Below are 112,109 nucleotides of genomic sequence, written 5' to 3'. Positions count from 1 at the left end.
GATGCAGATGCTTGCCGAAGCCGATGCCCGGATCGGCGACGATTTTCGACTTCGGAATCCCGGCCGCGATGCACGCCTGCACGCGGCTCTCCAGATAATCAAACACGTCGAGCACGACGTCGTCATACTGCGGATCGTCGTTCATCGTTTTCGGATCGCCCTGCGCGTGCATGATAATGACCGGCAGCCCCGTCTCGGCAGCAACCTCCAGCGCGTCCGGTTCGTGCGTGAAGGCCGAAACGTCATTCAGAATATCAGCTCCCGCCGCCGCCGCGCGCTTCATGACTTCAGACTTGCGCGTATCGACCGAAATGACGGCATCCGTCTTTGCTCGCAGCCCTTCGATCACGGGAATGACGCGTCGTAGCTCTTCTTCGACAGCGACATAGTCAGCCTGCGGTCGCGTGCTCTCGCCGCCAATATCGAGAATGTCGGCACCCTGTTCGATCAAACGCAGACCGTGTTCGACCGCATCGCGCGTCGAAGCAAACTCGCCGCCATCGGAAAAGCTATCGGGCGTAACATTGATGATGCCCATGATGCGCGGCCGGTCGAGTGACATACCGGCAAGCCGCGCCCGCGGTTCCGAAAGCTCCTGCAGAATATCGGCAGCAGCCAGCGCTTCCCGCCCCCAATCGCCGCTGAAGGCATCGCCGAGCACGACCGTCCGCCGCTTGGTGCTTGACGAGCCACGCGTCAGCACGTCGAGCGCGGCGAACGACAGCCGACCGCCAGCCAGCGGCAAGCCCTTCCACTCAGGCACATCCGCTTCGTCAACGGCGCGCCGCTCGCTCCGGTCCCAGAAGATGGCGGTGGGTTGCAGATAGATTGAGCGTTTCATTCCGGTGTGTGCCTGCCCGTGCGCGCATAACTCATGAAAAAGCGGCCGCGAAACAATCGCGGCCGCTTGGAAATTATTGGCCGACCATCGACCTCGCCACTTACTGCGGCTGAGGCTCAGGTCCGATGTCGATGCCGCCCTGCGGTTCTCCGCGCGGACGCGGCGGCTGACGACCGGCCGAGGGAACAGCCGAACCGGCGGGCCCCTTCGTACCGTCATCATCCGTCGGACGAGAGATCTTCTCGCCGCGCATGATCGTCTGGCACTCATCGCCCGAGATCGTCTCGTATTCCATCAGCGCCTGCGCCATCAGCTCCAGTTCGCCCTTGTGCTTCGTCAGCACTTCCCAAGCCGTGGTCTGGCCGGTGGTCACGATGCGGCGAACTTCTTCGTCGATGAGCTTGGCGGTCTCATCGCTCATGTTCTTCTGCTGCGTGATCGAATGGCCGAGGAACACTTCCTGCTGGTTCTCGGAATAGAGCAGCGGACCGAGCTTCTCGCTCATGCCCCACTCAGTCACCATCTTCTTGGCGATGTTCGTCGCCTGGCTGATGTCGCTCGATGCGCCGGTATTCAAGTGCTCACGGCCATAAATCAGCTGCTCCGCGACACGACCGCCGAACGCCATCGCGATCTTGCCCTCGCACCACTGCTTCGAATAGCTGAGGCGATCACGCTCCGGCAAACTCATCGTCACGCCCAGCGCCCGGCCGCGCGGAATGATCGTTACTTTGTGCAGCGGATCGTTGCCCGGCACGACAAGATTGACGATCGCATGGCCTGCTTCGTGGTAAGCGGTCGCGAGCTTCTCTTCCTCGGTCATGGCCATGGTCTTGCGCTCGGCGCCCATCATGACCTTGTCTTTGGAATCTTCGAATTCGGCCTGCGTTACGAGCCGTTTGTTACGGCGCGCAGCAAGCAAGGCCGCTTCGTTGACGAGGTTCGCGAGATCGGCGCCAGAGAAGCCGGGCGTACCGCGCGCGATCACCTTCGGATCGACGTCCGGCGCGAGCGGAACTTTCTTCATATGGACGCGCAGGATCTTCTCGCGTCCCATGACGTCCGGGTTCGGAACGACGATCTGGCGGTCGAAACGGCCCGGACGCAGCAAAGCGGGATCGAGCACGTCGGGACGGTTCGTCGCCGCGATGATGATGATGCCTTCGTTAGCCTCGAAGCCGTCCATCTCGACCAGCAACTGGTTGAGCGTCTGCTCGCGCTCGTCGTTGCCGCCGCCAAGACCGGCGCCACGATGGCGGCCGACAGCGTCGATTTCGTCGATGAAAATGATGCATGGCGCATTCTTCTTCGCCTGCTCGAACATATCGCGGACGCGGCTCGCGCCGACGCCGACGAACATCTCGACGAAGTCGGAACCGGAGATTGTGAAGAACGGCACGTTGGCTTCACCGGCCACGGCGCGCGCAATTAGCGTCTTACCGGTGCCGGGAGGACCGACGAGCAGACAGCCGCGCGGAATGCGTCCGCCGAGGCGCTGGAACTTCTGCGGGTCGCGCAGAAACTCGACGATTTCCTCAAGATCGGCCTTCGCCTCATCGACGCCGGCCACGTCTTCGAACGTGACGCGCCCGTGGCGCTCCGTCAAAAGCTTGGCGCGTGACTTACCGAAGCCCATGGCTCGACCGGAGCCGGACTGCATTTGACGCATGAAAAAGATCCACACGCCGATGAGCAACAGCATCGGGAACCAGCTCAGAAGAATGCTCGTAATCGATTGCACTTCATCCTCGGCGGGTCGCGCTTTGAATTTTACACCCTTCTCGCGCAAAAGCTTTACGAGGTTGGGGTCTTCCGGGGCGTAAGTCGAGAACGAAACGTCTCCGCTGCTCGCATCGCGCTTCGTACCCGTGATCCGATTACCTGCAATCACGGCCTCGGTTACGTTACCCTTATCGACGGCATCAAGAAATTCCGAATATTGAATTTCGTTGGTCCGGCGCGTCGTGCTCGGATTGCTGACGAGATTGTAGAGGGCAAGCAACAGGACGAACAGTGCCGCCCAAATCGCAAGTTTCTGATAATTCGGGTTCATATTTTTCCTTGATGGTGCCACCGGCACCAAATCGGCGCGTGCTCGGCGGCACTGCTGCCCCCAAAGTTAGACCCTAACATAGGTGCCAGCGTAACGCCGCACAAGTTCGGCCATTTACCAACCTTTGGCCTCCGACCGTACGGTCAATTCCTTAAGATCTGGCAGCGGCAGCCAGGGGCTGATCTCGTATGCCTTTGGATCGAGCGGCGCTGCATCGAATAACGCGAATGGGGCAAGAGAAGGGGCCGCAAGGAACCTGTCCCCGATCCAAAATGACGGCAGCGCCTGTGCCGCACGGGTCGGCGGCCGACGGGTCGGCGCAAGGCGCGGCACGATGGCCGCATAGCCCTTTTCGCCCAAAGGCTTAACCGTGACGGCATCGGTCATATCGGCCTGATCCGGCGCAAACCGCACGACGAAACGCTGATCCCAGACGGTCGACTCACCGACGGACAGCATGATCTCGGCTTGTCCGAGCCGCCCCACCTCACGCCAGACGCGCACGAAGCGCGAGCCGCTCGATACTACCACTCCACCCAGTGTTGCCGCTGAGGCAGCATCGCGTTGCATACGCGCCACCAAGTCCTCAACCTCGAAAAGTTGCGGTGACGGACTTGCGCCGCCGTATCGCGCGATAAGCCGCGCGAGAACTTTCTGTCGCAGGAATGCCGGGCCAGCCTCGAATGCCCGGCGATCGAGCTTCGCGAAAACGTCGTTGCCGTATGACAGATCAAGCGATGCCACGAAGTGCGCTTCGGCGTAGGCCAAGGCCTCGCGAGCTTCGCCTAGGCGCCGGGCGGACGTTGCAATGGCCTCGGACGACAGACCGGCCTCTTCCATCTGCTCCAGCGCCGAGCGAACGCGCGCCCGCTCATAGCGCCGGTCGCGGTTCGTCGGATCTTCGGCATAGCTGATGCCGCGCTGAGCGACCGTCGCCAACAGCCGCGCTTTCGGAAAAGCCAACAGCGGCCGCATCAGTACGATCGGCGCGCCATCGCGCAGCGGCCGTTCACTACGCATGCTGGCAAGACCATCCAGTCCCGCCCCGCGCGCAAGCCGCATCGCAAACGTCTCGGCCTGATCGTCACGATGATGCGCCGTGACGATTGCGATGTTGGCCGCAACAATCGTTTTCGCGTGCGTTTCGAGCAGACGATAGCGCGCCTCCCGTGCGGCGGCCGACAGACCCGAGGTCGGCTTTTCTCCGTCCCAACTCAGAATAGCGTGCGGCAAACCGTGGCGCCGCGCTTCGGCGCCGACCATCTCGGCTTCACGACGCGACTCGGTGCGTAGACCATGATCGACGGTGGCGACGGAGACGTTTGGCTTTAGCTCTTCGAAACGGGCACGCCATTCAGCTGCGAGCGCCATCAACGCCATGCTGTCCGGACCGCCGGATACCGCAAGCACGACATGATCGAAACGCGCGAGCACCGCCAGCGCGGCATCCGCTTCCACATTGCTGATCGGCGATTGCAAATCTCTACGCACGGGCAAACTCTCAGCCGGCAAACGCCCTAAAGGCCGGCGAACACAGATTTATTGGCAGCCGATCCGCTGACGCTCGCTCTGCGCCCGGCCTTTGACGCTCTGCGGGGCGGTCGGAAATTTCGCGGCGAGCTCCGAGAACGATGAGCAGGCTGCCTCTTTCTGACCCAGCCTGTCCAGCGACATCGCGAGCTTCAACAGACTGTCGGGCGCCTTACCGCTCTGCCCATAAGTCTGATACCCCTTGAGAAACGCGCCCGCCGCCGCCTTGTATTGACCGCGCACAAAATACGTCTCGCCGAGCCAGTATTGGGCGTTCCCCGCGAGCGAGTCGTTGGGATACTTCTTCAGGAAATCATTGAAGGACGCTTCCGCCGAACCATAATCGCGCTGCAGCAGATAGCCATACGCCGTCTCGTAGGCTTGCTTGGGATCGCCCGGCGCTTCGCTTGTGGGCGGCAGAGCCGCCGTCGAAACGCCCGCGCCGGGTGGAGACGACCAGCCGTTGGCCTGCCCTTGCTGATCCTGCTTGTTCAGAAGCCCGCCGATGGCATCGTTGCCGCCATTCCCCGGCGAAACTGTCGTCGAGCCGAAACCTGGAATAGCCGCGGGCTCGGCTTGCGGCGTTCCGTTGCCACTCCCGAGCGAAGCCGTGTCAGGTCCGCCCGGAAGGTCGGTTCGATGTTGCACGCCGCCCTGCGCTTGGATCTGTTCCGTGAGCTGCTGAACCTGTGCCGTCAACGCCCGGACCTGCGTTTCGAGGCTTTCGATCCGCGCGGTATCAGCACCGCTTCCGGCCGATGGGAAAGGTTGCGATACAGCTCCGCCGCCACCGCCGCCGTTCTTGGCAAGTGTCTCCAAAGTCCCGACGACGACCTGCATGTCGACAAGCTGCTCTTCCAGGGCATCAACGCGCGCTTTGAGAGCCGCGTCAGGAGAAGCATTCGCCACCGCGCCGCCCTTCGTCCCGCGCGCATCGTTCGCCTGCGCCATGGCTGGGCGAGACAAAAGCGGACCGGACGAGAGAGCCAGAACCGCAATCAAGGCGACGGCCTGAAAGGCGCCCATGCCAGCGTTCACGCCAGTGCTGTAGATTTGCGCAAGCTTGGCCATCCCCGGCTGTGCCCCTCGGATCAGTTGATGCGACACGTGCCGGAACAGGATTCTCCCGCCAGCCGGCTGCGGGAGCTTACCCCAGGTGTTCCCGCGTCTCCACCTACGCCGGGTCGCACTCCGCCATCAACCACCTTTCCCAACAACCTATTGAGAAATCTGATCGCCCGAATCGCGCAATTGCCGGCTTGCCGTTCCGGACGTGGAATTTGCCAAACCGGAACGCCGCGCACCGGCTTGCCAGCCGGAATAGACGTGCCAGTAGTTGATCAGGACCTCGGCATTGCGATTCTGCGCCCGGCAAAGGGCGTTGTCGCAGATCGCAACCTGGTCCAGATCTCCGGCGGCTTTGATCTCGATGCGATTCAGCGGCAGACCAGCCACCACGAGACGATCGCGAACCGCCTGGGCACGTTGCAGCGAGAGATCGCGAGCCGCCTTGCTGTCGCCTTCACCATCGGCCCGGCCGATGACCATGATAGACAGATCCGGCCGCACACTCAGCCAGCGCGCCTGCTGCTCGATAAGGCTGCGCGCCCGACCGCCAAGCGCGGCGCTGTTCTCAGCAAAAAAGACGCGATCGCCAACATCCAGCAGGAAAGCATGCCGATATTCCGACGTCCGTTCGGCCTCATCGGCTTTCAGCCGTTGGCGCGCTTCCGGATCGAGTTCGCCACGCTCGAGCGAGGCGAGCGCTCGCTTGGCGCGCGACGCGGCAGCCGTGCCGGGATATTCGTCGATAACGCGATTAAGGAGCCGGCGGCCCGAATCTTCTGCGCGGTCGGACAAGGCATCCAGACCGTCTTCGAGAAGTTCGGCTGCCCGAATGCCATCGGGATCGCTGTCTTGCGCACCGACATGCGATGCCAAGGCGCCCATCAGGCCCAGGACGCAACAAATCACGCCAGCCGCAACAATTGAAGTCCGCGAAATCCGCATTGAATAAGGGCGCCGCAACTAAAAATAACGTGGCGTCCTTATGCGAGGCCAATTGGGCCAAACTTTGCTGATAGCAAATGACGTTAAAGGTTTATTAACGTGTTGCCGAATTGAGCCACCCGGCAACTGCTATCAAACGAGACCGCTCAGGCATCGACTCGACGGGACCGAGCACGTGGCGGCGGGCGAAACGACGCCCAACCGATCCCCCGCGGTTGATGCCCAGCGCTAACGCTGGCTGACGACGCCGCCGCTGTTGAGCACGGTCTGCGCGCGCCGGTTCTGCGACCAGCAGGAAATATCGTTGCAAACCGCAACCGGACGCTCCTTGCCGTACGAGATCGTACGGATGCGAGCGCCGTTGATACCATGCTGCGAAAGGAAGTTGCGCACGGCCGTCGCGCGGCGCGCACCGAGCGCGATGTTGTATTCGCGCGTACCGCGTTCGTCGGCGTGACCTTCGATGGTGATCGTGTACTGCGGGTACTGCTGCAGCCATTGGGATTGCTTCACGAGCGTTTGCTGCGCTTCCGGCGTCAGATCCACCGAGTCGGTCGAGAAGTAGACGATGTCCCCGACATTCTGGGTGAAGTCGCGCTGCGAACCGGGTGTTGCATTGCCATACTTGCTGGCGAGCGAGTCGGGCTGCATGTCTTTGTTGGCACATGCGCCGAGCGTCGCGGCAAGAATCGAAACGGCGGCAAGGCGCAGGCCCAAGCTCCGCGCAAACGTGGCCATCATTCCGCTAATCCCCTTCGTATCGATCTCGTCCCTTGCGCGAGTCGCACCGCGTACCGTCCGCCAAGAGATAGTGTTTGTCCCTTATGCCGATAGCGGAGCGTTCAGCCGAAAATATGGCCGATTCCGCAGCGGTAGCTCCCCGATCCGTCGTATTTCGAACTGGCAATCTGGGCTTTCCGCAGCAGCCTCTCACCGGATCTATTACCATCGGGTTTAGAGGTGTGTGTGCGACTAATTTGAATTACGACCACTTTTCTTTGTGTTTTCCCGGAATTATTGCGCGAGAGCACCAAAGAACTTGAGACTCACTTGTTCTGATCTTTTGTCAGCACAGTGACGACGCCTTGAACGACAGGCCTAAAAAACTCAAGACCGAGTTGTTGACGGAAACCCGCCCACAACTCGGTCTTGAAGATCAATAATGAAAAACGCAGTACTAAGAAGTCAGGGTGCGCTTAGTGCGCAACCTGCTCCGAAGCGACGGGCCCGCCAAGTTTCAGCGGCGTCGTTTCTGCTTCACGGCGGCAAGCACCGAGAGCAACAGCAACCAAAACTGTAGCGAGAACGATTGCGCTCTTCATTGTAGTCTCCTTAAAGTTCCTGATTACGCGCTAAATTAGCGAGCAACCGAGTCGCTGGCGACCGGGCCGCCAAGCTTCAGAGGAACATGCTCAGCTTCGCGACGGCAAGCGCCGAGAGCGATAGCCGCAACAACTGCTGACAAAAGGATCAGCCCCTTCACACCCTGCATGGTCATATCTCCTGATACGATTCCGGCAAAAGCCGTACTCTGGGGTACCGGGAGGGCGGTCTTGGATCAAGAACGGAGGCGGCAAATCCCAAGTTTTCCAACCCCATAGATGCGAAAATGCAACGGGGCTTAGTGGGCAAAATTCAACACTTTTGCCAGCCGCGTTAAGATACGCAACCCGTTGGCATCGCGTATCTTTTCGAGGCCATTTGCCATCGCCGTTAATATTTGTGACGACGCATTCGTAAACGCGATCTTAATTCAGCAGCGGCGACCACGCAGGGTCGGATGCAAACGACGGCGTCTTCACTTCGCGCTCGTTGTAACCGGTGATGTCGACCGAATAGATTCGAGGTCCACCCGACTCGCCGTTGCTGACGTCACGGAAGAACATCAACACCCGGCCGTTGGGCGCCCACGTCGGCCCCTCGTTGTGGAAGCCCGACGTCAATTGCCGCTCGCCCGAGCCGTCCGGCTTCATCACGCCGATGATGAACTGGCCGCCCGCCTGCTTGGTGAAGGCGATGTAGTCGCCACGCGGCGACCAGACAGGCGTCGAATAGGTGCCATCGCCCCCAGAGATCGGATGCTGGTTGGAGCCATCCGAATTCATGACCCATAGCTGCTGCCGGCCGCCGCGATCGCTTTCGAACACGATCTGACTGCCGTCGGGCGAGTAGCTGGGGCTGGTGTCGATGCCGTTCGACTGCGTGAGTCGCCGCGGCTGCCGCGACCTCAGATCCATCTCGTAGATGTCGGAGCCGCCGTCCGGTCTGCCGAGACTCATGATCACGCGCTGGCCGTCGGGCGAGAATCGCGGCGCGAACGTCATGTTCGGAAAATCGCCGACCAGTTCCCGCTGTCCCGTCTCAAGGTTCATGATGAAAACCTTGGGCTGGCCATCGGCCATGTAGGCCATGTAGGTGATTTCCTGGTTCGTCGGCGAGAACCGCGGCGTCAGCACGAGTTCGTTGCCTTGCGTCAGCAAGCGAACATTGGCGCCGTCCTGATCCATGATCGCGAGCCGCTTGATGCGACGTTCCTTCGGTCCCGTCTCGTCAACGAAGACGATTCGCGTATCGAAGTAGCCTTTTTCGCCCGTCAGGCGCTCGTAGATGCTGTCGGCGATCATATGACCGATGCGGCGCCAGTTTCGGGACGCCGTTGAGAATCGCTGCCCGGTGAGCTGCTTTCCGCCTGCCACGTCCCAGACCCGGAATTCGGCGCCGACTCGCCCGTCGCCGCTATTGACGACGCGCCCCACGACTAGGGCGTCGGCCTGGATCGACCTCCAGTCGTTGAACCGCGGCAGCGCGTTGACGTCGCGCACCTGCTCCAGAAAAGACCCGTGATCGAGCGGCCGGAACAAACCCGAATTCCCGAGATCTGCTTCGACCACGCCGGAGATTTGCTGCGCGAGTTGCTGATCGTCGCCAAGGAATGTCGGGATTGCGATCGGGATCGGCGCAATCGTGCCTTCCGTCTGCGTACCTTTGAGCTGCGCCATGGCGGGCGTCGTCGCCAACCCTGGAGCGAGCCCTATGGCGGCAGCGACGAACGTAGCGACAGAAAACAGCCGTTTCAGGCGGACTTTCAGAATCATTCAGGCTCTCTCATGCGTCACTGCCGGCAAACCGGGAGTTCAAAGATTGTCTCGCTTCGCGGTCGATTGAAGCAACTTTTAGGCGTTTACAACATTTGTCGCGGATCGAAAGTCCAGTCGATGATCTTCCAGCCCCCTTCGTACTTGTCCGGCGGCAGATGGAAAGGCGCACAGGTCCGAACGGCCCGAAGCGCCGCCTCGGCATAAACCTGCCCCGCCGTCGTGTTCGGTGCTGACGTCACTTGCGGCTCGCCTGCGAGTGTGCCGTCGGGATTGAGTTCCCAATGCAGCGCGACGACCGGCACTTCCTCGCCGCCGCCCGTTCCCGGCGGCCGCCAGCAGCCGTTGAGCTGTTGTTTCAGCATGCCCTTGAGCAGATCCTGCTCGCGGGCCGAAAGCACCGTATCGGTGCCCGTCGCCGTACCGGCTTCCTTGCCCGTGTCGAACGCGTCGTTCTTTGAGCCAGATGCCTGCTGACCCTTCTTCCGCTTGTCCTTGTCGAGCAACGCTTTCGGCGTCGCGTCGTCCGGCGACTTGTCAAGTAACGCGGCAATCTTGCTCGGATCGAACTGCTTCTTGGCAGCCTCGGCCTTCTTGCGCGCCTCTTCTTGCCGCTTCTTCTTCAGTGCAGCGAGCTTCTTTTTCTTTGCCTCTTCCGCAGCCTTCTTCTTGGCTTCGGCGAGCGCTTTTTTCTTCGCTTCCTCCGCTGCTTTCTTCTTGGCTTCCTCTTCGGCCTTTTTCTTTGCCTCTTCTTCGGCTTTCCTTTTAGCTTCTTCCTCGACCTTCTTTTTTGCTGCTTCTGCGGCCTGTTTTTCTTCTTCGGCCTTCTTTTCTTCAGGCGTCGGACCAGGCTCGGGCGGCGGAGGCGGCGCGTTCGCAGCCGGAGGCGGCGGCGTCTCCTGCAGCTTCTTCGCGATCGGATCGGGCTCGGACTTCGAGGCCTCGGGCGGAGGTGGAGGCGGCGGAGGCTCTGCGGCGTCCGGCGGTTCGGGCTCCGGCGGCGGCTCCGTTTTCGCGACCTGCTCCTCGGCCGGGGGCGGCGGAGGCGGCGGCGCATTGGCGGGCTTTTGCGTATCGTTCTTGCTGTCGTCCGGCGTCGGCTTGTCGTTCGCCTTGGTTTCGAGATGCTTGGCGTCTTCGCTGCCCTGCTTCAGGCGCAGGAACTCCGACGGCGTGATGAGTTCAGCCGAAATCGCGGGTGTATCCGGGGTCAGCGGCGGCGAGGAATGCAAGCCGTAAAGCGCCCACCCGAGAAGGGCGGCATGAAAAAGAAGGGACAGAACAAGTCCGAAGGGCACGGTTCAGCACCCACAATCAACATAAGGCGGCGCGTCCGGCCGCCGATACTCACCAAACTGCGGCCCAAGAAGCGGTCCGAACTGCGACGGGAACCGGCCGCAGACCGAAGCCTTCGCTGCCGACAGGCCTCGCGACGAACCGGTCTTGAGAGGGCGCTGACGCGCATCCATGTTCGTCATACGTATCGTCCTTTAGCGATTACGGGCGCTAAGTGCCTCCCTTCTCCCCGTTGAGAACGAACGACAACTTCTTGAAGCCGCCCTGATTGATGCGGCTCATGACTTCCATCACCGTACCGTAGTTCACACCCTTGTCGCCGCGCACGAAGATCGTCTCGTCGTAGCCGTTCTGCGCGATGGCCTTGAGCTTCGTCGCCAGATCATCGAGCGGAACCTGCGAATCGCCGATGTAAACATCGCCGTTAGCCTTCACCGTGACCGCCAGCGGATCTTTCTTCGGCGTCGGAATTTGCTGCCCCTTGGCTTCCGGCAGATTGACGTCGATGCCGGTCTGCAGCAGCGGCGCGGCGACCATGAAAATGATGAGCAGCACGAGCATCACGTCGACCATTGGCGTGACGTTGATCTCGCTCATCGGCATATGCTTGCCGCGACGCCGACCGCGTCCACCGCCTCCGCCCGCCTTGACGCTCATTCCCATCGGCTAAGCCCTCACGTCGATCTGCCGCGAGACGATCGCTGCAAATTCATCCGAAAATGCATAGAGACGCTGCGAGATCGCAGCCGAATCCGCCGAGAACTTGTTGTAGAAAATAACGGCAGGAATAGCGGCCATCAGGCCGAGGGCGGTTGCAAAAAGCGCTTCCGCGATACCCGGCGCCACAACCGACAGCGACGTATTCTTGGAAACCGCGATCGACTGGAAGCTCGTCATGATGCCCCAGACCGTGCCGAACAGACCCACGAACGGCGCCGTCGAGCCGACCGTTGCGAGGAAAAGCAGGCGTCGATCGAGCCGTTCCATCTCACGGCTGATCGTAACGTCCATCACCTTCTCGACGCGAAGCTGAATGCCGCCGAGGGCGCGAATGTTGCCTTCGACAGAGCGCTTCCACTCCCGCATGGCCGCCACGAACAGAGCCGCCATCGTGATCGTCCGCCCACGCGACAGATTGGTGTAGAGCTCGTCGAGCGACTGGCCGGACCAGAAAAGCTGCTCGAAACGATCGCTTTCGACGCGTGCTTTGCGGAACGCCAGAAGCTTTTCGAAAATGATCGCCCAAGACCAGATCGAGGCGAGCCCCAACCCGCCCATGATGAGCTGCACCACGATGCTTGCGTGCAGAAAAAGTTCGAGAAAGGAAAAACCACCCGCTGAGACCGGTGCAACGGCGCTTTGGGCGACATCCGCGGGATTCATTTCACCATCCATGTCGTAGAACTGCGATACCCGTGCGCAATCGCACGAGCCTTGGAATTTCGGTAGCACCGGGAAACGCTCAAGGCGAACCCAATGATATGAGACGCGCCGAGCATCGGCCCGTTGAAGAAAGTGTATGACGGCCTAATGACGTCCACCCCGGCAGCAAGCGCCCCCGCCCCATGCGCATATGGAGCGGAGAGCTTTTGCCGCCCAATATGACCAAACGAGGGCTTACTACAGCCCATGACATCGCCGCATCCGCCCGTTTATCCACGAAAATTGCGGCCGTTGGCCTCAGGCGGAGCCAAGATAAGCCACTGAAGGTGCTCAATCCGTGTCTGACCGCAATCGGCCGACGTCTGCCTATCCCTGATGCAGGCCCCTAGGATGCCGAGCTTTTCGCGCCTTCCGCGTAGGCGGCAAAAGCTTCCCGCACAGCTCCGCTGAGACGCAGCGGTTTCCCCGAAATCGCAACGAGCACCACGATGACGTCCGCGGACACGAGACGCACACCGTCGCGGCTGATCGTCTGCTCAAGCGTGACGCTTGCCCCACCGAGCTCTTTCACACGGGTCTCGACCTCCAGAAGATCGTCCATCCGTCCGGGGCGCGCGTAGTCAAACGTCATCCGTCTCACGACGAACGCCGCTGGCTCGCCACTGTCGGAGCCGTCGATTAAGCGGCGCGCGTCGGTGCCGAGCAACCGCAGAAAATCCGTGCGTCCACGTTCGGCATAGCGCACGAACGATGCGTGATAGACAACGCCGCCTGCGTCAGTGTCCTCGAAATAAACCCGGACCGGTAGAATATGCCGCTGGCCGTTCGCATCATTGACGATGCGGCCCGCGATATCCGGCCATTGCTCGACGCTCAAACTTCGCCTCCGTTTGCCCCGCCGAGGTCAGCGACCACGATTTCCGGCGGAGATCCGATCCGGATCGGCAGCGACGAGCAACCAAGGCCGCCCGAAACGATGAGATGCCGCCCATCCTCAACGATATGCCCGTAGACATAGCGCGACCCATAGATCGACGGAACGACCGGCGCATATCCTAAAATGCGCACCTGACCGCCATGCGTGTGGCCAGCAAATGTCAGCGACACGCGCTTTGAAACGCTCGGAAAGATATCGGGTTCATGCACCATGAGAATGACCGGCGCATCATCCTCGATCGCGCGCATGGTCGCCGGAAGATCATCGACGCCCGCATAGCTCAATCCGCTATCCCGGCTCGGCACCACCTCGTCGCTTTCAACTTTGGGCGGTTTGAAAGCCCACTGATCGCCGAGCCCCGCAATCCAGAACGGATGCCCGTCTTTCTCCAGCCGAATGGCAACGTTTTCATAAACCGGAATACCGACGGCTTTCAGCGCCAGTCCCGCCGGCGTCGGACCTGCGCGGCGTTTTTGAACCTCTGCCGACTGCCACCAGTCGTGATTGCCGAGAATCGCATGCACGCCATAGGGCGCTTTCAACTTCGCCAGCTCAGCAGCCCACGCCTCGTTGCTGACCGCGCCGGAATAGCTGCCAAGTTGCAAGCCGACGACAAAATCGCCGAGCATCAGGATGGCGTCCGGATTGAGCGCATTTGTCTGCGCCACGATGCGTTCGAGCCGTTCGGTCGACATCCACGGATCGCAAACATGCAGATCGGCCAGAATCGCCAGACGCAATGTCAGTCCCGGCGTCCAGTTCGGCGGCGTAAATGCGTAGGTCGTGACATGCTCGCGGAAGGCTTCGGCGACGGCATAGCCACTGAGCGCCGTCGAGCCGACGCCTGCCACGCCCGTCATCTTCAGCAGATCGCGGCGGCTAATCACTGCAAATCCCTCATAAATCTTCAGATTTGAAAGCCGAACCCCGACATTCGACAGCAAATGCTGTTCAAACCATGAACTTTTTTAAGTTTTGGTTGAGGAGCGGCGTTACGCCTCGCCTTCGCCATCCTCGAAAATCGGAAGCTCCGGCGAAGCCCCTTTTGCCGGGCTATTTACGCCCAGATGCCTGTAGCTTTTGAGCGTCAGAACTCGTCCGCGCGGCGTGCGCCCGATGAAGCCCTGCTGTAAAAGATACGGCTCGACGATCTCTTCGAGCGCGTCACGGGGTTCCGACAGCGCCGCCGCCAGCGTCTCGATGCCGACTGGGCCACCTTCATAATGTTTGAGGATGCAGCCCAGATAGCGATGATCGAGCGCATCGAGACCCTCGCCATCGACTTCCAACATCGTCAACGCCCGGTCGGCAACCTCGGCATTGATGACGACGGCACCCTCGACCGCCGCAAAATCCCGGACGCGGCGAAGCAGCCGCCCTGCGATGCGCGGCGTCCCGCGTGAGCGTTTTGCGATCTCGCGTGCACCGTCCGGCGACATCGCGGCCCCGAGCACGCGTGCCCCGCGCCCCACCACCTGCTCAAGCTCGGCAACCGTATAGAAATTGAGCCGCACCGGAATGCCAAACCGGTCGCGCAGCGGATTGGTCAGCAGCCCCGCCCGCGTCGTTGCGCCGACCAGCGTGAATTTCGGCAGATCGATGCGGACCGACCGCGCCGCGGGCCCCTCGCCGATCATCAGATCGAGTTGGAAATCCTCCATCGCCGGATAGAGAATTTCTTCGACCGCCGGATTGAGCCGATGGATTTCGTCTATAAAGAGTACATCGCGCTCTTCGAGGTTCGTCAGCAGCGCCGCGAGATCGCCGGCCTTCGAAATCACCGGCCCTGAGGTCGCCCGAAACCCGACGCCGAGTTCCTTCGACAGGATCTGCGCCAGCGTCGTCTTGCCGAGCCCAGGAGGCCCGGCGAACAGCACATGGTCGAGCGCATCCCCGCGCCCGCGCGCCGCTGAGATGAAAACCCTCAAATTTGCGCGCGCCTGCTCCTGCCCGACAAAATCGTCGAGCGACTGCGGGCGGATCGTCGCCTCGAAGGCATCCGCGTCCTTACGTGCGCTGCTGACAAGCCTGTCGGTCATGGTTTGTTCGTGAGGCTATTCGCCAGCGCCGTCAAGTCGGCGCGCCAGGGACCGTTGGAAACGCGGTGCAAAGCCTGACTTCACGCCTCTTCGCGCAGAATCCCACCTGCGATCAGCAGCGCACGCATACCGATGGCCAGCAACCCCGCCAGAAACGCCAGGAACGGCATCGCCGGTCCGGCGTGAAACGGAAAAATGATCACGCCCGCCATGAACCCCAGCACACCGGCCACGGCCGCATGCAGCCACGGGTACGTGCCGTTTTGCAGGACGAACGGCGTCAATCCCAGCGCTGCGACCGTCGCCGGCAATGCGCTCCAGACGAACGCATCCACCGCGACTTCGCCGATAGCTTCTCCACCGTGAGGCGGCAGGAAAAAATTCGTCGCCGGAGCGAGAAATTGCAGTCCGACAAAGATCAATCCGGCAAAGAATGGCGCCGCCAGCGACGTAATCAGAACCATCCAGAGCGTGCGCATGGTGTTGCTGATCTTGTTCTTTTCCATGCGCGAGACTGCTTTCCGGTTGCGGCGAAAATTACGACGGACGGCCTAGCGCGCCAACTCTTTGAGGCTGCGCTTGATGAGGGCGGCAGTATCGGCAGCATCTCCCAATTCCTGCGACGCGACCGCGACGGCGGCGTTGGCCTGCGCCGGGTTGTAGCCGAGATTCGTTAGCGCCGAGAGCGCTTCGGCAAATGCCAGACTCGATGGCGGCATGCTGGGCCCAGGCGCAGCCGTACCCGCACCACCCGCCGGAATGCTATGCCCGCCGAGCGAGAGCGCGGGCGCCTTGTCCTTCAATTCCAGAACGATGCGTTGCGCGAGTTTCTTGCCGACGCCCGGCGCTTCTTCCACCGCTGCCCAGTTGCCGAACGCCACGGCATTGGCAAGATCCTGCGGCGCCATCACGCCAAGCACGCTCAAGGCAACCTTGGCGCCGACGCCTTGGATCGTCTGCAGGGTACGAAACCAGCTCCGCTCGAACTCGCTCTGAAATCCGAACAGCCGGATCGCATCCTCGCGCACGTGCGTATCGATCGTCAGCGCCACGTCGTCGCCGACCTTCAGATTGCGCAGCGTCTTCGTCGAGGCCTGCACCTCATAGCCGACGCCGTTGACGTCGATCACGAGGTGGCTTTCGCCGATCGCATCGACCTTGCCCTTGAGCTTCCCGATCATATGAACTTGCCGATCATGTTCCCGCGACCTTGGCCGCAAACGCCGCCGCCCGCTGGCGACTGACGCGATGATGCGCATGCGTGATAGCGATCGCCAATGCGTCCGCCTCATCCGCACATCCGAACGTCGCCTTCGGCAGCAGGAACGAGATCATCGCCTGGATCTGATGCTTTTCTGCGTGACCCGCACCGGTCACCGATTTCTTGATGAGGTTCGGCGTGTATTCCGCGACTCGCAGCCCCAGGCGTGCGGGCGCCAGCAGCACCGCGCCGCGCGCCTGGCCGAGCTTCAGCGTCGAGCGCGGGTTCTCGTTGACGAACGTCTCTTCGACGGCGGCCTCAGACGGACTGAAGCTCTGGATCACGCTCGTAACCTCGTCGAACAGCGCCGAAAGCCGATAGGCAAGATCGTCATCCTTGGGCGGCGTAATCACGCCGGACGCCACATAAACGAGCCGGACGCCATCGCTTTCGATGACCCCCCACCCGGTCCGGCGCAACCCCGGATCGAAGCCGATAATGCGAATCGTTCGTTCCCTCATGCTCTTCGCATAGCACGAACCGCATAGGGCGCCGAAGGCGTCATCGGCGGTGGCGGCAGCGGCGGCGGCTTGGTGGCGTCCGCAACCTTGCCCGTCAGGATCGCATCAAGCGCTTCCGCCACGTCGGGCTCGGTCCAGTAGCCGGTATGGCCGCCTAGGCCCATGACATGATTATCGACGCGCAGTCCCGGCGGCGGCTGGATGCGACCGCCGATGTAATCGTCCACCCGGAAGAGATTGATCCAGCACTTGAGCTTCGACGCGATGCCGATCGGCACCTGCTTCGCAGCCGCGTATTCGTGGAAATATTTCTGATAGATGCTGCCGAGCGGCGATCCGAACGTCAGCAGCGCCGGGGCGGCATCACCGAGGCGCGTATAGTTCGGCCCATTATCGCGCAGATAATCGTAGACGATCACTGACCCTTGGCTGTGCGCCAGAAAGATCACGCCGTCATAGCCCTGGTTCTGCACGAAGTGTTCGAGCACCAGGTTGAGGCGCGACTGTATCCGCTCGCGCCGGAGCCGGCGGTTGCGAATGCGAAACACCGACGGGATGAAGTACGCGGCCGTCTCCTGCCTCGGCTGATAGTGATGATCGATCAGATCGCGCGCGAAGTTTGCAACGTTGGCGACGCGCCGTCCGAAGAAGAACGGCAGCACCAAAGCGACCACCGCCGCCACCGGCAGGATATAGCCCCTCAGCGTCACGAACATCTGGTTCTTGTCGAGATAAGGTTGCACGAAGACCAGCGCGAAGACGACGAGGAACGCGAAAATCAAAAGCCCGACCAGCGCTGGATTGAACAGCAGCCGCGGCATGTTCCGTGCCGTCTGTTCGAGATCGGAACGCCCGCGCCGCGCCTTGAATTGCCGGATTTCGATCAGCACGATCGAGGCTAATATCATCAGCAGCACGGTGACGGCGGTCGCCGCATAAATGAACTTGAAGCGACCGATCCAGTCGAGCTCGATGTTCGGCACCTGCACAAGCTTTGCAAGCGGACTGTCGGGTTGAATCTCGTGCGCGGCGATGGCCTTCTGGACAATGGGCCGCGCTTCCCGCAGCGTCGTGATCGTCTCGGCCCGGTTGAGCACCGGATAGATCACGCTGACGACCACTGTCGTCCACAGCATGAACTGCATGATGAGGATGGCGATGCTCGTCGACAGCGTCCCGAGCCGCGAACGGTCGCGCGTGATCCGGGCGCGGACCCAGGCGAACCCGAGCAGCACCGCCGCGAAGACCATCATCCCGCCCCAGAACCTCCAGCCCCAGATGATGATCTTGTAAAGACCGTCGATGTAGCAGGCCGCGTTCGTCGGTCCGCCGACGCAGTCAGCAACACCGCGGGCCAACATCCGCTGCGGACCGATCTCGAGTTCGGGAATGTACTGTAGAAGCACGAGCAGCGCGTTGTAGTACGTCAGCGCGAATACCGCGAGCGACGTCACCACCAGCCAGAACACGGTATCGTACCAGGAGTAATCCTGCTGCCGGCTGATCCGGTAGAAAACATAAAGCGACGTAATAAAAATTGCGCCCGTCATGACGAGCACCTGCGAGCGGACGTCCATCATTTCGGTCGTCACCGACACGGGCTCGAACAGGAACAGCGCGCAGATCGCTGATGTCACGATCGTGAGTGCCGCGCTCGGACCTCGGATCAGCCAGCCCGCGATCCAAAGCAGCTTGCGCAGGATCCACGAGGTCACATCCCGCGTCCGGTCGAGCATGGCATCGACAAGGTGATGGGATTCGAAGATGACGCGAAAGAGTTGCAGCAGCGTATTCACGCGCCCGGGCTGGCCTTCGGTCAGGTCCGCCCAGTGCAGTTCTACGGCTTCGATCTCGATGCCGCTGTTATGCGCGGCGCCACGGCGGATCACCGGAAACACGGGCGGTGGATTGCCGACCTCGGGCTCGGTCATGCGATTATATTCGTTGGCAGGCGAAACGCTGTATCCAGGCCGCGTCGTGGCCAGGGTATCGAGAACGGCATTGACGCAATAGCCGGGCTCAGTCTCGCCCACACCGTGGACAACGACCAGTCCGACACGAACCCGGCTTCCGCCCCCCGATGGTCCGCCCGCCGCCATGCCTACTCCCGTACACCGTGCACGCCCTAATCATAGTGCGTTTTGACAGCAAAGCACGCTTCCCCGGCTTTGCCGCCGCACCAAACTCGTAAGAACGCAAGATTTCGACTTTAGTGTTGCGGAATGAATAAATAACTTGGCGGTCCGCCGCCACCATTGAGGTTCAGGACGTAATGAACGCCACCTTCGCTCATCCGCTCTGGATTGTGGCAGGTCTGTTGCTGATCCTTGGCGGATTCCGGCTATTTCGCTGGGCCAAACGGAATGATACGCGCGCCGCCATCGCCGCCGCCACGACCGAAGCCGCAATTAACAAACTTCGCAAAAAGCCGGGTGCTGCCGCTCCAGGCCAGAGGAAAGCCTCGGCCGGAGGTAGTGCCCGTACCCGCTTCCGCAACTCGATGGCTCAGTTTTTCGGGATCGTCGGCATCCTGATGGTCATCGCCGGGCTGGTCGCGATGACGTTTGGTGTGTTCTATACCGCCGGATAGCTCTCAGCTCTCCAAGAGCCTCGGCCAAAGCGCTCCGGCCTATAGCCTCAGGCGGCCGTCAGCTTCTTCAACACTTCGTCGGAGATTTCGAAGTTGGCGTAGACGTTCTGTACGTCGTCGTCGTCTTCGAGCGCGCCAAGCATCTTCATGATTGTCTGCGCATTGTCTTCATCGACCGAAGTGGACAGGTTCGGCTTCCAGACGGCTTTGACGCTCTGAGCTTCGCCGAGCTTTTTCTCAAGCTCGCCTGCGACCGTCCCGAGGGATTCGAATGCCGTCGTGATCAGATGGCCGTTCTCGTCCGACTGCACGTCGTCGGCGCCCGCCTCGATCGCAGCTTCCAGCACGGCATCCGCAGATCCAGCACCCGGCTTGTAGGTGATCTCGCCGATATGATTGAACATATGGCTGACCGCACCCGTCGCGCCGAGATTGCCGTTGTATTTCGTGAACACGCTGCGGACGACGCCGCCCGTGCGATTGCGGTTGTCGGTCAAGGCTTCGACGATCACCGCCACGCCGCCCGGCGCGTAACCTTCATAGCGAACCGCTTCGTAGTTCGCGAGGTCGCCGCCTGCCGCCTTCTTGATGGCGCGCTCGATGTTGTCTTTCGGCATGTTTTCGGCGCGCGCTTCCTGGATCGCCAGCCGCAGCCTGGGGTTCATGTCCGGATCGGGTGTGCCCGACTTCGCGGCCACCGTGATCTCGCGCGCGAGCTTCGCGAAGAGCTTCGAACGCATCGCGTCCTGCTTGCCCTTGCGGTGCATGATGTTCTTGAATTGCGAATGGCCGGCCATGCTCGTGCTCGTTGCGTTTTTGGGATTGTGCTGAAGCCCCGTCTTTTGCGCAACGGCCGCGCGCGGGTCAAGGGCAGCCCTTCAAAGCCTCGTTCAGGCGACCGTCTCCCTCCAGAAAGCAGGCGTTGACGGCTCGAGATGCGGACCAAGCCGCAGCGGGGCGGCATGAATGGCCAAGCCAGTGGTGTCGTCCGTATCGACCGCGAACCCTGAAATCGACCCCGGCCCGACGGCCGGCTCGTAACGACCCCGCGGGATCCGCGTGAGAAAGCGATTGATCGGCTCCTCGGGATCCATGCCGAGCACTGAGTTGTAGTCGCCACACATTCCCGCATCTGAAAGATACGCCGTTCCGCTCGGCAGAATGCGGCCGTCGGCGGTGGGCGTATGAGTATGTGTTCCGACCACGAGACTGACGCGCCCATCGAGGAAATAGCCCATCGCCTGTTTCTCGCTCGTCGCCTCGGCGTGAAAGTCGATGATAACGGCGTCGGCTTCGCGCTTTAGTGCACAAGCCGCCAATTCATTATCGACGGCGCGAAAGGGGCAGTCGTTTTCAGGCATGAACACGCGACCCATCGCATTGACGACGAGCACATCTGCGCCCGCCTTTGACTGCAGCAGAGTGGCGCCCCTTCCCGGCGTACCTTTGGGATAGTTGAGTGGCCGGATCAGCCGGTCATGTCGCTCGATGAAGACGAGCGTATCTTTCTGATCGAACGCATGGTTGCCGAGCGTCACACAATCGGCGCCGGCGTCGATCAGATCGTTGAAAATCGCTTCCGTAATACCGAAGCCGCCCGCCGAATTCTCGCCGTTGATGACGACGAAATCCAGGCCGAACCGCCGGATGAGCCCGGGTAATGCATCGCATACGACCGTGCGGCCCGCACGGCCCACGATATCTCCAAGAAACAGAAGACGCATGAAATGGTCCGACCAGAATTTATTGGCATTTTTGGGGACCCGAAGGCGTCAGGACCCAGTCGAGTTTTTCGTCATAGCTTTCGGCAGGCACCGCGTCGACCTTTTGTTCGTCGTAGGCGATCCCGACGGCGATGATCGGCTTTATTTTTCGCAAGTGGTTGAGCGTACGGTCGTAAAAACCACCACCATAACCCAGGCGATACCCTCGCGCATCGAACGCCAGCAGCGGCACCAGCACGACGTCCGGATCGACCTCCGGCTTGTCGTCGGTCGGCTCGGCGATCCCCCAGGCTGCAGGGGCCATCACGTCTCCGGGCGACCACAACCGCATAACAAGTGGCTTGCCCCGCCCCTGCATCACCGGCAGCGCCAGCTTGCAGCCTTCGGCCTGTAGCCACGTCATCAGCGGCGCCGGGTTGATTTCATCGCGGATTGCCGCGAACCCCGACACCGTCGCCTCGGGCTTTATGCCAAGGAAATCCAGACCTTGGGCGGCAACCAGCCGACTCGCCTCCGGCCCATGGCGCTCGAAGGCTTCCTTGCGACGCAGAAGCGCTTCGGCGCGCAGCTCTTTCTTTGCGTCCGCCATCATTTCGCTGTCTAACGCAAGTTGGTCCTGAAAGAAATAATGCCGCGAAGGCCGTTGAGACGATGATCCCGCGTGGTCCCTACGAGCGTAGGTGGGCACCATGTGTCCGGAGCCACGGCTCCGGTCAGGGACAGCGCCCGTGCGGATCTTATAGGCCCCCGGGTCATATTGTCCCTGACGAGCCCCGCAGCATCTGCTGATGTATGTGAACGGCTAAGAAAAATCCAGTGGTTGCTTCGGCATATGCACGAGCCCGATGGGCTTTCGCCGCCTTAGCCCTTGGCGCGCCGCTTCTCGGGCTCGGCGTCTTCGTCCGCCTCAAGGCTGCGGATCGCGGCCGAGCGCAGGTCTGCTGAGCTGCCCCCGAGCAGATCGTCGACATCGGCCCGAGTATCGAACAGCTCGTCCGTAATCATCAGCGCCGCCATGAGGATCAGACGCTCGTCGCCGACCGCACCATGCTCACGGACCAGTTCGTCCAGTTTTGAGTTGAAGTACGAGACGATGTCCCTCAGGCGCCGCTCGTCGTGTTCCTCGCAGTGGAACCGATAGGTGCGTTGATTGAAGGTGAACGGGACTTCGGCCATCCTGCCCGGCAACGCAGCCGGTCTCCCCCTTGAACGACGCTCACGATGACTCGCTTTCGCGCAGACTATGAAGCGAATCGAGAACCCAATCAATGCGATTGAGGGCGTCGGCGGTCCGCTGCTCAAGCTCCGCGATCCGCTGCTGGGCGGTCGCCAGCTCGGCTCGCAGGCGCGCATTCTCGGACCGCAAATTGAGGTCACCCGACGGCTTGCGGGCAGACTTCAGGTCTTCCGCGCGCTTGATCTTAACGGTGTTGCGTTCAGTCATGGCCTCTCATCGCCCTCGCGGGCGACACGATTGACGCATCGATCACCTTAGCTTGGGCGTTAGGTTACGTGGCTAAGGTAAATGTCGTCAATAAACGAGACCGTGTTTGCCCCCTTATGACTGAAAAGAATCCTAGGAGCGTAACCCAAAGCACCGGGGTTGCCTGATTGACAGGCGGCCACCAAGTGACGTTAAAGACCCGCAAAACCTTGAGACTGATCGCGACGAGCCCGCAATTCGTCCGTATCCGTCACAATTTCTCACACCCGGAGGATCTCCAAGAATGGCTGTGAAGGTCGCGATCAACGGTTTCGGCCGCATTGGTCGCAACGTGCTGCGCGCAATCATCGAGAGCGGTCGGACGGACATTGAAGTCGTCGCCATCAACGATCTCGGCCCTGTCGAAACCAACGCCCATCTGCTGCGCTATGACAGCGTGCATGGCCGCTTCCCCAAGGAAGTGAAGGTCGATGGCGATACGATCGACGCCGGTACCGGTCCGATCAAGGTGACGGCCATCAAGAACCCCGCCGAGTTGCCGCATAAGGCTATGGGCGTCGATGTCGCGCTCGAATGCACCGGCATCTTCACCTCGAAGGACAAGGCCAAGGCGCATCTCGAAGCCGGCGCCAAGCGCGTGCTCGTCTCGGCCCCGGCCGATAACGCCGATCTGACGGTCGTCTACGGCGTCAATGACGACAAGCTCACAAAGGAGCACGTCGTCGTCTCGAACGCCTCGTGCACCACCAACTGCCTCGCGCCGGTCGTCCATGTCCTCAACAACGCAGTCGGCATCGCGCATGGCTTCATGACGACGATCCACTCTTACACGGGCGACCAGCCGACGCTCGACACCCTGCACAAGGATCTCTACCGCGCCCGCGCTGCGGCGCTGAACATCATCCCGACCACGACCGGCGCCGCCAAGGCCGTCGGCCTCGTGATCCCGGAACTCGCCGGCAAGCTCGACGGCGCGTCGATGCGCGTGCCGACGCCCAACGTCTCGCTGATCGACTTCAAGTTTGTCGCCAAGCGGAACACGACGGCAGAAGAAGTGAACAACGCCATCGTTGAAGCCACAAAATCGAACCGCCTCGGTGGCATTCTGACGGTGACGAAGGACAAGCTCGTATCGATGGACCTGAACCACGATCCATCGTCCTCGACCGTCGCGCTCGATCAAACCAAGGTGATTGACGGCAACTTCGTTCGCGTCGTTTCCTGGTATGACAACGAATGGGGCTTCTCGAACCGCATGGCCGATACCGCAGTCGCAATGGCCAAGCTGATTTGAACGGGATTTTAGAGCGGGCGCCAGTGAACGGCGCCCGTTATTGTGCGTTTCACTCTTTAAACGGCCTACGGAGGCAAGTATGAGCGAAAAACTTGAAGACATCGCCCGCGCTCTCGTTGCGCCCGGCAAAGGCATTCTGGCCGCTGACGAAAGCACGAGCACGATCAAGAAACGGTTCGACTCGATCAAGCTGACATCGACCGAAGACAGCCGCCGCGACTACCGCGAGATGCTGTTCCGCGCCACCGAAGGCATGAAGAATTACGTCTCCGGCGTCATTCTTTACGATGAGACCATCCGTCAGAAGGCCAAGGACGGTACGCCGCTCGTCGACATCATGAAGGCCGCAGGCTCGCTTCCCGGCATCAAAGTCGACATGGGTGCAAAACCGCTCGCAGGTCCGACGTCGAAGGTCGAAACCATCACCGAAGGCCTCGACGGCCTGCGCGAACGCTTCGCCGAATATTACAAACTGGGCGCCCGGTTTGCGAAGTGGCGCGCGGTCATCACAATTGCCGACGGCATGCCGACCTGGAACTGCATCAAGGCAAATTCGCACGCGCTGGCCCGCTACGCGGCCCTTGCCCTGGAAGCCAACATCGTGCCGATCGTCGAACCCGAAGTCCTGATGGACGGCGAGCATTCCGGCCACGACATCGATGAATGCTATCGCGTGACAGAGTGGACGCTGCGCACCGTGTTCCGCGAACTCTATGATGCCCGCGTCAATCTCGAAGGCATCGTGCTCAAGCCGAACATGATCATTTCCGGCCAGAAGTGCTCAAAGCAGGCGAGCGCCGCCGAAGTTGCCGAAAAGACGGTCAAGTGTCTGAAGGCGACGGTTCCCGCCGCTGTCCCTGGCATTGCCTTCCTCTCGGGCGGTCAGTCGGACGAAGCCGCAACCGAGCACCTCTCGCTGATGAACGCGTCCGGTCCGCTGCCCTGGCCGCTGACCTTCTCTTATGGCCGCGCATTGCAGGCCGCTGCGATCCAGGCCTGGGGCGGCAAGCCCGAGAACGTCGCCGCCGGCCAGCGCGCCTTCACGCACCGCGCCAAGATGAACAGCCTGGCTGCTCTGGGCAAATGGGACCAGAAGCTCGAAAAAGCGGCCTGATAAAAGCCGGATCAAAATCCCAGGCACGGCCTGAAGCAAAAGGGCGGATCTTTCGATCCGCCCTTTTTGATGTCTATACCGGCTGCGCTCAGTTCAGGAAGATATTGGAAAGCGCGTCCTGGATGGGATTGGTGTTTTTCTTTGCGCTCCGACGCGTCGGTCGAGGATCGTCAGGCGGATCGAACGCGCTGGCGCCCGGCTCCGAAGCTTCTGTCGGATCGATCGCTTCCTGCGCAATGAAGCGGACGGGCCGGCCCCGGATTGCAGACATCACCCGGCTGTCGATGCCGTAGACGTCGGGGAAGTTTTCCATCTGACCATCGTCACCCACACGAGCGGTGAAATAGACGAGGTAAACGGGCACCTCTTTCGACAGTGTGATGCTGGCGCCGCTATTCCAAAGCTCTCCGACCTTCTCAGGCGAATAACCTTTGTCTTCGCCCAGAATGACCTCCGCAGTTTTGCGAGGATCCTGGACACGCATGCAGCCGTGGCTCAACGCCCGGGCATTCGCGCTGAAGAGGCTCTTCTCCGGCGTGTCGTGCATGTAGACGTCATGCTTGTTCGGGAAACGGAACTTCACCATGCCGAGCGGATTGTCCGGTCCCGGCGGCTGGATGAAGCTGTATTGCCGAACGTCCGCCGTTTTCCAATTCACCGAATTGGGATCGACCCTCTGGCCATTGTAATAGACCTGCAGCTTGTAGGCTTCGATCACATCCGCGCCGCTGTAACCACCGCCGCCACCGAACAACTGATCGAAGAATCCGAAGCCCGAATTGCCGGACGCCTGCCGGAGTCGCGGCATAAGCTCCTTGGCTTTGATGCCGTCCGGCATACCCCAGCTCGGGCGGAAGATCACATACTGCATTTTAGAAGACAGCAGCGGCGTCGGCCACGACGGCTGGCCGACAACGATCCTCTGCTTCAGCTCGATGCGATCGTCTTTCCAGATCTCGCTGGTAAACTCGGGAATGTTGTTCATGACATAGAACTTCCCGAGATTGGCCGGCAGCCACCGCCAACGCTCCATGTTGACGAGGATGCGATCGACGTTCTCCGACGGGCTGGCGCGACGCTTGGGCTGCCCCTCGCTGTTGAGCGCGGTGCGCACGCGATTGGTCACGACGCCATTGGCCTTGAGACCGTTCGCCCGCTGGAAGGCGCGAACCGCATCGGCAAGCTGATCGTCGTAAACGCGATCATTTGAAGGATTGTCGGCAGGAACTTTCAAGCGCTGCCGCAGCAGCGAAACCTGATCGTCCTTGACGCCGCGCTTCAGCGTTTTGCCCTTCGTCGGCAGTTTAACGAGTAGCGCCGTGTCGGCAGGTTCATCCGCGACATCCGTCGCCCCGCCACGCGCCTTCAACAGCGCTTGCCGGAGACGTTCGAAACCGATGTGCTTCGGATTGAGGCCACGCAGATAAGCGCCGGGATCGGACGCACTCGCCAGCTCTCGCATGACGGCCTTCGGCTCTTTGACCGGCGGCTTCATATCGAGAATGTTGCTGAGCGACACCGGATCGAGACGGCCGCCGCGCGCATACCGCGCATATTTCAGCGCCGAAAGCGTCAACTGAGCCTCCGCTGCTCCTTCCGAAGCGGACCCACTCCCGAGTGCCGGAATAGCGAAGGCCGATGAATCGAGACCCCAATCATCAGCGCCTTTCAACGTCGAGATGATCTCCTTCGCTTTGCGCGTGAACTCACCGCCATGAACCCACAGCGGCTCGGTATGGGAACCATAGTAATCGCGCGCGGCGGTCACATCATCATTGGCGCTGTTGCTGGCGAACGATTTATCCGAAAGCTTCCCGCGTGCCGCGAGAACGACCGGATTGACCGGCGGCGGCGCTGGCGGCGTGGCAACGGGCGTCGTCTCGATGGGCTTGGGCTGCTGCGCCGTATCGCTCGCGGGAGAAGCCGCAGGAGGTGTCGCGGTAGCAGCGTCTGGCTTGCTGTCGGTTGATGGCGCGGGCGTTGCAGCCGGCGTGTCGGCTGCAGGTTTATCCGCGGCAGGCTTGTCGTCCGCCGATGGCGTTACGATGGCCGTATCCGTCGTCGCAGGGGCCGGCGCGGCGTCGGGTTTGACATCGGCCGGTTTTGCATCAGCCGGCTTGGCATCGCCTGTCGCGGGCGCCGGTTGCGACTGAGGCGTCTCACCGGCCGCCGGAGTCACAGTCGCCGTTACCGACGGGTCGGCATCATGTACGCTGCTCTTCGGTGAAACCGCAGGCTCGGCCGGAAGATTGCTCTTGGGCGGGTCAGCCGATTTCGGAATGGCAGCCGTTGTCGTCGGCGCCGCCGGCGTTACAGCCGGAGCATCCGGTGACGAAGTCGGTTTCGGCGGAAAATACGTCGTCGTGCCGCTTGATGAATCCTGCGAGGTCGTCTCTGCCGCCATGACTGGCGCACATCCGATCCAGCAAACCCCCAATAAACTGACGCCGACTAGGCGAAGCGTGACTTGTTTGATCATTCCCCGTTTGGCTCCGATGGGCGAGAGACGCAGCATGCCGATCTTGCCGACACTACGTGAGCCCTCAAGTTGGCGGAAAAACGCCTAAACTCAGAGATGGGTGACCATGACCCGTTCCCGTAGACTGGTAAACTGCGTTAAGGCGGTAATCCGGCGAAAAAACCGCGCTGTGGCCCTTAAAACTCGATTCGTCTTGAGTATAGCCCTGTTTGCTGCAACCCAGTGGACGAAACCCGGTCAATCGACGGCCTTCTTGTTTCCGCCGCATTCCGCACGGAATTGAACGTTCAAAAACTGGAGTCTTTGGCGCGTGTCTACCCCAGCCAGCCTTTATCTGGATTTTCAGATCGACGACACGCCCGCCGCACAGGCAAAAAGCGTGCTTTCGGCAGCGATCGAGGCCGCGCCCGTCGCAAGCGTGCTGCTGCGTCCCGGCCAAGGCGCGAAAATCGATTCCGAAACAGTGCGGCCGCTGATCGCCTTAGCGCAGGCACAAGGCATCGCCGTGCTCATCGCGTCGGAGACCGGCGAGACCAATATGCTCGGCGCCGATGGCATTCATCTGATCTGGTCACAGGATATCATCCGTTCATTCAAAACTGCGCGCCAGTCCGCCTCTGATGCCATCGTCGGCGCCGATGCCGGACGGAGCCGCCACGACGCGATGGAACTTGGCGAAAGCGGCGCCGATTACGTCGCCTTCGGCATCCCCCCTCATGTCGAAGACCGGGAAAAGGCAGCGCAACGCCAACGCGATCTCATCGTCTGGTGGAGTGAGCTATTCGAAGTCCCCTGCGTTGCCTTCGATGTTCCCGATAGCATTGCCGCGCATGCATTGGCTGTCGTGGGTGCCGACTTCGTGTCTGTCAGCGTGACAAGCAGCGACACGGCAAAAGACGCAGCCGACCGCGTTCGCGCGTTTTCAGAAGCCTTACGAATCCCTGAGACTGCGACATGAGATTATTCCGGTCTGGATCGTTCGTCGGAACAGCACTGTGTTGGGCACTCGCTCTCAGCGCCGCTCCCGCAGCGGCCGAAAGCAGCTCGTGGTTTTCGCGCGACGAGACGGTTGTTCCCAAGCTCACCCCGACGCCCAAGAAGTCGGAAGCCGAGCCGCCCTCCACGTCCGGACCGGCGAGCATGAAAACGCGCATTCCCTCGCTGGTTCCCCCGACCGGCGATGATGCCGCCTACACAGCCTTCGACCAAGGCCAGTACCTAACGGCGCTGAAGCTCGCGCAGGAAGCCGCCGCCAAGGGCGAACCGCAAGCCAATACTCTCATCGGCCGCATCTACCAGGATGGCCTCGGCGTCGAAAAAGACCAGCGCAAAGCCAACGAATACTTCAAGCGGGCGTCCGACATGGGCGACATCCAGGGCACCTTCGCGCTCGGGATGGCCTACGCTCAAGGCAAAGGCGTCAAGAAAGACTACACACAGGCTGGCGAGCTGTTCGAGAAAGCGGCCCTCTCCGGCAACGCGGACGCAAACTACAATCTCGGCCTGCTGTTCCTCAACGGCACGGGCAAGCCGCTAAACCCAATCCGCGCCTACCAGCACATTCGCTACGCCGCCGAAAAAGGCGTTCCACAGGCCGAATACGACCTCGCCGAGCTTTATCAGACGGGCACCGGCGTCGATGCCAATGCACTGGAAGCGGCACGCTGGCTCTCCCGCGCCTCCGAGCAAGGCCTCGCAGTCGCGCAATACGACTATGCCGTGCGTCTCCTCCAGGGTTTCGGCCTCACGAAGGACGAGGTGAAGATCCCTGCTCTGCTCAAGGCAGCGTCGGAAAAGGGCATCGCCGGCGCGCAGAACCGACTGGCCTACGTTTACCTTGATGGCATCAAGGTGAAGAAAGACCCGATCGAAGCCGCGAAATGGCGCCTGATCGCGCAAAAAAACGGCTTCGTCGACAAGGAATTCGACGCCATTCTGGCGAAAATGTCGAAGGCCGATCGCCTCAAAGCAGCGGTCGAGGCTTCCGCCTGGATGGACCGTATCGCGGTCGATCCGGAAATGTCGGCAGTGCCTTAAGGCTTTGCGCCGCCTTGCCATGACTATGAAGAGCCGGTAGAGCGCGCGTCTTCGAAGTTTTTCTCGCGCCGATTCCGGATCTCACGACATGAGCAACGTATCACCGACCCTGAACGTCATGATTTCCGCGGCGCGCAAAGCCGGACGCAGCCTCGTTCGCGACTTCGGCGAGGTCGAACACCTGCAGGTCTCGATCAAAGGCCCTGCCAATTTCGTCTCCGCCGCCGACCACAAAGCCGAAGACATCATCTTTAAGGAGCTGTCGAAGGCCCGCGTCGGCTACGGCTTCCTGATGGAAGAGCGCGGCGAGATCATCGGCGCCGACAAGACCCACCGCTGGATCGTCGATCCGCTCGACGGCACCACCAATTTCCTGCATTCGAACCCGATGTTCGCCGTTTCCATCGGCCTTGAACGCGAAGGCCAGCTTGTCGCGGGCGTCATTTACAATCCAGCGAGCGACGAGCTTTTCACCGCTGAAAAGGGCAAAGGCGCCTATCTGAATGACCGCCGCCTCCGCGTCGCCGCCCGCAAATCGCCCGCGGATGCGCTTGTAACGACCGGCATTCCCCACCGTGGCCGCACCGGGCACCCGCGTTTCCTCAAAGAGATGGAAATGCTGATGGGCGAAGTCGCAGGCATCCGCCGCACCGGCTCCGCCGCCCTCGATCTCGCCTTCGTTGCCGCCGGCCGCTTCGACGCCTACTGGGAGCACAATCTGCAACCGTGGGATGTCGCGGCCGGTATCGTCATCGTCCGCGAGGCCGGTGGCTTCGTCAGCGACCTGAAGGGCGGCGACAAGATGCTGGACTCGGGCGACGTCCTGGCTGCCAACCTCCACCTTCACAAAGCTTTCGGCTCTGTGCTGTTTACAAAGGGCTGACACACGCCGAACGCCCTGGGCTAGCCGGGACTCCGGCATGATGTTGCCGGTTTTCGATGACACAGCGTTGCGCTAAGGTCTCGCAATAGGGGACAGCGGGGACGTTCCGGAGACGACGAATGGCCAAGATCCGCCCGGGCGATGCCTCGGCACTCGCACCGGTATCGCGGCGTTTGACACCGCCCGGTGTCTTTCTGCTGCGCATGACTATTTTCCTGACTTTGGTCGGCTTTCTTGCCGCCATTCTCTTCGATCAGTTGCAGCATTCGTTTTTGAACAACCCAGGCCTGAATGGGCTGATCCTCGGTACGCTCTTTCTCGGCATTATCTACGCCTATCGCCAAGTCTTCCGGCTCTATCCGGAAATCCGCTGGGTGAACGCCTTCCGTATTTCCGATCCAGGCCTGTCGATCAGCGCCCGCCCCGTGCTGCTCGCCCCAATGGCGACGATGCTGCGCGATCGCACCGGCACCATCTCGCTATCAACGGCCGCAATGCGCTCGTTCATGGATTCGATCGGCTCGCGCCTCGATGAAGCCCGCGACACCGGCCGCTACCTCGTCGGGTTACTCGTGTTCCTCGGCCTGCTCGGCACCTTCTGGGGTCTGCTCGAAACCATTCAGTCGGTTGGCCACGCCATCGACACCCTCGACAGCAAGGCGACCGACAACGTTCAGCTCTTCAGCGACTTGAAAGCAAGCCTCGCCGCGCCGCTGAGGGGCATGGGAACGGCCTTCTCGTCATCGCTTCTGGGCCTGTCCGGTTCGCTCATTCTCGGCTTTCTCGAATTGCAGGCAAACCACGCGCACAATCGCTTCTATAACGAGCTGGAAGAATGGCTCTCGGGCATTACTGAGCTGACGCCTGCCGGCGGCGTGTCGTCGAGCGACTACGTCAACCGCCAGCTTCTGTCCGCCGTCGTCGACATGCAGCGTTCGCTCGAAGACTTCACCAATCGTTTGACCGACCAGCCCGCGCCAACGACAGCAAAGGCCGCCGGTCAAGCTCAAGAGGACGTTCGTGACCTCGCGCGCGGCGTCAACCAGCTCGTGACGCAGATGCGCACCGAACAAAAGGTCGTCCGCGAATGGGTCGATGAGCAAGCTCAGCAGCAGCAAGAGGTCGCCAGCATGCTGCGCAGCCTCGCCGATGCGATGAAGCGCGGGGGCTAACCAATGGCGCGCGGACGCTCCCGCCGCGGTGGCGAATACGGCGAGTTCTGGCCCGCCTACGTCGACGTGCTCTCGACGCTGCTCCTCGTCGTGACGCTGCTGATGTCGATCTTCATGATCGCGCAGTATTTCTCCGCCCAGGAAGTCACCGGCAAAGATTCCGCCCTTCAGCGCCTCACTGCCCAGATCAGTGAATTGACGTCGATGCTGTCGCTGGAAAAAGGCAAATCGCAATCGGCGCAGGATGAACTCGCGGCTCTGCAAGCCACGCTCTCCACACTCAAAGCCGAGAACGAAAAACTGACGGGCGCAGGCCTTGGCGCCGACGAGCGCGCCAAATCGGCCGAAGGTCAGATTGCCGGATTAACGGCGGCGCTGGACAAGCAGAAGAACCTTTCGAACGAAGCGTTGTCGAAAGTCGATCTTTTGAACCAGCAGCTCGTTGCGCTTCGCCGCCAGATCGCAGCTTTGAATGACGCACTCGAAGCCTCGGAGAAAAAAGGCGCCGAAAGCGACAAGACCATCAAAGATCTCGGCGCCCGTCTGAACACGGCCCTTGCCCAGCAGGTGCAGGAGTTGAAGCGCTATCGCTCCGACTTTTTCGGCCGCTTACGCACGCTGCTGAAAGATCGCAAAGACATCCGCGTTGTCGGCGACCGTTTCGTCTTCGAATCTGAAGTGCTGTTCCCATCGGGCTCCGCAACGCTGACGCCCGAAGGCATGGCGGCGATGGACCAGATCGCCGAAGCCATCGTCGAATTGCAGAAAGAAATTCCGCCCGACATTGATTGGGCTCTTCAAATCAACGGCCACACCGACGCGCGCCCGATTTCAAATTCGCAATTCGCTTCGAACTGGGAACTCTCGACGGCCCGCGCCGCATCGGTGGTGAAATATCTCGTCTCGCGCGGCGTCCCCGCCGACCGCCTCGTCGCAGCAGGCTATGCCGAATTCCAGCCGGTCGATCCCGGCCACACGGAAGAAGCCTACCAGAAGAACCGTCGCATCGAGCTGAAGCTGACGAACAGATAAAAGCCTGGCGGCCGGCGCGCGAAACGCGTGCGTCGCTGAACTCAATCAAAAAGCGGCAGCCACTACGTCCGTGCGTAGCCGCATGCGTCAGAGCAGTTTGGCTGTTTTCACTCAGGCAAGTCCGAGAAACGACCCGACCCAATGCACGATCTCGCCGTTGTTGAACGCGATGTCGTACGCAAAAACTCCGAACCCGATAACGATGACCGTGAGCGTCTTCATGATACTAATTATCAGCAGGCGGACAGATCGTTGATAATCAGTTCACAGACATTAACGGCCGGTTAACTCGCAGATCCGCCGTTCGGCCTACTCCGCCGCCTCGCGTCCGAACTGAAGTTCGGCGAGATGCGCATAGATTCCGCCGCGCCGTACCAGCTCGCTATGCGTACCGGCTTCGGCGATACGGCCGTTTTCCATGACGAGAATCCGGTCCGCCTTTTGCACTGTCGCCAGGCGATGCGCGATGACGATCGTCGTCCGGTCCTTCATCAGGTCTTCAAGCGCTCGCTGCACAGCGCCTTCGCTTTCCGCATCGAGCGCGCTCGTCGCCTCGTCGAGCAGCAGGATCGGCGCATCTTTCAGAATAGCGCGTGCAATGGCGATGCGTTGACGCTGACCGCCCGAAAGCGATGTGCCGCGTTCGCCGAGACGGGTGTTGTATCCATCCGGAAGACGGCGAATGAATTCGTCGGCCTGAGCCGCGGCCGCCGCGCGCCGCACTTCCGACAGCGTCGCGCCGGGCGTGCCATAGCGAATGTTTTCGGCAACCGTATCGGCGAACAGCGCAACGTCCTGCGGTACGAGCGCCATGCGATTGCGCAGCGCCGAGAGGTCGGCATCCTTGACGTTGACGCCATCAACGCGAACGATGCCCGTATCGGGATCATAGAAGCGCAGAAGCAGATTGAAGATCGTGGTCTTGCCCGCCCCCGAGGCGCCGACGAGCGCCAGCGTCTCGCCCGGTTCGGCGCGGAATGAAACACCATCGAGCGCTTTATCGCCCTTGCGCGCCGCATACGCGAACGATACGTTTTCGAACGCAACGCTGCCGATTGCGGGCTCCGGCAGCGGCGTCGGCTTCTCCGGCGAACGGATTTCCGGCACCGTCGCCATCATCTCAGAGAGGCGCTCCGCAGCGCCGGCTGCTTGGCTGATCTCACCCCAGACTTCCGAGACTTCTGCGAGAGATGCCGCAGCAAACAGCGCGTAAAGCACAAACTGCCCAAGCCGGCCGCCGGTCATGTCACCGGCAATCACCGCCGATGCGCCGTACCAGAGCACGGCCGTGATGCTTGCTACCGTCAGGAAGATGGCGATGCCCGTCAGCGCCGCACGAGCCCGCATCCGCCGACGTGCCGCAGCGAACGTCCGCTCCACCGAACGGTCGTACCGATCCGTCACGGCCTTCTCGTTGACGTAGGCCTGCATCGTCCGGTAGGCGGCAAGGTTCTCGGCCGCGTAGGCCGATGAATCGCCGAGCGTATCCTGCGCCTCGCGTGACAGGCGGCGCACAAGCCGCCCGAAGCCGACGAGCGGCAGAACGATGACCGGGATCGCCAAAAACACCAGCAGCGAAAGCTTGGTGCTGGTGATGAACATCATGATCAGCGCGCCGACCAGCATGATCGAGTTGCGCGCCGCTTGGCTCAGCGACGAGCCGGCAACGGCTTTGATCTGCGTGGTGTCCGCCGTCAGGCGGCTCATGATCTCGCCGGAATGATTGACATCGAAATAGGCCGGTCCGAGCTTCGCGAGTTGCGCGAAAACCTTCGAGCGCAAATCGGCAACCACCCGCTCGCCGATCCAGTTGACGAAATAATAGCGTGCCGGGCTCGCGATCGCGATGATGAGGCCGATGCCGATGAGCGTCAGGAAGTAGCTGTTAATGAGCGCGGAATCGTTGCCGGCAAAACCCTTGTCGATCATACGCCTGACGGCGAGCGGAACCGACAGCATGGCAAGCGCCGAAACGACCAGGGCGATAATGGCGCCCCAGAGCGCACCCTTATGCGCGGTGATCAAGGGCATCAGTGTCTTCAAAGGCTTAAGCGACATGCGCCGGCGTTCCCGGGAAGGTTCATCCGTAGGTTGAGCCCGCTCAGGGCTCTGGTCTGCAACGTCGCTGCTCATGGGGTTCTGGTCCAAGTCGTGGGGAAACAAGATGTTTCGACCCTCAAGCCGCGGGGACCATGCCCCACCGCAGCCACGGGCTCAAGTGGCAATGGGACGCTGTTTGGCCTTAAGAAAATTACGATTTGCTTAGGTTTGCGACGCACTGCGGCTTGTGCGGGATAGCTATCTCGGCTAAACAACGCGGCAATTCAGTCCCCTCTTTGTCAAGACCGGGGCCGGAGCTCTTCAGGGCTTCGCCGTGATAAACGTATTACCAGACGGACCAAAGGCTATGAAGAAAGACGCCGATCTCCACCCCGACTACCACCAGATCAAGGTGGTCATGACGGATGGCACTCAGTTCATGACGTACTCGACGTACGGCAAGGAGGGCGACACGCTCACCCTCGACATCGACCCGAACACGCACCCGGCTTGGACTGGCGGCGATGCGAAGTTGATGGACCGTGGCGGCCGCCTGTCGCGCTTCAAGAAGAAGTTCGAAGGCATGTTCTGATCGCTTTTCGCGATCGAACGTATCGTCAGAAATCAAAAGGCCCGCTCTCATCGAGCGGGCCTTTTTGATTTTCGAACTGTCGTCGCGCTCAGCTGACTTTTGCAGCGAACGCCCGCTCCAGCAAACCGACCTGATGCGCAACCGGATTAACCGCTGCTTCCGGCGCGTCTGCTGCCGACGGCGTCGTCAGAATGCGATCGAGCTGTGAGATGCGATCGTGCAGAGCGAAGCTTTCCTCGATCAGGCTCTGCAGGCCCATCGGGAGCTCCGAATAGCCCTTGACGTGCGCCGGGCGGCCGAAGGCCTGCAACTTCACGCGACGCCGCTTCTTGCGCGCTTCGTCCTCGGTAATCTCACCTTCTCGAAGCGCACGGCGAATGAGAAGCCACGAAGCCAGATCCAGCAGCCGCGTCGTCAGGCGCATGCTTTCGGTTGCATAAAGGACGCCGACCCCGCCAGCGAGCGCCTTTGCTTCCTTGCGGCCCGGACCGTCAAGATAACTGGCTGTGCGCTCTACGAGCGCCATGCCTTCTTTGAAGATGTGGTCGAACTGTTCGGAGGACTGAAACCGCTCTCCGAACGAGACCGTTGTGGCGCCGCCAGACGGCGCGCCATCCACGCGATATACGTTACTCATGACCCTCAACGATACAAACGCTTACCCGTGTGCAACTGCTACCACGAACCGACACTAGAGCACCATAGTTAACAACCTCGCCCAAAACGGGGCGTTTCCAATCATGTTGTGGACAGTGCAAAAAAAGAGCCGCTCCGTTAGGGCGGCTCGAAAGTCAACAGGGAGGCGTCAAATGAGGCGGCAGAGGGGCCGCCACGATCCAGATGGCCTGGATTAACACCGAAAGTGCAGCAATATGCTTAAGGTTCAGTTAAGTGGAAACGTGAGCGGAGTGATGCGCTGTTAGGATTCGAAACAGCAGCGCCAAATTCATCGAATCCCAAAATTGGACAGTATGCAGCGTAATTCAAATTGATCGTTAGAGCGCACTTTACGATTTAAAAAGCGCGCGCGCCGCCTCTTCGTGACGCTTCTTGCGATCGACTTCCGCACGCACCCGAACGATCTCCGCTTCAAGATCTGCGATCCGTTTTTCGAGCTCTGCGACCGACAGCGTTTCGAGGCTTTCACCGATTGCTGTATCCTTTGGTTTTTTCGGCGGCAACAGATCGTCGAGGTCCATGACGCGTCCTCCGGCTCTTATGCGCCCACTCTATTGAAGATGCCGCCGCGGGTCGAGATCGGATGCAGCAGAGAGGGCGCGTCTCCATCCCGCCTTGCCCCGGCGGCGCTTGCGGTGCATTCCTCTCGCCAGCCAAAATACCAAGAGAGCAAACGTGATGAGCCTTCCCACTACGATGAAAGCCGTAGCGATCAACGGAGCCGGCGGCCCCGAAGTCCTGACGATGACGGAACTGCCGCTACCCAAGGTGAAGGCAGGCGAAGTGTTGATCAAGGTTGCAGCAGCAGGCATCAATCGGCCGGATGTAATGCAGCGGCAGGGAAATTATCCCCCGCCGAAAGGCCATTCCGAACTCCCCGGCCTCGAAGTCTCCGGCACCATCGCCGCATTGGGCGAAGGCGCGAAACGCTTCGCCGTCGGCGACGCCGTACTGGCCCTCGTGCCCGGCGGCGGCTACGCCGAATATGCAGCGGTATCGGAACTCGCCTGCATCCCTAAGCCGGATGCTATTTCTTTCGTTGAAGCGGCTGCCATCCCTGAGACCTTCTTCACTGTCTGGCACAACGTCTTTCAGCGCGGACAATTGAAGGCCGGCGAGAAATTTCTCGTTCATGGCGGCAGCGGCGGCATCGGCGTAACTGCCATTCAGCTTGCCAAAGCATTCGGCGCCACGGTTTTCACGACCGTTGGCTCCGACGAGAAATGCGAAGAAGTCCGCAAGCTCGGCGCCGACATCGCGATCAACTATCGCACTCAGGATTTCGCTCAAGTCATCAAGACCGAGACGGCAGGCAAAGGCGTCAATGTCATCCTCGATATGGTTGGCGGCGATTACATCGAGAAAAACATTCGCTCGCTCGCCGACGATGGCCGTCTCGTCAACATCGCGTTCCAGAAAGGCTCTACCGCAACAGTCGACTTCATGCGCGTAATGCTGAAGCGCCTTACGCTGACGGGCTCGACGCTGCGCATTCGTTCGAACGAAGTGAAAGGCGAGATTGCGAACGCGATCGCCGAAAACGTCGTGCCCTTGATCGTTGCCGGCAAGATCAAAATCCCGCTCGACAGCACGTACCCGCTGGCCGACGCCGCTGAAGCCCACAAACGCATCGACAGCGGCGCCCACATCGGCAAAATCGTTTTGACGATTTTGTGAGACTTAATTTTACCAGTGGATCCGGGCCTAAGCCTCATCCAGAAGCTCGGTCCCATAGGAGTTGTCGATGACGCAAAGCCACTTACCGCCAGCGTTCTTGCGGAAGACATAAGTCGATCGTCTGACCAGCGTTGTCTCTGTGCCATCGGCGCCCGACGTCGTCAAAATCGCCTCCGCGATGACAAGGGCCGCATCGCCGGCCTCGATAATCTTCATCTTGTCTTGAGTAATTTTAAGCGAATGGTTGAAGTGATCGGCAATCGCGACAAACGCCTTGCGGATGTCTGCTTTGCCCGAGACATTCAATCCTGGCCTGACGACAAGCGTTGCGTGATCGTGGTAGAAGTCCTTCACCGCGTCGAAATCTTCCGCCATGATTGCCTCATCGGCGGCCTCGATAACGCGCTTCAATTCGTGATCCGACATTTCCGTCCCGTTCGGTATTGCTGAGCCGTAGCTACCAAACAAAATCTTTCATCACCGCAACCGGCTTCGCGGCGCCGTCGTTTGCGAACAGGCGCCGCGCCGCATGGTCCATCGTTTCGTCAGCCCGCACGGAAATTCCGCTCGCGATAAACACGGAACGGATACCGAATGCAGCCGCTCCCGCAATGTCGGTCGCCACGCCGTCCCCAATCGCCAACACCCGATCCTTACCGACCGCTCCGCCGCGCTTCTCTGCGCCGATCTTGAGCGCGAGGTCATAGATCGGCTGGTATGGCTTCCCAGCGTAGCTCACTGTACCGCCCAGCGCCGTATAAGCCGCCGCAATCGCACCGGCGCAATAGATGATGCGGCCACCACGTTCGACCTTCAAATCCGGATTGGCGCAGATCATCGGCACATCGCGCGCACGAAGCTTCTCCAAAATCGCGGCGTAACTATCCGGCGTTTCCGTCTCGTCGTCGTAAAGACCGGTGCAGACCGAAACTTCGGCATCCTCGATGGTCGCGCCGGGCTGAGCCTTCAACCCCGCGAAGATCGGCAGATCGCGCGACGGCCCGATGTGCAAAATAGGCCGCCCCGCCCACGCGTCGATGAGACTGCGCGACACGTCTCCCGAACTGACAATGCCGTCATAAGCATCGCGCGATACGCCGATGCTATCGAGCTGCTTGCCCACGCTCTCCCGCGGCCGCGGCGAGTTCGTCACCAACAGTGCTGTTCCACCCCGCTTGCGAAAAACCTCGCACGCCGCCACCGACGACGCGAACGGCCGCACGCCGTTGTGCATCACGCCCCAGATATCGACGAACCAGAGCTCGGATGTTTCCGCGAACGGCGCAATGGACGAGAGAACGGGAATGTCGGTCATCGGCAGGCCTTTACATGGAGCGCGCGCTCTGCGGCCCCGATAAACGGCCCTATAAACGACGCGGCGCCGGACTGTCATCCGGCGCCGTCGTCACAGTCATTAACTTCGCTACGCTATCTCAAGCCGCCGCCGATTGATCGGACGGCCCCGCGCCGCCGTCGACGTTGACCTGTCGCGGCGCTCCAAACAACGGCCCTTGACCTAACAGCACACCGGCGTCGAGCAGCCGCTTTTGCGTTGTTGCGTCCTGAATGCCCGCCGCAATGATCGAAAGCCCTGCCAGCGTCGCCCGCTGCAGAATTTCCTCGGCCGGCACAAGCCGCTCTGGTGTGGCCAGCCCATTGAGCAGCGTCTGAGCGTCAATGCAAACGAAGCGGAAGCCCGATCTCTGCAGCGCCGCGAAATCCGTCCCCACGTGACGAACCTTGTCGAGCGCAAAGCGGAACCCGAACGCGTGCATATCGCGCACGGCCTGCCAAGCCGCCGGTGAGAACGCGTCGACCGCACGCTGCGTAAACGTCAGTACGAGCTGTGCCGAAATTCGCTGCCGCGTTTCGTAGGCGTTCGCGAAGGTTTCAAGAAAAGCCCTGCTCGTCATCGAGGAGCCAAAAAATTCCGCGAGCAGCGAACCTTCTCGATCACGCGCATCCATCCGCGCCGCCAGCGCAGCGGCCCGATTGAGACGCGCAATATCAAATTTCGCATCGCGTTCACCATCGATCAGCGCAAAATCCTCCTCGCTGAAGGTGAGTGTCTCGCCCGTCGGCGAAACGAGGTTCGCCGTCATTTCGTAGTGGCTGACTGAATGCTCCGACAGCGTCACGATCGGCCCAAGCAAGACGTCGATGGTTCCATCGTCAACAGCACTGCTGATCGCAGCCGCACGCGGCGGGAGGGTCGGCCCCAACGGCAGCGAGAAATCGGGAAGCGGCAGCTCAAGGTTGGGAGGTGCCACATCGCGCTCAGCAGCATTTGATAGTTGAGCAGCAGAGGCAGACGCATCGGCATCCGAACCCGCGATTCTTTCTGCCGTCGCCGGAATGACGAGCTCGCCGAAACCCGTTGCGGGGTTCGCCGGAGCAGCAGCTGGCTGCGCAGGCATCGACTGTGGTCGGGAATCGGGCTTCGGCTCGGCAGCCTGCGTTTCGAACTTCGGAATGAAATCGCCGAGAGACGGCCTGCCGCGCATGCTCTTTGCAGCAGCGCGCAGCGCTCCGATGGAGTCTTCCAGCGGGCTCGACGGTCCACTCGGACGAGTCGCAACGAGCTGCGGCTTGGGACGCAATGCTTCCGCCGCGTTCACCTCGTCAGCGAGTTCCTTGATCTTACGCTGCACGAGTTCGAGATCGCCCTCGATGGTCGTCGCGACTGGTGCCTGTGCGTTGCCGTTCATGGCGTTGCTCGCGGCCGACGCGCCCTGCACGGACGCCTGGGCATCGGTACGAGGCCGGAACGACCACTGCTCGCGCGGCGCATCCTCTTGCGGCGGTTGCGGCCCCATGAACTGCGTGTCGGCAGGCGGCGCCGAAACCGGAGGCTTTACAGTCGGTCCCTGCAGAGACGGACCGGCGCCCGCTTCGCTTGCCGACTTCGCCGCTGCTTCACCGATAGATGGTAACGGCGCGCGCTGCGCCTTCCGCGGCCCCTGCTCGGGCGCGAGCGGACCGACGAACGGTTGCGTCGGACCCTGAGCGCCGGCTGGCGCCACATCCGAGCGCGGAACAAGGTTGCCGATGTCACGGCTCAATTCGCGAATCCGAGCTTCGGTCGCGCTCTGCGATGATTGAGGCTGCGCTTGGGCCTGCTGGGTAGCGGGGCCCGGACGCATTCCGCCTTTCGGCCGGCCGGCAAGGCGGCTTTGGGCCAGCTCCGCCTTCAGCTGAGCGATCTGCGCCGACTTCTGCATCTGCTTATGAATAAGCATCAACAGCGCCAGCGTTACGACGCCCACGGCGCCGGCAACAGGAAGCGCCAGCCCGAGCTGGGCAAAGCACATCACCGCCACGGCAACGGAAGCGATGACGATTGACGCCACGATCAGCCCATCCCGCGATTTAACCTCGCGAGGCGAATCCTGGGATGGTGCAGCGGCGCTTGGAGCAGGCGGCCCATTTGCCGGAGCAGGTCCTGGAGCCGGACCAGGCCCAAAAGCGGGACCAGGCACAAGAGCCGGCGATGGTGCAGCCGTGTCGGCAGGCGCGACACTGGCTTGCGGCTTCGAGTTGTCCTGTTTTGTCATCTTATCCAAGCAGCTAGTCGATTCGTCAGTCTCAACCTTCGCAGAGGCGTGAAACGCGGCGCAACGTGCGCGCCTCGAACTATCACCACCTTTTCCACCCTCCGCCCGCACTAAGGGCAGATGGATGCCTGTGCGGGGCGTCAGGGTCACAGCCTTATAACGCGTGGCGCGGTGCATAGTCTCAAAAGCGCCCTTGACCCGTCTCCCCCAAACCCGAATCGGCTGGCTGTTTAGGTCTCGTTAGGCGAATCGGCGTGCTATCATCCTGCCGACGGCGCCTCTCGCGTTCGCCGGTTCAGCGTGTTGTCAGGAGGGGAAGAGCGCCATGTACATGGATCGAGTTGGTACCAGCGTCGAAGAAGAAGTTTCGAGTGAGTTATCGCGGGCGCGCATCCTTATCACCGGCCTCACCGGAAACTCGGGCATCGACGTCGCCCGGACATTTGCCGATCTCAACGTCCGCCTTGTCGCCCATACCGCCGAGTTGTCGCCGGAACTCGTTGAGTTGTTCGCCTTCCTATCCCAGAGCGCTAGCGAGATTCGCCTCCATACTCTCGATATTTCGACTGCAAATTCCGCGGCGCGCTTCGCCCAAACCTCGGCTCAGGCTTTTGGCGGTCTCGACGCCGCCATTAACATGACGTCGATTTCGGCCGACGAGATCGATGCCATCGACGACGATGCCGATCTCGAAGCCCTTATAGAATCAAAGCTTGCACCCCTCGCCCAGCTTACCCGGGTGATCGCCAATCGCATGTGCCTCGTCATGAGCGAAGGCCTCGTCCTCAACGTCGTCAACATGCCAGAACCCCGCGATGCCCGCTCGGCCGCGATCTGCGGCGTCATCCGGACGGCACTCGCCGCGATGATCGCGCAGGAAGCCCGCGCCTGGGCCGATAAGGGCGTTCGCATCAACGGTGTTGGCCCCCGCGCCTTCTTCGACGGCCGCGGCGGAGCCTATCTCGCCAGCGAACCCGACGTCGCTTCTCTCGCGCTGCACCTGGCTTCCCGCCGCGGCCGCACACTTTCAGGCCACGTCTTCGACGCCACCGGAATTGACGTCTGAAATCCGGCCCTCAGTGCGCGATTTGCTTTTGCCCGGCGAAACCCCGATAACCGGCGCTCTCTCAAGCGAGAGCGTCGAAAATGGATATCCGCCAGCTTCAATATCTCGTTGCACTGGCGCGCGAAAAGCATTTCACGCGCGCTGCCCAGGCTTGCAACGTCACGCAGCCGACGCTCTCTGGCCGCATCCGCCAGCTTGAGCTTGAACTCGGCGTGCCCATCGTCGAACGCGGCCAACGCTATCAGGGTCTGACTCAGGAAGGCGAACGTGTCCTCAAGTGGGCGCAGCTCATTCTCAACAATTGGGCTTCGATGCATCAGGAGCTGGCGCAGCTTGCGATCAGCGATTTCGGCCTGACTGGCCGCCTGGTTCTCGGCGCCATTCCGTCGGCGCTGCCGATTCTGCCCTATCTGACGCGCGACGTGCAGCGCCTACATCCGCAGATCAACTTCACGATCATGTCGATGAGTTCCGAGGAAATCCTGCGCGGCCTCAACGAGTATACAATCGATGCCGGGATCAGTTACCTCGACAACGAGCCGATCAATGGCCTCGTCGCCACCCCGCTCTACGTCGAGCGCTACTGTCTTTTTATTCCGGAAGACCATCCGCTGGCCGACCGTGAGGCGGTGAGCTGGCGTGATGCAGCCGAGCTTCCACTCGGCCTGCTGACATCGAACATGCAGAACCGGCGCATCATCGACCATGCTTTCGAGGTCGCCGGCCGCCACCCAGAACCGGCGCTCGAAACGAACTCCGTGATCAATCTCTATTCCAACGTCCGCCTCATGGGGCTGGCGAGCGTCATGCCCCACTATCTGTTGAATCTCTTGGGCGACGATCCCGGCATCCGAGCCATTCCTCTTGTAGATCCTGAGGTGGCGCACAGCGTCGGCATGATCACACAGGATCGTGATCCCGTTGCACCGCTCGTACGGGCCTTCAGAGAGGCCGCGACCGCTCTTTCTGCAAAACGCATTTCCTGAAATTTTCCGGCTACTTAGCCCGAAAAAATGCTCAAAACTGTGCCATTCGGCCTAGTTTTTGCGCCGCATCATTGACGGCGTCTATAGGGATATCGACTATATCGATTTGAACCGAGGTGCGGATTGAACCACTTAACCGTTTATGCGGCAAAGTGCGCACTGCGGCACGAAAGACCGCCAACAATACCGAGGAAACGCCACGCATGGCGAAGAAAGCCAGTCAAAACAACGGCACTTCGACGGCGCCAACGCCAGTCATGGACCCCGCTGAGGTTGCGGCCTTGGCGGTATGCGCCCGTCACGGCAACAAGCCCGACGAGCTCCTGGAGATTTTTCACGAGTTGCAGCATCAGCTTGGCTACGTGCCGGATGCGACGCTGCCGGTGATCGCCAAGGCACTGAATCGCTCCCGCGCCGAGGTCTACGGCGTGTTGACCTTCTATCACGAATTCAAACGCCATCCCGTAGGCCGCCACGTCGTCAAGATCTGCCGCGCCGAAGCCTGCCAATCGATGGGCACTGAGAAGCTCTGTCAGCACGCAGAGCAATCGCTTGGCACCAAACTCGGCGGCACCACCGCCGATGGTTCGGTCACCATCGAACAGGTCTTCTGCCTTGGGAACTGCGCGCTATCGCCGGCCATCATGGTCGGCGAAAAACTTTATGGCATGGTCGATTCTAAGCGTTTCGACGAAATTATCGGCGCCCTCGACAAGGAAGCTGCAGAATGATCAGGGTCTTCGTTCCAAGAGACGCTGCAGCGCTCTCCGTCGGCGCCGACGAAGTCGCAGCTGCGATCACCAAAGAGGCAAAATCTCGCAACCTCGATATTCAGATCGTCCGCAACGGCTCGCGCGGCATGCTCTTTCTTGAGCCGCTCGTTGAGGTCGAGTTGGCGGATGGCCGCGTCGCCTACGGTCCGGTGATGCCGGGCGATGTCGCCGGCCTTTTCGAAGCTGGCTTCCTCGAAGGCAAATCCCATCGTCTCGGCCACGGCCGGACTGAAGAGATTCCCTATTTCAAGAGCCAGGAACGGCTGACGTTTGCGCGTTGCGGCATTACCGATCCGCTTTCCATCGAAGACTATCGTGCCCACGGCGGCTATGAGGGGCTTGCAAAAGCCTTGCAGATGAAGCCGCTGGATGTCGTCACCGAAGTGACGGCGTCGGGTCTTCGCGGCCGCGGCGGCGCAGGCTTCCCGACCGGCATCAAATGGAAGACCGTTCACGACCTTCCGCCGGGCGAAAAGTACGTTGTCTGCAACGCCGACGAAGGCGACAGCGGCACCTTCGCCGACCGCATGCTGATGGAAGGCGACCCCTTCTGCCTGATCGAAGGCATGACCATCGCCGCTGTCGCGGGCGGTGCCCAGAAGGGCTACATCTACGTGCGTTCCGAATATCCCCATTCGGTGCACGTGCTGCGCGAAGCCATCGAAATCGCACGCCAAGCCAATTGGCTCGGCAATAACATCCAGGGCACGAACTATTCGTTCGATCTCTTCGTCCGGATGGGTGCCGGCGCTTACATCTGCGGCGAGGAAACGTCGATGCTCGAAAGCATCGAGGGCAAACGCGGCATCGTTCGCTACAAGCCGCCGATCCCCGCCATTGAAGGCCTGTTCGGAAAACCGAGCATCATCAACAACGTGATGAGCTTCGCGGCCGTGCCGATCATCCTGTCGAAGGGCGGCGAGTTCTATAAGAACTACGGCGTCGGCCGCTCGCGCGGCACGCTCGCCTTCCAGCTCGGCGGCAACATCAAGCAGGGCGGCCTCGTCGAGAAAGCGTTCGGCGTCACCACGCGTCAGTTGATCGAAGACTGGGGCGGCGGTACCGCGACGGGACGTCCCGTCCGCGCTGTCCAGGTAGGTGGTCCGCTCGGTGCCTACATCCCGGCATCGAAGTTCGACGTGCCGATGGATTACGAAGAATTCGCCAAAGTCGACGCCATGGTCGGCCACGGCGGCCTTGTCGTTTTCGACGACACGGTCGACATGGCAAAGCAGGCACGTTTCGCGATGGAATTCTGCGCAATCGAAAGCTGCGGCAAGTGCACGCCGTGCCGGATCGGCTCGACGCGCGGCGTCGAGGTGATCGACCGCATCATCGACGACGTCGACCGCGACAAGAACTTGGCGCTGCTTGAAGACTTGTGCGTAACGATGACCGACGGCTCGCTCTGCGCAATGGGCGGCCTCACGCCGTTCCCTGTCATGAGCGCGGTGCGTGGCTTTCCGGAAGACTTCCACAAGCCGTCGCCTAATAAATTTCTCGCAGATGCCGCAGAATAAAGTTTCAGGATCAGCTGACCTCCAAGAGGACGCTCGATGAACCAGCATATCAAGCCGATGACTCTCATCAAAGAGACCGACTTCGGCACGCCTACGCCCGATGTTCACGAAGCCACCAAAATGGTGACGCTCGAAATCGACGGCAGCGAGATCACGGTGCCCGAAGGCACGTCGATCATGAATGCCGCGATGCAGCTCGGCATTCAAATTCCGAAGCTCTGCGCCACAGACAGCCTCGACCCGTGGGGTTCGTGTCGTCTCTGCTTGTGCGAGATCGAGGGCCGCAAGGGAACGCCTGCGTCCTGCACGACGCCCGTCGCGCCCGGCATCAAGGTCACGACGCAAAATGCTCGTCTCGCCAACCTCCGTCGTGGCGTGATGGAGCTTTACATCTCCGACCATCCGCTTGACTGCCTGACCTGCGGCGCCAACGGCGACTGCGAGCTGCAGGACATGGCGGGTGCAGTCGGCCTGCGCGAAGTCCGCTATGGCTACGACGGCGAGAACCACGTTTTCGCCAAAACGAAAGACGGCGAAGCCAACGACCGCTTCAAGGCGAAAGACAAGTCGAATCCCTACTTCCAGTTCGATCCGTCGAAGTGCATCGTCTGCTCGCGCTGCGTTCGCGCTTGCGAGGAAGTGCAGGGCACGTTCGCCTTGACGATCGATGGCCGCGGTTTCGCTTCTCACGTTTCTGCCGGTATGGACGAAGAATTCCTGTCGTCGGAATGCGTCTCCTGTGGCGCCTGCGTCCAGGCCTGCCCGACAGCAACGCTCATCGAGAAGTCCGTTCTTGATCACGGTCAGCCTGAGCATTCGCTCGTCACGACGTGCGCTTATTGCGGCGTCGGCTGCTCGTTCAAGGCTGAAATGCGCGGCGAGGAAGTCGTCCGCATGATGCCCTACAAGGACGGCGGTGCCAACGAAGGCCATTCCTGCGTCAAGGGCCGCTTCGCGTTCGGTTACGCGACGCACAAGGATCGCGTGTTGACGCCGATGATCCGCGAAAAGATCACCGATCCGTGGCAAGCCGTGTCGTGGGACGAAGCCATCAGCTATGCCGCGAAGCGTCTCAAGGACACGCAAGAGAAATACGGCAAGGATTCCATCGGGGGCATCACTTCCTCGCGCACCACGAACGAGGAAGTCTACGCCGTGCAGCGTCTGGTTCGTGGTGCCTTCCGCACCAACAACATCGACACCTGCGCCCGTGTCTGCCACTCGCCGACGGGCTACGGCTTGAAGCAGACGTTCGGTGAATCCGCCGGAACACAAGACTTCAAGAGCGTCGATAAAACGGACGTCATCATGGTCGTCGGCGCCAACCCGACCGACGGTCACCCTGTCTTTGGTTCGCGCATGAAGAAGCGCATCCGCGAAGGCGCCAAGCTGATTGTCGTCGATCCCCGTCGCACAGATATCGTGCGCTCGCCACACGTTGAGGCGGCCTACCATCTTCAGCTTCAACCCTCGACCAACGTCGCGGTCATGAACGCGATCGGTCACGTGATCGCGACCGAAAATCTGATCGACACCAAGTTCGTCAAACGTCGTTGCGAACCCGCTGATTTCTATCGCTGGGAAGAATTCATCAAGCGCCCTGAAAATTCCCCCGAAGCGACCGAGCACATTACTGGCGTTCCGGCGCAAATGGTTCGCGAAGCCGCGCGCCTTTTTGCGACCGGCGGCAACGCTGCGATTTACTACGGCCTCGGCGTGACCGAGCACAGCCAAGGCTCGACGATGGTCATGGCCATGGCCAACATCGCAATGGCGACCGGCAACATCGGCCGCGAAGGCGTCGGCGTGAACCCGTTGCGCGGCCAAAACAACGTGCAAGGCTCATGCGACATGGGCTCGTTCCCGCACGAGTTCCCCGGCTACCGCCACGTCTCGAACGCCGAAGTGCGCACGATCTTCGAGAAGGAATGGAACACCAAGCTTGATCCGGAACCGGGTCTGCGTCTTCCCAACATGTTCGACGCGGCTTCTGACGGCACGTTCATGGGCATGTTCATCCAGGGCGAAGACATCGCCCAGTCGGATCCGAACACGCATCATGTCGAGCACGCGCTGGAATCGATGGACATCGTCATCGTGCAGGACTTGTTCCTGAACGAGACGGCCGCCTTCGCTCACGTCTTCCTGCCCGGCACGTCGTTCCTCGAAAAAGACGGCACGTTCACGAACGCTGAGCGGCGCATCAACCGCGTACGTAAGGTCATGCGCGAAAAGCAGGGCATGGCGGAATGGGAGGTCATCTCGCGCCTCTCAACGGCGATGGGTCATCCGATGCATTACAATTCGGCGTCGGAAATCATGGACGAGATCGCCCGCGTCACGCCGACCTTCGAAGGCGTCTCGTTCGACCGCATCGACGAGCTCGGCTCCATTCAGTGGCCGTGCAATGAAGAACATCCTGTCGGCACGCCCGTCATGCACACGGATGAGTTCACGCGTGGCAAGGGCCGCTTCATGCTGACGGGCTTCGTCCCGACCGCCGAGCGCACCAACCGCAACTTCCCGCTGATCCTGACGACCGGACGTATCCTGTCACAGTACAATGTCGGTGCTCAGACCCGGCGCACGGAGAACGTCGCGTGGCACCCGGAGGACATCCTCGAACTTCATCCGCACGACGCGGAGGTGCGTGGCATCAAGAGCGGCATGAAAGTGTCTCTTGCAAGCCGCGTCGGCGCCACCACGTTAACGGCGAAGGTCTCGGATCGCATGCCGCAAGGCGTCGTCTATACGACCTTCCACCACCCCGTGACCGGCGCCAACGTCATCACCACGGAAAACTCGGACTGGGCGACCAACTGCCCCGAGTATAAGGTGACGGCGGTACAGGTTCACGTCTCCAACCACCCGTCCGAGTGGCAGGAGGAATGGCAGGAGCGCGAGTTCGAGAACAAGCGCATCTCCAAGGACAAGAAGCTGGAGCCGGCGGAGTAATTTCCTCTCAGCCGACCCTCCCGGAGTTGACTGCAATGAATGTCATGCCCAAAGCCGTATCTCAGCCAGCGGGCGGCGCGGGCCTGTGTTCGCGCCCCGCCTCCGGCGAGCAGACGACGGCGTCAGGCACGCACACGATCACGTGGCAACTGCCGGAGGAAACGCCGGTTGCGTTGCAGATTAACTCGTCGCCGTACACCGTGATGATGTCGACGCCGGCAAACCTGCGCGACTTCGCCATCGGCTTTCTCGTCGGCGAAGGCATCGTGCCGGATCCGAGCAAAATCCAGGGAGTCCTGGTGATGCCGGTCGACGGCGGCATGGCGGTTGATGTCGCCGTGCCGGAAGACGCGATCGACTCGACGCGCCTGTCGCGACGCACGATCGAAGCCCGCACCGGATGCGGCCTTTGCGGCGTCGAAGAAATCGAGTCCGCCGTTCGTCCGCTGAAACCGGTGCATCGCTCATGGTCGCCATCGCCGGATGCCATCCGCCGCGCCGCGCAGAACTTATCGGATCAGCAGCAGATGAACCGCTTCAACCGCTCCGTCCACGGCGCGGCTTGGGTGTCGAAGGACGGGGAGATCAAGCTCGTCCGCGAAGATGTCGGCCGCCACAACGCCCTCGATAAGCTCATCGGCGCGCTTTACACGCAGAACATCGACCGCAGCGAAGGCTTTGTGCTGATGACCAGCCGCTGCAGCTTCGAGCTTGTGCAGAAAACCGTCACGGCAGGCATCGGTGCGCTCGTCACCGTCTCGGCGCCGACCGCACTCGCCCTCGAACTGGCGACGAACGCCAATCTCTTCCTCGCCGCACTCGGCCCTGGCGGCCCTGTCATCTTTAATCGTTGAACGCTTTCCCATCCAACAACCAGAAAATTACCTGACGATGCAAAGCTCCGACATCATCCGCATGACCAATCAAATTGCCGCTTATTTCGAGTCATATCCGAAGCAGGAAGCGATCGACGGCATCGCGATGCACATCCACAATTTCTGGGAACCGCGGATGCGCAACGAGTTGAAGTCCTACATCGACGCTGGTGGAAAGGACCTTTCGCCTCTCTTCCTCGAAGCCATGGCTGCTTATTACAAAGGCCCGAAATCGCCGGTGAAGCAGGCCGTCGTGCAGAACAAAGACAAAGTCGCGCCGAAAGGCGCTATGCCGAGCACCGCCAGCGGCGGCGGCGACGCGGGCTGAGAAGCCGCGCCACGATTTGGGAAGCGATTATGCCCTCTCCAAGACCCAGCACTAAAAAAGGCGGCGTGGAACGACACGCCGCCTTTTGAGTTTCAAACGTGGCAATTCACTCTGCAGCGGCCCGGCTTGCAGCCAGCACCTGATCGCGCAGCCGCCCGGACACTTCCGCCAGATGATCGAAACCGAACGTGAACGAGCCGACGCCTGCCGTCGCTGACCTCAGGTCGATGATCAGGTTGTCCATTTCCGCTTCCGGAATATGCGCCTCAATCACATCCCATCCCGGCCAGCCCGAACGCGCATCGAACCCCAGGATCTGCCCGCGCCGCTGCGAGATGATGCCGTTGATCCGCGCGTTTGCTTCCGACGGCACCGCAATCGACACGGCCATAATCGGTTCGAGCAGCACGGGATTGCACTTCGGCATACCTTCCGTCATCGCCAATCGTCCGGCCTGACGAAACGCCATGTCGGAAGAATCGACCGAATGGAATGAGCCGTCAGTTAGCGTCACCGCGACATCGACCACCGGAAACCCGAGCGGCCCTTCGCTCAAATAATCGCGCACGCCAATTTCGACCGAAGGAATGAAGTTCTTCGGAATGACGCCGCCCGTGATCTTGTCGTCGAACGCAACTCCACTTGATCGCGGCATCGGTCGGATGTCGAGTTTCACGTCGCCGAACTGCCCGTGTCCGCCGGATTGCTTTTTGTGCCTCGCCCGCACCTCCGTCGCCGTGCGGATTGTCTCTTTGTAGGCGACGCGTCGCTTCTCGCGCGTAACGTCGATGCCGTACTTGCGCATCAAGCGTTCGAGCGCCACGCGCAGATGCATCTCGCCCTGACCATGCAGCAGGATTTGATGCATGTCGGCGTTGTGTTCGAGCGTCAGTGAGGGATCTTCGTCCGTCAGCTTCGCAACGGCCGATGACAGCTTCACTTCGTCCTTGCGATCCTTGAGTCCGAGACCAATCGCCAATGCCGCCTGTGGAGCTTTCACAATCGCCACCTGCGCCGCCGCCGACTTCCCAACCGCAATCGTCTCGCCGGACCTGATGGAATCGAGCCGCCCCAGCGCCACCGTTTCTCCGGCTTTCGCCGTACCACGCTTAGAAGTTTCTTCCCCGCGAATGCTGAAGACGCCGGCGACACGCTCCTCCTGCCCTTGCGCACCCGTCACGGTCGCTCCGTCGGCGATCTCACCGGCAAAAACGCGCGCGAACGACAGCTTACCACCCGCCTTCGTATGCACGCTCTTGAACACGTAGGCCGCAGATTTCGCACCATCGAGCTTCAGCCGTTTGGCGGTGTCTTCAACGGTCGGGCATTCGTGCCGCAACACTTTCAAAAGCCGGAGAATGCCGTGCCCATGCTCCGCTGAGCCGAGCAGCACCGGACAGATCAGTCCGTCGCGCAATTCCTTCGTCAGATCCTCAAACACCCGATCGTTGGGCGGCGGAATATCAACGAGCAACTGCTCCATCAGCTCATCGTCGTAATCGGCGAGCTTTTCAAGCATCTGGAACCGCGCCTCCTTCTCGCGTGCGGCGACGGCTGACGGCAGTTCGATAATTTTGCTTTCGGCATGCTCGCGATAGACGTAGGCACGCTCGGACGCGAGGTCGACGAACCCCGTCGCGATGCCGTTTTCCCAGATCGGAATCTGGCGCAGAACCAGGGGCTTGGCGCTTGCAGGCTGAAGACTTGGAATGACATCGCGGACCGGCACGCTCGAGGCGTCGATCTTGTTCAGGAACAGCAGATGCGGCACCCCGGCGTCGTCGAGCTGCTTCAGGATCACCTGTAAGGCTGACACGCGCTTCGGGTCCGGCTCGCACACCACGACTGCCATGTCGCAAGCTGGAAGCGCCAGCGCGCCCTCGTAGGCGAATTCGACCGAGCCTGGACAGTCGATGAAAGTGTATTGCTCTCCGAGAAACGAAGCTTCCGCAACATTGAGCCCAACGCTCATTACGTGGTCGCGAGCCTCCGGGGTACTGTCTCCCACCGTCGATTTCGCTGAGATCGATCCGGCCCGAGAAATCGTACCGGTTCGCGCCAGGATCGCTTCGAGAAGTGTGGTCTTACCACTTGCAAAGGGTCCGATGAGCGCCACGCATCGCGCGCCCCGGACCCCGCCTCTACCACTTTGAGTGCCGTTTCCGCCTTTTGGGCCATCTGAGCTTGTCATGATTGCCTCCGATTGCGAGGCGCGCGACCTTTACCGGCCGCACCCCGCACCTCGGAAGGGAGCGGCTCTGGCGATGCTCGCTCCAAAGATCGGACAGCACAACGATCTTCGCCGCACAGTTTTGTGAAGGCTTCTATTGCAACGCGATATAAAGACAATTCGAGGGAGATTTATTTTGCGCTGCCAAACCTACTTTGCGGCGCATGTTTGTCGAACGGAGTTCGAAAGCGAAAAATAACTTGAATAACTTTATATTCGTCGCATTGTGAACTCTTCCGGTGTTTCGCGCGTTCTAGGGGTACTGGCGAGAGATGCGGGATGGGCCAGAGGGATTTGGCCCAGAAATGCGAGGCAAGGTTATGAGTATCGAAACACTGATGTCCGCGGCTAACGCCGCCGGATACGTCATGGCCGCCGAGGAACAACTCCCCGAGACCTTCGGCGCCGAGCCGACGGTTTTCGAATTTAAAGCGCAGCCAGCGACAGAAATTGCAATCTGGCGGCCGGTCGTCCCGGCAGTCGATGGCAAACCGATTACGAGCCAGCTCGCCCATGCTTGGGATTGGTTCGCCGAACGGTTCATGCCGCACGGCGCGACTCCGGCGTAAGGCTTCGGCAAGCCACCAAGTTGCCGATCGAATTTTCAAGCGCGCGACCGAAATCGCGCGCTTTATGTTTTTTAGCTGAGATTTCCGCAGAACCGCTGGATGCGGGTGCAGGCGTCCTTCAAGGACTCGGTCGAAGCCGCATAAGAAACGCGGAATGATGGCGAGCCTTCAAACGCCGCACCGTGAACCACGGCGACGCCCTCTTCTTCTAAAAGGGCCGTCACGAAAGCTTCATCGTCCTTGATGACCGTGCCGCCCTTGCTGGTCTTGCCGATAGTCGCCTTGATGCTCGGATAGACGTAGAACGCGCCTTGCGGCTTCGGACACTGGATGCCCTTCGCCTGGTTGAGCATGCTGACGACGAGATCCCGTCGCTCGACGAAGATCTTGTTGTTGGCAGCAATGAAGTCCTGCGGCCCGTTCAGAGCTTCGACACCCGCCCACTGCACGATCGACGACGGGTTCGAGGTCGACTGCGACTGCAGCTTGCGCATGGCGTTGATCAGTATTTCCGGACCGGCGGCATAACCGAGACGCCAGCCGGTCATGCAGTAAGCCTTTGACAGGCCATTCATCGTCAGCGTCCGCTCATAAAGCTTCGGCTCGACCTGCGCCGGCGTTGCGAACTCAAGCCCATCATAAAGCAGGTGCTCGTACATATCGTCGGTCAGCACCCAGACGTGCGGGTGACGAAGAAGAACGTCCGTAATGATCTTCAGATCGGCAGCCGAATAGGCGGTGCCGGTCGGGTTCGACGGCGAGTTGAAGATGAACCACTTCGTCTTCGGCGTGATCGCCTTTTCGAGCGCATCCGCCGTCAGCTTGTAGCCGTTTTCGAGCGTCGTCTCGGCAAAAACCGGCTTGCCGCCGCCGAGCAGCACGATATCGGCGTAGGACACCCAGCATGGCGCCGGAATGACGACCTCGTCGCCCGGGTTGAGCGTCGCAAGCAGCGCATTATAGAGCACCTGCTTGCCGCCCGTGCCGACCGAAACTTGGCTCGGCTTGTAGTCGAGACTGTTGTCGCGCTTGAACTTGGCAACGATGGCCGCCTTCAATTCGGGGATACCGTCGACGTCGGTGTACTTTGTTTTACCCTCGTCGAGCGCCCGCTTGGCGGCGTCCTTGATGTTCGGCGGCGTATCGAAATCCGGCTCGCCCGCGGACAGCGAGACAATGTCCCGACCCTGCGCCTTGAGCTGGCGCGCTTTGGTCGAAACGGCGATGGTTGCGGACGGTTGGATGCGGTTCAAACTGTCGGCGATGAAGCCCATGATCGAAGCGACCTGTAAACGAGGTGAGGAAACGGACAAGACTTCCTATTTCGCAGCGGCGAGATAAGCGGCGCGGACCCTAATTGCAATGTATCCGCGCCGCAAGTCGCGCTTTTGCAGGGCTCTTATCGCCATCGTGAGATCATGATGCAGGCGGGACACGAAGTGCGGACGAATTCGTGAGAACCAACCAATTGATCCACCGGCGCCACAATCCGAACCCACGTCCGCCCAGATGCAAAGGTCAACTTTGCTTTAATGGAATGTCATTACCAAGTTGATGCTGAGCGGGAGGTCTTGAGACAATGAGTGTGAGTGCTGATCCGGAAACGCCTCCGCGCGCGAAAACTCGCGCTCATCCGAAATATCGCCGCCTCGTGCGTCCCCTGGTGGACGCCGTCGCGGCAGGTCTCCTCTTCACGATCGTCAGTTCGACACTGATCTGCAATCACGCCAAGGCCGGGATCGTGCCCGCAGCCTTCACCGGCGTCGCCCAGGCGGCTCAGAAATCCGCGGCTGAAAAGGCCGTCGCCCAGCCTGGTCCGCAGCCCATTGTCCAGATCGCGACCGCGACGTCCTCGGCCGACGCCGTTTATCGCCAAACAAGCGTAATGGCCGCATGGGGCCTACTTGGAGTTGCATTTTCTCTGATGACAGCGCTAAACTTGGCTATTCTGCGGCATCTGAAGCGCGCTTATGCGGTCCCTACCCGGCGTTTCCCACTCACGAAATAGAGTTATTGGCTGATGAGGCGAGCAGCGCTATTGAATTGCCGTAATCTCGCCTGTACGTCTGAGGATAGCAACAAGGTTGCATTTGGACCGGTTGTTGCCCTGATAGGAATGCTGGAGACGGAAGCATGACGAAGCAGGAAGTAACGCGCCCTCTTTGGTTGGGTTTGGCGGCTGGTTCCACAGTGGCCTTCGCCGGGTTGGCGTTATTTTTCGCTAGCAGCGAGTCGGTCCTCCGCTCGAGCTTTCAAACGGCTCTGAACGACCGCGCCGAAATTCACACCAAACAAGTCAGACAGGTCGCATCTCTCGCACCGACGACGCCGGTTTCTGGCTCCGAAGACTTCTGGCTTTCGGCCATGCGTGACGGCACCACGCCCGTCACCAAGGCGGTCTCGGTCGGGGATCAGATTTCGCTGGATCTTGGCGGCGTCCATCGCACGCTCGAAGTTTCGACCGTCTCCGATTTCACGCCGCAGATCACCCAGATCGACACCTCGACGACCCCGACGCACCTCGTTCTCGTCACTGCCCGTGATCTGAACGATTCAGGAGCCCGGCCCGTCCGTTTCGTGATGGAAATTCAGCAGAGCGGATTGCCGGTCGTGGCTGGCGGACGCAGCGGCCGCACGCTCTGATTTTCGTGCTGTAATTCTGATCGTTCAGCTTGGTCGCCAAACGGCGCTTACCAAGCCAGCGCCTTCTTATCTTCGAAAAAGCCGCCGTTCGGGCCGTCGCTCGCAAGCGTCGCCAGCCAGATCGCAGTTTCCGCACCTTCGGCTGGCGAGCGCGGCGCTTCCGCTCCGCCCATTCCGGTCCGCACCCATCCCGGCGAGCACGCATTGATCTTCACATCCGCGCCCGACGCAGCCGTTTCAGCCGCTGCAATGCGCGTCAGCGCGTTGAGCGCCGCTTTCGAAACCCGATAAGCGGGAAATCCGGCGCTCATCCCGTTCAGTTGCCCCGCTCTCGACGACATGTTGACGACCCGCCCGAACCCTCGCGCCATCATACCCGGAACCAGCGCGCGAATGATTGCTGAAGGCCCCAAGACATTCGTCTCCCACGTTCGCCGAAAGACATCGTCGGTCATGTCGAACAGGCTGGCGGCAAACCCGCCGGGGCCGTCGATGAGAACGGCGGCGTTATTGACGAGAATGTCGATCGGACCGTGATCGCGCGCGATGCCATCAAGCGCCTCTGGAATGCGCCGCGCATCTGCCACGTCGAGCACAGCGGGGGTGACCGCCGCGCCGGCCTTGCGGAACGCGTCGGCTGCCTCGCGGGCTTTCTCAGTGGAACGCACACCCGCCAGCACACGCACCCCGCCCGCCGCAAGCCCGCACGCTATCGCAAAGCCGATGCCGCGATTTGCGCCCGTTACAAGTGCGAGCTTTGCGTCCTTGCCCATCACCATGAGACCTCTGCCCAGCGTTTTCGCAACCGAACATAACGCCGGACGAGCGACCAAACAAAAACCCCGCCGCAAGCGACGGGGTCTCTCACCTAGACGTATCAGAAGAAAAAGCTTTTTTAGCTCTTCTTGGCCTTCTTCATCTCGGCCTTGCAGTGCGCGCGGAACGTCTTGCGCTCTTTGCCGTGCAGACCCTTCGCGTCGGCCTGCTTCGAGCATTCGATCGATTCCGGCGTACGCGTCTTCTCGGCAGCAACCGCTGCGCCTGCGCCAATAACGAATGTGGCCGCAACGGCTGCAGCGATCAAACGTGTGGTGATCATTGTGGTCTCCATGTTTTTTTCAGGGTCGCCCCGATGAACCGACAAAGCCCAGCTTGGCAGGTTCATCGCCCCCCCGCCGGACAGACGCGCATGTAACGCCCCTTCCCGGTTTCCGTTTCGCTATCACGCCACTTGGCACGACCGAACATACTGTTCCGTAAGGAGAACATTTTTGCGGACAGCGAGGCTCGCAATTTCGTACTATTGCTTGGCCGTGACACTGTGGCGTGAAAACAGCATTTATGGACCGCTAGGCATTTCCTATATTTACCCCGTGTCGCCCTCATCGAAAGCATCCGGCCGCAAGGCCCCCCGCGCCTCCCGCGGCAAATCGGGAAAACCGACTGCTCCGCCCATCGAGACGGAAGCAGGCACGCCGGGCTTTGCGGAATCGAGCGCCTATTTTGCGCCTGCCGACTTCTCGGGCCACAAATCGGCCAACGGCCTTCCTAGCCTGCCCGCCCTGCGCCAGTCCGGACCGCGCCCGCCCATGGGCAGCGAGAGCCTGACCGACAGCCTGACGGCCCTCCTCACCAAACCCGAGGAGCGAACCGATCGTGCCCGCGAAATCCTCGCCCGCCAGCCGCTCATGGCGACGCATCCGATCGTCTCCGGCGGCATGCCGACGTTCGTTCCGCATCGCCCCGACCGGCCGGAAAAGAGTGAAGGCGGTGTACGCTTCAAAATCGCGTCCGAGTTTCAGCCAAGAGGCGACCAGCCGCAAGCCATCGCCGAACTCGTCGAAGGCGTCAGCAAACACGAGCACAATCAGGTGCTGCTCGGCGTGACGGGCTCCGGCAAAACGTTCACAATGGCACACGTCATCGAAGCGACGCAGCGCCCGGCGCTGATCCTCGCGCCGAACAAAACGCTCGCCGCCCAACTCTACGGCGAGTTCAAGAGCTTCTTTCCTGACAACGCGGTCGAGTATTTCGTCTCGTATTACGATTACTACCAGCCCGAAGCCTACGTCCCGCGCACTGACACCTACATCGAGAAGGAATCCTCGATCAACGAACAGATCGACCGGATGCGCCACTCCGCGACCCGCGCGCTGCTCGAACGCGACGACGTCATCATCGTCGCGTCCGTCTCCTGCATCTACGGTATCGGTTCGGTCGAAACCTACACTGCGATGACGTTCACGGTGCGCCAGGGCGAACAGCTTTCGCGCGATCAATTGCTGGCCGACCTCGTCGCACTTCACTATCGCCGCAACGATCACAATTTCATCCGCGGTTCGTTCCGCGCGCGCGGCGATACCGTCGAAGTCTTTCCGGCTCACTTAGAAGATCGTGCCTGGCGGTTCTCGATGTTCGGTGACGAAATCGAGAGCATCGTCGAGTTCGATCCGCTGACCGGCACGAAGACCGACGAGCTGGCGCTCGTGAAACTGTACGCCAACTCGCACTACGTGACGCCGAAGCCGACGCTGCAGCAGGCCATCAAGTCGATCAAGGCTGAGCTGAAGCAGCGCCTCGACGAGCTTTACAATGCCGGCAAGCTGCTCGAAGCCCAGCGCCTCGAACAGCGCACGACCTTCGACATGGAAATGATGGAAGCGACTGGGTCCTGCGCCGGCATCGAAAACTATTCGCGCTATCTGACGGGCCGCAATCCGGGAGATCCGCCGCCGACACTGTTCGAATATCTGCCCGATAACGCCCTCGTCTTCGCCGACGAAAGCCACGTCACGGTCCCACAGATCGGCGGCATGTTCCGCGGCGACTTCCGGCGCAAGGCGACGCTCGCCGAGTACGGCTTCCGCCTGCCGTCCTGCATGGACAATCGCCCGCTCCGCTTCGAAGAATGGGACGCGATGCGCCCGCAGTCGGTGTTCGTCTCGGCGACGCCCGCGAGCTGGGAACTGGAACAGACCGGCGGCACCTTCGCCGAACAGGTCATTCGCCCGACGGGACTGATCGACCCTATCGTCGAAGTGCGTTCCGCGAAATCGCAGGTCGATGATCTGTTGGATGAAGTGCGCCAGGTTTCGCAAAAGGGCTATCGCACGCTCGTCACGGTGCTGACGAAACGCATGGCCGAAGACCTTACCGAATACATGCACGAGAACGGCGTGCGCGTCCGCTACATGCACTCCGACATCGAAACGCTGGAGCGTATCGAGATCATCCGCGATCTCCGTCTGGGCGCGTTCGACGTGCTCATCGGCATCAACCTGCTGCGCGAAGGTCTCGACATTCCCGAATGCGCCCTCGTCGCTATTCTCGATGCGGATAAGGAAGGCTTTCTGCGTTCGGAAACATCCCTTGTGCAGACCATCGGCCGTGCTGCGCGTAACGTTGACGGCAAAGTCATTCTCTACGCCGACCAGATCACAGGCTCGATGGAACGAGCCATCGCCGAAACGACGCGCCGTCGCGAAAAGCAGATGGCGTGGAACGAAGCCAACGGCATCACGCCGGAAAGCGTGAAGAAGAATATCGCCGACGTGCTGCAGTCTGTTTACGAGCAAGATCATGTGACAGTCGATGCCGGTCTCGCGGACGGCGACAAAGTGCAAACGCTCGGACACAACCTACACGCCGTCATCGCCGACATGGAACGGCGCATGAAAGAAGCCGCCGCCGATCTGGAATTCGAAACCGCCGCGCGCTTGCGCGACGAGATCAAACGCCTGCAGCAAACGGAACTCGCAATCTCCGACGACCCGCTCGCGCGCCAGTCGGAGATCGAGGACAAGTCCGGCGGCTTCAAAGGCGAACGAAAATACGGCGCGAAAGCGAATGTGCCGCCGGCTGCCGGTTCTTCACGCGTAAAGAACGAATACGAGCCGGTTCAGCCGACGCATGCTCAGTCCACATCACGCATCAAGAAACCTTCGCTCGACGACATGGGTCCAGGAACAGATCGCCCTGTGCCTGCTCGCGCGCCGACCGTCGACAGCCGCGCGAAAGCTGGCGCATTCGGCGAACGCATTTCCGGGCCGCACAAGCCGACCCTCGACGAGATGGGCCCGCACGCATCGCTGCCCGTGAAGTCCGGAGAGAAACCGTCACGCATTACGACGCCGACACGTACGCGGGAATTCGACGACGATAGCGAGAAGAAGAAACGCCGCGGCCGCCCGCGTAAAACCGGCCGCCCTGGCCAATAAACACGCGACAATAACGGCGTTCTTCGCACTGCGGGGAACCTCGCCTGATGCACATGGTTGTCCCTCAGTTGTGCAGCAATCGAGGAACCTCCAATGCCAAAGATCTCGAAAGCGAAAATCCTTATTCTAGCGACTGATGGCTTCGAGCAATCCGAACTCGACGTTCCGCGCGAGAAGCTGAAAGCCGTCGCGCAGCTTGTGCATGTCGCAGCACCGAAGGAGCGCAAACAGAAAGACTCGATCATCGGTTGGGAGAACAAAGACTGGGGCAAGCCCGTCAAAGTCGACGTCGAACTGAGCGAAGCTTCAACGTCGCTCTACGATGCGATCGTACTTCCTGGCGGGCAGATGAACCCCGACACGCTCCGGCAAAGTCCTGAGGCGGTGAAACTCATCAAAGCATTTTTGGCGGAAGGCAAAGTCGTCGCTGCGATCTGCCACGCTCCGTGGCTGCTGATCGAAGCCAACGCCGTCCGCGGCCGCAAAGCGACATCTTACGCCTCAATCAAAACCGACATGCTGAATGCTGGAGCACAATGGGCCGACGAACCCGCGGTATCCGACCAAGGCATTGTGACGAGCCGCAACCCCGGTGACCTCGAAGCCTTCGTCGCCAAGATCATCGAGGAAATCGAGGAAGGCAAACACGACCGCGCCGTTCTCGCGGCCTAGCGTCGTCTCAAATTTGCAAAACGCGATGATACGAAGTGGCCGCTGCGTTAGCGGCCATTTCTACTTTTGCAAACCGCCTCACCCCGCGAGTGCGCGCGGCGGCTTCTTCGGCGAAATCTGCAGGCTCTTTAAGATCATCAGCAGCGTCTGGCGCAGCGCTTCGTCCACCGTCTCGACGATGTGACCCGGCTCCGTCAGGTTCGCCGGAACCCAGACGAGCTGCGTATCGACGGTCCGCCAGCTGCCGAAATAGTCCCGGCCCTTGAGAACTGTCACACCGGTGCCAGCCAAGCCTTCCCGGACGGAAAAGCCGCTGAGTGTCACCTCCGGAATATCTGCAAGCTGCTGCAGAAGTTCGCGATCAGGCGTTGCCCATTTCATCGTGCGGTCTCGTTTTCGAATCGAAAAGAACGGTTCGACTGCCGAAATTAGGCAACGAAGGTTGCACAAGGGTTGACGCCATACCGATTTCGGACATGGCCTTTTGGACCGCGCCCGTCCGGCGCATAGCCCCGGCGGCCAAGTCCGGATATTTGTTCAGATGACATTCGTAATGTGACGTCGCGTGCCGGGAAGCCGCGAAACGCTTCAAAAGAGGGGTCGCGGACATGAAAGATGAAAAACCCGACGCCAGCCAGAACCCGACGGCTGCCGATATCACGACGCCGTCTGGCGACCCGGTCATTCGCACGATCGCCATGCCCGCCGACACCAATCCGGCGGGCGACATCTTCGGCGGTTGGATCATGTCGCAGATGGACCTCGCGGCAGGAAACGCCGCCGCCCGGCTCAGCCAGGGTCGCTGCGTGACGGTCGCCGTCGAAGGCATGAGCTTTCACTCCCCCGTCAAAGTCGGTGATGAAGTAACGGTTTGGGCGCTCCTCACGAAGCGCGGCCGCACATCAATGACGTTCGAGGTCCAGGCATGGCGGCGTCCGCGTGACGGCGAAGTTCAAGCCTGCGTGACGCGCGCGCATTTCACGTTCGTCGCGCTCGATGACAACGGTCGGCCGCGCCCCCTGCCCGACCCGCGCAATGGCTCAACCTGGGTCTAAACTCCCGCTGAAGGGAAAAAACATGAGACATGGTCTCGCCTACCGGCACGTACTTCCCGCGGCCGTTTTAATGGCGGCGCTCGCGACAGCAGCATTCGGCACTGACTTTGCCGATATTGCTGATGGCCTTCACGTCGGCCTGCTTGCGCTCGGCTTTCCGAAAACCGACGCGGCACGCGTTTGCAGCGTCTGCACGCCTGCGCGCGAAAAGGCGAGCGACCTTGCGCCGATTGATCACTTCATGGGCGGCCCGAAGCGCATCATCCTGATGCGTCACGCCGACAAGACCGACGACCCCGATAACGAAGACCTTTCGGATGCCGGCGTCGAACGCGCCAAGCGCCTGGCGACGTACATCCCCGAAACCTTCGGCAAGCCCGACATCATCGTCGCGACTGCGGGATCGAAACATTCCGACCGGCCCCACGAAACGATGGAACCGCTCGCGGACGCACTCGACCTCAAAATCCAGGATTATTTCAACAAAGATGAGTTCGGCGATCTCATCGATGAGATCCTGAACGACCCAGACTTCAAGAACAAGACGGTCGTCATCTGCTGGCACCACAAGGAATTGCCCGCCATCGCCGCGCTGCTCGGCGCACCGGCCGGCAGCTATCCCGATCCTTGGCCGAAAAACGCCTACAACATTGTCCTCGACCTCCAATACGATCCCTTTTCCGGCAAACCTCCGAAGGTGTCGCGCGTCATCGAACCGTTTTGATCGCCGTGCGTAACTGCCGGATTGAAACGCCGGCAGATCGTCGTCGCATTGACGCTTCCAGCATCTCTGACTACACGCGGGCGCGTGCTTAGTTGGGGCCGGGCGCCGATGCGGATATGCGCCGCGATGACACCGTTGAGGGACACGACGTGCTGAGTTCTGAGGAAAAAAGTGCCGACGGCAACAGCGGCTGGCTTGGCGCGCTTTGGAAAGCCTGGTGTGGGTACAGGGAAATAACCGCGACGTGCCACCCGGATGGCGGTCCTGGCCGCATCCTGTTGATGCGCCACGCCGAGAAGACCGGCAAAACCGACGACATTTATCTTTCGACAGACGGAATGAAGCGTGCCGAACGGCTGGCGACCTATATTCCGCAAGTCTTCGGTAAACCAGACTATATCTATGCAGCCGCGCGCTCGAAGCGGTCGATCCGCTCGATCGAAACGGTAAAACCGCTCGCCGCCACCCTCGGCATTGAGGTTCAATACCACATCGAAGACAAGCAGTTCCGTTCGCTCGTCACAGAGATTTTCTCGAAGCCCGAGTATCGCAGCAAGACCATCGTCATCTGCTGGCATCACGGCAAGCTGCCGGAGATCGCGTCCCTTCTGGGCGCGCAAAAAGGGTCTTATCCTGATCTCTGGCCTCAGGACTGCTTCAATCTCATCCTGGATTTCCGCTACGACCCCAAAACGGATGCGCCACCGATCGTCGCACAGATCGTCAATCCGTTCTAAAACCGGCATCAAAATGAAACCGGAGTACTGTAGAATCGCCCCCATATACGGGGGGCTGCGCCGGCCATTACCCTTTTAGTGTCGCCTCGCGGCCACACATTTCGGCGTGAACGCGAACTACATGCATACGGCTCGCAAAACGGCGAACATCAGACAATAATGCGCGCCGCTTGTGCAGCCCGCATTCTGGGAAGGAAGGCTTTACGTGATGCGCAATCTGAGATGTGCAACGTCGGTGTCGGCGTGGACCTCCGCCATCGCCGTGGCTTTAGCAGTTTCGGCGGCACCGGCATGGGCCGCATCGGACAACCCATTCGTCACCCTCGCAGGAACGTGGGGCGGCTCTGGCACGGCCCGCTTCGATGACGGCAAGACCGAAAGCCTGCGTTGCAAGGGATACTACACCAACAACGGCAACCCGCATAACCTCGGGCTCTCGATCCGCTGCGCCAACGCGTCTGCCAAATTGGAACTGCGCGCCAATCTCGTCGATACCAACGGCGCCGTCAGCGGCAGTTGGGAAGAGCGGACATACAATCAGTCGGGCACCGTGCAGGGACGCGCGACGGCCAGCCGGATGACGCTCGCCATCAGTGGCGGCATCACCGGTACGATGACCGTCTCGATTTCGGGCGGCACGCATTCAGTGACGGTCGCTTCCAGCGGTCCGTCGTTCAAGGGCGTGCACATTTCCATGTCGCGTTAACGGGAATCTGCCACACTTCCGGAAATTGGAGATTTCGATGCGCGCACGACTGCTGGCTCTCGTACCCGCCCTCGCCGCTATGCTCGGCACGACGGCGCTTGTTCCGGTTGCAGATGCCGGCGGCATCGGCCGTCTGAAAACAAACTATAAGCCGGGCCAGATCATCACGGCCTATAGCCGCTACGGCAACGGCTCGATCAGAAGCGTCGTTCGACCGACGCAGGTGGGCTGGCAGGTGAAGCTGCCGAGCGGCAACTGGACCTACTGCCGTCGCAGTTGCGAAGAAACATTGCGCGTGCAGACGATCGACTACTTTTCGGGCGGCAACTCGATCGACGATGGCGGCTATGGCTCGCTTGCCCGCGAATGCGGCATCTTCGGCTGTCTGGGCGGCTCTTACGAATTCTCGTTCTGAGCGGCTTCTGATCTCTAGCGGCAGCGGCCTCAAGCTCTGCCCTATACGAGAAACGGATTGCTCGTCCGCTCGTGCCCGAATTGACTGGGCGAACCGTGCCCACAAATGAAGGCGACATCGTCGCCGAGCGGTAGCAGCTTCGTCTTGATAGCGGAGATCAGCGCCTCATGATCGCCATACGGAAAGTCCGTACGTCCGATTGAGCCGCGAAAGATGACGTCGCCGACGAGCGCAAACCGCTGCGGCTGGTTAAAGAATACGACCGAACCGGGCGAGTGCCCCGGACAGTGAAAAATCGCGAACGTATGCCCGGCGACCGTGACCGTCTCGCCTTCGTCGAGCCAACGGTCCGGCACGACGTTGCGGACACCGGAAAAGCCGTACATCTCGCCCTGCTTTTCCAGTGCATCGAGCAGGATCGAGTCGTTCTTGTGCGGGCCTTCGATCTTGACGCCGAGCCTGTCGCGCAATTCCGCCGCGCCACCCGCATGATCGATGTGCCCATGCGTCAGCAGGATCTTCTCGACCGTCATGCCGGTCTCTTTGATCGCGGCTTCAATACGATCAAGATCACCACCCGGATCGATAACCGCGCCGACCTTCGTCGCCTCGTCCCAGATCAAGGTGCAATTCTGCTCGAACGGCGTGACGCGAACGATCGCGGCCTGCAGCGGGGATGAAACGTTCGCGCGCGGTTCGCTCATGAGATTTGCTCCGTATTGCCGACCTGGGTCTTAGCGCATCTTGCGGTGCAGGTAGCAGCGTCGCATTGGCGCAAATATCGGCACAGCAGCGGCCTCTGCCCAACCACCCCCAGATAATCTGCCTAATTAATAATCATGGTTCATTGCCTTTCGGCATCTCCGCGCCAAAGCCGAATCGCACGATCGTCCGCATACGCTCAATTTTTGCTCAATACGGGAAGAAGCAACAATGCCGAACACAATCAGTATTGCACTAAGCATCGCTGTTTCGGCTGCTGCGTTTGGGCTCGCCTCTCACCCGGCACACGCCAACGACTGGAATGGGTTTTCGGTCGGAATTGGAGGCGGTTACGGGGTCACCAACAATGAAATGAAGATCGGTCCCGGTCCCGACGTGACGGGAATAAGCGGCGGCCTGGATATCAACGGGCTCAGCGGCACCGGCGGTTTTTTCACCCTCGGCGCCGGTTACGACCGCGTTCTCTATAACAAACTGCTCGTCGGCGCATTCGTCGACTACGATTTCGCCGACATCGAGACAAAGGTCTCGCTCGGCATCCCGCCCGCCGACGATCTGAACGCGAGCGCCAAATTCAAGATCGATAACCAGCTCTCGGTCGGTGGCAAGGTCGGATATTTGGTTTCACCGACGACGGTCTTCTTCGCGACGGGCGGCTACGCGCACGCCGAAACGAGCGATGTGGATGCCTCGGTTTCAACGGCCAGCGGCGGCGGCAGCGGAACGCTCGCGAGTGTCGGAAGCTTCAACGGCTATTTCTTCGGCGGCGGCGCCGAGACGCTGATCGGCAAGGGATTCAGCGTCAAGGCCGAGTATCGCTATACCTCACTTGAGGCCGAAAACGCGACGGTCCTGCCTGGCAGTGGTGCCAGCGACTTCATATCCGCGTCGATCAAACCGCAGATTCAAACGGCGCGACTGTCGCTCAATTATCGCTTCGGCGATGACAGCAACGACGCCGCGACCAATCCGCAGCCGCCGATTGTCAACAGCAATTGGACAGGTCCCTATATCGGCATCGGTGCGGGCTACGGCGTCGCGAACAATAAGGCGACGGTTGCAGATCGCTCATCGCCGCCGGGATCCATCTTCAACGTCGCCCTTGATGGCCTCGGAAGCGACGGAGGACTGATATCTGGCACGGTCGGTTACGACCTCCAGCTCCACACACGCTATGTCATCGGCGCATTTTTCGATGCCGACTTTGCCAATCTCAAAAACCGCAACACCCTCAGCTTGACAGACGGCATCGATACTGTTGGCGCCGGCACGATCTCGAAGTTCGACAACATGCTGATGGTCGGCGGCAGGTTCGGATATCTCGTTACCCCCGACACGCTGGTCTTCGGAAGTGTCGGCTATGCCAACGTCGGAATGGATCCGATGACGCTCAACGCGGGGTTCTCCGGAGCGAGCACTGGTATAGTGCTGATCGACGGCCAGCGATTTGACGGCTTCTTCGTCGGCGGCGGTATCGAAACGAAAATCTGGGAGTCGCTGTCGCTTAAGGCCGAATATCGCTATGTCGATCTCAGCCGCGATGAGGTGACGTTATTGCCGAACGACCTTCCTCAAATCAATCAGTTCATCTCGACCAAATTCGATTCCACCATCCAGATGGGCCGCCTCTCGCTCAACTATCGCTTTGGCGCTCGCGAAACGCCCGACGCTCCGTTGAAATAGCGCGGTGGGAAGCTTGCTGCACTCCGCATGCCTCCCAAAAACACGACAAGGGCCGTCATGGCCCCTGTGCGCGTGATCGCAATGACGCTCTGGCCTACGCGGCCTCGGAGCCTTCATCACTCGGATCGCGAAGAACGTAGCCGCGGCCCCACACCGTCTCGATGTAGTGCTTGCCGCCGGTCGCTGCCTGCAGCTTCTTACGAAGTTTGCAGATGAACACGTCGATGATCTTGAGCTCGGGCTCGTCCATGCCGCCGTAGAGATGATTAAGGAACATCTCCTTCGTCAGCGTCGTGCCCTTGCGCAGCGAGAGCAGCTCGAGCATCTGATATTCCTTGCCCGTCAGATGCACGCGCTGATTATTGACGTCGACCGTCTTGGTGTCGAGGTTAACGCGAAGATCGCCCGTCTCGATGACCGATTGCGCATGACCTTTCGAACGGCGAACGATCGCCTGGATTCGCGCGACGAGTTCGTCCTTGTGGAACGGCTTCGTCATATAGTCGTCGGCGCCGAAGCCGAGACCGCGAACTTTGTCGTCGATGCCGGCAAGGCCCGATAGAATGAGAATTGGCGTGCCGACCTTTGCCACGCGCAGCGTCTTCAGAACTTCATAGCCGCTCATGTCGGGAAGGTTCAGGTCGAGGAGAATAATATCGTAATCATAAAGTTTGCCGAGATCGACGCCCTCTTCCCCAAGATCCGTCGTGTAAACGTTAAAACCTTCCGACTGCAGCATAAGCTCGATGCTTTGCGCCGTGGCACTATCATCTTCAATGAGTAGAACCCGCATGACCGTCCCTCTGGTGCCCTATCCGATCCGTGTCCGCGCTATGTCTGCTCTTTGCTCAAAGTGAACGCACTACAGTCGAGCTAAGCGATCGTTAGGAAGTTAGCGACGAGAGGTTAACAAACCCTAATCCGCGTTAGCTATTTCACCATACTGTCGGAATGCCGAAACACGTCAGCGTCCGCAGCCGATGATACGGCTTTCACGATCTCGGGTCACGCGCCGTCGATAACGGGACAAAGTAATCCCGTTCGCGCCGGACAACGGCCCGCCACAAGTTGCGATGTATTAGAACTTGCCCCTCTCGACCCGCTAACAGACCCTAAGCGAAACCTCTCTCTGGGGCGCCCACCCCATTGATTGGCCTATACAATCGCCTCGCAATCCATATACGGCTCGAATCAAGAGCTAACAGAATTCGCGTCATTGCCCTAGATGGGTTATGGCCAAAATCTGCCCCCAAACGAAACGACCGATCAGAATTAGTTACGCGTTGCTTTACCGCAACTTAAGTGCAGAATGTTATTTAGAGTATTGAGGGTCCTAAAGAGCTGTTGCAACGCAGCCTCTTGCCGGATTTAAGGTATTTCTTCCTGGTTGCTGTAGCAGCAAAGCCTTATCAATGATCTGGCATGCTTCTTGGATACCAGGGTTCGAATGTGTTTGGGGTATCGAACGATGAAGTCACGTGACCTGGCCATCCGCCTGAAGCGTCGAGAAGTGGAAGAGAAGTCCCGAAAGGTTGACGATCTCGAGCGCATTATTCGCGAATTTGATCAAATGGCTGCTGATTTGGAACGCCAGATCCAGCTCGAAGAGGATCGCACCGGCATTCGCGATCGCGGGCATTTCTCCTACTCGACCTTTGCGAAGGCCGCCGCCCAGCGCCGCGACAACCTCCGGCAGTCGACGGAAGGCCTCCGCGAGAAGCTTACCGCCGCCGTCCGCGAGCGCGATGACACCGTCGAACAGTTTTCCCGGGCCTCCCAGCAGTCCCAGAATATGGACGATCCGCGCCCCGGCCGCCGCGACCGTCCGCTCGGCTTCACGGCCCTTCGCTGAGCCTTGCGCTCCGGGCGAACTTGGGTTGTGTAGGCCGTCAGAAAAAGGCAGGCTTCAAGGCGGTGCCCGAAAGGCGCCGCCTTTTTCATTCCAAATTCTGTTGGCGGTGCGGCTGAAAGTGCTCCGCCCCCTTGCCCAAACGTAACGCGGCGGGCAGGAGTCTGTACCGTTGCAGTGCTCAGAATGACGATTCGATTGGACTGCACTTTGGGGGAAGATGTCGCTTCGCCGTCCATCATGCATGGCCGCTTCAGCGCTGCTTTTGGCTGCGTCGCTATCGGGTTGCGCAGGCAATACCCCTGAACTGCCGTCGCTCGGCGCGCAATCGACGGCTGCAACAGCACCCACGCCCGTCACGATGCCGACGTCGCCAACGACAGCACCCGGCGACCCTGAAGCACCTCCCGGCACTCCCATTCGCGGCGCTGTTGGATCGGCAACCACGATCTATTCGCACATCGCGACCGGTGCAATGGCCTGCTGGTTCTCGGCGAATGGACCGCTCAAGAAAGATTATATCTTCCATGCCGCGGCCGACGCGCCATCGCGCGGCACCGGCGGCAAGGCCGTGATCACAATCCACGTGCGTGATCCGTCGCAGGCCAACCCGCGTGGGCTCAAAGCCTATCTGGTTCAAATCGAGCCAACCGGCGAAGAAACCGCCAGCGTCACCGTCGAAAACCGCAAGATGTCGGACGCCTACGCCGCCGCCATGACCGACGACATTTCCCGCTGGTCGAAAGGCGAAGAAGGCTGCCACGGCCCGACGACCGTCGCCGCGTGGCCTCCACCACCAGGCGACGCCGTCGCGTCGGCAACAAAACCGGCAAAGACCGCGAAGAAGCCCAAGACAAAGGTCAAGGCTGCGCAGGCGAAACCTGCCGCGCAGTCTGCTTCTCAACCGTAACACAGTTGGACACGGCCAAACGGCCCGCAAGCGCGAGCCGCCGCGTTCACCTCACGAGGATCGCGAAGTTATTCGCGATAGTCCTGCAGGCGCGTCGCCCGAAGACCCGGAAGACCATGCTTGTCGATCGAACGCTGCCACGACAAAAACTCGTCGACGGTCAGCGTATATCGCTCGCAGGCCTCCTCAATGCTGAGCAGTCCGCCGCGCACGGCAGCAACCACTTCAGCCTTGCGGCGAATAACCCAACGTTTCGTATCCCGCGGGGGAAGATCTGCGACTGTAAGCGGAGACCCATCGGGTCCGATCACATAGCGCCCGCGCGCTCTCATCTGCTGTTCGGTCATGATACTCGATACACACTCTTGACCACGGCTCAGTTATAACCGGTTTGCGATTAAATTAGCACTAACCCATTGAGTGAAAAAGACTTAAATAGGCGTGCCAATTCCAACATTCCGGCCACTGAAATAGGGCGCCGATGAGGCGAACTGTTCCATTATGACCCAATCGCTAACCGTAAGTCTTTCTCAGCGAAAAATGGGCCAACGGCAGCTTCCGGATGACACACAGCCTTGCCGATGGCAGATTTGAGAACTATTGATTACACGCTATTCGAATTGGCGGTGGCGCCATCCAGGCTGCGTCACGGTAGTTGTCTGAATCTGTTCAATCTTTTGAAGGATAGCGGCACAGGGATAGCGTTGCAGGGGCCGACCGATGGCCCGCTTTGAGTTACCCTAGCCTCTGCTTGATCACCATGACTCAGTCTGAAACGACATTTGCCAGCCGCGGCACGATGACCAATCCCGCCAACACGCCCATCGCGGTGCCGGCCGCTCGCAAGCGCGTGGTCGTCGCCATGTCCGGCGGCGTCGACAGCTCAGTTGCCGCGGCAATCATGAAGGCAGCCGGCCACGACGTCATCGGCGTCACGCTCCAGCTTTACGATCATGGGTCAGCCACCGGACGCAAGGGCAGCTGTTGCGCCGGCCAGGACATTCACGATGCCCGGCGCGTCGCCGAAGCTCTCGACATCCCCCATTACGTTCTGGACTACGAGACGCGCTTCGCCGCCAAGGTGATCGAGACGTTCGCCGAGAGCTACGTCGCCGGTGAAACGCCGATTCCGTGCGTCACCTGCAACAACGAGATCAAGTTCCGCGATCTTCTCGACACCGCCAAGGATCTCGGCGCCGACGTGCTCGTCACCGGCCACTACGTGCAGCGGCTCGAAACCGAGCACGGCCCCGTCCTTGCCCGCGCCGTCGATGCCGACCGCGACCAGAGCTATTTTCTGTTCGGAATCACAAAAGAGCAGCTTGCGTCTCTGTGGTTCCCGATCGGCGGCATGCGCAAGGCCGATGTGCGCGAGCTTGCCCGCTCGTTCAATCTGCCCGTCGCCGATAAGTCGGACAGCCAGGACATCTGCTTCGTCCCGACCGGCAAGTACACCGACGTGATCGAACGCCTGAAGCCGACCGCGCTCGATTCCGGCAACATCGTCCACCTCGACGGTCGCATTCTCGGCCGTCACGACGGCATCATTCACTACACGGTCGGCCAGCGTCGCGGCATCAAGATCCCCGCCGCCGAGCCGCTGTACGTCGTGCGCCTCGACGCCGCCCGCAACGAAGTCATCGTTGGGCCGCGCTCGGCGCTGACGACGACCGGCCTGATGCTCCGCAACGTCAATTGGCTCGGGGAAAAACCGCTCGAAGACGTCGGTGCATCTGGACTTTCGCTGTATGTTCGCATGCGTTCGTCACAGAATCTTCGGCCCGCACTGCTGCAAATCGAGCAAAATGCTGCGGTCAGAATTGAACTTCATGACGGTGAGGAAGGTATTGCGACCGGTCAGGCGTGCGTGTTTTATGCCGATAACGGTACGGAAGGACGCGTTCTCGGCGGGGGCTGGATTGCCAAGACGATCAAGGCAAACGGTGCCGAGCCTCGCGTTGCGACGACGATGGCCGAGTTGGGACGCTAGGCGCATCGAGCAAGATTGTTTGCGGACTGATGGAGATCGGCAGTGAGTGATAACAAGCCTTCGAGCTTCCGCTCCGCGACAGCGCGGTCGGAAGCACAGAAAGGGCGTTCTGCAACGAAGGTTCTTCAACTCGATGAAGGGCAGGTTCGCGACGCTTACCGCCGATGGGCGCCTGTCTACGACTATACCTTCGGAGCCGTTTCGACGGCTGGCCGCCGACATGCCGTCGAGATCATCAACTCCGGGTCTGGGCGCGTTCTCGAAGTTGGCGTCGGCACCGGCTTGTCACTTCCGAACTACAAGAAACACCTCGACATCGTTGGCATCGACCTCGCGCCTGAAATGCTTGAGAAGGCCCGCGAGCGTGTCAAAGCCGAAAAGCTGACGAATGTTTCCGGCCTCCACGAGATGGACGCCAGCAATCTCACTTTCCCCGACAACACCTTCGACACGACGGTTGCGATGTACGTCATCACCGTCGTTCCCGATCCCAAGAAGGTGATGCTTGAACTCGCACGCGTAACCAAGCCCGGCGGCGAGGTCATGCTGGTCAATCACTTCAGCCAGGACGAAGGCGTCCGCGGCTGGGTCGAGCGCCAGATGGCACCGTTCGCCGACCTCGTCGGCTGGCATTCCGTCTTCGACGTCTCGCGCGTCATGGTCTGCCCGGACCTGAAGCTGATGGACCGCAAGGCACTCCGACCCTGGGGCATCTTCACGATGATGCGCTTCCGCAAGGACGAAGGTTCGGCTTCCCGCCGCCCCGAAGCGGCGGAATAGCCGCCAGCCCTCAACCAATTGCCGAGATAAGCGGTTCGGCGGCATTTTGAGACGGCGCGCCGTGTTGACAGAAAGGCACGGCGCTCCCTATAGACGGTCCCTCGACGGCGCAGCGCGCCGCGTGTGGCGGGATAGCTCAGGTGGTTAGAGCGGCGGTCTCATAATCCGCAGGTCGGCGGTTCAAGTCCGCCTCCCGCTACCAATAAGCCACCCTTAGCGCGACAAAATTTGTCTCCCCTCATCTAGCTTACCTTCGCCAGCGCGAAGCATGGGCGCGATCAATCAGCGTGAAAGGTGCATCCAACGCACATTTCTCGCTCGCTTCCCTGGCGTCGTGAAGAAAATGATCATTGCCCCGCGCGGCAATCGCGCGCGGTCATTATGCCTGCGTTCCAATCTTAGGACGAACTCGGCGGCCGGCACTCCGTTGCAAAAATCACCATATCGGATTTGCCGGCAAATTGGGACGGTTCGGCCTTCTCCCAGCGCAGACGATGCAAGGCGCCTTCGATCGCAAGCTCAATTCCGCCCGGCTTACCTACACCGGGATTGTTCTTATCGCCTGGACTCGATAGCTTATTGAAATATTTTCGATGTGAGCATTGGGGGGAGATATTTTCGATGGAATTGGGCGCCGAGTTCGCAACTCGTTTCGCATTTGAAGAACGTGGATACGCAAGCCGAGGGATGGTTATTATCGGCGACGGATTCGCCTTCGGCGAGTGCCTAAAAAAATCAATAGAGAGAGGGCTTGTGGGCGACCTCGCAATTATTTGCGAGGCCAACGTCCAAACTGCCGCCCCCGCTCGAACATGACACCCGGACATCGCGACAGAGGCGACAACGAATTTTGGACATGTGGTGAGACTTCATGCTGATGCAGGACGCGACCATCGAGACAGTCATTTCTATTCTCGAACAGACGGGCGAGAGCAAAAATCCATGGCTGACCGCTCACCAACTTCGCTATGCTGAAACGCTGAAACGACTTTATGCCTTTGATGGCGAACGAACCGCTGCTCTCGAACTCGGCGCGACCCATATCTTTCAATACATCCTTGCCAAGATGGGTTTCGAGACTGTCTATGGAACTCAATTCCGCTCAAGCCCCGAGCAAGCAGATCGGAAACCATTTGAACTCACCGTGGATGGCTTTCCGATGCGGTCGACGTTCCTCACGGTGAACTTTGAAGAGGAGCCTATCCCGCTGCCGGACGAGAGCCTTGATCTCGTCCTTTGCTGCGAAGTAATCGAGCACATGGACGTCGATCCGATGTTTTTGATGTCAGATTTGAATAGGGTTCTTAAACCCGGCGGTGCACTGCTCATGACAACGCCAAATTGTACGTCTTCCCAGAATGTCTTGAAGATCCTGCATGGATATCGCCCGCATTTCTTCATGCAGTACATGAAGAACCGAAGCCCCTACCGGCACAACTTCGAATACGATGTCCACGCCTTATTGGCTCTGACGCGGGCTGCGGGATTCGAATGCACAAGCTTGGAGACCGTTGACACCTTTGGAAAGTCCTCGGAAGAGGCTCTCGAATTTCTCCGCAAAAATGACCTTTCTACCGCCAATCGCGGCGATAATATCTTCTTCATCGGAAAGAAGAGCGGCCCAGTGATTGAGCGCTGGCCTCCAGAACTCTATGTTTGAGGCGTATTCACCAGCGATAGCATCGCTAAACTGGCGTGGCGTCCATGCCCCAGCTAAAATGTAGGACGTCGAAGGTCGCAATCGGGGCCTGCATAAACCTTCGCTGCAAGATTGACGACCGCAGCTTGAGCTGCCCGTGCCGCCGCGAGCACATGTGGGACGGGCATAACAACGTTCCTTGCCTCATGCCCCCATGAATGCACGGCTGCCTTTTCTCAAATCGATGACAATGTCAGCCTCGGGCGAGGTTCGCGGGTTAGAAAACGCTGTTTCATCGGCGGCGGCTCGTCCGCATGTGCTTACCGCAGCCGATAGGCCATCAACGGCCCTCCTTTATGCACCCGCCCCATAGGAGACCGCATGTCCATTTCATCTGTCGGCAACTCGGACGCCTACGCACGCTATCGCCAGCAGGCGCTCGATCTCCTGGCTTCGCCCGGCCAGCAGATGCAAGCAGGTCAGACGGCAGCCCTGTCCTACATCACGCCACCGGCCACGACCGACCCTTCCGACACCAATCCGTTCGCGACCAAGTTCAAAACCGATCTTTCGATGCTCAACGGCTCGAATGACGGCAAATCGCACGCTCATGGTGCGCACGGCCACCACGGCAAAGCCGACGCGACATCGCAGACGAGCGACAGCACGGCGACTACCGATACGGCCGCGACCGACCCGCTCCAGCAGACGCTCACCGAATTCGCCAATCTCCTGAAGACAGCCGCCGGCATTGCTGCGGTGATCGCCTGATCCAACAGGCGACAAGACGGTTACTCGCGAAGCCGCACAGCGGTCTCAGTCGAAATCGACTTTACGGCTTCGCATTTTCTTCACCTGCCCGCGCACGGTCTTTGCTTTGATGCGCTCTTCACGGGCCCCGCGCGACGGCTTGGTTTTGATCCTGAGCTTCGGCCGCACTAGCGCTTCGGCAATCAACTCAGCGAGGCGCGCACGCGCATCCGCCCGGTTCTGCTCCTGACTTCGAAACCGGTCCGCCTGGATGACGATCACGCCATCAAGCGTCAGCCGCCGCCCCGCAAGCCGCTTCAGGCGCTCACGGGCGTAAGGCGGTATCGAGGTGTTGGCTTTCAGGTTGAACCTCAGTTCGACTGCCGTCGACACCTTGTTGACGTTTTGGCCACCCGGTCCCGACGCCCTGACGAAGCGCTCTTCGAGTTCCGCTTCGTCGATGTCGAGCGCATCGGAAACGCGCATCGCGCTGCTAGTCCTTCTTCGCGGGCGAGAAGAACATCAGGCGGTTGAAGAACGGATCGATGACTTTGATCTCGCGCGTCCCCCACGGCATCGCTTCGATCCCCGGCCGCATATACTTGTAGCCCTTCTCCATGATCTCAGCGTGATAGCCGTCAATATCGTCGACGGCAATTCGAACTGCGCTGCCTGGGGCTGCGTCCCCATGATGCTCGGAGAGATGGATGATGCAAGCGCTCCGCGTGATCTGCGCATAAAGCGGCGTGCCCGGCTCGAACCGATGTTCCCAGTCGAGCGTGAACCCCAAGAAGCCAAGGTAGAAGTCTTTGGCCTTCCCCTCGTCGAATATCCTTAATATCGGCACGGCCGGAGAGATGTGCATAATCATCAATCAAAAATTGTAGACAGAGGAAAACACCACTATTGATTGCTAAAAACTGCGGCATAGTATTCGCGATTGCGAAATTCGGGAACAACCCTCAGGAGGAGATCGTAAGGCAGTTAGTGCGCATACGGAATATAGCCCCATTTCGCCCTACATTGCGCCCTATTTGTAGCATTTTAGCAGCAGCATTTACCATTTGTTGAATGCCGCAACATAGCCTTGGTCGAGGAGCTGCAACCGACCGTCAGCTTAGGGGTCGAATCATATTACTGATTTAGGGCTGAGGAGCCGCTATGCGAACTGCGACGACATCGACCGCGATTCACGCCATTGAGGAGACCACGCATGTGGCTCGTCCGTCCGGCTTGTCGCGCTTCGCTGGTCTCGCGATTGCCTCCCTCGTTCCAGCCGTCTTCTGGAGTGCCATTCTCGCTGTCGGCGCGTTGTGGCTCGACAAGCCGCTGTCCTCGACAACAATCCTGATGGTCGGCGCGGCGATTGCTCTCTTCCTCTTCGCGATTTGCGCTCCGCTGATGTTGCGCCGGCCAGCTGCCGACACCGACGCCAAAATCGAAGCCCGCAAGGCGTAGTATTCCAAAACCTGCATTCGCCGCGGCATGCCATACGCGTCTCGGCCAGAGCGCAACAATTGCGCGGCATCCGCCCGACCGCTCTCCAATACGAATGCAAAGCCCAACAAAAAACGGGGCGCCGTCGAAACGGCACCCCGCTAATATCTGCCGAACAGTTCGAAACGTGGCTTACTCCGCAGCGACACGCTTCTTCGGTTTCACCAGTTCCATATAGTCGTTCAGGAGCGTCTCGGTGACTTTCGCCGGCTTGTATTTGTGCTCGCCAATCTCCGAAACCGGCGTCACTTCCGCCGCCGTACCGGTGATGAAGCATTCCGAGAACGACGCCAGCTCGTCCGGCATAATATCGCGCTCGATCACCTGAATTCCGCGTTTTTTCGCAAGCTCGATGACCGTCCGACGCGTGATGCCGTTAAGGAAGCAATCGGCCGTCGGCGTATGAATGACGCCGTCCTTGACGAAGAAGATGTTGGCGCCGGTGCATTCCGCCACGCGGCCCTTCCAATCGAGCATCAAAGCATCCGAATAGCCCATGCGCTCGGCGCGGTGTTTTTCGAGCGTGCAGATCATGTAGAGACCGGCAGCCTTGGCGCGCGACGGCGCGCAGGCCGGATCGGGACGACGGTAAACGGCATTGGTGATGCGAATACCCTTCAGCCGCTGTTCCATCGGGAAATAGGAACCCCAGTCCCAGGCCGCGACGGCGAGATGGATCTTCGAGTTCTGCGCCGAAACACCCATCTGCTCGCTGCCGCGCCATGCCACAGGCCGCACGTAGCAGTCCGACAGCTTGTTGGCGGCAATGACATCCCGACAGGCTTGGTCGATTTCGGCGACGGTGTACGGAATTGTAAAGTCAAGGATCCGGGCACTTTCGATCAGCCGCTCGCTATGCTCGGTCAGCTTGAAGATCTCGCCGTCGTAGGCGCGCTCGCCCTCGAACACCGAGCTGGCGTAGTGCAGCCCGTGCGTCAGGATATGAACGTTCGCGTCGCGCCAGGGAACGAGCGCTCCATCCATCCAGATGAACCCGTCGCGATCGTGAAACGGAATAAGGTCGGCCATGCCAGCGTAATCCTTCCTGGTCTTTATCATTGGCGAATTTGAAGTGGTGGTGTATGTCGCGCGGTCCGTTACGGACGGGCCAGGCAGGCTGAAACGCTCGGAAAACCGATATTTCAGTGCGCCGCGTGCAAGACTATGGACCTGCGGGACAAGCCACCAAATTGGCTTGCAACAGAATACAATCGAGGCCAATAAGTCAACATGACTGACATAACGTCAGAAGGCCCGTCAGAACATCGCGGCGCACCGGGACAGCCCTCCCACGCCCAGGACGCTGGCCGACGCTCTCCGAATGCCGACCTGATCGCCTGTATCGAGCTGTTTTACTTCGCGTATCGCGGCTTTACATGCGACCCGGATACGATACTTGAGCAATACGGCTTCGGGCGAGCGCACCACCGCGTCCTGCACTTCGTGCACCGCAATCCCGGCCTGAAGGTCGCGGAACTGCTCGATATTTTGCAGATTACAAAACAGTCATTAGCGCGCGTCTTGAAACAGCTCGTCGATGAGGGCTTCATCATCCAGAAAGCGGGCAACGAGGATCGCCGAGAACGCCGCCTCTATCTGTCGGCAAAAGGCGCGCGTTTGACCGATAAACTGACACAAATCCAGGCCAAACGGATTGAAGGGGCTCTTGCCGGGCTCGGCGAAAACGCCGACACCGTTGCAAGGAATTTTCTCTTCGCGATGATTTCCGAAAAGGACAAGCATCGTGTCGAAAGCCTTATCCGTAGCGAGCACGGCGGACTGCCCTCGCCCGAACCTGGTTGCAACCCACGGGAACCATGATGGCACCGGACCGAACTGAACCTTTGGCCGATAATGCCCCGCACATCCTCGTCGTCGACGACGACCAGAAAATCCGCGGACTGCTCGGCCGCTTTCTTTCGAGCAACGGCTTCCGCGTCACCGAAGCGTCTGACGCTGCCTCCGCGCGATCCTACATGCGTGGCCTTGCGTTCGACCTGGTGCTGCTCGACGTCATGATGCCGGGCGAAAGCGGCTTGTCTCTCGCCCGCGACCTGAAGCTAACGCGCCCAGTGCCGATCTGCATGCTGACCGCACTCGCCGAAGCCGAGGATCGCATTTCAGGCCTCGAAGCCGGCGTCGACGATTACGTCTCGAAGCCCTTCGATCCACGCGAGCTGTTGCTCCGCCTGCGCAACATCCTTCGTCGCGGCCAGACGCAAACCGCCCAGCGCGATGAAATCCGCATGGGTGGCTGCGTCTTCAACATCACGCGCGGCGAACTCAAGCGCGATGACGAAGCCATCAAGTTGACCGAGCGTGAGCGCGATCTTTTGCGCCTCTTCTCACAACGCATTGGCGTCGCCGTTCCGCGCCATGAACTGTCGAGTGACGACAGCACTGGCAGCGAGCGCGCCATCGACGTCCAGATCAACCGCCTCCGGCGCAAGATCGAAGCCGACCCTTCGAACCCGGTCTATTTACAAACGGTCAGAGGCAAAGGCTACATCCTCTACACCGATTGACCGTAACAGCGCGCTCGGGTCGACCGGCGCAAGGCGGATAGCATCCCATGGCCGTTGTGCCCGAAACGACCCCGGAGACCGGCAGCCTCGCCGCGCGCTATCAGCGCTTTCGCGAGCACCCTATCGTCATGCGCATCCTGGGTCTCGGCTCCGAGATGCTGCCGAAAGGGCTTTATGCCCGCGCGCTGCTGATCATCATCACGCCCATCGTCGTCCTTGAAGGCGTGATCGCATTCGCGTTCATGGAACGGCACTGGCAAGCCGTTACGCGCCGGCTTTCGGAAGCAACCGCGCGCGATATCGCCGCCGTGATCGAAGTCTATGAGGACATGGCGAAACGCGAAGGTCCGCAAAAGATCATCGACCTCGCGCGCGATCGCCTCAACCTGCAAATGGAAGTGCTGCCGAGCGGCGACCTGCCGCCGCCTGGTCCGAAACCATTCTTTCGCCTGCTCGACCGCGCGCTCTCGAACGAACTGCGCAAGCACGTACAGCTGCCGTTCTGGATCAACACCGTCGGCGACCAGAACGTCGAGATCCGCGTGAAGCTCGACGATGCGATCCTGCGTTTCGTCGCCACCCGCAGCCAGACGTATGCCTCGAACTCGCACATCTTCCTGCTGTGGATGGTCGGCTCGTCCGTTATTCTGCTGACGGTCGCGATCCTGTTCCTGCGCAACCAGATCAGGCCCATCCTCCGTCTTGCGGACGCGGCGGACGAATTCGGCAAAGGTCGCGGCATCCCGGAGGATTTCCGCCCGCGCGGCGCACGCGAGGTGCGCCAGGCCGCGCTCGCCTTCCTGCAGATGCGCGACCGCATCAAGCAGCACGTCGAGCAGCGTACGACGATGCTGGCGGGCGTCAGCCACGACCTGCGCACCGTCCTGACCCGCTTCAAGCTTGAGCTTGCCCTACTCGAAGATACGCCGGAGACGCGCGCACTCTCCGCCGACGTCGACGAGATGCAGCACATGCTCGAAGACTACCTCGCCTTCGCGAAAGGCGACGGCGGCGAGGAAGCCAAGCCGACGAACCTCAAGGAGCTGCTGGAAGAGATCGTCGACGATGCGTCGATCTACGCTTGCTCGATCGAACTCAAGATCCGCAAGAGCAAGGGCGACATCATCCTGCCGTTGAAGCGGCAGGCCCTGAAACGCGCCATCATGAACCTCGTCACCAACGCTGCCCGCTTCGGAGACCGCATCATCATTCGTGTGGCACCCGAAGGCCGCTGGGTTCGCATCGAGGTCGACGACGACGGCCCTGGCATCCCCGAAGACGAACGCGAGAACGTCTTCCGGCCTTTCTATCGTCTCGACCACGCCCGCAATCAGGACGAGGGCAACAGCGGCTTGGGGCTCGTCATCGCCCGCGACATCGCCAAAAGCCACGGCGGCGAGATCGCATTGGGCGAGAGTTCGATGGGCGGCCTCCGCGCCATTATCTCTTTGCCGCAATAGAGAAATTTGACTGTCGATCACAAATTTGGCGCGCGGGGCACACGCCCTTGTGATTTGACTGTAACGTTATGAAGTTACAATTCTTGGACATCGGTTCCGGCACGATTTCCCGTCCGACTACGGCGAAGGTGTCCTCCAAGGCTGCAGTCGCCGGAACCGAAGTTCCACGCTGTGGGTCGCCAACCCACGGGAACGCCAATCGAAGGTCGCGAACCTCGGGCGAGACCAATTTCCCAGCCCTGGTCAATGCCCGAGTTCGCGGCCTCGTTTTTCCGCCGCCAGCACCGCTTCCGTCATCAGCTCTTTGAGGCCGCTACCGTCGCGCATCAACACGCCCAGCGCAGCCGCCGTCGTGCCGCCCGGTGACGTCACGTTCTGGCGCAGCGTCGCCGGATCGGTCTTCGACTGATGCAGAAGCTCACCGGCGCCTGATACCGTGGCAGTGGCGAGCCGCTTCGCCGTCGCCGCATCGAGCCCCGCCGCAACGCCAGCGTCCGCCAGTGCTTCCGCCAGCAGGAACACATAGGCAGGTCCCGACCCCGACACCGCCGTTACCGCGTCGATCAGATCTTCTTCCGGAACCCAAACGACATCACCAACCGCGCCGAGCAGCGCTTCGCAGGCGGCCTTTTGAGACGGCGTTGTATGAGCGCTCGCGACGGCGCCCGTGATGCCGCGCGCGATGGCAGCCGGCGTATTCGGCATGGCCCGCACAACGGCAATACCAGCCGGCAGATGCCTCTCGAAGCTCGCAATCGTCTTGCCCGCCGCAATCGACACGACGACCGTCTGAGGCCCCGCGATCTTGGCCAAGGCCGGAAAGACGTCATCCATCACTTGCGGCTTCACCGCGACGACGATGACAGCGGGTGGCGTCGACTGCGGTTCCAGAACCGGTTGCGACGCGATCCCGTGCTTCTGCGCGAGTTCAAGCGCAGCGCCGGAAAGCTGCGGTTCCTGGATGATGACCTGAGCCGGATCGAGGCCCCGCTCAAGCCAGCCCGCGAGCATCGCTGCGCCCATTTTGCCCGCGCCGGCAAGCACGACGGAACCATCTAATTTCAGAGACATAACCCGGACACCTTGGAAAGTGGCCGGGCGTGGGTCGAGACGTCGCCCGATGGACCCGGCTTAAGCCTGCCCCTGCGTCTCGAACATCGTCGAAACCAGGGCTTCGCGGCTTTCCTTACCTGCCCACACCACGAACTGGAAGGCCTGGTAATACCGTTCGCAGCCTTCGAGCGCCGCTTTCAGCATCGCTTCGCACTGCCGGACCGTCGCGACGGCACCGTTAAGCAGCAGCGCGTGACGGAACATCACGAGCCCTTCCTGGGTCCACAGATCGAAGTGGCCGAGCCATAGCTGCTCGTTGATCTGGGCAATCAGGCGATACATTTCCGTCAGGCGATTTTCTGGCACCCGGAAATCGAACGCGCACGCCAAGTGCAGGGCTTCGAGATCGTCACGCCAGTTGATCGAGATGTGATAGTCGGCCCAGGAGCCCGCAACGATCAACGTCAGCTCTTCATCGCTCGCGCGCTCGCACGGCCAGTCGTGGGCGTGCGCAAGTTGTTCGATGAGATCGATCGGATTGAGAACGCGGTCAGAACCCTGTTCCGCAACTGCCATTTGATATCGCTCTCCAGTCTGCCGCGCGCCGGGATGGCCACGAAGCAACCACGCGATTGGGATTTCCCAAATTGCGCCGCTTTCGTGCTGCTGCGCCGGACAAAACCAGACGGCCCTGCGAGTCGCAAGCTGACCCGGCGGGCCAGGAAATCTTGTCCACGATCAAAGTGGCAAAGCCCAGGCGAAACAGGGGCCAAGGCCGCCTTGGGCCACGATTGCTGGTGAAAAGCGCTCGAACCTGTGGATGCCTTCAGGCAGCGGTGCCGCCCTGCGGCGAAAGCTTCGAGAGCTTGGCTTCCAGCTCCGCAATGCGCGCCGCCAGCGCCTCGTTTTCCTGCCGCGCCTTCTGCGCCATTTCGCGCACCGCTTCGAAATCTTCGCGCGTCACGACATTCATGTCCCGCAGGAACTTTTCGGCTTGGCCCCGAAAAACGGCCTCGGTTTCTTTCTTGAAGCCCTCTGCCGCACCAGCGGCGTCTGTCATGAGCTTGGCAAAGTCGTCGAAGAGTTTGTTGGTCGTCTGGGTCATTTCGAGATCTCGGATTGGAACGGTCATTCAACTATGGCGATAGGCAGGCATGGCTGCAAGCTTACGACATTCTCATCTTGGGTCTGCCGGATGCCTGCTTGACATTAAGACGGTGTTACTCAAACAACGCGGCCTAAGACCGGCCTTCCCTGGTAACTCGATACGGCCATTTGCGAAACCTCGCCCGGAGAGCCGATGACACCCCTCGCCCTTCTCACCTACCCCGATATCGACCCCGTCGCGATCCATCTCGGGCCGGTAGCCGTCAAATGGTATGGCCTCTCATATATGGCCGGCCTTTTGCTCGGCTGGTGGTATATCCGCAACCTGGTCTCGACACCGAAGCTCTGGGCGGGCAACAAAGCGCCGATGACGCTCGAACGCATCGACGACCTTCTGCTCTTCATGACCTTTGGTGTCATCATCGGCGGCCGCCTCGGTCAGATCTTCCTCTACGACCCCGACTTCTACTTCTCGCATCCTCTGGAGATGGTGAAGGTCTGGAAGGGCGGGATGAGCTTTCATGGCGGCGTCATCGGCTGCGCCATCCTGATCTTCGTATTCGCCTACATCTACAAAGTGTCAGCCCGGTCCGTGGCGGACCTCGTCTGTGCGTCCGTACCCTTCGGCCTTTTCTTTGGCCGGATCGCCAATTTCATCAATTCCGAGCACTGGGGCCGCGTGACCGACGCCTGGGTCGGCATGGTCTTTCCCAACGGCGGCGACAACCCGCGCCATCCGAGCCAGCTTTATGAGGCGGCGCTCGAAGGCATCGTGATGTTCATCATCTTGCGGATCGCCACCCACCACTTCTCCTCGCTGAAGCGCCCCGGACTGACGACCGGCATCTGGATGATCTGGTACGCCATTGCCCGCAGCTTCTCCGAGATCTTCCGCGAACCCGAGCCCTATAACATTATGAACATCGGTCCCTTCACGGCCGGCCAGATGTACTGCGTGCCGATGGTTATTCTCGGAATCTATCTGATCTGGACCGCCTGTCATAACAAGAGCGAGCCCGGAAAGGCTGCGGTGTGATCGATAACGGCCTGCGTCGCGATACACCGCTCGCCCGACGGATCAAGGAACGGATTCGCCGCGACGGGCCGATGACAGTCGATAGCTACATGTCCGCCTGCCTTTGGGATGCGGACTACGGCTACTATCGCCGTCAGCAGGTATTCGGCGCATCGGGCGACTTCATCACCGCCGCCGACGTATCGCAGGTCTTCGGCGAGCTTCTGGGCGTTTGGGCCGGCGTCGTCTGGCAGGGCGTGCTCGGCGCTCCTAACCCGATTACCATCGTCGAATACGGCCCCGGACGCGGCACCATGATGCGCGATATTCTTCGCGCCGCCCGCATTGTCCCCGGCTTCTCGAACGTCACGCGCGTGCATCTCGTCGAAGCCAGCGAATCCCTGATCGAGTTGCAAACTGCAACTCTGTCGGAATTCCGCAACGTGCTGAGCTGGGGCCGCGAACTCGACGAGATCAACCCGCCGGCCATCATCTTCGCCAACGAATTTCTCGATGCCTGGCCGGTCGCCCAATGGGTCAAGACCGCATCGGGTTGGCACATTCGCGCCGTGACCCTCGATGCCCGCGGCGACCTGCAATTCACCGCAATCGACGGCGAATGCCCGCGCGATGCATTCGAAGCTCTGCTGCCCGGCGCCCCGCCCGGGGCCGTCATCGAAAGCCAGCGCCTCGACCAGCTTGCCGACGCCCTGCAAGCACTCTCCGAACGCGGCCCCATCGCCTTTCTTATGGTCGACTATGGTCACACCACACCAGCCGCCGGAGACACGCTGCAAGCGGTCCGCGCGCATAAGTATGAATCTCCACTGACGTCGCCGGGCGAAGCCGACCTGACGGTGCACATCAACTTCTACGATCTCGCCTCGACGCTGCATCGCGCCGGTCTGGCGCTCGATGGCCCTGTCACGCAGGCGGAGTTCCTCGGTGCTCTCGGCATTGTCGAGCGCGCCTCGCGTTTGATGGCGGCCAATCCGGCCCGCGCGACCGAAATCGAAACGGGCGTCGCCCGCTTGCTCGCCCCCAATGGCATGGGAGGGCGCTTCAAGGTCCTCGCAGCCCGCTCCCCCGGTCTACCGTCGCTTCCGGGCTTCAGCGCGGCCCGCGAGCAGAGCGCCGCGCCCGGACCAGCATGAAGACCCGCATAAAGGGAAAGCGCGCCCGATGTCCTTGAAACCCATCGAAGCCCGAAATCTCTCCAGCTGGAACGGCATCCGCCACGGCTTCTTCACCCGCGAAGGCGGCGTCTCGACGGGTCTCTACGCCAGCCTCAACTGTGGCTGGGGCTCAAGCGACGATCAGAACCTCGTCGCCGAGAACCGCAACCGGATCGGCCGTTTTCTCGGCGGCGACGAAAAACTCGGCGGCGGTGTCGTCACGCTCTATCAGGAGCACGGCACGATGGCGCTGCACGTGACCAAAGCGCCAGACCGCGCGGCCCTCCCCCACGCCGACGCCGTCGTCTCCAACACGCCCGGACTTGTCATTGGCGTTCTGACAGCGGATTGCGCTCCGGTCCTGATGGCCGACGCAGAGGCCGGCGTCATCGCTGCTGCTCACGCCGGCTGGCGTGGCGCCATTAACGATGTTGTGGGCAGCGCCGTCGCGGAAATGGAACGTCTCGGCGCCAAACGCGAACGGATCACTGCGGCCGTTGGCCCCTGCATCAGTCAGTCAGCCTACGAGGTCGGCCCTGAGTTCGAGGCGACCTTCCTTGAGCGTGATCCAGCGTTCAGCACGTATTTCACGCGCGCGAACCCGAACGCGCGTCCGCATTTCGATCTACCGGCCTTTGTGACAATGCGATTGCAGGCAGCCGGCGTCGGCAGCATCGAGGATCTGGCGCTCTGCACCTGCAAGAACGAATCGCTTTTCTTCAGCTACAGGCGTAAAACTCTCCTCGGGGAAGTGGACTATGGCCGTCAAATCTCCGCCATCGTCGTGGCGTAACGGCATAATCCACAGGGAAGTCCGAGCCGACGCCAACGTTTACACCGGTCGATAACAGTTTCGCCGAACTCCCGTCTGGACGGGTCGTTCAGGGCTGATCTACAGGGATAAGGGTCAGTTCCGGTAGTAATCACAGGAGTTCAGGCCGCGGAGGTAATGTGTTCCGGCCGCCGGGGAAGTCGCGGTTGGATAAGGGGGGACGTCGAGTGGCGACCTTTTGCTCTGCTCGGGTACGCGAGCGCCGAACACGTCTTTGGACGATCGGGTCAATACTTTTGGCTTCGCTGGTAACGGCAGGCCTGGGCGGCTGTGGCTCATCATCAAACCTCCTGGGCGGCATGGGCGGCGGAACGCCCTCGGCACAAAACTCGATCGCTCTCCCGACAGGCGCGTCACCATCGGGACCCGTTACACAGAACGCCAAATTCCAGATCGCACCGGTTATCGGATCGCCCGAAAACGTCGCTCATGAATTGCAGTCGCAGCTTGCGTCTGCCATCGGCCGAGAGGGCCTGAGCGTCGGCACCTCAAACAATGCGACTGGCGAATATGTCGTCCGCGGCTACATCGTAGCTGCTCGCGAAAAATCGAAAGCGAAGATCTCCTACATCTGGGACGTGACCGACCAGAGCGGCAAGCGCGTCCATCGCGTTACGGGTGAGGAAGTCATCGCAAGCGCCGGGAAAGACCCCTGGTCAGCCGTGACGCCGGCCGTCGTAGAACGGATCTCCGGCAAGACCTCGAAACAGATCGCTAGCTGGATCGCGAGCGGCGGCGGTGTTCCGATGGCTTCGAACATCAACACGCAGTCGACCAACGCTCCGTCGAGCCCGCCGCGGCCGACGACGTACGCCTCGGCTGCATCGAGCCCGGCTTCGCCGACGACCGGCAGCATCACCCACTCGGGTCCTGTCACAGCCGTCGTGCCGCTGGTGACGGGAGCGCCCGGCGATGGCAGCACCACGCTCACCACCGCAATTCAGCGCGAATTGTCGAAGAGCGGCCTGAAGCTGGCGACCACGCCCGACTCCCAAGCCTACAAAGTTGTCGGCAAGGTCGCCATGGGCACCAGCAAAGACGGCAAGCAGCCGATCCAGATCGACTGGAACGTGATCGACCCGAGCGGCAAGAAGCTCGGCACTGTGTCGCAGAAGAACGAGATCCCAACCGGCTCGCTTGACGGTTCCTGGGGGCAGACCGCGGACGCCGCAGCCGCTGCTGCCGCGCAAGGCATTATCAAGCTCTTACCGCCAAAGAGCGTCGAATAATCAGTAGCCGGTCAGGTTAACCTCGATCGGCAACACTGTGACAACAGCTTGGGCCCGGACGGTTGAATCGTCCGGGCCCAATTGCTACAAGCCCGCAAATGAAGAGGTTTCTGGAGCGCAAATGCCTTTCGATTCCAAGGGTGACGCCCGGAACAATGACGGCCGAGGGAAGCTGGGCGTGAAAATCATCGCGGGAAACAGCAATCGCCCCCTCGCCGAGGCGATCTGCACCTATCTGAAGCTGCCGATGGCCAAAGGCCAGGTGAAGCGCTTCGCCGATATGGAGATCTTCGTCGAGATCCAGGAGAACGTCCGCGGACAGGACGTATTCGTCATTCAGTCGACGTCGTTCCCCGCCAACGACAACATGATGGAGCTGCTGATCCTGCTCGATGCGTTGAAGCGCTCGTCTGCGCGCCGCATCACAGCCGTCATCCCGTACTTCGGTTACGCCCGGCAGGACCGCAAGCCGGGTCCGCGGACGCCCATTTCTGCCAAGCTCGTCGCCAACCTGATCGAGCGCGCCGGCGCCGACCGCGTTCTGACGCTCGATCTCCATGCCGGCCAGATCCAGGGCTTCTTCGACATCCCGACCGATAACCTCTTCGCCGCGCCGGTCATGACGCGCGACATCGAAGAGCACTATGGCAACACGGACGACATCGTCGTCGTGTCGCCCGACGTCGGCGGCGTCGTCCGTGCCCGAGCGCTCGCCAAGCGCATCACCGCGCCAATCGCCATTTGCGATAAGCGGCGCGAACGTCCAGGCGAAAGCGAAGTGATGAACGTCATCGGTGACGTCGACGGTAAACGCTGCATTCTGATCGACGATATCGTCGATTCCGGCGGTACACTCGTCAACGCCGCTGAGGCCCTGCTGAAAAACGGCGCGACGGAAGTCTCTGCTTACATTTCGCACGCTGTGCTGTCTGGCGGCGCCGTCAGCCGCATCCAGAACTCGCGCCTGAAATCGCTCGTCATCACGGACTCAATCCTGCCGACCGAAGCCGTGAAGGCCGCGCGCAACATCCGCGTCATGTCGATCGCGCCACTTATCGGCGAAGCGATCCTCCGCACGAGCCGCGAAGAAAGCGTCTCAAGCCTCTTTTACTGATACACTTTCCAGAAGCCGGATTTTCCGATCCCTAGCGGTGCTGTTTCGCACTGTTCGGGAAAAACTCCCCATGCCATAAGGAAATTTGAGAACAATAACGGGAAGCAAATTCTCGAGGGGGAGGCGTGGGGCAAATCCCGTTTCACACGCGAGCGGCAGGCTGCGTTGTTGCCTTGCTCATGGGCATCTCGATGCTCACGTTCTCACAGGCGGCAATGGCGGGACCGTCACTCGACCAGTTCGAAATCAAAGATCTCGACACCGAACCTGGCGCGATCGAGATTGAAAGCCAGAATGACTTCTCATCTGGCAATCCGAGACGCGGCGTTGTTTCCAATGGCGCGGGCGGCATCATTGCCGACGACAATACGGTGACACGCCAACGCGAAGGCCTGGAAGTTGAGATGGGCCTCACGACCTTCGTCAAACTTCGCCTTGGCGTCGAGTTCGAGCAGCAGCGCCTGGACGATCCCAAGACCTTTAACGAAGCCGACCGGATGGGACCGCTCGAATTCGACAGCTACGGCGCCGAAACCATCTGGACCGTCATCAAACGCAAAGGCGACGGCATCGGCGCCGGTTTTCTCGTCGAATGGGATCAATCCGCACACGAAGACGAAGCTTCGACGCTGACGATTGGTCCGATCATCGAATGGCAATCCGGACGCTGGAGCGCAAACATCAATCCGACCGCCATTCAATACTTCGGCGGTGGCTTCGAAAATCAGAGCAAGCTCGATTTCGGCTACGCCGCCCGGATCATGTATCGCACATCTAAGCAGCTCGCTCTTGCCGTTGAATCCTATGGCGGCATCGAACGCATCAGCGGCGGCAACACGAACGAGTCGCAGCAAATCTTCGGAACGTTCAATCAGTATCGTCTCGGTCCTATCGCCTACTGGACGTTCGGCGACGACAATGATGACGACACGCTCTCAAAGAAAGATGACGCTGAAGACGAACGAAAAGTCGAAACGACAGTCGGCTTCGGCGCGCTGTTCGGTTTGAATAGTGCGACGCCTGCAACCACACTGAAACTCAGTCTCGATATCGATTTTTGACGAAAGCCCACGTCACGCAATCCATTCTTTGCGGAAAATAACCTACCGTGGTGTTCAAAGCGCGCTTTCTCGACAGTGTACTACACTGTTGCGATCGTGGGACGAAACCCACGGCGCCGCGCCAGCGACCCATCCATTGCCCGTACCACGGATTTTCGATCACCAGAATTTCGCGTCCCGACAAGCGTGAACTTCTAACACGCGCAAAAGCTACGTGACGGCCTGATAATTGGTGAACAGCTCGACCGCGCTTTGAGGCGCCCTGTCGTTGAAGAACAGCTTGAGGTTCCGGTCTGCTTCCGCAGCAGCAGCGGCGCTGCGGGAAAAGAGATCTTTTTCATACGCGATGAGTGCGGTTTCAACGTCGCCAGGATGGTCCGCGATCGCCTTGCCGAGTTCAGACCCGTCGTACATCGCGAGGTTGGCCCCTTCGCCTGCGAAGGGTGACATCAGATGCGCCGCATCACCGACCAGCGTCACGCCGGGAATTCGGTCCCACCTGTGCTCGATCGGGAGCGCATAGATGGCGCGAGGAATTGGGGCGGTCTCACTTTCTGTAATGAGCGCCGTCAGCTCCGGCGCCCATCCGTCAAATTCTTTGGCGATAATAGCCAACGCGTCCGTACGGTTGGAAAAATCGATGCGCGCAATCCAGTCCTCCGGCTTGTTCAACGCGACATAAGTATGCATCGTGCCATCGGCCTCTCGATGCCCCAGGATACCTTTGCCGGGAGCAATTGCCATCAGCGTGCATCCGCCGATCGCCGCCGCACTCGCCCTGTACCGGTTGTCGATATCGAACAGGTACGTCTCGATGAACGACGTGCCGACATAGGCCGGTGTGGCTTTGGAAAGAAGCGGGCGCACTCTCGACCAGGCACCGTCCGCCCCCACCAGGACATCGGTCGTCACCGTCGAGCCATCGCTAAAGGTCACCAAGTGCAGCCCGCCGCCGAGCGCAGACACCGCAGTAACCTTATGCCCCCAGCGGATCGTGCCGGCAGGCAGTGACTCGAGCAAAATCCGACGAAGCTCTCCGCGAGGGACCTCTGGCCGGCCGCCGTTACCCTTGTCGGTCTCGTCGAGCAGCACGTTGCCGTGTTTGTCGAGGACCCGCTGCGCCTCGGCGCCGGGAAGGATGATTTTGCGAAACTCCTCGAAGAGCCCTGCGGCCTTGAGCGCGAGCTGACCATTGTACGTGTGGATATCGAGCAAGCCGCCTTGAGGACGCGCATCCGCAGAGGCTTCCGCTTCAAAGATCGTCGCCGCGATACCGTGAAGATGCAGAACACGCGCAAGTGTCAGCCCCCCAAGGCCGGCACCGACAATCGCGATCGGAATGTGCATCTCTGCTCCCCCCACAAATCCTCCGTCACAACAGCAAATGGAACGTCGTTCCATGCTTGGAACGTCGTTCCATTAATGTCAAGATAAGGTCATGGCCAAAAAAGCTCACAGCAGCAAACGACGTGAAGAATCGCTCTCGCGGGACCGCATCATCGATGCGTCGATCGCGCTCTTGGACGAGAGCGGAGAGAGCGGGCTGACGTTCCGGGCGTTGTCGGAACGGCTCGCCACCGGCCCTGGAGCGATCTACTGGCACATAGAAAGCAAGAATGAGCTGCTCACCGCGGCGGCCGACGCCATCATCTCGCGCTCAACAAATGCTCCCGTAGCCGAAGCCACGCCCGAGGCAGCCATCCGCGCGCTCGCTCTCGGCATATTCCACGCAATCGACGCGCATCCATGGGTTGGGTCGGCACTCTCGCGAGCGCCGGGGCGGCCGCCGATGGTCCGCATTCTCGAGCGCCTGGGCCAGCAGCTTCGCGCTCTCCGCATTCCGGCGGAAGTACAGTGGGACGCAGCATCGGCGTTGGTAAGCTACATTCTCGGTGTTGCGGGGCAGAACGCGGCCAATGGGCAATTCGCCCGTACGCATAACCTTGATAGATCCGAATTTCTGAATGCAGTCGCAGCGGAGTGGTTGAAGCTCGACCCGGACGATTTCCCATTTACACGCAGCCTAGCGGGGCGGTTGCGCACTCATGACGACCGGACCGATTTCCTCGCCGGCATTGATCTCATCCTGAAAGGCATTTGCTCGCGGAAACAGCGCTGAGACGGAGATCACACGTCAATCGTGGCCCGTTACGCAGTCCCCGCAGCGTCCGCGAATTTCCATCGTCATCGAACGGATGTTGAAGTCGTTTTTGCCGGCCCAGGTCTGCAGGCTCTTCACAGCGGTCGGACTATCGAATTCCTTCACCGTGCCGCAGGAATCGCAGATCGCGAAGACAGCCTTTCCGACGTGATGAGGATGATCGCAAGCGACGAAAGCATTGAGGCTTTCAAGCCGATGCGCCAAGCCATCGTCGATTAAACGTTGTAGAGCCCGATAGACCGTTGGTGGCGCGCTGACACCCTTCGCGCGCACCTGTTCGATAAGCTCGTAGGCGCTCACGGGCCGCCCGACGCCCCTCAGCGCTTCGACAATGATCTTGTCCTGATCGGCCGCGCTTCGGCGTTTGGTCGTCTTCTTCGTTATCACTTCGGGCATCTCCACACCCACAATTGCAGGTCACAACGCAGGGTTTCCAGTAAATCACCTCTTAATATGCTGATTTTCTCAGCAACTTTCCAGTCCGACCCAAGTATTGTGCGCCTATTAGGGGCCGTTTCCGACCGTTGCGCGCGGCGGCAACCCCAGGTATATACCCGCCATCTCAAGAAGATTTTCCTGAGACGCCGCCCGGCACCCTTGGAGGCCGGCAAGCGGCTTTTTGGCTCTTCTGATAGGCAGAAGAGCCTTTAACACTCGGAGACGATGCCATGGCTGAGCTCATTACGCTCAAGGCTACGGCGCGCCCGCGTGCCGGCAAGGGGGCCGCACGCCAAGCACGCCGCAATGGAAATGTGCCCGCCGTCATTTACGGCAACCACGAAACCCCGGAAACGATCAATCTCGAATACAACGAGCTGTGGAAGCAGGTCCTGCGCGGCCACTTCACCTCGACGGCTATCGAGATCGACGTCGAAGGCACGAAGCACATCGTGCTCGCCCGCGACGTCCAGGTCGACCCTGTCCGCGACACGCCCCTTCACGTCGACTTCCAGCGCGTCGGCAAGGATGGCGTGATCCGCGTCTCGATCCCCGTGCACTTCACGAACGAAACGTTGTCGCCGGGTCTGAAGCGCGGTGGCGTTCTCAATATCGTCCGCCACGACGTCGAAGTGTTCTGCCCTTATGACAAGATCCCCCGCGCGTTCGAGATCAATCTCGAAGGCATGGAGATCGGCCGTTCGATCCACATCTCGGCCGTCGAGATGCCGGAAGGCGTTTCGCCCGTCATCAAGAATCGCGACTTCACGATTGCGACGATCGCCGGCGCTCTGAAGGGTGACGACGAAGCTGCAAGCACGACCGCAGATGCCGCTGCCGCTCCCGCCGCTGGCGCCAAGGCTGCTCCGGCCGCCGCTGGCAAGGCAGCCCCGGCTGCTGCAGGTAAGGCCGCTCCGGCCGCCAAGCCCGCCGCGAAGAAGTAAGACGTTATATACCGGCGCGATCTGCCGATTGCGCCGGTCTCTCTTTTACCGCGTGATAAACCCAGTGCCGGCTTCCCGACAATGTCCCGCGCCTTCCGGCCGGCTCCCCGGAGGGGAGTCGGAAGGCGCAACGAAAAGGCTCGGTCGGAAGGCACAGTTGAAATGAAGCTCTTCGTCGGTCTTGGCAATCCGGGCGATAAATATCGCGCCAACCGTCACAACATCGGCTTCATGGCGCTCGACCGCATCGCGGAACGCCACAGCTTCGCGCCCTGGCGCAAGAAATTTCAGGGCCTCATCTCCGAAGGCTCGATCGGCGGCGAGCGCGTGGCGCTGCTGAAACCCGAAACCTACATGAACGAGAGCGGCCGCTCTGTCGGCGAAGCCCAGCGTTTTCTAAAAATTCCGCTGTCGGACATTTACGTCTTTCACGACGAGTTGGACCTTGTCCCCGGCAAGGTGAAACTGAAAACGGGCGGCGGCAACGCCGGTCACAATGGCTTGCGCTCGATCACCGCGCACATTGAAAACGAGTACAAGCGCGTGCGCCTCGGCATCGGTCATCCCGGCTCAAAAGATGCCGTCGTCTATTATGTTTTGAACGACTTCGCGAAATCGGAGCGCGAATGGCTCAATGCGCTGCTTGATGCCATCTCCGACGCCGCCCCCTATCTCGCCAAAGGCGAAGACGACCGCTTCCTGAGTGACGTCGCCCGCGTGACGCAGGAAGATCACCAAACGCCTGCGCCCAAGGCTGAGCGCGCGCCACAAGAGTCGCCGCGCCCGCCGAAGGCATCGCGGCCACACCCTGCCGGTGAACGCGCGTCCAAACGCCAGTCCGCCCTCGCCGACAACTTGAAAAAATGGCTGAGCGCGCGAAAATCCGGCGGCGAGGACGCCTAGCATCCTCGCGAAGTTTGGCGAGTTGTGGGGTTGAGCCGATGTCTCAGTATCAGGAAGAGAGCCGCGCGGATTCCGAATCGCGATCTCTTTTCGATCTGGCTATCGGCGCGCTCATTCTCCTTTTGACCGTCGGCGTTTTCGGCAGCGTGCTGAATGACGCTTATTTCGCACGCGATAAAGACAAGACCGGCGTCCGGCGCATTTTCGCCCACCGCTGGAATGATCGCACGCTGGTCTTCCCGATCGAAGGCACCGACCGCCAGGGGCGCCGCGCCGTGTTCGACGTCGTTGTGCTGACGAAGAATTACGGCTGGGTCCGCGCCTCGACGACGGAACTCGAAAAGGATGACACCATCCTGTCCCCGCAAGAGATCCAGGACGAGGTTCTCGCGCCGCAATTGCGTCAGGGCCTGGGCACCGCGCTCGGTCTGATCGCCGTCGGCCTTGCGAGCCAGGAAGGCGACGTCGCCCGCGAGGAGCAGCGCGGTGGTCTCCGCGCCGTTCGCACCGCACAATGGGTGCGCGGCGCCATCGGCAATCGCATCCCGATGTGGACGCTCAATCTCGGCCGCTACATCGATCCGTGCGCCGATTGCGAAGATATAGATACGAGTTGGCAGCGCCCGTTCATCGTCATCGCGGTCCGCAGCGTCGATCAGGGCACGCACATTTCGGAGGCGCTTGCAGACGCCATGTCCGGCACGAGCAATCTTCCCGCACCCTCGCGCTACTCGACATTCGCCTTTACCAAGTACCAGCGGTGAGCCATACGGCCGCACATTGGACCGATAAGGCTTCACATTAAGGCCTGGGTCGCTTAACCCACGGACCACAACCTAAACGGATATTTCCCCACCATGGGCTTCAAATGCGGCATCGTCGGCTTGCCGAACGTCGGCAAGTCAACCCTCTTCAATGCGCTCACGCAAACGGCACAGGCCGAGGCGGCCAACTATCCCTTCTGCACCATCGAACCGAACGTCGGCGAGGTTGCTGTTCCCGATAAGCGCCTCGACACGCTCGCTGGCATTGCTGGTAGCAAGGAAATCATTCCGACGCGCCTGACGTTCGTCGATATCGCCGGCCTCGTCCGCGGCGCTTCGAAGGGCGAAGGCCTCGGCAACAAGTTCCTGTCCCACATTCGCGAAGTCGATGCCGTGGCCTACGTGCTGCGCTGCTTCGTTGACGAAGACATCACCCACGTCGAGAACCGCATCGACCCGCTCGCCGACGCCGACGTCGTCGAAACGGAATTGATGCTCGCCGATCTCGAAAGCCTTGAAAAGCGCATCTCGCAAATCGAGAAGAAAGCGAAGTCCGGCGACAAGGAAGCCAAGGCGCAGTACGCCGTCATGGAAAAGCCGCTGGTGCTTCTGCGTGAAGGCAAGCCCGCTCGCCTCGCGCAGATGACCGCCGAAGAGATGCCCGCCTTCCGTGCGCTGCAGCTTCTGACATCGAAGCCTGTCGTCTACGTCTGCAACGTCGAGGAAGCCTCAGCGGCCAACGGCAACGCCTATTCGAAACAGGTCGAAGAGCGCGCGAAGGCCGAGAACGCGGCTGTCGTCGTCATCTCCGCCAAGATCGAAAGCGAATTCGCAGGCCTCGCGCCGGAAGACCGTGATGCCTTCCTCAGCGAGATGGGCCTCGACGAACCGGGCCTCAATCGCCTGATCCGCGCCGGCTACGACCTGCTCCACCTCGTGACCTACTTCACCGTCGGCCCGAAGGAAGCCCGCGCCTGGACAATCACGCGCGGCACCAAGGCCCCGCAGGCGGCCGGCGTCATCCATACCGACTTCGAAAAGGGCTTCATCCGCGCCGAAACCATTGCCTTCGACGATTATGTGACCGGTAACGGCGAAACCGGTGCTAAAGAAGCCGGAAAAATGCGTCTCGAAGGCAAGGACTACGTCGTCCAGGACGGCGACGTCATGCACTTCCGTTTCGCCAACTAGGACGAACAAACATGTCCAACGAACTGCCTGACCGCCTTTGCAACGATCCCGCCAGTCCGTTCTTCAACGAAGAGCTTCTAAAGCGTGACATCGGCATCCGCTTCAACGGCACCGACAAAACCAACGTTGAAGAATATTGCATCAGCGAAGGTTGGATCCGCGTCGCGGCAGGGAACGCGCGCGACCGCAAAGGCCGCCCGATGACGCTGAAGCTCAAAGGCAAGGTCGAGCCGTATTTCCGCACGGCGTAATGATGACGCCAATGCGGCGCGATCAGCTTCCGCGCCGCTTTCTCGTCGCTGCAGCTTTCCGCGCTGACGCACTGCGCGCCGCCGCCGGTCGCGACGCCGACGCCTTGCCGCCGATCTTTCCACCGCGCTTCGACGCGACGTGCGTGTCTTTCTTCCCGCGACCGGAGCCGCTCTTGTTTCCGCCGCCGCTCTCTTTGTTGACGGTCGCCCACGCGCGCCGCTCGGCTTCCGACTTGCCGACGCCGCGTTTCTCGTAGCCTTCCTCGATGTGTTCGGCCTTGCGTTTCTGTTTGGTCGTATAGCTCGATTTATCGCCTCTCGGCATGACGGCTCCTCCTCGATACATTGAGTGCCGTCCGAGCAACGCGCTGGCACTCGGGAAGTTGCGTCCTACCAGCAGCAAACCGCCGAACAAAAAGGCCCCGCACGAGCAGGGCCTTTTCATTAATCGTCGAAACGAACCGCGCGGTCACTCGGCAGCTTCTGCGCCTTGCGGCATCTTCTGCTGCTGCGCCGTCTCGGAAGCTTTCTGTCGTGTCATGTGATCGAGCGCCGCGCGCACCCCGGCTTCATAATCAGGATGCACCTTCTTGAAGTGGGCGAGCTGCCGCTCCGCGATGAAATCGGGAATGCCCCACATCGCTTCAGCGACGTTCGAGAACAGCCGCGCTTTCTGCTCTTTGTTGAAGAGATTGAACAGCGCCGTCACCTGTCTGTAATCGTCGTTGCCATCGCGATGATTGAAGCGATCGGCATCGCCCGAAATCTTGAGCGGCGGCTCGGCGACGGACTTGTCCTGCTCGGCGCCATGAAACGAGTTCGGCTCGTAATAGGCGTCCACGTTCCCCGTCTCCGGTGCGAAGAACCGCATCGGGCCGTCCTTGTGATAGTTATGAACGGGGCAGCGCGCGGCGTTCACGGGCAGATGCTCGTAGTGCGTGCCGAGGCGATAGCGATGCGCATCCGCATACGAGAAGATGCGCGCCTGCAGCATCTTGTCGGGCGAAAAGCCAATGCCGGGCACGATGTTCGACGGCGAGAATGCCGCTTGCTCGATCTCGGCGAAATAGTTCTCAGGATTGCGGTTGAGCTCGAATACGCCGATGTCGATCGGCGGATAGTCCGCATGCGGCCAAACCTTCGTCAGGTCGAACGGATTATACCAATGCTTGTCTGCATCGGCTTCCGGCATCACCTGAACCTGCATCTTCCACTTCGGGAACTCACCGCGCTCGATCGCCGTGAACAGATCTTCCTGCGTCGATTCACGCGTCCGGCCGACGATCTCGCTCGCTTCGCCGTTCGTCCAGTGCTTATGGCCTTGCAGCGTCTTGAAGTGGAATTTCACCCAGAAACGCTCGTTGTTAGCGTTGATGAATGAATACGTGTGCGAACCGTAGCCGTTCATGTTGCGAACGCCGACCGGCAGACCGCGATCCGACATCAGGATCGTCACTTGGTGCAGGCTCTCCGGCGACAGCGACCAGAAATCCCACATCGCCGTCGGCGAGCGCATGTTGGTTTTCGGATGCCGCTTCTGCGTGTGAATGAAATCGGGAAACTTCATCGGATCGCGGACGAAAAACACCGGCGTGTTGTTGCCGACGAGATCCCAGTTGCCTTCACTGGTATAGAATTTGAGTGCAAAGCCGCGAACATCGCGCTCGGCATCCGCCGCGCCAAGCTCGCCTGCAACGGTGGAGAAGCGCGCGATCATGTCGGTCTTCGCGCCCGGCTGCAGCGCCTTCGCCTTCGTGTACTTCGAAATGTCGCCCGTAATCGTCAGCGTTCCGTAAGCGCCCCAGCCTTTGGCGTGAACTGTGCGCTCAGGAATGCGCTCGCGGTTCTGATGCGCGAGCTTCTCGATGAGCTGGTAGTCCTGCATCAACAGCGGCCCGCGCGGTCCCGCCGAGAGAGAATTCTGGTTATCGGGAACGGGGGCGCCCGCGGTCGTGGTGAGCTTCGTGGTATCGGTCATTGTGATCGTCCTTCCTGGAGGAAACCAAAGAGACCTAAGATCAGAAAAACTTAATCCACCAATCGAATCTTCAGGAAAAGCTTATAAGGCAATCTTATCGCGTACGAACTTCTATAGGAGCGATTGGTCCTTCCTATCGGCGTTTCTGGTTTAGCTCCGCATTCCTGCCATAGGTTTTAAAGCGCTCGGCAATTTCGAGCATTTCAGCATCATCGAGCAGATGTACCTCATTGAGTACGAGTACTTTGTAGTACTGCTCGGCCAGAACTTCCACCTCTCGAGCCATCTCAAGTGCGTGCGCGAGCGAAGCTCCGCAAGCAATCTGGCCGTGATTGGCCATTAAACATGCGTCGCGCTCTCGAAGCCCCGTAGCGACGTGCCGAGCAAGTTCATCCGTTCCGAACGTGGCGTAAGGTACGCAAGGGATGTCCTTCCCGCCCGCAACGGCCACCATGTAATGAAAGGCCGGAATAGCCTTATGCGCACACGCAAGCACCGTCGCATGCAACGAGTGCGTGTGAACGAGCGCATTGCGATCTGGGCGCGCGTGATACGCAGCAAGGTGAAATTGCCACTCGCTCGACGGCTTCAGTTGGCCATCTGGAACGCTGCCGTCTGCGGCGACGAATACGATGTCGTCAGGTTCGGTATCTTCATACTGCTTGCCCGTCGGCGTGATCAGCATGCCGCCGCCGAACCGGCACGAGACATTACCGGAACGCCCTGGCGAAAGTCCCGAACGGCTCATCTCCAGAGCCGTCGCGATGACCTCTTTGCGCAACGATTTTTCGCTTGGCTGCTTCATGAGATCACGCTGCTGCGCTGGTCTTTTCAGGATAGAGCGACAGCAGCCCTTCTCGCGACGCCGCACAAATGCCCCGCTCCGTGATGAAGCCCGTCACGAGCCTCGCAGGTGTCACATCAAAGGCCGGATTACGGGCATGCGTCCCCTCTGCCGCAATCAGAACCGACCCGAGCTCGCCATTGGGCAGCTTGCCCTGAACATACAGAACTTCGTCTTCGCTGCGTTCCTCGATGGGAATGTCGCTGCCTTTTTCGGTGCGCCAGTCGATCGTCGAAAACGGTAGCGCCACATAGAACGGAACCCGCGTATCGTGCGCCGCGAGCGCCTTCAGATACGTGCCGATCTTGTTCGCAACGTCGCCGTTCGCCGTCACCCGGTCCGTGCCGACGATGACGAGATCGACGTCGCCAGCCTGCATGAAATGCCCACCAGCGTTGTCGGCGATGAGGCTATGCGGAACGCCGTGCTGTAAAAGCTCGAACGCCGTCAGCGCCGCGCCCTGGTTGCGCGGCCGCGTCTCGTCCACCCAGACATGCACCGGAATGCCCGCATCGTGCGCGTGATAGATGGGCGACGTCGCCGTTCCCCAATCAACACACGCAAGCCAGCCCGCGTTGCAATGCGTCAGCACCTTGACCGGACCGCCGCCCTTGCGGATTGCAATCTCTTTAATCAACTTAAGGCCGTTGACGCCGATGTTCCGGCACGTCTCGACATCGTCCTCCGCCAGTTCTGCCGCGCGCGCATAGGCGGCGACCGTGCGAATGCTCGGCGCCAGCGGCACCAGTGTTGTGCGCAGGTCTTCCAGCGCCCAGCGTAGATTGACCGCCGTCGGCCGCTGCGCGCCGAGGAACGCAACCGCATTGTCTAGGCTCGCATCCGATGCATCGACACGCATAGCCAGCGCCACGCCGTAAGCCGCCGTGACGCCGATCAGCGGCGCGCCGCGAACCTGCATCGTTTTAATAGCGCGCGCCGCATCCTCCACGGTCTTGAGCACCGGCCGCACGATCTTATGCGGCAGAAGCGTCTGATCGATAATACCGATGGACCAACCGTCCGGTTCGAGCCAGATCGTGCGCGAGGGCACTCCGTCAAGCTTCATGATGAGCCTCCGCGATTGACTTAGTGAAATTAACGATCTCGGCCGCCGCCTCGGCGGAACGCGTTTGCAATAGCATATGGGCGCCGGGAATGACGACCATGCGTGCGCGCCCGCGTTCGCAAACCGCACGCTGAATGGGCGACTTGCGGACGAGCCAATCGCCGCGCCCATGCAGCACCAGGATCGGACAGGCGAGCTGGGCGAAATCCCGCCGCACGTCTACCTCCGCGATGGCCTTGAGCCGCGATGCGCGTACCGAGCGCGATAACGTCGCGACAATTCCTTCGACTTTTTTGACAAGTTCGGGATCGCCGAAAGGTCCCATCAGGACAGCATCGCGAATGCGCGGCGGGGTCGTTCGCGGGTCGACGAGCGCTGCGCGTCGAATTATGCAGCCGGGCCAAGGATTCTTCACGAACGTCGCCGCCAGCACGACGCCCTGCACCTGCCGCCCGAGCTGCGTCGCGACGCGAACCGCAACAGGACCCGAAAACGACTCTCCCAGAAGAAACACCGGTCTTTTGCCGATTACGTTGCGCACGATTTCCGCGTAGCCCGCGTACCCGAGCGACGGATCCTGCGGGTAGCGTACGATTGTAACGGTGAGATCGGGAGCAAGCCGCGCTGCCAAACGGTCGAACAGATCGCCTGTCCCGTCGAGACCGGGCAACAGGACAATCTCGATCGGACCGTTCGCCATGCTCACATGTGACCCGGACCGGGCAACGGAATGTGCAGCGAAGCATCGAGCCCGCAAGCGGCGCACGTCAGCGCATACCATTCCGAATAGGGCCGCACCGACCTGTCGATTATTTGCACCCCCGGCGTTTGGCAGACCGGGCAAGTGTGAACCGTCCAAGGATCGGCCCGCCAAGCGGCAATCCGCTCAAACGCATCTGACAGATGTTCGCTTGGAAGGTCCACGTTTGCTCCCTAGTGGCCTTCGAACGCGACAAGCGCGTGACTGGTGATGCCCAGATCATCGAGCCGCTTCATGCCGCCAAGGTCCGGCAGATCGACGATGAAGGTTGCGCCAACCACCTTGCCGCCGGAACGCTGGACGAGCTTGACCGCCGCTTCCGCCGTGCCGCCCGTCGCGATCAGGTCGTCGACGATCAGCACGCGCGATCCGCTCGCGAAAGCGTCCTCATGAATTTCGATGACGTCCACGCCGTATTCAAGCGTGTACTCCTGCCCGATCGTCTTCCAAGGCTGCTTGCCTTTTTTCCGGATCGGAATGAAGCCACATTCGAGGCGGTCGGCAATCGCGCCACCCAGAATGAACCCGCGCGCCTCGATACCGGCAACCGCGTCGATTTTCTTGTCCTCGAATGGCTTCGCCATGCCTTTGATCGCTTTTTTAAGCCCTTTCGGGTCGGAAAGAAGCGTCGTGATATCCCGAAACATGATCCCGGGCTTTGGATAGTCAGGGATCGTACGAATAAGCTCTTCGAGGGCGTCCAGGTTCTTCACAGTGCTCCACTCCGGTCAAATTGACGGCGCAAAATAGCAATATCGCTGGGTTCTAGGTAGATTTTGAGCAACGCTGTCGTGCTGAAACATTCGGCACTGGCGGCAGCCCTGCTTGAGGGAAGAGTAATGGCATCTCCAGGCACCTCCGCAATCGCAGGACCCGACTTCGACCCGCTTCTCGACGATACGGAAGACTTGCCGCGCACGCTGAGACGCGAAAAGGAAGCCCGCGCCCGGGAAGCACGCGAACGCGCAGCGCAGGAACGCGCGGCCGCGCCGTCGCTCTCGATGGGCCCAGACGATCGTTCACGGCCGCAGCCGCAGATCTACGCAGCATCCGATTTTAACCCCAATGCCGCTGCAGCTGCCGCAACGCTCGCACCGGTGTCGATCCGTAAAATCGACGTGCCCTTCGTCGAGCTGATGCTGTTCTTTCTGAAAGCCGTCATCGCCAGCATCCCCGCGCTCATCCTGCTCGGCACCGTACTATGGACGCTCGGCACCCTACTCGAAATGATCTTCCCCTGGCTCATCAAGATGAAGATCCTGATCAGCTTCCCGAACTAACGCACGCCTCTCCGGGCCGCCCTCGGAACAATCCCGTGGATGACAATCAGGAGCTATCCCAGCACCCGCCCCGCAACGGCATCGAGCTTCTTCAACAGCTCAGGATCGCGCGCTTCCGGGGGCGTGATCAGCGCAACTTCGAGTGCCCTGTCCGAGCCGATCGGACACGCAGGATGCTCGCGCGGAAAATCCCGCGCGAGATGCGCGACGAGCCGCTGCGCCTTTTCTGTATTCGCGTGCATGACAGCAATGATCGACGCGACATCGACGTCTTCATGATCGTCGTGCCAGCAATCGTAATCCGTCACCATCGCGACGCTCGCGTAGCAAATCTCCGCTTCGCGCGCGAGCTTGGCTTCCGGCATGTTCGTCATGCCGATGACATCGCAATCCCAAGACCGGTAAAGGTTGCTTTCTGCGCGCGTGGAAAATTGCGGTCCTTCCATCGCGAGGTAGGTGCCGCCCTTGTGCACCTCGATCTTCTCGGCCTTCGCCGACTTTTCGAGCGCCTTCGTTAGCAGCGGACTGATCGGATCGCCCATCGCAACATGCGCAACGCAACCGTTGCCGAAGAACGACTTCTCGCGCGCGAACGTCCGGTCGATGAACTGATCGGGAAGCACGAAATCGCCCGGCTTGTATTTCTTCTTCAATGATCCGCACGCGGAAACCGAAATGAGATCGGTCACGCCGGCACGCTTTAACGCATCGATGTTCGCGCGGTAATTGATGCCCGTCGGCGACAGCTTATGCCCGCGCCCGTGCCGCGGCAGAAAGCGGATCGGCAATCCGTCGATATCGGCAAACAGAATTTCGTCCGAAGGCGCGCCCCACGGGCTCTCGATCACCTTCCATTCCGGATTGGCAAGGCCCGGCAGCTGATAGAACCCACTGCCCCCAACGATGCCCAGAACCGATGCCGTCATCACCCACCTTTTCCATTTCAATGTACCCGCCGATACAAAAGAAAAAAGGCTACGCAAGCGCAGCCTTCCAGTTTGCAAATCGTCACAAGCGCTCAGGGTCAGTGCTTAATGCTGGCCCAGATCCGCCTCTTGCCCAGGTAGAGCAAGCCAGTGGTGACGATAAGATACAAAATGACCTGCCATCCGATCTGCTTGCGCGTATCGAGCGTGGGGTCGGCGGCCCATGACAGAAATGCGACAACGTCTTTCGCGTAGTTATCGACGGTGTCAGGTGTGCCGTCCTGGTAACTGACGAGACCGTCGGAAAGCGGCGGCGGCATGCTGATTTGATGACCGGGGAAAATCTTGTTGTAGAATTTTCCGTCCGTCAGTTTGAAGTCTGCCGGCGGATCGGAATAACCGTGCATCAGCGCATAGATGTAGTCTGCGCCGCCTTCCTGATAGGCCTTGGCAATATCGCCAAGCATCAGGAATGGATGGATCCACCAGCTCGGATTGCGCTCAACGCCGCGTGCCCGAGCGATAAGCGATAGATCAGGCGGCAACGCGCCGTTTTGCGCCGCCCGCGCTTCCTGATCATTATGATACGGCCCACGGATTGGATCAGACAGCAGCGCCGGACGCTCGAACATTTTGCCTTCGTCGTTGGGACCGTCCGTGATCTGGTTCGGCCACGTCTTCGCCAGCTCCTTCACGGCTGCTTCCGGAAATTCCGGTCCGCCCGGCTGCACGAGATTGCGGAACGACAGATACTTAAGGCCGTGACAGTTCGAACAAACGTCCTTGTAGACCTGGAAGCCGCGCTGCAATTGCGCCTTATCGAATTGCCCGGTGAAGCCCGAGAACGACCACGTCTGCCGATGGATCTCCGGATGTCCCGCTTCCTCCGCAGAGGCGCTCGTAACCGCGAGCACGAACGAAAGCGCGAAGATCAATGAAAGTGAGATGCGCTGTTTCATCTGTCGCTCCTCACCGCGTCTCAGGTGCGGCAGCGGCACCCGACGGCAGCCCCGCGCCGCCCTTGCCGAGCACCGATTCCGTGATCGAGCGCGGCAGCCTTCGCGGCGTCTCGATAAGGCCGACGATCGGCATCGCAACGAGGAAGAACAAGAAATAGCAGACAGTGAAGATCTGTGCGGCAACCACATACACGCCTTCCGCCGGTTTCGACCCAAGATAGCCAAGAGCCACGCACGTGAAGACGAAGAACCAGAAGAACCACTTGAAGATCGGCCGGTATTTATTCGACCGGATACGCGATGTATCGAGCCACGGCGCGAACGCGATGATGATCACGGCAGAGAACATCGCTACGACGCCGCAAAGCTTTGCATACTGCCCGAGCGGAATGCCGAGGAACGAGCTCGTGAAGGCGCGCAGGATTGCGTAAAACGGCAGGAAATACCATTCCGGCACGATATGCGGCGGCGTCACCAGCGGGTTCGCTTCGATGTAATTGTCGGCGTGTCCCAGATAGTCCGGCACGAAAAACACGAACCACGCGTAAAGCAGCAGGAACGCGAAAATCCCGACCGCATCCTTCGACGTTGCATAAGGGTGCATCGGCACGCAGTCTGTCGGCTCCTTGAGATCGAGACCCGTCGGATTGTTCTGCCCGACGACGTGCAACGCCCAGATGTGCAGCCCGACGACGCCCGCTAGCACGAATGGCAACAGGTAGTGCAGCGAGAAGAAACGATTGAGCGTCACGCCCGAGACTGCATAGCCGCCCCACAGCCATTCGACGACCGCTGTCCCGAGCCCATTGACGATCGTATCGAGCGCAGAAAAGAGGTTGGTGATGACCGTCACGCCCCAGAAGCTCATCTGCCCCCACGGCAGCGTGTAGCCCATGAACGCCGTCGCCATCATCAGCAGCATGATCAACACGCCAAGGATCCACAGCACTTCGCGCGGCGCCTTATACGAGCCGTAATAGAAGCCCCGGAAGATATGGATGTAGACGGCGAAAAAGAACATCGATGCGCCGACAGCATGGAAATTACGCAGCATCCAGCCATAGTTCACGTCGCGCCGGATCTGCTCAATGGAGTTGAATGCACCTGTCGCGCTCGGCTGATAGTGCATCGCCAGCACGACCCCCGTCGCGATCTGCCCAAAGAGAATCAGCGTCAGGATACCGCCGAAGGTCCACAGGTAATTGAGGTTCCGCGGCGTCGGATAGTCGATAAAGCTGTTGTTCACGAAGCGGCCGATCGGTAGGCGCTCGTCGAGCCACTTGCCCCACCGCGTTTCGGCCACGTAATTCGAGGTTCGGGCTCCCATATGCTCTCTCCCCCCTAACCGATTTTGATTTTTGTTGCGGTCGTGAACGCATAGGGCGGCACTTCCATATTGCGCGGTGCCGGTCCCTTACGAATGCGTCCGGAGGTATCGTATTGCGAGCCGTGGCATGGGCAGAACCATCCACCGAACTCCCCACGCTCGTCGCCCAGGGCTTGGCCCTTCGGAATGCAGCCCAGATGCGTGCAAATGCCGATGATGATGATCCAGTTCTCGTGCCCGGCCTTGGTGCGGTTGGCATCGGTTGCAGGATCGTCTGTCGGCAGATCCTCGTTCCGCGCCAGCGGATCGGGCAGATCCTTCACAGGCACCGCCAGCGCCGATTCGATCTCCGCCTTCGTCCGATTGCGGATGAAGATCGGCTTGCCGCGCCACATCGCTGTGATCGCCTGCCCTTCTTTCACCGGAGCAAGATCGACCTCCACCGACGACAGCGCCATCGTGCTGGCGTCGGGATTCATCTGCTGAATGAAAGGCCAAAGAAGCGACGCGGCGCCGACAGCAGCGAACGCGTTTCCAGCAACCACCAGGAAATCCCGGCGGTGCGGCTCCAAGGCATCTGTGCTCAACGCACGCCTCCCGCATTGGGGAACCAGAGCCAGAGGCTTCACCGGTTGCACAGGACAGTGCCCGCCACCGATTGCCTATTTTTTGGTCTCCAGTTCGTTCATTTCTTCCCTAGTTGGATGTTTTGACAGCGTTTGATGCCGCTATCAATCGGAAAGCGCGACAAAAAGTGAGGGGCAATTTGGCGCACACGTCGCAGTAGACACGAATCTCTGAGATCCCTCAGACACCCCGGATGCGCCTCGCCCTCTATCAACCCGATATTGCTCAGAACACCGGAACGATCCTTCGCCTCGGAGCCTGCTTTGGCGTGCCCGTCGACGTCATCGGCCCGACCGGCTTCGACATGAGCGATCGCTCCTTGAAACGCGCCGCGCTCGATTACTTGCCTTTCGTCGATCTCACACGGCACGTGAGCTTCGACGTCTTCATGGCCACACGACGCGCTTCCGCCGAACCGCCAGGACGTCTCGTCCTTCTCACAACGAAGGCTACATCGACGCATTGCGACTTCACTTTCGCGCCGAACGATACGCTGCTGCTTGGCCGCGAAAGCGCCGGCGTTCCCGATGCCGTCCACGACCAAGCCGATGCACGCATCATCATACCGATGCGACCTGGTCTCAGATCGTTGAACGTTGCAGTTGCCGCCGCCATAGTGCTCGGCGAAGCGCTGCGGCAGACGCATGGCTTTCCCGCCGCCTGACGCTTCCCGCCCTGTCGCACGCGTGACACGCGAATGCTGCAAATCTGTTGGATCGCACCGACACGTCGCAGAATAGCATGCCGATCGACTTCATTCTGATCATTGCCGGCGTTGCCTCAGCGCTTCTGTTGATTGCGGGAATGATGGCCGGACGGATCAACCCCGCTTGGCGGATTTGGCCCGCGCCCCCAGTCGGGTCAGCAAAAAGCTTCGCCTTCTGGACACTTTTTCGAACGTTGAACGTCTCAGTCCTGATCCTCGCGGCTGAGCGTTTCCTAACGACGCTGTCCGGATCGCTAGCTCCGTTCCGCATCGCGCTCGCTGCCGTCGCGTTCATTGCAGGCGTCGTTTATATTTATACGCTATGGTCGCTGGGCCGAAAGGCAACCTACTGTCAGGCGAGCGGCCTTGAGACAACCGGCGTCTATCGCTGGACGCGAAATCCGCAATACGCGACGGCCATTCTCGCTTTCACGGCACTCGGATTAGCGGCTTGGTCATGGGACGCCACGCTTCTCGCCGCAGCACTCGTCATCGTTTACGCCATGATGGCGCGAACGGAAGAGCCGTGGCTCGAAGCCCGCTACGGCCGCCCCTATCTCGACTACAAGAAAGACGTGCCGCGCTTCTTCAATATCCGCCACGCAGCGAGCGAGCTTCAGGCCTTTTTGGCGCACAAAGTTCCCGCTCTCGCCAGCAGCCAACGTAGCAAGCGTTAGCGGCGGAATTACTCCGCCGCCTCGCGTGCGAGGAAGCCGCCGGACTGGCGCAGCCACAGCTGGGCATAAAGACCGCCGCGCTTCAGAAGATCCGCATGCGAACCTTCTTCGACAATCCGGCCGTCTTCCATCACGACCAGCCGGTCCATCGCCGCAATGGTCGAAAGCCGGTGTGCGATCGCAATCACGGTTTTGCCGTCCATCAGCTTCTCGAAGCTCGACTGGATCGCAGACTCGACCTCTGAATCAAGCGCACTCGTCGCCTCGTCGAGCACCAGGATCGGCGCGTTCTTCAGCAGTACGCGCGCAATGGCGATACGCTGCCGCTGACCGCCCGAAAGCTTCACGCCGCGCTCGCCGACATGCGCGTCGTAACCCTTGCGGCCCTTGAGGTCTTCGAGATCCATGATGAAATCGTGCGCCTCGGCCTGCTTTGCGGCGGCGATCACGTCCTCGTCCGTGGCATCGAGACGGCCATAGAGGATGTTGTCGCGCACCGACCGATGCAAAAGCGACGTGTCTTGCGTCACCATCCCGATTTCCGCGCGCAGGCTGTCCTGCGTGACGCGCGAGATGTCCTGCCCATCGATCAGAATACGGCCGCCTTCGAGGTCATAGAACCGCAGCAGCAGATTGACGAGCGTCGACTTGCCAGCGCCGGAACGCCCGACCAGACCAACCTTCTCGCCCGGCCGCACCTTTAGCGAAAGATCCTCGATCACGCGCGGCGGCGCATCTTCTGCAGACGCACGTCCTGCTCCGTAGTGGAAATGAATGTGATCGAAGCGGATTTCTCCGCGCGGCACGACGACCGGCTTCGCATCCGGCGTATCGACGAGCAGGTTCGGCCGCGAGATCGTCTCCATGCCTTCATGCACGACGCCGATGTTCTCGAACACGTCCGCAATCGTCCACATCACCCAGCCCGACATCGTCACGATGCGAATGACAAGACCGCCGACGACCGCGATGTCGCCGACCGAGACGTGATGCAGCGTCCACAGCCAGATCGCCGTTCCCGTTGTCGCAACGAGCAGCAGGCCGTTGAGCGAATAGAGCGTGATTTCCATGCCGGTGATGAGACGCAGAGACGCCTGCCACTTCGTCATCTGCTCGGTCAGCGCCTCGCGCGCATAGATATCCTCGCGCTCGGCATGCGCGAAGAGCTTCACGGTCATGATGTTCGTATAGCTGTCGACAATGCGGCCGACGAGCATCGAACGAGCTTCCGATGCTTCTGTCGAGCGCGCCTTGATGCGCGGCACAAAATAGCGCAGCGCCACGACGTAAGCGACGAGCCAAGCGATCAGCGGAATGGTCAGCCGCCAATCGGACGCCGCAAACAGCAGCGCCGAACCGATGAACTGCACGCTCGCATACCACAGTGCGTCGATCAGCTGGACGACGCTTTCACGCAGCGATGTGCCCGTCTGCATGATCTTGTTGGCGACGCGGCCCGCGAAATCGTTCTGGAAGAAACCGAGGCTCTGCCGCAGCACATAGCGATGCGTCTGCCACCGAATGCGCGTCGTGCAGCCCGCAGAGAGCATCTGGTTCTTGATGAAGTCGTGCGCCGTCGAGATGACCGGCCGCAGCACCAGCGCCACGAACGCCATGCCCGCCAGCATCCACCCGTAGGTCGAAACGAACGTCGCCGGATCGCCATGCGTCCGCATTTTGTCGACGATCGCACCGATAAAGCCCATCAACGCCACTTCGATGGTCGAGCCCAGGCAGCCAGCGATCAGCAGCAGCACGAAAAACGGCCAAAGAGGCTTGATAAAAAACCAATAGAAAGCCCACAATGTATCGGGCGGGCGCACGATCGCGCGCTCGTCGAACGGCTTGATGCGGGTCTCACCCCAGCTCATAAGTCGGCGCAACATGATCTATCGCAATGACGAAAGCGGCGCCTGCTCGCAAAGTCGGGCTAGATCCGACTGGCGACGGCGACCGGATGTTGATCGTTGATATCGGTTGGAGCTAAGGGTCTTTTCAGTCAAAAACAAGACATAGCTCAGATAAATCCATGAACGCCCCTGAAATGCCACTAGAGCAGAAAAAAGCCACCGCGCGTGCGTGGTTTGAAAAACTGCGTGACGACATCTGCACAGCGTTCGAGAAGCTGGAAACAAGCCTTCCCGAACACGCTCCACACGGAAAAGACGCGCCGGGCACCTTCGTCCGCACGCCCTGGAATCGCGCCAAAGCCGGTGAACCTGATGCCGGCGGCGGCGTGATGAGCCTCATGCATGGCCGCGTTTTCGAGAAAGTCGGCGTGCACACATCCACGGTTTACGGCGAATTTGCCCCGGAGTTCCGCAAACAAATTCCCGGCGCCGAAGAAAACCCTGAGTTCTGGGCGTCGGGCATTTCGCTCATCGGCCACCCAATCAACCCCAACGTGCCTGCGGTTCATATGAACACGCGCATGATCGTGACGAACAAGTGGTGGTTCGGCGGCGGTGCCGACCTGACGCCGGTGCTCGACAAGCGCCGCACGCAGTCGGATGCCGATACGCTCGCTTTTCATGCCGCCATGTACGGCGCCTGCGCCAATCACCCGATCGTCGATTACACCAAGCTCAAAAACTGGTGCGATGAGTACTTTTTCCTGCCGCACCGGAATGAACCGCGCGGCGTCGGCGGTATTTTCTACGATTATCTGACGCCTTCCGATGCCGAAGGCGGCTGGGATGCAGCCTTCGCTTTCACCCAGGATGTCGGACGCGCATTCCACAGCGTCTACCCGATGCTGGTGCGTGGCAATTACACAATGCCGTACTCGGGCGCGCAGCGGGAAGAGCAATTGATCCGCCGTGGCCGCTACGTCGAATACAATCTGCTCTACGACCGCGGCACGACGTTCGGTCTGAAAACCGGCGGCAACACCGAGTCGATCCTGTCTTCGATGCCGCCCGTGGTGAAGTGGCCCTGATTTACAAACATGACGTCATCCTCGGGCTTGGGCCCGAGGATGACAGATTCCGTTTATTGTGGCCGTTTCGCCATTCCTGAACACGTCCGTCGCCGCGTTTCCTGCCGCGATGGGTTTACCCTTCCGCACGCGTCCGTATAACCTCCGAGCGATCTAACCCTCGGGCCTTATGCGCGCCGAGAGCAAAGCGGGGCGAATGCCTCGTCTCGGCAGCGGAGGCCTTCGGGAGCACGGCAGGATGAAACGGCTCGTCTGCGCGCTCGACGGCACCTGGAACGATGATGACGACGCGTCACCGCTGACGAACGTCGCCAAGCTCAGCCGCGCGGTCCTTTACGAAGACAATCGAGGCGTCCGCCAACTCGTCCGCTATGTCGTTGGAATTGCCTCGTCGCAAGATCACGGCTTGGCCTTTCTCAAGGGCGCGCTCGGCTTTGAGATCGGCGACCGCATCAAGGCGGCCTATCAGTTTCTCTGCAACGCCTACGAGCCGGGCGATGAGATCTATCTCTTCGGATTTTCCCGCGGCGCTTACGAAGCCCGCAGCCTCGCGAGTTTCATCACGCTGTTCGGCCTCGCGGAGAAGGGCAGCAATTTTTCAATCGACAATGCTTGGCGCATATATCGCCAGCCCGAGCGCAAACGTAATTTCGACGCCATCGCAGAAATCGGCGCCGCCTGCCATTACCCGGTTCGCATTCGCTGTCTCGGCCTCTGGGACACCGTCGGCAATGTCGGCAATCCGTATCGATCTTGGGGCTGGCTGAGCCGCAAATTCGATTATCACGACATGCGCCTGCACGACACCATCGACGTCACGCTGCATGCGCTGTCGATCGACGAAGCGCGAAGTCCATTCCGCCCGACGCTCCTGACCTATCCCGAAGATGGCCGATTGCCATCGCGCCAGCACGTCGAGCAGATGTGGTTCGCCGGTACGCACGCCGACGTCGGAGGTGGTTGGCCGGAAACTGCTCTCTCGGACATCGCACTGCTCTGGATGGCCGAACGCATTCAGGCCAAGACGAGCCTCGCCATCGACATCGATAAGCTGCGCCGAGACAGCAAACCTGATCACCTTGGCTTGCAGCATGCGTCCGCAACCGGCTGGCCGTACGCCTTCAGCCGATTGATGCCCGCAAACCGTGCGATCCAGCAGAGTCTCGAAGATCAGCCATTAACCGGCAAACGGCGCACCGACAAAGTCGGACGCGGCCTGATTTCACTCAATGAAAAAATCCACGAGAGCGTGCTTTTGCGTCTCGGACAGACCGTGAAAGAAGCCTGCAACGGCACCGTCCGGGATATCACTTATGAACCGGCCGCCCTTGCACAGCGAGCCGCTACCGGGCCTGATGAATCTGGTGTCGAAACAATCCCCGGCGCAGCAAGCGACAGGGCCGCGTGACGGCCGGCAGGAAGCCAAAACAAGAACATTGGCTCTTCCACCACCTGGGGCGGTCGAAAGCCGCAGTTGTCCGCCAGATAGATCGTGCCACATGTTCACCAGTTCAGTTCTATCGAACTATAGACACCATCTCGACTGTTCCTCGCCGGCAAACTTCGGGACTTCCCATGACAACTCTGTTCGATCCGCTCAAAGCAGGCGCATTCTCGCTGAAGAATCGCGTCGTCCTCGCTCCGCTCACGCGCTGCCGCGCCAGCGCTGGCCGTGTGCCAAATGATATGATGCGTGAATATTACGTCCAGCGCGCCTCGGCAGGCTTGATGCTAACCGAAGCCACCTCCGTGACCCCGATGGGCGTCGGCTATCCCGACACGCCCGGCATCTGGTCGGAAGAGCAGGTCGCGGGCTGGAAGAAAATCACCGATGCGGTTCACGCAGCCGGCGGAACCATCCTGCTGCAACTCTGGCACGTTGGACGCATCTCCGACCCGATCTACCTCGACGGAAAGCTCCCCGTTGCACCCAGCGCCATCGCACCGAAAGGTCACGTCAGCCTCGTGCGCCCCAAAAAAGAATTCGTCACCCCGCGTGCTCTGGAACTGAACGAAATTCCCAGTGTCGTCGCCGAATACCGTCGCGGTGCCGAAAACGCCAAACGCGCGGGCTTCGATGGCGTCGAGGTTCACGGTGCCAACGGCTATCTGCTCGATCAGTTCCTGCAGGACAGCACCAACAAGCGCACCGATCAATATGGCGGACCGATCGAAAATCGTGCCCGCCTCATGCTCGAAGTGGTCGACGCATGCATTGAAGTCTGGGGCGCGGATCGCGTCGGCCTGCACTTGGCGCCGCGCTGCGATTCCCACGACATGGGTGACAGCAATCCGCTCGAAACGTTTGGCTACGTCGCAACGGAAGTCGGCAAACGCAAGATCGCCTTCATCTGCACGCGTGAATACCAGGGGCCAGACTCGATTAGCCCCGAATTGAAGAAGCGTTTCGGCGGCGTCTTCATTGGCAATGAGAAATTCACCAAGGAGACGGCGCAGGCTGCCATCGAAGCCGGAACGGTCGACGCCGTGGCCTTTGGCAAAACATTCATTGCCAATCCCGACCTGCCGCTGCGCTTCAAGCTCGATGCGCCGTTGAATCCGCCTGATCCGGACTCGTTCTATGGCGGTACGGAAAAGGGTTACACCGACTATCCCGCACTTGAATCGCAAAACGCGTAACGGCACTTGTGCGTGACGAACGGCGAGGCCGTGCGCTCAGCGCTCGGCCTCCCGCCGCGCCTCGACTGCGTCGAAGGCGTTCGCGAATTCCAATGAACCGGGTGTCGTCAGCGCGTGCGTCATACGCCGTTCGAGTTCAGCCTGAAGCTGCGAGCCGGTCAAACCCTTCACCATCTTGTTCACGTAATAAGCCCGCCGTGAAAAAAAATTCGACGTGGGCGCACGTGATCCCGCTCCGTCCATCATTTCGAGCCCCGTGACAGGCCCCGCGAGATTCATCAACTCGAGCTCGGCGCCCGACAGCGAACGCCGTCCATTCTTGGCGGCCAAATCCTGCAGCGTCTTGAGCTTCATCGCCTGCAGCATCGGTCCAATGTCACCGTCGATATTCAGAGTGTGAATACCCATGCCGGCCTGCGTCTTGGCATAGGCCTGCTGCACATGCCATTCGAACGGCTGATGCTTAACGTTCGCGTACATCTTCTTCAGCACAACCAGCTTGTGCCGCAGCAGCGCTTTTCGAGCCGGCGAATTGCGCGGATCATGATATCTCGCCGTCAGCAGCCGAATGAATGTCGGCCCGCTGCGCGCCAGCTCGTTGATCGAATTGGCATCGAGAAGCTGGCCATAGCCGATGGCGCTGGAAATGG

115 protein-coding genes, 1 tRNA gene and 1 other RNA gene (2 of these 117 only partly in view) are annotated in these 112,109 nt (G+C 60.5%); 57 read left to right on the top strand and 60 right to left on the bottom strand.

Annotated features, from left to right (window positions below):
• The 19 genes from folP to ACLB1Z_RS06255 form a co-directional block, all read right to left on the bottom strand.
• Positions 1-841 carry the 5' portion of a dihydropteroate synthase gene (gene folP / locus ACLB1Z_RS06345; protein WP_409562536.1) on the bottom strand. Its footprint begins 263 nt before the window's first position, so only the first 841 of its 1,104 coding nucleotides appear in the window; it begins with the start codon at positions 839-841; the stop codon falls past the left edge of the window.
• 100 nt (positions 842-941) lie between these two features.
• Positions 942-2,894, bottom strand: coding sequence for an ATP-dependent zinc metalloprotease FtsH (ftsH, locus tag ACLB1Z_RS06340; protein WP_409562535.1), 1,953 nt, complete (start codon positions 2,892-2,894; stop codon positions 942-944).
• Between the two features lie 114 nt (positions 2,895-3,008).
• On the bottom strand, positions 3,009-4,385 hold the full coding sequence (gene tilS / locus ACLB1Z_RS06335; RefSeq protein ID WP_409562534.1) for a tRNA lysidine(34) synthetase TilS: 1,377 nt from the start codon (positions 4,383-4,385) through the stop codon (positions 3,009-3,011).
• A gap of 48 nt (positions 4,386-4,433) precedes the next feature.
• Positions 4,434-5,495 (bottom strand): tol-pal system protein YbgF, encoded by a 1,062-nt coding sequence (gene ybgF, locus ACLB1Z_RS06330; RefSeq protein WP_409562533.1) that lies wholly within the window; start codon positions 5,493-5,495, stop codon positions 4,434-4,436.
• A 147-nt stretch (positions 5,496-5,642) separates the two neighbouring features.
• Positions 5,643-6,374, bottom strand: coding sequence for an OmpA family protein (locus ACLB1Z_RS06325; protein WP_409563235.1), 732 nt, complete (start codon positions 6,372-6,374; stop codon positions 5,643-5,645).
• Positions 6,375-6,662: 288 nt separating this feature from the next.
• Positions 6,663-7,175, bottom strand: a complete 513-nt coding sequence (gene pal, locus ACLB1Z_RS06320; protein WP_013946655.1) for a peptidoglycan-associated lipoprotein Pal — start codon at positions 7,173-7,175, stop codon at positions 6,663-6,665.
• A gap of 455 nt (positions 7,176-7,630) precedes the next feature.
• The gene (locus ACLB1Z_RS06315; protein ID WP_256380101.1) at positions 7,631-7,756 is read right to left on the bottom strand and encodes a hypothetical protein; all 126 of its coding nucleotides are present in this window, start codon (positions 7,754-7,756) and stop codon (positions 7,631-7,633) included.
• 35 nt (positions 7,757-7,791) lie between these two features.
• Positions 7,792-7,926 carry a hypothetical protein gene (locus ACLB1Z_RS06310; RefSeq protein WP_256380100.1) on the bottom strand — a complete coding sequence of 45 codons (135 nt, stop codon included), beginning with the start codon at positions 7,924-7,926 and terminating at the stop codon, positions 7,792-7,794.
• Between the two features lie 256 nt (positions 7,927-8,182).
• On the bottom strand, positions 8,183-9,529 hold the full coding sequence (gene tolB, locus ACLB1Z_RS06305; protein WP_409562532.1) for a Tol-Pal system beta propeller repeat protein TolB: 1,347 nt from the start codon (positions 9,527-9,529) through the stop codon (positions 8,183-8,185).
• Between the two features lie 86 nt (positions 9,530-9,615).
• Positions 9,616-10,827 (bottom strand): cell envelope integrity protein TolA, encoded by a 1,212-nt coding sequence (gene tolA, locus ACLB1Z_RS06300; protein WP_409562531.1) that lies wholly within the window; start codon positions 10,825-10,827, stop codon positions 9,616-9,618.
• A gap of 208 nt (positions 10,828-11,035) precedes the next feature.
• Complete coding sequence (gene tolR / locus ACLB1Z_RS06295) at positions 11,036-11,488, bottom strand: protein TolR (protein WP_013946652.1); 453 nt, start codon at positions 11,486-11,488, stop codon at positions 11,036-11,038.
• Between the two features lie 3 nt (positions 11,489-11,491).
• Positions 11,492-12,208, bottom strand: coding sequence for a protein TolQ (gene tolQ, locus ACLB1Z_RS06290; RefSeq protein ID WP_024275511.1), 717 nt, complete (start codon positions 12,206-12,208; stop codon positions 11,492-11,494).
• Between the two features lie 385 nt (positions 12,209-12,593).
• Complete coding sequence (locus tag ACLB1Z_RS06285; protein WP_409562530.1) at positions 12,594-13,085, bottom strand: YbgC/FadM family acyl-CoA thioesterase; 492 nt, start codon at positions 13,083-13,085, stop codon at positions 12,594-12,596.
• On the bottom strand, positions 13,082-14,032 hold the full coding sequence (locus ACLB1Z_RS06280; protein WP_409562529.1) for a metallophosphoesterase: 951 nt from the start codon (positions 14,030-14,032) through the stop codon (positions 13,082-13,084). The genes ACLB1Z_RS06285 and ACLB1Z_RS06280 overlap by 4 nt, the downstream gene beginning before the upstream one ends.
• 105 nt (positions 14,033-14,137) lie before the next feature.
• Entirely contained in the window at positions 14,138-15,184 is a 1,047-nt protein-coding gene (ruvB, locus tag ACLB1Z_RS06275) for a Holliday junction branch migration DNA helicase RuvB (RefSeq protein WP_013946646.1), read from the bottom strand.
• An 80-nt stretch (positions 15,185-15,264) separates the two neighbouring features.
• The gene (locus ACLB1Z_RS06270; RefSeq protein ID WP_409562528.1) at positions 15,265-15,690 is read right to left on the bottom strand and encodes a hypothetical protein; all 426 of its coding nucleotides are present in this window, start codon (positions 15,688-15,690) and stop codon (positions 15,265-15,267) included.
• A gap of 45 nt (positions 15,691-15,735) precedes the next feature.
• Positions 15,736-16,365 carry a Holliday junction branch migration protein RuvA gene (gene ruvA / locus ACLB1Z_RS06265; RefSeq protein WP_409562527.1) on the bottom strand — a complete coding sequence of 210 codons (630 nt, stop codon included), beginning with the start codon at positions 16,363-16,365 and terminating at the stop codon, positions 15,736-15,738.
• A gap of 13 nt (positions 16,366-16,378) precedes the next feature.
• On the bottom strand, positions 16,379-16,906 hold the full coding sequence (gene ruvC / locus ACLB1Z_RS06260) for a crossover junction endodeoxyribonuclease RuvC (RefSeq protein ID WP_409562526.1): 528 nt from the start codon (positions 16,904-16,906) through the stop codon (positions 16,379-16,381).
• Complete coding sequence (locus ACLB1Z_RS06255; RefSeq protein WP_409562525.1) at positions 16,903-19,005, bottom strand: hypothetical protein; 2,103 nt, start codon at positions 19,003-19,005, stop codon at positions 16,903-16,905. Before ACLB1Z_RS06255 ends, ruvC begins: the two co-directional genes overlap by 4 nt.
• 173 nt (positions 19,006-19,178) lie before the next feature.
• Between ACLB1Z_RS06255 and ACLB1Z_RS06250 the strand changes: the two genes are divergently transcribed.
• On the top strand, positions 19,179-19,496 hold the full coding sequence (locus ACLB1Z_RS06250; RefSeq protein ID WP_409562524.1) for a hypothetical protein: 318 nt from the start codon (positions 19,179-19,181) through the stop codon (positions 19,494-19,496).
• A 47-nt stretch (positions 19,497-19,543) separates the two neighbouring features.
• On the opposite strand, the gene ACLB1Z_RS06245 is transcribed toward ACLB1Z_RS06250, so the two are convergent.
• From ACLB1Z_RS06245 to ACLB1Z_RS06220, 6 genes are all read right to left on the bottom strand, one after another.
• Entirely contained in the window at positions 19,544-20,293 is a 750-nt protein-coding gene (locus ACLB1Z_RS06245; protein WP_013946640.1) for a YebC/PmpR family DNA-binding transcriptional regulator, read from the bottom strand.
• 93 nt (positions 20,294-20,386) lie between these two features.
• Entirely contained in the window at positions 20,387-21,220 is an 834-nt protein-coding gene (locus ACLB1Z_RS06240) for a TIGR00282 family metallophosphoesterase (protein WP_409562523.1), read from the bottom strand.
• Positions 21,221-21,239: 19 nt separating this feature from the next.
• Positions 21,240-21,812 carry a 5-formyltetrahydrofolate cyclo-ligase gene (locus tag ACLB1Z_RS06235; RefSeq protein ID WP_409562522.1) on the bottom strand — a complete coding sequence of 191 codons (573 nt, stop codon included), beginning with the start codon at positions 21,810-21,812 and terminating at the stop codon, positions 21,240-21,242.
• A gap of 32 nt (positions 21,813-21,844) precedes the next feature.
• A non-coding RNA gene (gene ssrS / locus ACLB1Z_RS06230) (6S RNA) lies at positions 21,845-22,005 on the bottom strand.
• Between the two features lie 76 nt (positions 22,006-22,081).
• Positions 22,082-22,396, bottom strand: coding sequence for a cell division protein ZapA (locus ACLB1Z_RS06225; RefSeq protein ID WP_409562521.1), 315 nt, complete (start codon positions 22,394-22,396; stop codon positions 22,082-22,084).
• 40 nt (positions 22,397-22,436) lie between these two features.
• Entirely contained in the window at positions 22,437-22,664 is a 228-nt protein-coding gene (locus ACLB1Z_RS06220; protein WP_013946636.1) for a hypothetical protein, read from the bottom strand.
• A 283-nt stretch (positions 22,665-22,947) separates the two neighbouring features.
• Between ACLB1Z_RS06220 and gap the strand changes: the two genes are divergently transcribed.
• Positions 22,948-23,958, top strand: a complete 1,011-nt coding sequence (gene gap / locus ACLB1Z_RS06215) for a type I glyceraldehyde-3-phosphate dehydrogenase (protein WP_409562520.1) — start codon at positions 22,948-22,950, stop codon at positions 23,956-23,958.
• A gap of 79 nt (positions 23,959-24,037) precedes the next feature.
• Complete coding sequence (locus tag ACLB1Z_RS06210; RefSeq protein ID WP_409562519.1) at positions 24,038-25,072, top strand: class I fructose-bisphosphate aldolase; 1,035 nt, start codon at positions 24,038-24,040, stop codon at positions 25,070-25,072.
• Between the two features lie 88 nt (positions 25,073-25,160).
• Here the strand turns inward: ACLB1Z_RS06210 and ACLB1Z_RS06205 are convergent, their stop codons facing one another.
• On the bottom strand, positions 25,161-27,551 hold the full coding sequence (locus tag ACLB1Z_RS06205; RefSeq protein WP_409562518.1) for a L,D-transpeptidase family protein: 2,391 nt from the start codon (positions 27,549-27,551) through the stop codon (positions 25,161-25,163).
• A gap of 310 nt (positions 27,552-27,861) precedes the next feature.
• Here ACLB1Z_RS06205 and ACLB1Z_RS06200 point away from each other — a divergent pair, with 310 nt between their 5' ends.
• The 5 genes from ACLB1Z_RS06200 (at position 27,862) to ACLB1Z_RS06180 (ending at position 32,675) form a co-directional block, all read left to right on the top strand.
• Positions 27,862-28,509 carry a thiamine phosphate synthase gene (locus ACLB1Z_RS06200; protein WP_409562517.1) on the top strand — a complete coding sequence of 216 codons (648 nt, stop codon included), beginning with the start codon at positions 27,862-27,864 and terminating at the stop codon, positions 28,507-28,509.
• Positions 28,506-29,588, top strand: a complete 1,083-nt coding sequence (locus tag ACLB1Z_RS06195; protein ID WP_409562516.1) for an SEL1-like repeat protein — start codon at positions 28,506-28,508, stop codon at positions 29,586-29,588. The genes ACLB1Z_RS06200 and ACLB1Z_RS06195 overlap by 4 nt, the downstream gene beginning before the upstream one ends.
• 88 nt (positions 29,589-29,676) lie before the next feature.
• Positions 29,677-30,471: an inositol monophosphatase family protein gene (locus ACLB1Z_RS06190; protein WP_409562515.1), complete on the top strand. Its 795-nt coding sequence runs from the start codon at positions 29,677-29,679 to the stop codon at positions 30,469-30,471.
• Between the two features lie 119 nt (positions 30,472-30,590).
• Positions 30,591-31,643 (top strand): hypothetical protein, encoded by a 1,053-nt coding sequence (locus ACLB1Z_RS06185; protein WP_013946629.1) that lies wholly within the window; start codon positions 30,591-30,593, stop codon positions 31,641-31,643.
• A 3-nt stretch (positions 31,644-31,646) separates the two neighbouring features.
• Positions 31,647-32,675 (top strand): peptidoglycan -binding protein, encoded by a 1,029-nt coding sequence (locus ACLB1Z_RS06180; RefSeq protein WP_013946628.1) that lies wholly within the window; start codon positions 31,647-31,649, stop codon positions 32,673-32,675.
• A 309-nt stretch (positions 32,676-32,984) separates the two neighbouring features.
• Here the strand turns inward: ACLB1Z_RS06180 and ACLB1Z_RS06175 are convergent, their stop codons facing one another.
• Positions 32,985-34,808 (bottom strand): ABC transporter transmembrane domain-containing protein, encoded by a 1,824-nt coding sequence (locus ACLB1Z_RS06175; protein ID WP_409562514.1) that lies wholly within the window; start codon positions 34,806-34,808, stop codon positions 32,985-32,987.
• A gap of 274 nt (positions 34,809-35,082) precedes the next feature.
• Here ACLB1Z_RS06175 and rpmE point away from each other — a divergent pair, with 274 nt between their 5' ends.
• Entirely contained in the window at positions 35,083-35,307 is a 225-nt protein-coding gene (gene rpmE, locus ACLB1Z_RS06170) for a 50S ribosomal protein L31 (RefSeq protein WP_013946625.1), read from the top strand.
• 88 nt (positions 35,308-35,395) lie between these two features.
• Here the strand turns inward: rpmE and ACLB1Z_RS06165 are convergent, their stop codons facing one another.
• Positions 35,396-35,944 (bottom strand): DUF1465 family protein, encoded by a 549-nt coding sequence (locus tag ACLB1Z_RS06165; RefSeq protein ID WP_013946624.1) that lies wholly within the window; start codon positions 35,942-35,944, stop codon positions 35,396-35,398.
• A 370-nt stretch (positions 35,945-36,314) separates the two neighbouring features.
• A complete protein-coding gene (locus tag ACLB1Z_RS06160) occupies positions 36,315-36,506 on the bottom strand; it encodes a DUF1192 domain-containing protein (protein WP_409562513.1) in 192 nt (63 codons plus the stop codon).
• A 157-nt stretch (positions 36,507-36,663) separates the two neighbouring features.
• Between ACLB1Z_RS06160 and ACLB1Z_RS06155 the strand changes: the two genes are divergently transcribed.
• Positions 36,664-37,662 carry an NAD(P)H-quinone oxidoreductase gene (locus tag ACLB1Z_RS06155; protein ID WP_409562512.1) on the top strand — a complete coding sequence of 333 codons (999 nt, stop codon included), beginning with the start codon at positions 36,664-36,666 and terminating at the stop codon, positions 37,660-37,662.
• Positions 37,663-37,689: 27 nt separating this feature from the next.
• Here the strand turns inward: ACLB1Z_RS06155 and ACLB1Z_RS06150 are convergent, their stop codons facing one another.
• The 3 genes from ACLB1Z_RS06150 to ACLB1Z_RS06140 all read right to left on the bottom strand — a co-directional run bounded on the left by ACLB1Z_RS06150 (position 37,690) and on the right by ACLB1Z_RS06140 (position 41,012).
• A complete protein-coding gene (locus tag ACLB1Z_RS06150) occupies positions 37,690-38,088 on the bottom strand; it encodes a YybH family protein (RefSeq protein WP_409562511.1) in 399 nt (132 codons plus the stop codon).
• A 31-nt stretch (positions 38,089-38,119) separates the two neighbouring features.
• Positions 38,120-38,977, bottom strand: a complete 858-nt coding sequence (locus tag ACLB1Z_RS06145; protein WP_409562510.1) for a TIGR01459 family HAD-type hydrolase — start codon at positions 38,975-38,977, stop codon at positions 38,120-38,122.
• A 118-nt stretch (positions 38,978-39,095) separates the two neighbouring features.
• Positions 39,096-41,012 carry an EAL domain-containing protein gene (locus tag ACLB1Z_RS06140; RefSeq protein WP_409562509.1) on the bottom strand — a complete coding sequence of 639 codons (1,917 nt, stop codon included), beginning with the start codon at positions 41,010-41,012 and terminating at the stop codon, positions 39,096-39,098.
• A 529-nt stretch (positions 41,013-41,541) separates the two neighbouring features.
• Between ACLB1Z_RS06140 and ACLB1Z_RS06135 the strand changes: the two genes are divergently transcribed.
• The 7 genes from ACLB1Z_RS06135 to ACLB1Z_RS06105 all read left to right on the top strand — a co-directional run bounded on the left by ACLB1Z_RS06135 (position 41,542) and on the right by ACLB1Z_RS06105 (position 49,719).
• On the top strand, positions 41,542-42,282 hold the full coding sequence (locus ACLB1Z_RS06135) for an SDR family NAD(P)-dependent oxidoreductase (protein ID WP_409562508.1): 741 nt from the start codon (positions 41,542-41,544) through the stop codon (positions 42,280-42,282).
• Positions 42,283-42,362: 80 nt separating this feature from the next.
• Positions 42,363-43,268: a LysR family transcriptional regulator gene (locus ACLB1Z_RS06130; RefSeq protein WP_409562507.1), complete on the top strand. Its 906-nt coding sequence runs from the start codon at positions 42,363-42,365 to the stop codon at positions 43,266-43,268.
• Positions 43,269-43,471: 203 nt separating this feature from the next.
• Positions 43,472-43,999 (top strand): formate dehydrogenase subunit gamma, encoded by a 528-nt coding sequence (locus ACLB1Z_RS06125; RefSeq protein WP_013946617.1) that lies wholly within the window; start codon positions 43,472-43,474, stop codon positions 43,997-43,999.
• Positions 43,996-45,561, top strand: coding sequence for a formate dehydrogenase beta subunit (locus ACLB1Z_RS06120; RefSeq protein WP_409562506.1), 1,566 nt, complete (start codon positions 43,996-43,998; stop codon positions 45,559-45,561). Before ACLB1Z_RS06125 ends, ACLB1Z_RS06120 begins: the two co-directional genes overlap by 4 nt.
• A gap of 57 nt (positions 45,562-45,618) precedes the next feature.
• Entirely contained in the window at positions 45,619-48,516 is a 2,898-nt protein-coding gene (gene fdhF, locus ACLB1Z_RS06115; protein ID WP_409563234.1) for a formate dehydrogenase subunit alpha, read from the top strand.
• Between the two features lie 35 nt (positions 48,517-48,551).
• Positions 48,552-49,370, top strand: coding sequence for a formate dehydrogenase accessory sulfurtransferase FdhD (gene fdhD / locus ACLB1Z_RS06110; protein WP_409562505.1), 819 nt, complete (start codon positions 48,552-48,554; stop codon positions 49,368-49,370).
• 37 nt (positions 49,371-49,407) lie between these two features.
• A complete protein-coding gene (locus tag ACLB1Z_RS06105) occupies positions 49,408-49,719 on the top strand; it encodes a formate dehydrogenase subunit delta (protein ID WP_409562504.1) in 312 nt (103 codons plus the stop codon).
• Positions 49,720-49,825: 106 nt separating this feature from the next.
• Here ACLB1Z_RS06105 and ACLB1Z_RS06100 read toward each other — a convergent pair whose 3' ends face one another.
• Positions 49,826-51,910: an elongation factor G gene (locus ACLB1Z_RS06100; protein ID WP_409562503.1), complete on the bottom strand. Its 2,085-nt coding sequence runs from the start codon at positions 51,908-51,910 to the stop codon at positions 49,826-49,828.
• A 359-nt stretch (positions 51,911-52,269) separates the two neighbouring features.
• On the opposite strand from ACLB1Z_RS06100, the gene ACLB1Z_RS06095 reads away from it, so the two are divergent.
• Positions 52,270-52,518, top strand: a complete 249-nt coding sequence (locus ACLB1Z_RS06095; RefSeq protein ID WP_024275499.1) for a hypothetical protein — start codon at positions 52,270-52,272, stop codon at positions 52,516-52,518.
• Between the two features lie 71 nt (positions 52,519-52,589).
• On the opposite strand, the gene ACLB1Z_RS06090 is transcribed toward ACLB1Z_RS06095, so the two are convergent.
• The gene (locus ACLB1Z_RS06090) at positions 52,590-53,792 is read right to left on the bottom strand and encodes a pyridoxal phosphate-dependent aminotransferase (RefSeq protein ID WP_409563233.1); all 1,203 of its coding nucleotides are present in this window, start codon (positions 53,790-53,792) and stop codon (positions 52,590-52,592) included.
• A gap of 305 nt (positions 53,793-54,097) precedes the next feature.
• On the opposite strand from ACLB1Z_RS06090, the gene ACLB1Z_RS06085 reads away from it, so the two are divergent.
• Entirely contained in the window at positions 54,098-54,526 is a 429-nt protein-coding gene (locus tag ACLB1Z_RS06085; RefSeq protein WP_409562502.1) for a hypothetical protein, read from the top strand.
• A gap of 125 nt (positions 54,527-54,651) precedes the next feature.
• The gene (locus ACLB1Z_RS06080) at positions 54,652-55,161 is read left to right on the top strand and encodes a hypothetical protein (protein WP_409562501.1); all 510 of its coding nucleotides are present in this window, start codon (positions 54,652-54,654) and stop codon (positions 55,159-55,161) included.
• Positions 55,162-55,208: 47 nt separating this feature from the next.
• On the opposite strand, the gene ACLB1Z_RS06075 is transcribed toward ACLB1Z_RS06080, so the two are convergent.
• Both ACLB1Z_RS06075 and ACLB1Z_RS06070 read right to left on the bottom strand, forming a co-directional pair.
• Positions 55,209-55,934: an SDR family NAD(P)-dependent oxidoreductase gene (locus ACLB1Z_RS06075; RefSeq protein WP_409562500.1), complete on the bottom strand. Its 726-nt coding sequence runs from the start codon at positions 55,932-55,934 to the stop codon at positions 55,209-55,211.
• 122 nt (positions 55,935-56,056) lie between these two features.
• On the bottom strand, positions 56,057-56,260 hold the full coding sequence (locus ACLB1Z_RS06070; RefSeq protein WP_035576045.1) for a PsiF family protein: 204 nt from the start codon (positions 56,258-56,260) through the stop codon (positions 56,057-56,059).
• A gap of 274 nt (positions 56,261-56,534) precedes the next feature.
• On the opposite strand from ACLB1Z_RS06070, the gene uvrB reads away from it, so the two are divergent.
• Positions 56,535-59,378 carry an excinuclease ABC subunit UvrB gene (gene uvrB, locus ACLB1Z_RS06065; RefSeq protein WP_409563232.1) on the top strand — a complete coding sequence of 948 codons (2,844 nt, stop codon included), beginning with the start codon at positions 56,535-56,537 and terminating at the stop codon, positions 59,376-59,378.
• Between the two features lie 93 nt (positions 59,379-59,471).
• Positions 59,472-60,050 (top strand): type 1 glutamine amidotransferase domain-containing protein, encoded by a 579-nt coding sequence (locus tag ACLB1Z_RS06060; protein WP_409562499.1) that lies wholly within the window; start codon positions 59,472-59,474, stop codon positions 60,048-60,050.
• 78 nt (positions 60,051-60,128) lie between these two features.
• Here ACLB1Z_RS06060 and ACLB1Z_RS06055 read toward each other — a convergent pair whose 3' ends face one another.
• Positions 60,129-60,431 (bottom strand): hypothetical protein, encoded by a 303-nt coding sequence (locus tag ACLB1Z_RS06055; protein WP_409562498.1) that lies wholly within the window; start codon positions 60,429-60,431, stop codon positions 60,129-60,131.
• 227 nt (positions 60,432-60,658) lie between these two features.
• Between ACLB1Z_RS06055 and ACLB1Z_RS06050 the strand changes: the two genes are divergently transcribed.
• The 5 genes from ACLB1Z_RS06050 (at position 60,659) to ACLB1Z_RS06030 (ending at position 63,687) form a co-directional block, all read left to right on the top strand.
• Positions 60,659-61,105: an acyl-CoA thioesterase gene (locus ACLB1Z_RS06050; protein WP_409562497.1), complete on the top strand. Its 447-nt coding sequence runs from the start codon at positions 60,659-60,661 to the stop codon at positions 61,103-61,105.
• Between the two features lie 22 nt (positions 61,106-61,127).
• On the top strand, positions 61,128-61,829 hold the full coding sequence (locus ACLB1Z_RS06045) for a SixA phosphatase family protein (RefSeq protein WP_409562496.1): 702 nt from the start codon (positions 61,128-61,130) through the stop codon (positions 61,827-61,829).
• Between the two features lie 116 nt (positions 61,830-61,945).
• Positions 61,946-62,566 carry a histidine phosphatase family protein gene (locus ACLB1Z_RS06040; protein WP_409562495.1) on the top strand — a complete coding sequence of 207 codons (621 nt, stop codon included), beginning with the start codon at positions 61,946-61,948 and terminating at the stop codon, positions 62,564-62,566.
• A gap of 208 nt (positions 62,567-62,774) precedes the next feature.
• Positions 62,775-63,272 carry a hypothetical protein gene (locus ACLB1Z_RS06035; RefSeq protein ID WP_409562494.1) on the top strand — a complete coding sequence of 166 codons (498 nt, stop codon included), beginning with the start codon at positions 62,775-62,777 and terminating at the stop codon, positions 63,270-63,272.
• Positions 63,273-63,309: 37 nt separating this feature from the next.
• Complete coding sequence (locus tag ACLB1Z_RS06030) at positions 63,310-63,687, top strand: hypothetical protein (RefSeq protein ID WP_409562493.1); 378 nt, start codon at positions 63,310-63,312, stop codon at positions 63,685-63,687.
• 41 nt (positions 63,688-63,728) lie between these two features.
• On the opposite strand, the gene ACLB1Z_RS06025 is transcribed toward ACLB1Z_RS06030, so the two are convergent.
• Positions 63,729-64,391: an MBL fold metallo-hydrolase gene (locus ACLB1Z_RS06025; protein WP_409562492.1), complete on the bottom strand. Its 663-nt coding sequence runs from the start codon at positions 64,389-64,391 to the stop codon at positions 63,729-63,731.
• A gap of 229 nt (positions 64,392-64,620) precedes the next feature.
• On the opposite strand from ACLB1Z_RS06025, the gene ACLB1Z_RS06020 reads away from it, so the two are divergent.
• Entirely contained in the window at positions 64,621-66,093 is a 1,473-nt protein-coding gene (locus ACLB1Z_RS06020; RefSeq protein WP_409562491.1) for an outer membrane protein, read from the top strand.
• Positions 66,094-66,187: 94 nt separating this feature from the next.
• On the opposite strand, the gene ctrA is transcribed toward ACLB1Z_RS06020, so the two are convergent.
• Positions 66,188-66,886, bottom strand: coding sequence for a response regulator transcription factor CtrA (gene ctrA, locus ACLB1Z_RS06015; protein WP_013946595.1), 699 nt, complete (start codon positions 66,884-66,886; stop codon positions 66,188-66,190).
• A gap of 675 nt (positions 66,887-67,561) precedes the next feature.
• Between ctrA and ACLB1Z_RS06010 the strand changes: the two genes are divergently transcribed.
• Both ACLB1Z_RS06010 and ACLB1Z_RS06005 read left to right on the top strand, forming a co-directional pair.
• The gene (locus ACLB1Z_RS06010; RefSeq protein WP_035575737.1) at positions 67,562-67,945 is read left to right on the top strand and encodes a hypothetical protein; all 384 of its coding nucleotides are present in this window, start codon (positions 67,562-67,564) and stop codon (positions 67,943-67,945) included.
• 217 nt (positions 67,946-68,162) lie between these two features.
• Entirely contained in the window at positions 68,163-68,852 is a 690-nt protein-coding gene (locus ACLB1Z_RS06005) for a hypothetical protein (protein ID WP_409562490.1), read from the top strand.
• A 68-nt stretch (positions 68,853-68,920) separates the two neighbouring features.
• Here the strand turns inward: ACLB1Z_RS06005 and ACLB1Z_RS06000 are convergent, their stop codons facing one another.
• Positions 68,921-69,199: a DUF1153 domain-containing protein gene (locus ACLB1Z_RS06000; protein WP_013216444.1), complete on the bottom strand. Its 279-nt coding sequence runs from the start codon at positions 69,197-69,199 to the stop codon at positions 68,921-68,923.
• Positions 69,200-69,651: 452 nt separating this feature from the next.
• On the opposite strand from ACLB1Z_RS06000, the gene mnmA reads away from it, so the two are divergent.
• The 5 genes from mnmA (at position 69,652) to ACLB1Z_RS05975 (ending at position 74,032) form a co-directional block, all read left to right on the top strand.
• On the top strand, positions 69,652-70,842 hold the full coding sequence (gene mnmA / locus ACLB1Z_RS05995) for a tRNA 2-thiouridine(34) synthase MnmA (RefSeq protein ID WP_409563231.1): 1,191 nt from the start codon (positions 69,652-69,654) through the stop codon (positions 70,840-70,842).
• 42 nt (positions 70,843-70,884) lie between these two features.
• Positions 70,885-71,622, top strand: coding sequence for a class I SAM-dependent methyltransferase (locus tag ACLB1Z_RS05990; protein WP_409562489.1), 738 nt, complete (start codon positions 70,885-70,887; stop codon positions 71,620-71,622).
• Between the two features lie 125 nt (positions 71,623-71,747).
• A tRNA-Met gene (locus ACLB1Z_RS05985) sits at positions 71,748-71,824 on the top strand.
• A gap of 675 nt (positions 71,825-72,499) precedes the next feature.
• Positions 72,500-73,282 (top strand): class I SAM-dependent methyltransferase, encoded by a 783-nt coding sequence (locus ACLB1Z_RS05980; protein ID WP_409562488.1) that lies wholly within the window; start codon positions 72,500-72,502, stop codon positions 73,280-73,282.
• A 360-nt stretch (positions 73,283-73,642) separates the two neighbouring features.
• Positions 73,643-74,032 carry a hypothetical protein gene (locus tag ACLB1Z_RS05975; RefSeq protein WP_409562487.1) on the top strand — a complete coding sequence of 130 codons (390 nt, stop codon included), beginning with the start codon at positions 73,643-73,645 and terminating at the stop codon, positions 74,030-74,032.
• 45 nt (positions 74,033-74,077) lie between these two features.
• On the opposite strand, the gene arfB is transcribed toward ACLB1Z_RS05975, so the two are convergent.
• Together arfB and ACLB1Z_RS05965 are read right to left on the bottom strand one after the other, a co-directional pair.
• Positions 74,078-74,497, bottom strand: a complete 420-nt coding sequence (arfB, locus tag ACLB1Z_RS05970; protein ID WP_409562486.1) for an alternative ribosome rescue aminoacyl-tRNA hydrolase ArfB — start codon at positions 74,495-74,497, stop codon at positions 74,078-74,080.
• Between the two features lie 7 nt (positions 74,498-74,504).
• Positions 74,505-74,882 (bottom strand): glyoxalase superfamily protein, encoded by a 378-nt coding sequence (locus ACLB1Z_RS05965; protein ID WP_409562485.1) that lies wholly within the window; start codon positions 74,880-74,882, stop codon positions 74,505-74,507.
• 290 nt (positions 74,883-75,172) lie between these two features.
• Here ACLB1Z_RS05965 and ACLB1Z_RS05960 point away from each other — a divergent pair, with 290 nt between their 5' ends.
• Complete coding sequence (locus ACLB1Z_RS05960; protein WP_409562484.1) at positions 75,173-75,469, top strand: hypothetical protein; 297 nt, start codon at positions 75,173-75,175, stop codon at positions 75,467-75,469.
• A gap of 171 nt (positions 75,470-75,640) precedes the next feature.
• Here the strand turns inward: ACLB1Z_RS05960 and ACLB1Z_RS05955 are convergent, their stop codons facing one another.
• Positions 75,641-76,537 (bottom strand): branched-chain amino acid aminotransferase, encoded by an 897-nt coding sequence (locus ACLB1Z_RS05955; protein WP_409562483.1) that lies wholly within the window; start codon positions 76,535-76,537, stop codon positions 75,641-75,643.
• A gap of 201 nt (positions 76,538-76,738) precedes the next feature.
• Between ACLB1Z_RS05955 and ACLB1Z_RS05950 the strand changes: the two genes are divergently transcribed.
• The 3 genes from ACLB1Z_RS05950 to ACLB1Z_RS05940 are packed head-to-tail and all read left to right on the top strand — an operon-like array spanning position 76,739 to position 79,493.
• Positions 76,739-77,329: a MarR family winged helix-turn-helix transcriptional regulator gene (locus ACLB1Z_RS05950; protein WP_013946583.1), complete on the top strand. Its 591-nt coding sequence runs from the start codon at positions 76,739-76,741 to the stop codon at positions 77,327-77,329.
• Complete coding sequence (locus ACLB1Z_RS05945) at positions 77,326-78,033, top strand: response regulator transcription factor (RefSeq protein ID WP_409562482.1); 708 nt, start codon at positions 77,326-77,328, stop codon at positions 78,031-78,033. The genes ACLB1Z_RS05950 and ACLB1Z_RS05945 overlap by 4 nt, the downstream gene beginning before the upstream one ends.
• A 47-nt stretch (positions 78,034-78,080) precedes the next feature.
• The gene (locus ACLB1Z_RS05940) at positions 78,081-79,493 is read left to right on the top strand and encodes an ATP-binding protein (RefSeq protein WP_409562481.1); all 1,413 of its coding nucleotides are present in this window, start codon (positions 78,081-78,083) and stop codon (positions 79,491-79,493) included.
• A gap of 243 nt (positions 79,494-79,736) precedes the next feature.
• Here the strand turns inward: ACLB1Z_RS05940 and proC are convergent, their stop codons facing one another.
• The 3 genes from proC to ACLB1Z_RS05925 form a co-directional block, all read right to left on the bottom strand.
• The gene (proC, locus tag ACLB1Z_RS05935; protein WP_409562480.1) at positions 79,737-80,564 is read right to left on the bottom strand and encodes a pyrroline-5-carboxylate reductase; all 828 of its coding nucleotides are present in this window, start codon (positions 80,562-80,564) and stop codon (positions 79,737-79,739) included.
• 60 nt (positions 80,565-80,624) lie between these two features.
• Positions 80,625-81,122 (bottom strand): YbjN domain-containing protein, encoded by a 498-nt coding sequence (locus ACLB1Z_RS05930; RefSeq protein WP_013946579.1) that lies wholly within the window; start codon positions 81,120-81,122, stop codon positions 80,625-80,627.
• Positions 81,123-81,372: 250 nt separating this feature from the next.
• Positions 81,373-81,651: an accessory factor UbiK family protein gene (locus ACLB1Z_RS05925; RefSeq protein ID WP_409562479.1), complete on the bottom strand. Its 279-nt coding sequence runs from the start codon at positions 81,649-81,651 to the stop codon at positions 81,373-81,375.
• 195 nt (positions 81,652-81,846) lie between these two features.
• Between ACLB1Z_RS05925 and lgt the strand changes: the two genes are divergently transcribed.
• The 6 genes from lgt to ACLB1Z_RS05895 all read left to right on the top strand — a co-directional run bounded on the left by lgt (position 81,847) and on the right by ACLB1Z_RS05895 (position 88,079).
• Positions 81,847-82,689 carry a prolipoprotein diacylglyceryl transferase gene (gene lgt, locus ACLB1Z_RS05920; RefSeq protein ID WP_409562478.1) on the top strand — a complete coding sequence of 281 codons (843 nt, stop codon included), beginning with the start codon at positions 81,847-81,849 and terminating at the stop codon, positions 82,687-82,689.
• Positions 82,686-83,822, top strand: coding sequence for a class I SAM-dependent methyltransferase (locus ACLB1Z_RS05915; RefSeq protein WP_024275478.1), 1,137 nt, complete (start codon positions 82,686-82,688; stop codon positions 83,820-83,822). The genes lgt and ACLB1Z_RS05915 overlap by 4 nt, the downstream gene beginning before the upstream one ends.
• A 28-nt stretch (positions 83,823-83,850) precedes the next feature.
• Positions 83,851-84,636 (top strand): peptidoglycan editing factor PgeF, encoded by a 786-nt coding sequence (gene pgeF, locus ACLB1Z_RS05910; protein WP_024275477.1) that lies wholly within the window; start codon positions 83,851-83,853, stop codon positions 84,634-84,636.
• Positions 84,637-84,911: 275 nt separating this feature from the next.
• Positions 84,912-85,904 (top strand): hypothetical protein, encoded by a 993-nt coding sequence (locus tag ACLB1Z_RS05905; protein WP_409562477.1) that lies wholly within the window; start codon positions 84,912-84,914, stop codon positions 85,902-85,904.
• Between the two features lie 178 nt (positions 85,905-86,082).
• Entirely contained in the window at positions 86,083-87,018 is a 936-nt protein-coding gene (locus tag ACLB1Z_RS05900) for a ribose-phosphate pyrophosphokinase (protein ID WP_024275475.1), read from the top strand.
• 125 nt (positions 87,019-87,143) lie between these two features.
• Complete coding sequence (locus ACLB1Z_RS05895) at positions 87,144-88,079, top strand: hypothetical protein (RefSeq protein WP_409562476.1); 936 nt, start codon at positions 87,144-87,146, stop codon at positions 88,077-88,079.
• Between the two features lie 210 nt (positions 88,080-88,289).
• Here ACLB1Z_RS05895 and ACLB1Z_RS05890 read toward each other — a convergent pair whose 3' ends face one another.
• Positions 88,290-89,426, bottom strand: coding sequence for an FAD-dependent oxidoreductase (locus ACLB1Z_RS05890; protein WP_409562475.1), 1,137 nt, complete (start codon positions 89,424-89,426; stop codon positions 88,290-88,292).
• A gap of 91 nt (positions 89,427-89,517) precedes the next feature.
• Here ACLB1Z_RS05890 and ACLB1Z_RS05885 point away from each other — a divergent pair, with 91 nt between their 5' ends.
• Positions 89,518-90,198, top strand: a complete 681-nt coding sequence (locus ACLB1Z_RS05885; protein WP_409562474.1) for a TetR/AcrR family transcriptional regulator — start codon at positions 89,518-89,520, stop codon at positions 90,196-90,198.
• Between the two features lie 15 nt (positions 90,199-90,213).
• Here ACLB1Z_RS05885 and ACLB1Z_RS05880 read toward each other — a convergent pair whose 3' ends face one another.
• A complete protein-coding gene (locus tag ACLB1Z_RS05880) occupies positions 90,214-90,636 on the bottom strand; it encodes a Fur family transcriptional regulator (RefSeq protein WP_409562473.1) in 423 nt (140 codons plus the stop codon).
• Positions 90,637-90,908: 272 nt separating this feature from the next.
• Here ACLB1Z_RS05880 and ACLB1Z_RS05875 point away from each other — a divergent pair, with 272 nt between their 5' ends.
• The 5 genes from ACLB1Z_RS05875 to ACLB1Z_RS05855 all read left to right on the top strand — a co-directional run bounded on the left by ACLB1Z_RS05875 (position 90,909) and on the right by ACLB1Z_RS05855 (position 94,731).
• Positions 90,909-91,622: a 50S ribosomal protein L25/general stress protein Ctc gene (locus ACLB1Z_RS05875; protein ID WP_409562472.1), complete on the top strand. Its 714-nt coding sequence runs from the start codon at positions 90,909-90,911 to the stop codon at positions 91,620-91,622.
• A 162-nt stretch (positions 91,623-91,784) separates the two neighbouring features.
• Entirely contained in the window at positions 91,785-92,525 is a 741-nt protein-coding gene (pth, locus tag ACLB1Z_RS05870) for an aminoacyl-tRNA hydrolase (RefSeq protein ID WP_409562471.1), read from the top strand.
• Positions 92,526-92,563: 38 nt separating this feature from the next.
• Complete coding sequence (locus ACLB1Z_RS05865) at positions 92,564-93,289, top strand: hypothetical protein (RefSeq protein WP_409562470.1); 726 nt, start codon at positions 92,564-92,566, stop codon at positions 93,287-93,289.
• A 93-nt stretch (positions 93,290-93,382) separates the two neighbouring features.
• Positions 93,383-94,480, top strand: coding sequence for a redox-regulated ATPase YchF (gene ychF / locus ACLB1Z_RS05860; RefSeq protein ID WP_013946567.1), 1,098 nt, complete (start codon positions 93,383-93,385; stop codon positions 94,478-94,480).
• A gap of 11 nt (positions 94,481-94,491) precedes the next feature.
• Complete coding sequence (locus ACLB1Z_RS05855) at positions 94,492-94,731, top strand: DUF3297 family protein (RefSeq protein ID WP_409562469.1); 240 nt, start codon at positions 94,492-94,494, stop codon at positions 94,729-94,731.
• Between the two features lie 22 nt (positions 94,732-94,753).
• On the opposite strand, the gene ACLB1Z_RS05850 is transcribed toward ACLB1Z_RS05855, so the two are convergent.
• The 6 genes from ACLB1Z_RS05850 to ACLB1Z_RS05825 all read right to left on the bottom strand — a co-directional run bounded on the left by ACLB1Z_RS05850 (position 94,754) and on the right by ACLB1Z_RS05825 (position 100,026).
• The gene (locus tag ACLB1Z_RS05850; RefSeq protein WP_409562468.1) at positions 94,754-95,056 is read right to left on the bottom strand and encodes a plasmid stabilization protein; all 303 of its coding nucleotides are present in this window, start codon (positions 95,054-95,056) and stop codon (positions 94,754-94,756) included.
• 144 nt (positions 95,057-95,200) lie between these two features.
• Positions 95,201-96,709: a catalase gene (locus tag ACLB1Z_RS05845; protein WP_409562467.1), complete on the bottom strand. Its 1,509-nt coding sequence runs from the start codon at positions 96,707-96,709 to the stop codon at positions 95,201-95,203.
• Between the two features lie 133 nt (positions 96,710-96,842).
• Positions 96,843-97,514 (bottom strand): L-fuculose-phosphate aldolase, encoded by a 672-nt coding sequence (locus ACLB1Z_RS05840; RefSeq protein ID WP_409562466.1) that lies wholly within the window; start codon positions 97,512-97,514, stop codon positions 96,843-96,845.
• A 4-nt stretch (positions 97,515-97,518) separates the two neighbouring features.
• Positions 97,519-98,619: an S-methyl-5-thioribose-1-phosphate isomerase gene (gene mtnA, locus ACLB1Z_RS05835; protein WP_409562465.1), complete on the bottom strand. Its 1,101-nt coding sequence runs from the start codon at positions 98,617-98,619 to the stop codon at positions 97,519-97,521.
• Positions 98,609-99,319: an alpha/beta fold hydrolase gene (locus ACLB1Z_RS05830; protein ID WP_409562464.1), complete on the bottom strand. Its 711-nt coding sequence runs from the start codon at positions 99,317-99,319 to the stop codon at positions 98,609-98,611. Before ACLB1Z_RS05830 ends, mtnA begins: the two co-directional genes overlap by 11 nt.
• Before the next feature lie 233 nt (positions 99,320-99,552).
• The gene (locus ACLB1Z_RS05825) at positions 99,553-100,026 is read right to left on the bottom strand and encodes an adenine phosphoribosyltransferase (protein ID WP_409563230.1); all 474 of its coding nucleotides are present in this window, start codon (positions 100,024-100,026) and stop codon (positions 99,553-99,555) included.
• Between the two features lie 192 nt (positions 100,027-100,218).
• On the opposite strand from ACLB1Z_RS05825, the gene ACLB1Z_RS05820 reads away from it, so the two are divergent.
• Positions 100,219-100,659 (top strand): hypothetical protein, encoded by a 441-nt coding sequence (locus ACLB1Z_RS05820; RefSeq protein ID WP_409562463.1) that lies wholly within the window; start codon positions 100,219-100,221, stop codon positions 100,657-100,659.
• Between the two features lie 53 nt (positions 100,660-100,712).
• On the opposite strand, the gene ACLB1Z_RS05815 is transcribed toward ACLB1Z_RS05820, so the two are convergent.
• From ACLB1Z_RS05815 to petA, 4 genes are all read right to left on the bottom strand, one after another.
• Positions 100,713-101,585 (bottom strand): S-methyl-5'-thioadenosine phosphorylase, encoded by an 873-nt coding sequence (locus tag ACLB1Z_RS05815; RefSeq protein WP_409562462.1) that lies wholly within the window; start codon positions 101,583-101,585, stop codon positions 100,713-100,715.
• 98 nt (positions 101,586-101,683) lie between these two features.
• Positions 101,684-102,544, bottom strand: coding sequence for a cytochrome c1 (locus tag ACLB1Z_RS05810; RefSeq protein ID WP_409562461.1), 861 nt, complete (start codon positions 102,542-102,544; stop codon positions 101,684-101,686).
• 10 nt (positions 102,545-102,554) lie between these two features.
• Entirely contained in the window at positions 102,555-103,871 is a 1,317-nt protein-coding gene (locus ACLB1Z_RS05805) for a cytochrome b (protein WP_409562460.1), read from the bottom strand.
• 14 nt (positions 103,872-103,885) lie between these two features.
• Positions 103,886-104,458, bottom strand: coding sequence for a ubiquinol-cytochrome c reductase iron-sulfur subunit (gene petA / locus ACLB1Z_RS05800; protein ID WP_409562459.1), 573 nt, complete (start codon positions 104,456-104,458; stop codon positions 103,886-103,888).
• Between the two features lie 233 nt (positions 104,459-104,691).
• On the opposite strand from petA, the gene ACLB1Z_RS05795 reads away from it, so the two are divergent.
• Both ACLB1Z_RS05795 and ACLB1Z_RS05790 read left to right on the top strand, forming a co-directional pair.
• Positions 104,692-105,162: a tRNA (cytidine(34)-2'-O)-methyltransferase gene (locus ACLB1Z_RS05795; protein WP_409562458.1), complete on the top strand. Its 471-nt coding sequence runs from the start codon at positions 104,692-104,694 to the stop codon at positions 105,160-105,162.
• Positions 105,163-105,239: 77 nt separating this feature from the next.
• Positions 105,240-105,881: a methyltransferase family protein gene (locus ACLB1Z_RS05790; protein WP_409562457.1), complete on the top strand. Its 642-nt coding sequence runs from the start codon at positions 105,240-105,242 to the stop codon at positions 105,879-105,881.
• Positions 105,882-105,889: 8 nt separating this feature from the next.
• Here ACLB1Z_RS05790 and ACLB1Z_RS05785 read toward each other — a convergent pair whose 3' ends face one another.
• A complete protein-coding gene (locus tag ACLB1Z_RS05785) occupies positions 105,890-107,767 on the bottom strand; it encodes an ABC transporter ATP-binding protein (protein WP_409562456.1) in 1,878 nt (625 codons plus the stop codon).
• 143 nt (positions 107,768-107,910) lie between these two features.
• Here ACLB1Z_RS05785 and hemF point away from each other — a divergent pair, with 143 nt between their 5' ends.
• The 3 genes from hemF to ACLB1Z_RS05770 all read left to right on the top strand — a co-directional run bounded on the left by hemF (position 107,911) and on the right by ACLB1Z_RS05770 (position 111,459).
• Complete coding sequence (hemF, locus tag ACLB1Z_RS05780) at positions 107,911-108,819, top strand: oxygen-dependent coproporphyrinogen oxidase (protein ID WP_409562455.1); 909 nt, start codon at positions 107,911-107,913, stop codon at positions 108,817-108,819.
• 238 nt (positions 108,820-109,057) lie between these two features.
• Positions 109,058-110,227, top strand: coding sequence for a DUF2235 domain-containing protein (locus ACLB1Z_RS05775; RefSeq protein ID WP_409562454.1), 1,170 nt, complete (start codon positions 109,058-109,060; stop codon positions 110,225-110,227).
• Between the two features lie 167 nt (positions 110,228-110,394).
• Positions 110,395-111,459, top strand: coding sequence for an alkene reductase (locus ACLB1Z_RS05770; RefSeq protein ID WP_409562453.1), 1,065 nt, complete (start codon positions 110,395-110,397; stop codon positions 111,457-111,459).
• A 36-nt stretch (positions 111,460-111,495) separates the two neighbouring features.
• On the opposite strand, the gene ACLB1Z_RS05765 is transcribed toward ACLB1Z_RS05770, so the two are convergent.
• Positions 111,496-112,109, bottom strand: the 3' portion of a protein-coding gene (locus ACLB1Z_RS05765; protein ID WP_409562452.1) for a hypothetical protein. 616 nt of this gene lie beyond the right edge of the window; the window shows 614 of its 1,230 coding nt (coding positions 617-1,230); the start codon falls outside the window, past its right edge; it ends in the stop codon at positions 111,496-111,498.

This window comes from Hyphomicrobium sp. MC8b (genome assembly GCF_905067615.1).
Classification (GTDB): Bacteria; Pseudomonadota; Alphaproteobacteria; order Rhizobiales; family Hyphomicrobiaceae; genus Hyphomicrobium_B.
The sequence above is the reverse complement of the archived record's forward strand: the minus strand, read 5'-3'. Positions and strand labels throughout refer to the sequence as shown.

Coding starts and splice junctions, on each gene's coding strand:
- ACLB1Z_RS05955 (WP_409562483.1), bottom strand. CDS start 76,537: ATGGCCGACCTTATTCCGTTTCACGATCGCGACGGGTTCATCTGGATG.
- ACLB1Z_RS06095 (WP_024275499.1), top strand. CDS start 52,270: ATGAGTATCGAAACACTGATGTCCGCGGCTAACGCCGCCGGATACGTC.
- ACLB1Z_RS06315 (WP_256380101.1), bottom strand. CDS start 7,756: ATGAAGAGCGCAATCGTTCTCGCTACAGTTTTGGTTGCTGTTGCTCTC.
- ctrA (WP_013946595.1), bottom strand. CDS start 66,886: ATGCGGGTTCTACTCATTGAAGATGATAGTGCCACGGCGCAAAGCATC.
- ACLB1Z_RS05940 (WP_409562481.1), top strand. CDS start 78,081: ATGGCCGTTGTGCCCGAAACGACCCCGGAGACCGGCAGCCTCGCCGCG.
- ACLB1Z_RS06235 (WP_409562522.1), bottom strand. CDS start 21,812: ATGATGGCGGACGCAAAGAAAGAGCTGCGCGCCGAAGCGCTTCTGCGT.
- ACLB1Z_RS05830 (WP_409562464.1), bottom strand. CDS start 99,319: ATGGCGAACGGTCCGATCGAGATTGTCCTGTTGCCCGGTCTCGACGGG.
- ACLB1Z_RS06225 (WP_409562521.1), bottom strand. CDS start 22,396: ATGGCCGAAGTCCCGTTCACCTTCAATCAACGCACCTATCGGTTCCAC.
- hemF (WP_409562455.1), top strand. CDS start 107,911: ATGAACGCCCCTGAAATGCCACTAGAGCAGAAAAAAGCCACCGCGCGT.
- ACLB1Z_RS05865 (WP_409562470.1), top strand. CDS start 92,564: ATGTCTCAGTATCAGGAAGAGAGCCGCGCGGATTCCGAATCGCGATCT.
- ACLB1Z_RS05850 (WP_409562468.1), bottom strand. CDS start 95,056: ATGCCGAGAGGCGATAAATCGAGCTATACGACCAAACAGAAACGCAAG.
- ACLB1Z_RS06145 (WP_409562510.1), bottom strand. CDS start 38,977: ATGACCGACATTCCCGTTCTCTCGTCCATTGCGCCGTTCGCGGAAACA.
- ACLB1Z_RS05795 (WP_409562458.1), top strand. CDS start 104,692: ATGCGCCTCGCCCTCTATCAACCCGATATTGCTCAGAACACCGGAACG.
- ACLB1Z_RS05810 (WP_409562461.1), bottom strand. CDS start 102,544: ATGAAACAGCGCATCTCACTTTCATTGATCTTCGCGCTTTCGTTCGTG.
- ruvA (WP_409562527.1), bottom strand. CDS start 16,365: ATGATCGGGAAGCTCAAGGGCAAGGTCGATGCGATCGGCGAAAGCCAC.
- ACLB1Z_RS06055 (WP_409562498.1), bottom strand. CDS start 60,431: ATGAAATGGGCAACGCCTGATCGCGAACTTCTGCAGCAGCTTGCAGAT.
- ACLB1Z_RS05785 (WP_409562456.1), bottom strand. CDS start 107,767: ATGTTGCGCCGACTTATGAGCTGGGGTGAGACCCGCATCAAGCCGTTC.
- ACLB1Z_RS06105 (WP_409562504.1), top strand. CDS start 49,408: ATGCAAAGCTCCGACATCATCCGCATGACCAATCAAATTGCCGCTTAT.
- ACLB1Z_RS06120 (WP_409562506.1), top strand. CDS start 43,996: ATGATCAGGGTCTTCGTTCCAAGAGACGCTGCAGCGCTCTCCGTCGGC.
- mtnA (WP_409562465.1), bottom strand. CDS start 98,619: ATGAAGCTTGACGGAGTGCCCTCGCGCACGATCTGGCTCGAACCGGAC.
- ACLB1Z_RS05805 (WP_409562460.1), bottom strand. CDS start 103,871: ATGGGAGCCCGAACCTCGAATTACGTGGCCGAAACGCGGTGGGGCAAG.
- ACLB1Z_RS06190 (WP_409562515.1), top strand. CDS start 29,677: ATGAGCAACGTATCACCGACCCTGAACGTCATGATTTCCGCGGCGCGC.
- ACLB1Z_RS05890 (WP_409562475.1), bottom strand. CDS start 89,426: ATGCACATTCCGATCGCGATTGTCGGTGCCGGCCTTGGGGGGCTGACA.
- ACLB1Z_RS06325 (WP_409563235.1), bottom strand. CDS start 6,374: ATGGGCGCCTTGGCATCGCATGTCGGTGCGCAAGACAGCGATCCCGAT.
- ACLB1Z_RS05885 (WP_409562474.1), top strand. CDS start 89,518: ATGGCCAAAAAAGCTCACAGCAGCAAACGACGTGAAGAATCGCTCTCG.
- ACLB1Z_RS06035 (WP_409562494.1), top strand. CDS start 62,775: ATGCGCAATCTGAGATGTGCAACGTCGGTGTCGGCGTGGACCTCCGCC.
- ychF (WP_013946567.1), top strand. CDS start 93,383: ATGGGCTTCAAATGCGGCATCGTCGGCTTGCCGAACGTCGGCAAGTCA.
- tolQ (WP_024275511.1), bottom strand. CDS start 12,208: ATGAATCCCGCGGATGTCGCCCAAAGCGCCGTTGCACCGGTCTCAGCG.
- ACLB1Z_RS06310 (WP_256380100.1), bottom strand. CDS start 7,926: ATGCAGGGTGTGAAGGGGCTGATCCTTTTGTCAGCAGTTGTTGCGGCT.
- ACLB1Z_RS05925 (WP_409562479.1), bottom strand. CDS start 81,651: ATGACCCAGACGACCAACAAACTCTTCGACGACTTTGCCAAGCTCATG.
- ACLB1Z_RS06135 (WP_409562508.1), top strand. CDS start 41,542: ATGTACATGGATCGAGTTGGTACCAGCGTCGAAGAAGAAGTTTCGAGT.
- ACLB1Z_RS06160 (WP_409562513.1), bottom strand. CDS start 36,506: ATGGACCTCGACGATCTGTTGCCGCCGAAAAAACCAAAGGATACAGCA.
- ACLB1Z_RS06100 (WP_409562503.1), bottom strand. CDS start 51,910: ATGACAAGCTCAGATGGCCCAAAAGGCGGAAACGGCACTCAAAGTGGT.
- ACLB1Z_RS05975 (WP_409562487.1), top strand. CDS start 73,643: ATGTCCATTTCATCTGTCGGCAACTCGGACGCCTACGCACGCTATCGC.
- ACLB1Z_RS06240 (WP_409562523.1), bottom strand. CDS start 21,220: ATGCGTCTTCTGTTTCTTGGAGATATCGTGGGCCGTGCGGGCCGCACG.
- pth (WP_409562471.1), top strand. CDS start 91,785: ATGAAGCTCTTCGTCGGTCTTGGCAATCCGGGCGATAAATATCGCGCC.
- gap (WP_409562520.1), top strand. CDS start 22,948: ATGGCTGTGAAGGTCGCGATCAACGGTTTCGGCCGCATTGGTCGCAAC.
- ACLB1Z_RS06025 (WP_409562492.1), bottom strand. CDS start 64,391: ATGAGCGAACCGCGCGCGAACGTTTCATCCCCGCTGCAGGCCGCGATC.
- ACLB1Z_RS05965 (WP_409562485.1), bottom strand. CDS start 74,882: ATGATTATGCACATCTCTCCGGCCGTGCCGATATTAAGGATATTCGAC.
- ACLB1Z_RS05880 (WP_409562473.1), bottom strand. CDS start 90,636: ATGCCCGAAGTGATAACGAAGAAGACGACCAAACGCCGAAGCGCGGCC.
- ACLB1Z_RS05980 (WP_409562488.1), top strand. CDS start 72,500: ATGCAGGACGCGACCATCGAGACAGTCATTTCTATTCTCGAACAGACG.
- ACLB1Z_RS06180 (WP_013946628.1), top strand. CDS start 31,647: ATGGCGCGCGGACGCTCCCGCCGCGGTGGCGAATACGGCGAGTTCTGG.
- ACLB1Z_RS05930 (WP_013946579.1), bottom strand. CDS start 81,122: ATGGCAGTTGCGGAACAGGGTTCTGACCGCGTTCTCAATCCGATCGAT.
- ACLB1Z_RS05945 (WP_409562482.1), top strand. CDS start 77,326: ATGATGGCACCGGACCGAACTGAACCTTTGGCCGATAATGCCCCGCAC.
- mnmA (WP_409563231.1), top strand. CDS start 69,652: ATGACCAATCCCGCCAACACGCCCATCGCGGTGCCGGCCGCTCGCAAG.
- ACLB1Z_RS06130 (WP_409562507.1), top strand. CDS start 42,363: ATGGATATCCGCCAGCTTCAATATCTCGTTGCACTGGCGCGCGAAAAG.
- ACLB1Z_RS06085 (WP_409562502.1), top strand. CDS start 54,098: ATGAGTGTGAGTGCTGATCCGGAAACGCCTCCGCGCGCGAAAACTCGC.
- ACLB1Z_RS06185 (WP_013946629.1), top strand. CDS start 30,591: ATGGCCAAGATCCGCCCGGGCGATGCCTCGGCACTCGCACCGGTATCG.
- ruvC (WP_409562526.1), bottom strand. CDS start 16,906: ATGAGGGAACGAACGATTCGCATTATCGGCTTCGATCCGGGGTTGCGC.
- ACLB1Z_RS05790 (WP_409562457.1), top strand. CDS start 105,240: ATGCCGATCGACTTCATTCTGATCATTGCCGGCGTTGCCTCAGCGCTT.
- ACLB1Z_RS05825 (WP_409563230.1), bottom strand. CDS start 100,026: ATGTTTCGGGATATCACGACGCTTCTTTCCGACCCGAAAGGGCTTAAA.
- ACLB1Z_RS06075 (WP_409562500.1), bottom strand. CDS start 55,934: ATGGGCAAGGACGCAAAGCTCGCACTTGTAACGGGCGCAAATCGCGGC.
- pal (WP_013946655.1), bottom strand. CDS start 7,175: ATGATGGCCACGTTTGCGCGGAGCTTGGGCCTGCGCCTTGCCGCCGTT.
- lgt (WP_409562478.1), top strand. CDS start 81,847: ATGACACCCCTCGCCCTTCTCACCTACCCCGATATCGACCCCGTCGCG.
- ACLB1Z_RS06090 (WP_409563233.1), bottom strand. CDS start 53,792: ATGGGCTTCATCGCCGACAGTTTGAACCGCATCCAACCGTCCGCAACC.
- ACLB1Z_RS05950 (WP_013946583.1), top strand. CDS start 76,739: ATGACTGACATAACGTCAGAAGGCCCGTCAGAACATCGCGGCGCACCG.
- ACLB1Z_RS06040 (WP_409562495.1), top strand. CDS start 61,946: ATGCGCCGCGATGACACCGTTGAGGGACACGACGTGCTGAGTTCTGAG.
- ACLB1Z_RS06220 (WP_013946636.1), bottom strand. CDS start 22,664: ATGACTGAACGCAACACCGTTAAGATCAAGCGCGCGGAAGACCTGAAG.
- fdhD (WP_409562505.1), top strand. CDS start 48,552: ATGAATGTCATGCCCAAAGCCGTATCTCAGCCAGCGGGCGGCGCGGGC.
- ACLB1Z_RS06125 (WP_013946617.1), top strand. CDS start 43,472: ATGGCGAAGAAAGCCAGTCAAAACAACGGCACTTCGACGGCGCCAACG.
- ACLB1Z_RS06070 (WP_035576045.1), bottom strand. CDS start 56,260: ATGATCACCACACGTTTGATCGCTGCAGCCGTTGCGGCCACATTCGTT.
- ACLB1Z_RS06030 (WP_409562493.1), top strand. CDS start 63,310: ATGCGCGCACGACTGCTGGCTCTCGTACCCGCCCTCGCCGCTATGCTC.
- ACLB1Z_RS06010 (WP_035575737.1), top strand. CDS start 67,562: ATGAAGTCACGTGACCTGGCCATCCGCCTGAAGCGTCGAGAAGTGGAA.
- ftsH (WP_409562535.1), bottom strand. CDS start 2,894: ATGAACCCGAATTATCAGAAACTTGCGATTTGGGCGGCACTGTTCGTC.
- ACLB1Z_RS05845 (WP_409562467.1), bottom strand. CDS start 96,709: ATGACCGATACCACGAAGCTCACCACGACCGCGGGCGCCCCCGTTCCC.
- ACLB1Z_RS06250 (WP_409562524.1), top strand. CDS start 19,179: ATGAACGCCACCTTCGCTCATCCGCTCTGGATTGTGGCAGGTCTGTTG.
- ACLB1Z_RS05775 (WP_409562454.1), top strand. CDS start 109,058: ATGAAACGGCTCGTCTGCGCGCTCGACGGCACCTGGAACGATGATGAC.
- ACLB1Z_RS06165 (WP_013946624.1), bottom strand. CDS start 35,944: ATGAGTAACGTATATCGCGTGGATGGCGCGCCGTCTGGCGGCGCCACA.
- ACLB1Z_RS05840 (WP_409562466.1), bottom strand. CDS start 97,514: ATGAAGCAGCCAAGCGAAAAATCGTTGCGCAAAGAGGTCATCGCGACG.
- ybgF (WP_409562533.1), bottom strand. CDS start 5,495: ATGGCCAAGCTTGCGCAAATCTACAGCACTGGCGTGAACGCTGGCATG.
- ACLB1Z_RS06000 (WP_013216444.1), bottom strand. CDS start 69,199: ATGACCGAACAGCAGATGAGAGCGCGCGGGCGCTATGTGATCGGACCC.
- ACLB1Z_RS06245 (WP_013946640.1), bottom strand. CDS start 20,293: ATGGCCGGCCATTCGCAATTCAAGAACATCATGCACCGCAAGGGCAAG.
- tolB (WP_409562532.1), bottom strand. CDS start 9,529: ATGATTCTGAAAGTCCGCCTGAAACGGCTGTTTTCTGTCGCTACGTTC.
- ACLB1Z_RS05960 (WP_409562484.1), top strand. CDS start 75,173: ATGCGAACTGCGACGACATCGACCGCGATTCACGCCATTGAGGAGACC.
- ACLB1Z_RS05855 (WP_409562469.1), top strand. CDS start 94,492: ATGTCCAACGAACTGCCTGACCGCCTTTGCAACGATCCCGCCAGTCCG.
- ruvB (WP_013946646.1), bottom strand. CDS start 15,184: ATGACCGACAGGCTTGTCAGCAGCGCACGTAAGGACGCGGATGCCTTC.
- ACLB1Z_RS06150 (WP_409562511.1), bottom strand. CDS start 38,088: ATGTCGGATCACGAATTGAAGCGCGTTATCGAGGCCGCCGATGAGGCA.
- pgeF (WP_024275477.1), top strand. CDS start 83,851: ATGTCCTTGAAACCCATCGAAGCCCGAAATCTCTCCAGCTGGAACGGC.
- ACLB1Z_RS05820 (WP_409562463.1), top strand. CDS start 100,219: ATGGCATCTCCAGGCACCTCCGCAATCGCAGGACCCGACTTCGACCCG.
- ACLB1Z_RS06175 (WP_409562514.1), bottom strand. CDS start 34,808: ATGAGCAGCGACGTTGCAGACCAGAGCCCTGAGCGGGCTCAACCTACG.
- ACLB1Z_RS06050 (WP_409562497.1), top strand. CDS start 60,659: ATGAAAGATGAAAAACCCGACGCCAGCCAGAACCCGACGGCTGCCGAT.
- ACLB1Z_RS06155 (WP_409562512.1), top strand. CDS start 36,664: ATGAGCCTTCCCACTACGATGAAAGCCGTAGCGATCAACGGAGCCGGC.
- tolR (WP_013946652.1), bottom strand. CDS start 11,488: ATGGGAATGAGCGTCAAGGCGGGCGGAGGCGGTGGACGCGGTCGGCGT.
- ACLB1Z_RS06195 (WP_409562516.1), top strand. CDS start 28,506: ATGAGATTATTCCGGTCTGGATCGTTCGTCGGAACAGCACTGTGTTGG.
- ACLB1Z_RS06045 (WP_409562496.1), top strand. CDS start 61,128: ATGAGACATGGTCTCGCCTACCGGCACGTACTTCCCGCGGCCGTTTTA.
- ACLB1Z_RS05770 (WP_409562453.1), top strand. CDS start 110,395: ATGACAACTCTGTTCGATCCGCTCAAAGCAGGCGCATTCTCGCTGAAG.
- ACLB1Z_RS06005 (WP_409562490.1), top strand. CDS start 68,163: ATGTCGCTTCGCCGTCCATCATGCATGGCCGCTTCAGCGCTGCTTTTG.
- rpmE (WP_013946625.1), top strand. CDS start 35,083: ATGAAGAAAGACGCCGATCTCCACCCCGACTACCACCAGATCAAGGTG.
- arfB (WP_409562486.1), bottom strand. CDS start 74,497: ATGCGCGTTTCCGATGCGCTCGACATCGACGAAGCGGAACTCGAAGAG.
- proC (WP_409562480.1), bottom strand. CDS start 80,564: ATGTCTCTGAAATTAGATGGTTCCGTCGTGCTTGCCGGCGCGGGCAAA.
- ACLB1Z_RS06210 (WP_409562519.1), top strand. CDS start 24,038: ATGAGCGAAAAACTTGAAGACATCGCCCGCGCTCTCGTTGCGCCCGGC.
- ACLB1Z_RS05875 (WP_409562472.1), top strand. CDS start 90,909: ATGGCTGAGCTCATTACGCTCAAGGCTACGGCGCGCCCGCGTGCCGGC.
- ACLB1Z_RS06020 (WP_409562491.1), top strand. CDS start 64,621: ATGCCGAACACAATCAGTATTGCACTAAGCATCGCTGTTTCGGCTGCT.
- ACLB1Z_RS06270 (WP_409562528.1), bottom strand. CDS start 15,690: ATGGAAAAGAACAAGATCAGCAACACCATGCGCACGCTCTGGATGGTT.
- ACLB1Z_RS06205 (WP_409562518.1), bottom strand. CDS start 27,551: ATGATCAAACAAGTCACGCTTCGCCTAGTCGGCGTCAGTTTATTGGGG.
- fdhF (WP_409563234.1), top strand. CDS start 45,619: ATGACTCTCATCAAAGAGACCGACTTCGGCACGCCTACGCCCGATGTT.
- ACLB1Z_RS06060 (WP_409562499.1), top strand. CDS start 59,472: ATGCCAAAGATCTCGAAAGCGAAAATCCTTATTCTAGCGACTGATGGC.
- ACLB1Z_RS06255 (WP_409562525.1), bottom strand. CDS start 19,005: ATGGCGGCGGGCGGACCATCGGGGGGCGGAAGCCGGGTTCGTGTCGGA.
- ACLB1Z_RS05815 (WP_409562462.1), bottom strand. CDS start 101,585: ATGACGGCATCGGTTCTGGGCATCGTTGGGGGCAGTGGGTTCTATCAG.
- ACLB1Z_RS06080 (WP_409562501.1), top strand. CDS start 54,652: ATGACGAAGCAGGAAGTAACGCGCCCTCTTTGGTTGGGTTTGGCGGCT.